The sequence below is a fragment of the Micromonospora eburnea genome (assembly GCF_900090225.1).
Classification (GTDB): Bacteria; Actinomycetota; Actinomycetes; order Mycobacteriales; family Micromonosporaceae; genus Micromonospora; species Micromonospora eburnea.
The window spans coordinates 3369093-3481789 of record NZ_FMHY01000002.1; the positions used below are offsets into that span (position 1 = coordinate 3369093).

The 112697-nt window shown below is 73.8% G+C and carries 106 protein-coding genes and 1 pseudogene (2 of these 107 cut by a window edge); 63 read left to right on the forward strand and 44 right to left on the reverse strand.

Annotated elements, in window-relative coordinates; genetic code table 11:
- Window positions 1–68 carry the 5' end (the start) of a TetR/AcrR family transcriptional regulator gene (locus GA0070604_RS15130; RefSeq protein ID WP_091118530.1) on the reverse strand. 550 nt of this gene lie to the left of the window's left edge, so 68 of the gene's 618 nt are visible here — the first part of the coding sequence; its start codon is at window positions 66–68; the stop codon falls past the left edge of the window.
- Window positions 69–178: 110 nt separating this feature from the next.
- Here GA0070604_RS15130 and GA0070604_RS15135 point away from each other — a divergent pair, with 110 nt between their 5' ends.
- The 3 genes from GA0070604_RS15135 (at window position 179) to GA0070604_RS15145 (ending at window position 3380) form a co-directional block, all read left to right on the forward strand.
- Window positions 179–646 (forward strand): MarR family winged helix-turn-helix transcriptional regulator, encoded by a 468-nt coding sequence (locus tag GA0070604_RS15135; RefSeq protein ID WP_208602065.1) that lies wholly within the window; start codon window positions 179–181, stop codon window positions 644–646.
- Window positions 643–2283 (forward strand): MDR family MFS transporter, encoded by a 1641-nt coding sequence (locus GA0070604_RS15140; protein WP_091118531.1) that lies wholly within the window; start codon window positions 643–645, stop codon window positions 2281–2283. Before GA0070604_RS15135 ends, GA0070604_RS15140 begins: the two co-directional genes overlap by 4 nt.
- A gap of 170 nt (window positions 2284–2453) precedes the next feature.
- Window positions 2454–3380 carry a phosphatase PAP2 family protein gene (locus GA0070604_RS15145; protein ID WP_244161911.1) on the forward strand — a complete coding sequence of 309 codons (927 nt, stop codon included), beginning with the start codon at window positions 2454–2456 and terminating at the stop codon, window positions 3378–3380.
- Here the strand turns inward: GA0070604_RS15145 and GA0070604_RS15150 are convergent.
- A complete protein-coding gene (locus tag GA0070604_RS15150; RefSeq protein ID WP_091118532.1) occupies window positions 3370–4545 on the reverse strand; it encodes a zinc-dependent alcohol dehydrogenase in 1176 nt (391 codons plus the stop codon). The two genes, GA0070604_RS15145 and GA0070604_RS15150, sit on opposite strands and share 11 nt — an antisense overlap.
- An 8-nt stretch (window positions 4546–4553) precedes the next feature.
- Entirely contained in the window at window positions 4554–5537 is a 984-nt protein-coding gene (locus GA0070604_RS15155; protein WP_244161912.1) for an SRPBCC family protein, read from the reverse strand.
- 192 nt (window positions 5538–5729) lie between these two features.
- Here GA0070604_RS15155 and GA0070604_RS15160 point away from each other — a divergent pair, with 192 nt between their 5' ends.
- The 4 genes from GA0070604_RS15160 to GA0070604_RS15175 all read left to right on the forward strand — a co-directional run bounded on the left by GA0070604_RS15160 (window position 5730) and on the right by GA0070604_RS15175 (window position 8636).
- Window positions 5730–6311 carry a type 1 glutamine amidotransferase domain-containing protein gene (locus tag GA0070604_RS15160; RefSeq protein ID WP_091118533.1) on the forward strand — a complete coding sequence of 194 codons (582 nt, stop codon included), beginning with the start codon at window positions 5730–5732 and terminating at the stop codon, window positions 6309–6311.
- Between the two features lie 140 nt (window positions 6312–6451).
- Window positions 6452–7138: an SDR family NAD(P)-dependent oxidoreductase gene (locus GA0070604_RS15165; protein ID WP_091118534.1), complete on the forward strand. Its 687-nt coding sequence runs from the start codon at window positions 6452–6454 to the stop codon at window positions 7136–7138.
- A 104-nt stretch (window positions 7139–7242) separates the two neighbouring features.
- Window positions 7243–7977 carry a lytic polysaccharide monooxygenase gene (locus tag GA0070604_RS15170; protein ID WP_091118535.1) on the forward strand — a complete coding sequence of 245 codons (735 nt, stop codon included), beginning with the start codon at window positions 7243–7245 and terminating at the stop codon, window positions 7975–7977.
- Window positions 7962–8636, forward strand: a complete 675-nt coding sequence (locus GA0070604_RS15175; RefSeq protein ID WP_377593037.1) for a DUF305 domain-containing protein — start codon at window positions 7962–7964, stop codon at window positions 8634–8636. The genes GA0070604_RS15170 and GA0070604_RS15175 overlap by 16 nt, the downstream gene beginning before the upstream one ends.
- Before the next feature lie 216 nt (window positions 8637–8852).
- Here GA0070604_RS15175 and GA0070604_RS15180 read toward each other — a convergent pair whose 3' ends face one another.
- Window positions 8853–9353, reverse strand: a complete 501-nt coding sequence (locus GA0070604_RS15180; RefSeq protein WP_091118536.1) for an anthrone oxygenase family protein — start codon at window positions 9351–9353, stop codon at window positions 8853–8855.
- Window positions 9354–9465: 112 nt separating this feature from the next.
- On the opposite strand from GA0070604_RS15180, the gene GA0070604_RS15185 reads away from it, so the two are divergent.
- From GA0070604_RS15185 to GA0070604_RS15210, 6 genes are all read left to right on the forward strand, one after another.
- A complete protein-coding gene (locus GA0070604_RS15185; protein WP_091118537.1) occupies window positions 9466–10449 on the forward strand; it encodes an AraC family transcriptional regulator in 984 nt (327 codons plus the stop codon).
- A 128-nt stretch (window positions 10450–10577) separates the two neighbouring features.
- The gene (locus tag GA0070604_RS15190) at window positions 10578–12158 is read left to right on the forward strand and encodes a DHA2 family efflux MFS transporter permease subunit (protein ID WP_091118538.1); all 1581 of its coding nucleotides are present in this window, start codon (window positions 10578–10580) and stop codon (window positions 12156–12158) included.
- Window positions 12159–12475: 317 nt separating this feature from the next.
- The gene (locus GA0070604_RS15195; RefSeq protein ID WP_208602066.1) at window positions 12476–13573 is read left to right on the forward strand and encodes a hypothetical protein; all 1098 of its coding nucleotides are present in this window, start codon (window positions 12476–12478) and stop codon (window positions 13571–13573) included.
- Window positions 13574–13679: 106 nt separating this feature from the next.
- Complete coding sequence (locus tag GA0070604_RS15200; RefSeq protein WP_091118539.1) at window positions 13680–16847, forward strand: AfsR/SARP family transcriptional regulator; 3168 nt, start codon at window positions 13680–13682, stop codon at window positions 16845–16847.
- A gap of 68 nt (window positions 16848–16915) precedes the next feature.
- The gene (locus GA0070604_RS15205; RefSeq protein ID WP_091118540.1) at window positions 16916–17887 is read left to right on the forward strand and encodes an ATP-binding cassette domain-containing protein; all 972 of its coding nucleotides are present in this window, start codon (window positions 16916–16918) and stop codon (window positions 17885–17887) included.
- Between the two features lie 98 nt (window positions 17888–17985).
- On the forward strand, window positions 17986–18741 hold the full coding sequence (locus GA0070604_RS15210) for an ABC transporter permease (RefSeq protein WP_091127145.1): 756 nt from the start codon (window positions 17986–17988) through the stop codon (window positions 18739–18741).
- Between the two features lie 103 nt (window positions 18742–18844).
- On the opposite strand, the gene GA0070604_RS15215 is transcribed toward GA0070604_RS15210, so the two are convergent.
- Complete coding sequence (locus GA0070604_RS15215) at window positions 18845–19327, reverse strand: SRPBCC domain-containing protein (protein ID WP_091118541.1); 483 nt, start codon at window positions 19325–19327, stop codon at window positions 18845–18847.
- The gene (locus tag GA0070604_RS15220; protein ID WP_091118542.1) at window positions 19324–19659 is read right to left on the reverse strand and encodes an ArsR/SmtB family transcription factor; all 336 of its coding nucleotides are present in this window, start codon (window positions 19657–19659) and stop codon (window positions 19324–19326) included. The genes GA0070604_RS15215 and GA0070604_RS15220 overlap by 4 nt, the downstream gene beginning before the upstream one ends.
- A 337-nt stretch (window positions 19660–19996) precedes the next feature.
- Between GA0070604_RS15220 and mptB the strand changes: the two genes are divergently transcribed.
- Window positions 19997–21481: a polyprenol phosphomannose-dependent alpha 1,6 mannosyltransferase MptB gene (gene mptB / locus GA0070604_RS15225; RefSeq protein ID WP_208602067.1), complete on the forward strand. Its 1485-nt coding sequence runs from the start codon at window positions 19997–19999 to the stop codon at window positions 21479–21481.
- A 63-nt stretch (window positions 21482–21544) separates the two neighbouring features.
- On the opposite strand, the gene GA0070604_RS32455 is transcribed toward mptB, so the two are convergent.
- Entirely contained in the window at window positions 21545–22066 is a 522-nt protein-coding gene (locus GA0070604_RS32455; RefSeq protein WP_167363478.1) for a DinB family protein, read from the reverse strand.
- 174 nt (window positions 22067–22240) lie between these two features.
- Between GA0070604_RS32455 and GA0070604_RS15235 the strand changes: the two genes are divergently transcribed.
- From GA0070604_RS15235 to GA0070604_RS15245, 3 genes are all read left to right on the forward strand, one after another.
- On the forward strand, window positions 22241–22687 hold the full coding sequence (locus GA0070604_RS15235) for a phage holin family protein (RefSeq protein WP_091118543.1): 447 nt from the start codon (window positions 22241–22243) through the stop codon (window positions 22685–22687).
- Between the two features lie 53 nt (window positions 22688–22740).
- Window positions 22741–23175: a ChaB family protein gene (locus GA0070604_RS15240; RefSeq protein WP_244161913.1), complete on the forward strand. Its 435-nt coding sequence runs from the start codon at window positions 22741–22743 to the stop codon at window positions 23173–23175.
- Window positions 23176–23329: 154 nt separating this feature from the next.
- Window positions 23330–23512, forward strand: coding sequence for a hypothetical protein (locus tag GA0070604_RS15245; RefSeq protein WP_091118544.1), 183 nt, complete (start codon window positions 23330–23332; stop codon window positions 23510–23512).
- A 40-nt stretch (window positions 23513–23552) separates the two neighbouring features.
- On the opposite strand, the gene GA0070604_RS15250 is transcribed toward GA0070604_RS15245, so the two are convergent.
- From GA0070604_RS15250 to ccsA, 5 genes are read right to left on the reverse strand one after another with little or no spacing between them, the layout of a single operon-like run.
- On the reverse strand, window positions 23553–24443 hold the full coding sequence (locus tag GA0070604_RS15250) for a cytochrome c-type biogenesis protein (RefSeq protein ID WP_091118545.1): 891 nt from the start codon (window positions 24441–24443) through the stop codon (window positions 23553–23555).
- Window positions 24440–25003 carry a TlpA family protein disulfide reductase gene (locus GA0070604_RS15255; RefSeq protein WP_091118546.1) on the reverse strand — a complete coding sequence of 188 codons (564 nt, stop codon included), beginning with the start codon at window positions 25001–25003 and terminating at the stop codon, window positions 24440–24442. The genes GA0070604_RS15250 and GA0070604_RS15255 overlap by 4 nt, the downstream gene beginning before the upstream one ends.
- A complete protein-coding gene (locus GA0070604_RS15260) occupies window positions 25000–26949 on the reverse strand; it encodes a heme lyase CcmF/NrfE family subunit (RefSeq protein WP_091118547.1) in 1950 nt (649 codons plus the stop codon). Before GA0070604_RS15260 ends, GA0070604_RS15255 begins: the two co-directional genes overlap by 4 nt.
- A complete protein-coding gene (locus GA0070604_RS15265) occupies window positions 26939–27349 on the reverse strand; it encodes a cytochrome c maturation protein CcmE (RefSeq protein ID WP_091118548.1) in 411 nt (136 codons plus the stop codon). Before GA0070604_RS15265 ends, GA0070604_RS15260 begins: the two co-directional genes overlap by 11 nt.
- Complete coding sequence (gene ccsA, locus GA0070604_RS15270) at window positions 27346–28104, reverse strand: cytochrome c biogenesis protein CcsA (RefSeq protein ID WP_091118549.1); 759 nt, start codon at window positions 28102–28104, stop codon at window positions 27346–27348. Before ccsA ends, GA0070604_RS15265 begins: the two co-directional genes overlap by 4 nt.
- 138 nt (window positions 28105–28242) lie before the next feature.
- On the opposite strand from ccsA, the gene coxB reads away from it, so the two are divergent.
- The 12 genes from coxB (at window position 28243) to GA0070604_RS15330 (ending at window position 43067) form a co-directional block, all read left to right on the forward strand.
- On the forward strand, window positions 28243–29265 hold the full coding sequence (gene coxB / locus GA0070604_RS15275) for a cytochrome c oxidase subunit II (RefSeq protein WP_091118550.1): 1023 nt from the start codon (window positions 28243–28245) through the stop codon (window positions 29263–29265).
- Window positions 29266–29273: 8 nt separating this feature from the next.
- Window positions 29274–31202: a cytochrome c oxidase subunit I gene (gene ctaD / locus GA0070604_RS15280; RefSeq protein ID WP_091118551.1), complete on the forward strand. Its 1929-nt coding sequence runs from the start codon at window positions 29274–29276 to the stop codon at window positions 31200–31202.
- Complete coding sequence (locus tag GA0070604_RS15285) at window positions 31199–31828, forward strand: cytochrome c oxidase subunit 3 (RefSeq protein ID WP_091118552.1); 630 nt, start codon at window positions 31199–31201, stop codon at window positions 31826–31828. Before ctaD ends, GA0070604_RS15285 begins: the two co-directional genes overlap by 4 nt.
- Window positions 31828–32229, forward strand: a complete 402-nt coding sequence (locus GA0070604_RS15290) for a hypothetical protein (RefSeq protein WP_091118553.1) — start codon at window positions 31828–31830, stop codon at window positions 32227–32229. The genes GA0070604_RS15285 and GA0070604_RS15290 overlap by 1 nt, the downstream gene beginning before the upstream one ends.
- Window positions 32226–33104 (forward strand): cytochrome c oxidase assembly protein, encoded by an 879-nt coding sequence (locus tag GA0070604_RS15295; protein WP_167363479.1) that lies wholly within the window; start codon window positions 32226–32228, stop codon window positions 33102–33104. The genes GA0070604_RS15290 and GA0070604_RS15295 overlap by 4 nt, the downstream gene beginning before the upstream one ends.
- Entirely contained in the window at window positions 33101–33496 is a 396-nt protein-coding gene (locus GA0070604_RS15300; RefSeq protein WP_091118555.1) for a c-type cytochrome, read from the forward strand. The genes GA0070604_RS15295 and GA0070604_RS15300 overlap by 4 nt, the downstream gene beginning before the upstream one ends.
- 3 nt (window positions 33497–33499) lie before the next feature.
- Window positions 33500–34306 (forward strand): cytochrome bc1 complex diheme cytochrome c subunit, encoded by an 807-nt coding sequence (gene qcrC, locus GA0070604_RS15305; RefSeq protein WP_091118556.1) that lies wholly within the window; start codon window positions 33500–33502, stop codon window positions 34304–34306.
- Window positions 34303–35166 (forward strand): QcrA and Rieske domain-containing protein, encoded by an 864-nt coding sequence (locus GA0070604_RS15310; RefSeq protein ID WP_141721305.1) that lies wholly within the window; start codon window positions 34303–34305, stop codon window positions 35164–35166. Before qcrC ends, GA0070604_RS15310 begins: the two co-directional genes overlap by 4 nt.
- Entirely contained in the window at window positions 35163–36929 is a 1767-nt protein-coding gene (gene qcrB / locus GA0070604_RS15315; RefSeq protein ID WP_208602068.1) for a cytochrome bc1 complex cytochrome b subunit, read from the forward strand. Before GA0070604_RS15310 ends, qcrB begins: the two co-directional genes overlap by 4 nt.
- 186 nt (window positions 36930–37115) lie before the next feature.
- Complete coding sequence (locus GA0070604_RS15320; RefSeq protein ID WP_091118558.1) at window positions 37116–38882, forward strand: thiamine pyrophosphate-dependent enzyme; 1767 nt, start codon at window positions 37116–37118, stop codon at window positions 38880–38882.
- Window positions 38879–41983 carry an FAD-binding and (Fe-S)-binding domain-containing protein gene (locus tag GA0070604_RS15325; RefSeq protein ID WP_091118559.1) on the forward strand — a complete coding sequence of 1035 codons (3105 nt, stop codon included), beginning with the start codon at window positions 38879–38881 and terminating at the stop codon, window positions 41981–41983. Before GA0070604_RS15320 ends, GA0070604_RS15325 begins: the two co-directional genes overlap by 4 nt.
- A gap of 4 nt (window positions 41984–41987) precedes the next feature.
- Complete coding sequence (locus GA0070604_RS15330; protein WP_091118560.1) at window positions 41988–43067, forward strand: enolase C-terminal domain-like protein; 1080 nt, start codon at window positions 41988–41990, stop codon at window positions 43065–43067.
- Window positions 43068–43103: 36 nt separating this feature from the next.
- Here GA0070604_RS15330 and GA0070604_RS15335 read toward each other — a convergent pair whose 3' ends face one another.
- Entirely contained in the window at window positions 43104–44894 is a 1791-nt protein-coding gene (locus GA0070604_RS15335) for a glycoside hydrolase family 15 protein (RefSeq protein WP_244161914.1), read from the reverse strand.
- A gap of 139 nt (window positions 44895–45033) precedes the next feature.
- Here GA0070604_RS15335 and GA0070604_RS15340 point away from each other — a divergent pair, with 139 nt between their 5' ends.
- Together GA0070604_RS15340 and GA0070604_RS15345 are read left to right on the forward strand one after the other, a co-directional pair.
- Complete coding sequence (locus tag GA0070604_RS15340) at window positions 45034–46047, forward strand: SDR family oxidoreductase (RefSeq protein WP_091118561.1); 1014 nt, start codon at window positions 45034–45036, stop codon at window positions 46045–46047.
- 105 nt (window positions 46048–46152) lie between these two features.
- Window positions 46153–47220 carry a PIN domain-containing protein gene (locus GA0070604_RS15345; RefSeq protein WP_091127150.1) on the forward strand — a complete coding sequence of 356 codons (1068 nt, stop codon included), beginning with the start codon at window positions 46153–46155 and terminating at the stop codon, window positions 47218–47220.
- Window positions 47221–47314: 94 nt separating this feature from the next.
- Here the strand turns inward: GA0070604_RS15345 and GA0070604_RS15350 are convergent, their stop codons facing one another.
- Entirely contained in the window at window positions 47315–48592 is a 1278-nt protein-coding gene (locus GA0070604_RS15350) for a hypothetical protein (RefSeq protein ID WP_167363480.1), read from the reverse strand.
- A gap of 164 nt (window positions 48593–48756) precedes the next feature.
- On the opposite strand from GA0070604_RS15350, the gene GA0070604_RS15360 reads away from it, so the two are divergent.
- On the forward strand, window positions 48757–49578 hold the full coding sequence (locus tag GA0070604_RS15360) for a maleylpyruvate isomerase family mycothiol-dependent enzyme (protein WP_167363481.1): 822 nt from the start codon (window positions 48757–48759) through the stop codon (window positions 49576–49578).
- Between the two features lie 146 nt (window positions 49579–49724).
- Here the strand turns inward: GA0070604_RS15360 and GA0070604_RS15365 are convergent, their stop codons facing one another.
- From GA0070604_RS15365 to GA0070604_RS15375, 3 genes are all read right to left on the reverse strand, one after another.
- Window positions 49725–50444, reverse strand: coding sequence for a hypothetical protein (locus GA0070604_RS15365; protein ID WP_091118565.1), 720 nt, complete (start codon window positions 50442–50444; stop codon window positions 49725–49727).
- Window positions 50445–50593: 149 nt separating this feature from the next.
- Window positions 50594–51064 carry a hypothetical protein gene (locus GA0070604_RS15370; RefSeq protein WP_091118566.1) on the reverse strand — a complete coding sequence of 157 codons (471 nt, stop codon included), beginning with the start codon at window positions 51062–51064 and terminating at the stop codon, window positions 50594–50596.
- Window positions 51057–52439 carry a molybdopterin-dependent oxidoreductase gene (locus GA0070604_RS15375; protein WP_167363482.1) on the reverse strand — a complete coding sequence of 461 codons (1383 nt, stop codon included), beginning with the start codon at window positions 52437–52439 and terminating at the stop codon, window positions 51057–51059. The genes GA0070604_RS15370 and GA0070604_RS15375 overlap by 8 nt, the downstream gene beginning before the upstream one ends.
- A 179-nt stretch (window positions 52440–52618) precedes the next feature.
- Between GA0070604_RS15375 and GA0070604_RS15380 the strand changes: the two genes are divergently transcribed.
- Window positions 52619–53680, forward strand: coding sequence for an NAD-dependent epimerase/dehydratase family protein (locus GA0070604_RS15380; RefSeq protein ID WP_091118567.1), 1062 nt, complete (start codon window positions 52619–52621; stop codon window positions 53678–53680).
- A gap of 27 nt (window positions 53681–53707) precedes the next feature.
- On the opposite strand, the gene GA0070604_RS15385 is transcribed toward GA0070604_RS15380, so the two are convergent.
- Entirely contained in the window at window positions 53708–55102 is a 1395-nt protein-coding gene (locus GA0070604_RS15385) for a hypothetical protein (RefSeq protein WP_091118568.1), read from the reverse strand.
- A 143-nt stretch (window positions 55103–55245) separates the two neighbouring features.
- On the opposite strand from GA0070604_RS15385, the gene GA0070604_RS15390 reads away from it, so the two are divergent.
- The 4 genes from GA0070604_RS15390 to GA0070604_RS15405 all read left to right on the forward strand — a co-directional run bounded on the left by GA0070604_RS15390 (window position 55246) and on the right by GA0070604_RS15405 (window position 57958).
- Window positions 55246–55920 carry a glycosyltransferase family 2 protein gene (locus GA0070604_RS15390; protein WP_091118569.1) on the forward strand — a complete coding sequence of 225 codons (675 nt, stop codon included), beginning with the start codon at window positions 55246–55248 and terminating at the stop codon, window positions 55918–55920.
- The gene (locus tag GA0070604_RS15395; RefSeq protein ID WP_091118570.1) at window positions 55917–56597 is read left to right on the forward strand and encodes a TIGR04282 family arsenosugar biosynthesis glycosyltransferase; all 681 of its coding nucleotides are present in this window, start codon (window positions 55917–55919) and stop codon (window positions 56595–56597) included. Before GA0070604_RS15390 ends, GA0070604_RS15395 begins: the two co-directional genes overlap by 4 nt.
- Window positions 56594–57298: a class I SAM-dependent methyltransferase gene (locus tag GA0070604_RS15400; protein ID WP_377593022.1), complete on the forward strand. Its 705-nt coding sequence runs from the start codon at window positions 56594–56596 to the stop codon at window positions 57296–57298. The genes GA0070604_RS15395 and GA0070604_RS15400 overlap by 4 nt, the downstream gene beginning before the upstream one ends.
- A gap of 339 nt (window positions 57299–57637) precedes the next feature.
- The gene (locus tag GA0070604_RS15405) at window positions 57638–57958 is read left to right on the forward strand and encodes a TraR/DksA family transcriptional regulator (RefSeq protein WP_091118571.1); all 321 of its coding nucleotides are present in this window, start codon (window positions 57638–57640) and stop codon (window positions 57956–57958) included.
- A 294-nt stretch (window positions 57959–58252) separates the two neighbouring features.
- On the opposite strand, the gene GA0070604_RS15415 is transcribed toward GA0070604_RS15405, so the two are convergent.
- Window positions 58253–59602: a glycosyl hydrolase family 18 protein gene (locus GA0070604_RS15415; protein ID WP_091118573.1), complete on the reverse strand. Its 1350-nt coding sequence runs from the start codon at window positions 59600–59602 to the stop codon at window positions 58253–58255.
- 171 nt (window positions 59603–59773) lie between these two features.
- Between GA0070604_RS15415 and GA0070604_RS15420 the strand changes: the two genes are divergently transcribed.
- Window positions 59774–61000, forward strand: a complete 1227-nt coding sequence (locus GA0070604_RS15420) for an ROK family protein (RefSeq protein ID WP_244161915.1) — start codon at window positions 59774–59776, stop codon at window positions 60998–61000.
- A 109-nt stretch (window positions 61001–61109) separates the two neighbouring features.
- Here GA0070604_RS15420 and GA0070604_RS15425 read toward each other — a convergent pair whose 3' ends face one another.
- From GA0070604_RS15425 to GA0070604_RS31925, 13 genes and pseudogenes are all read right to left on the reverse strand, one after another.
- Complete coding sequence (locus GA0070604_RS15425) at window positions 61110–62573, reverse strand: GH1 family beta-glucosidase (RefSeq protein ID WP_244161916.1); 1464 nt, start codon at window positions 62571–62573, stop codon at window positions 61110–61112.
- Window positions 62574–62619: 46 nt separating this feature from the next.
- Window positions 62620–63627 carry an ABC transporter ATP-binding protein gene (locus GA0070604_RS15430; protein WP_091118574.1) on the reverse strand — a complete coding sequence of 336 codons (1008 nt, stop codon included), beginning with the start codon at window positions 63625–63627 and terminating at the stop codon, window positions 62620–62622.
- Complete coding sequence (locus tag GA0070604_RS15435) at window positions 63620–64648, reverse strand: ABC transporter permease (protein WP_208602069.1); 1029 nt, start codon at window positions 64646–64648, stop codon at window positions 63620–63622. The genes GA0070604_RS15430 and GA0070604_RS15435 overlap by 8 nt, the downstream gene beginning before the upstream one ends.
- A 3-nt stretch (window positions 64649–64651) precedes the next feature.
- Window positions 64652–65631: pseudogene (locus GA0070604_RS15440) on the reverse strand (ABC transporter permease).
- A gap of 43 nt (window positions 65632–65674) precedes the next feature.
- Window positions 65675–66748: an ABC transporter ATP-binding protein gene (locus GA0070604_RS34340; protein WP_091118575.1), complete on the reverse strand. Its 1074-nt coding sequence runs from the start codon at window positions 66746–66748 to the stop codon at window positions 65675–65677.
- Window positions 66749–66822: 74 nt separating this feature from the next.
- Window positions 66823–68496: an ABC transporter substrate-binding protein gene (locus tag GA0070604_RS15450; RefSeq protein ID WP_091118576.1), complete on the reverse strand. Its 1674-nt coding sequence runs from the start codon at window positions 68494–68496 to the stop codon at window positions 66823–66825.
- A 112-nt stretch (window positions 68497–68608) separates the two neighbouring features.
- The gene (locus tag GA0070604_RS15455; protein ID WP_091118577.1) at window positions 68609–69610 is read right to left on the reverse strand and encodes a LacI family DNA-binding transcriptional regulator; all 1002 of its coding nucleotides are present in this window, start codon (window positions 69608–69610) and stop codon (window positions 68609–68611) included.
- A gap of 180 nt (window positions 69611–69790) precedes the next feature.
- Entirely contained in the window at window positions 69791–70516 is a 726-nt protein-coding gene (locus tag GA0070604_RS15460; protein WP_167363615.1) for an FkbM family methyltransferase, read from the reverse strand.
- A 243-nt stretch (window positions 70517–70759) separates the two neighbouring features.
- Complete coding sequence (locus GA0070604_RS15465) at window positions 70760–71140, reverse strand: YccF domain-containing protein (RefSeq protein WP_167363483.1); 381 nt, start codon at window positions 71138–71140, stop codon at window positions 70760–70762.
- A gap of 55 nt (window positions 71141–71195) precedes the next feature.
- Complete coding sequence (locus GA0070604_RS15470; RefSeq protein WP_091127156.1) at window positions 71196–71582, reverse strand: VOC family protein; 387 nt, start codon at window positions 71580–71582, stop codon at window positions 71196–71198.
- Window positions 71582–71863, reverse strand: a complete 282-nt coding sequence (locus tag GA0070604_RS15475; RefSeq protein ID WP_091118579.1) for an ArsR/SmtB family transcription factor — start codon at window positions 71861–71863, stop codon at window positions 71582–71584. The genes GA0070604_RS15470 and GA0070604_RS15475 overlap by 1 nt, the downstream gene beginning before the upstream one ends.
- The gene (locus tag GA0070604_RS15480) at window positions 71860–72264 is read right to left on the reverse strand and encodes a VOC family protein (RefSeq protein WP_091118580.1); all 405 of its coding nucleotides are present in this window, start codon (window positions 72262–72264) and stop codon (window positions 71860–71862) included. The genes GA0070604_RS15475 and GA0070604_RS15480 overlap by 4 nt, the downstream gene beginning before the upstream one ends.
- Window positions 72265–72338: 74 nt before the next feature.
- Window positions 72339–72467, reverse strand: a complete 129-nt coding sequence (locus GA0070604_RS31925; protein ID WP_377593013.1) for a helix-turn-helix domain-containing protein — start codon at window positions 72465–72467, stop codon at window positions 72339–72341.
- 53 nt (window positions 72468–72520) lie between these two features.
- Here GA0070604_RS31925 and GA0070604_RS15485 point away from each other — a divergent pair, with 53 nt between their 5' ends.
- From GA0070604_RS15485 to GA0070604_RS15495, 3 genes are all read left to right on the forward strand, one after another.
- Complete coding sequence (locus GA0070604_RS15485; RefSeq protein WP_091118581.1) at window positions 72521–73630, forward strand: M24 family metallopeptidase; 1110 nt, start codon at window positions 72521–72523, stop codon at window positions 73628–73630.
- A complete protein-coding gene (locus GA0070604_RS15490) occupies window positions 73627–74769 on the forward strand; it encodes an acyl-CoA dehydrogenase family protein (RefSeq protein WP_091118582.1) in 1143 nt (380 codons plus the stop codon). The genes GA0070604_RS15485 and GA0070604_RS15490 overlap by 4 nt, the downstream gene beginning before the upstream one ends.
- Before the next feature lie 85 nt (window positions 74770–74854).
- Entirely contained in the window at window positions 74855–75358 is a 504-nt protein-coding gene (locus tag GA0070604_RS15495) for an Lrp/AsnC family transcriptional regulator (RefSeq protein WP_091118583.1), read from the forward strand.
- Here the strand turns inward: GA0070604_RS15495 and GA0070604_RS15500 are convergent.
- Window positions 75291–75899, reverse strand: a complete 609-nt coding sequence (locus GA0070604_RS15500; RefSeq protein ID WP_091118584.1) for a histidine phosphatase family protein — start codon at window positions 75897–75899, stop codon at window positions 75291–75293. The two genes, GA0070604_RS15495 and GA0070604_RS15500, sit on opposite strands and share 68 nt — an antisense overlap.
- A gap of 189 nt (window positions 75900–76088) precedes the next feature.
- On the opposite strand from GA0070604_RS15500, the gene GA0070604_RS15505 reads away from it, so the two are divergent.
- Both GA0070604_RS15505 and GA0070604_RS15510 read left to right on the forward strand, forming a co-directional pair.
- Window positions 76089–76283, forward strand: coding sequence for a CsbD family protein (locus tag GA0070604_RS15505; protein ID WP_091118585.1), 195 nt, complete (start codon window positions 76089–76091; stop codon window positions 76281–76283).
- Window positions 76284–76540: 257 nt separating this feature from the next.
- A complete protein-coding gene (locus GA0070604_RS15510; protein WP_091118586.1) occupies window positions 76541–76876 on the forward strand; it encodes a YnfA family protein in 336 nt (111 codons plus the stop codon).
- A 52-nt stretch (window positions 76877–76928) separates the two neighbouring features.
- On the opposite strand, the gene GA0070604_RS15515 is transcribed toward GA0070604_RS15510, so the two are convergent.
- The gene (locus GA0070604_RS15515) at window positions 76929–78335 is read right to left on the reverse strand and encodes a KamA family radical SAM protein (RefSeq protein WP_091118587.1); all 1407 of its coding nucleotides are present in this window, start codon (window positions 78333–78335) and stop codon (window positions 76929–76931) included.
- 144 nt (window positions 78336–78479) lie between these two features.
- On the opposite strand from GA0070604_RS15515, the gene kdd reads away from it, so the two are divergent.
- The 6 genes from kdd to GA0070604_RS15545 are packed head-to-tail and all read left to right on the forward strand — an operon-like array spanning window position 78480 to window position 85154.
- The gene (gene kdd / locus GA0070604_RS15520) at window positions 78480–79541 is read left to right on the forward strand and encodes an L-erythro-3,5-diaminohexanoate dehydrogenase (protein ID WP_091118588.1); all 1062 of its coding nucleotides are present in this window, start codon (window positions 78480–78482) and stop codon (window positions 79539–79541) included.
- 4 nt (window positions 79542–79545) lie between these two features.
- A complete protein-coding gene (locus GA0070604_RS15525; RefSeq protein WP_091118589.1) occupies window positions 79546–81117 on the forward strand; it encodes an amidohydrolase in 1572 nt (523 codons plus the stop codon).
- A complete protein-coding gene (gene kamD / locus GA0070604_RS15530; protein ID WP_091118590.1) occupies window positions 81114–82673 on the forward strand; it encodes a lysine 5,6-aminomutase subunit alpha in 1560 nt (519 codons plus the stop codon). The genes GA0070604_RS15525 and kamD overlap by 4 nt, the downstream gene beginning before the upstream one ends.
- Complete coding sequence (gene kamE, locus GA0070604_RS15535) at window positions 82670–83428, forward strand: lysine 5,6-aminomutase subunit beta (protein ID WP_091118591.1); 759 nt, start codon at window positions 82670–82672, stop codon at window positions 83426–83428. Before kamD ends, kamE begins: the two co-directional genes overlap by 4 nt.
- Window positions 83425–83817 (forward strand): 3-aminobutyryl-CoA ammonia lyase, encoded by a 393-nt coding sequence (gene kal, locus GA0070604_RS15540; protein WP_091118592.1) that lies wholly within the window; start codon window positions 83425–83427, stop codon window positions 83815–83817. Before kamE ends, kal begins: the two co-directional genes overlap by 4 nt.
- A complete protein-coding gene (locus GA0070604_RS15545; protein WP_091118593.1) occupies window positions 83814–85154 on the forward strand; it encodes a glutamate mutase L in 1341 nt (446 codons plus the stop codon). The genes kal and GA0070604_RS15545 overlap by 4 nt, the downstream gene beginning before the upstream one ends.
- A 467-nt stretch (window positions 85155–85621) precedes the next feature.
- Here GA0070604_RS15545 and GA0070604_RS15550 read toward each other — a convergent pair whose 3' ends face one another.
- From GA0070604_RS15550 to GA0070604_RS15560, 3 genes are all read right to left on the reverse strand, one after another.
- The gene (locus GA0070604_RS15550; RefSeq protein WP_091118594.1) at window positions 85622–86929 is read right to left on the reverse strand and encodes a low temperature requirement protein A; all 1308 of its coding nucleotides are present in this window, start codon (window positions 86927–86929) and stop codon (window positions 85622–85624) included.
- A 64-nt stretch (window positions 86930–86993) separates the two neighbouring features.
- Complete coding sequence (locus GA0070604_RS15555) at window positions 86994–87629, reverse strand: response regulator (RefSeq protein ID WP_091118595.1); 636 nt, start codon at window positions 87627–87629, stop codon at window positions 86994–86996.
- Window positions 87626–88825, reverse strand: coding sequence for a sensor histidine kinase (locus GA0070604_RS15560; RefSeq protein WP_091118596.1), 1200 nt, complete (start codon window positions 88823–88825; stop codon window positions 87626–87628). Before GA0070604_RS15560 ends, GA0070604_RS15555 begins: the two co-directional genes overlap by 4 nt.
- A gap of 214 nt (window positions 88826–89039) precedes the next feature.
- Between GA0070604_RS15560 and GA0070604_RS15565 the strand changes: the two genes are divergently transcribed.
- From GA0070604_RS15565 to GA0070604_RS15585, 5 genes are all read left to right on the forward strand, one after another.
- On the forward strand, window positions 89040–90077 hold the full coding sequence (locus GA0070604_RS15565) for an ABC transporter permease (RefSeq protein WP_244161917.1): 1038 nt from the start codon (window positions 89040–89042) through the stop codon (window positions 90075–90077).
- A complete protein-coding gene (locus GA0070604_RS15570; RefSeq protein WP_091118598.1) occupies window positions 90074–90754 on the forward strand; it encodes an ABC transporter ATP-binding protein in 681 nt (226 codons plus the stop codon). Before GA0070604_RS15565 ends, GA0070604_RS15570 begins: the two co-directional genes overlap by 4 nt.
- A gap of 124 nt (window positions 90755–90878) precedes the next feature.
- On the forward strand, window positions 90879–92462 hold the full coding sequence (gene lnt, locus GA0070604_RS15575) for an apolipoprotein N-acyltransferase (RefSeq protein WP_244162204.1): 1584 nt from the start codon (window positions 90879–90881) through the stop codon (window positions 92460–92462).
- A gap of 38 nt (window positions 92463–92500) precedes the next feature.
- Entirely contained in the window at window positions 92501–93292 is a 792-nt protein-coding gene (locus tag GA0070604_RS15580) for a polyprenol monophosphomannose synthase (protein WP_091118599.1), read from the forward strand.
- Window positions 93293–93345: 53 nt separating this feature from the next.
- Window positions 93346–93861 (forward strand): FxsA family protein, encoded by a 516-nt coding sequence (locus tag GA0070604_RS15585; RefSeq protein ID WP_091118600.1) that lies wholly within the window; start codon window positions 93346–93348, stop codon window positions 93859–93861.
- 60 nt (window positions 93862–93921) lie between these two features.
- Here GA0070604_RS15585 and GA0070604_RS15590 read toward each other — a convergent pair whose 3' ends face one another.
- A complete protein-coding gene (locus GA0070604_RS15590) occupies window positions 93922–94263 on the reverse strand; it encodes an RNA polymerase-binding protein RbpA (protein ID WP_046564157.1) in 342 nt (113 codons plus the stop codon).
- 225 nt (window positions 94264–94488) lie between these two features.
- On the opposite strand from GA0070604_RS15590, the gene GA0070604_RS15595 reads away from it, so the two are divergent.
- Window positions 94489–95970, forward strand: a complete 1482-nt coding sequence (locus GA0070604_RS15595; RefSeq protein ID WP_091127158.1) for a peptide MFS transporter — start codon at window positions 94489–94491, stop codon at window positions 95968–95970.
- Between the two features lie 10 nt (window positions 95971–95980).
- On the opposite strand, the gene GA0070604_RS15600 is transcribed toward GA0070604_RS15595, so the two are convergent.
- From GA0070604_RS15600 to GA0070604_RS15610, 3 genes are read right to left on the reverse strand one after another with little or no spacing between them, the layout of a single operon-like run.
- Complete coding sequence (locus GA0070604_RS15600) at window positions 95981–96571, reverse strand: pyridoxamine 5'-phosphate oxidase family protein (RefSeq protein WP_091118601.1); 591 nt, start codon at window positions 96569–96571, stop codon at window positions 95981–95983.
- A 60-nt stretch (window positions 96572–96631) separates the two neighbouring features.
- Window positions 96632–97792: a coiled-coil domain-containing protein gene (locus GA0070604_RS15605; protein WP_091118602.1), complete on the reverse strand. Its 1161-nt coding sequence runs from the start codon at window positions 97790–97792 to the stop codon at window positions 96632–96634.
- Window positions 97793–97804: 12 nt separating this feature from the next.
- A complete protein-coding gene (locus GA0070604_RS15610) occupies window positions 97805–99148 on the reverse strand; it encodes an MFS transporter (RefSeq protein ID WP_091118603.1) in 1344 nt (447 codons plus the stop codon).
- A gap of 78 nt (window positions 99149–99226) precedes the next feature.
- On the opposite strand from GA0070604_RS15610, the gene GA0070604_RS15615 reads away from it, so the two are divergent.
- From GA0070604_RS15615 to GA0070604_RS15630, 4 genes are read left to right on the forward strand one after another with little or no spacing between them, the layout of a single operon-like run.
- Window positions 99227–99871, forward strand: coding sequence for a TetR/AcrR family transcriptional regulator (locus GA0070604_RS15615; RefSeq protein ID WP_091127159.1), 645 nt, complete (start codon window positions 99227–99229; stop codon window positions 99869–99871).
- 54 nt (window positions 99872–99925) lie between these two features.
- Window positions 99926–101239, forward strand: a complete 1314-nt coding sequence (locus GA0070604_RS15620) for a flavin-containing monooxygenase (RefSeq protein ID WP_091118604.1) — start codon at window positions 99926–99928, stop codon at window positions 101237–101239.
- On the forward strand, window positions 101236–102060 hold the full coding sequence (locus GA0070604_RS15625) for an SDR family NAD(P)-dependent oxidoreductase (RefSeq protein WP_091118605.1): 825 nt from the start codon (window positions 101236–101238) through the stop codon (window positions 102058–102060). Before GA0070604_RS15620 ends, GA0070604_RS15625 begins: the two co-directional genes overlap by 4 nt.
- Window positions 102061–102069: 9 nt before the next feature.
- The gene (locus GA0070604_RS15630; protein WP_091118606.1) at window positions 102070–102579 is read left to right on the forward strand and encodes an NUDIX domain-containing protein; all 510 of its coding nucleotides are present in this window, start codon (window positions 102070–102072) and stop codon (window positions 102577–102579) included.
- Between the two features lie 16 nt (window positions 102580–102595).
- Here GA0070604_RS15630 and GA0070604_RS15635 read toward each other — a convergent pair whose 3' ends face one another.
- The 3 genes from GA0070604_RS15635 to GA0070604_RS15645 form a co-directional block, all read right to left on the reverse strand.
- Window positions 102596–103636 (reverse strand): LacI family DNA-binding transcriptional regulator, encoded by a 1041-nt coding sequence (locus GA0070604_RS15635; protein WP_091127160.1) that lies wholly within the window; start codon window positions 103634–103636, stop codon window positions 102596–102598.
- Window positions 103633–106071 (reverse strand): beta-glucosidase family protein, encoded by a 2439-nt coding sequence (locus GA0070604_RS15640; RefSeq protein WP_091118607.1) that lies wholly within the window; start codon window positions 106069–106071, stop codon window positions 103633–103635. Before GA0070604_RS15640 ends, GA0070604_RS15635 begins: the two co-directional genes overlap by 4 nt.
- 249 nt (window positions 106072–106320) lie before the next feature.
- Entirely contained in the window at window positions 106321–107535 is a 1215-nt protein-coding gene (locus GA0070604_RS15645; protein WP_091118608.1) for an ROK family transcriptional regulator, read from the reverse strand.
- Between the two features lie 215 nt (window positions 107536–107750).
- On the opposite strand from GA0070604_RS15645, the gene GA0070604_RS15650 reads away from it, so the two are divergent.
- The 4 genes in view from GA0070604_RS15650 to GA0070604_RS15665 are tightly spaced (at most 43 nt apart) and all read left to right on the forward strand, a layout consistent with a single transcriptional unit that may run on beyond the window.
- Window positions 107751–109418 carry an extracellular solute-binding protein gene (locus tag GA0070604_RS15650; RefSeq protein WP_091118609.1) on the forward strand — a complete coding sequence of 556 codons (1668 nt, stop codon included), beginning with the start codon at window positions 107751–107753 and terminating at the stop codon, window positions 109416–109418.
- A 43-nt stretch (window positions 109419–109461) separates the two neighbouring features.
- Entirely contained in the window at window positions 109462–110466 is a 1005-nt protein-coding gene (locus GA0070604_RS15655; protein WP_091118610.1) for an ABC transporter permease, read from the forward strand.
- Window positions 110463–111401, forward strand: a complete 939-nt coding sequence (locus GA0070604_RS15660) for a carbohydrate ABC transporter permease (protein ID WP_244161919.1) — start codon at window positions 110463–110465, stop codon at window positions 111399–111401. The genes GA0070604_RS15655 and GA0070604_RS15660 overlap by 4 nt, the downstream gene beginning before the upstream one ends.
- A gap of 21 nt (window positions 111402–111422) precedes the next feature.
- A protein-coding gene (locus GA0070604_RS15665) for a beta-galactosidase (RefSeq protein WP_091118611.1) crosses the window boundary here: on the forward strand, window positions 111423–112697 show its 5' portion. 738 nt of this gene lie beyond the right edge of the window; 1275 of the gene's 2013 nt are visible here — the first part of the coding sequence; the start codon lies at window positions 111423–111425; its stop codon lies off the right edge, out of view.

Here is a 112697-nt window from a genome sequence, read left to right on the forward strand (position 1 = left end):
GCCGCCTCGTGCAGGGCCAGGCGGGTCGCCGCCTTCTTGCGTTCTCGCAGCCCCGCCGTCTCGTCCATGGGCTCAGCGTACGTGAGACGTGATTCTTTTCTCAACGTGCAAACTTGCCTGATGTGCAAGATTCCCTGATGCTTGCTTGAGGCAACCAACGTTGGTCTGGAGGACGAGAGTGAACACCGCCGCCCGTGAACTCGGCACGCGGCTGCACGATCTGTTGACCGGCGTGCGGCTGCTCAAGCAGCGACGCGTCGACGAGCGGCCGGCCGTGCCGCCCGGCCTACTGGGCCCGCTCATGCTCATCGAGCGCAGCGCCAGCGGCTGCCACGCCCGGGAACTGGCCGAACGCGGACGGCTCGACCCGTCGACCGTCAGCCGCGCCGTCGCGGCCCTCGTCGCGCACGGCCTGGTCGAACGGCGGCCCGATCCGACCGACCGGCGGGCCAGCCAACTGACCATCACCCCGGCCGGCCGGGCCGCACTGGCCGAGACGAGTGACTGGTACGGGCAGGTGCTCGCCCGGGCGCTCGCCGACTGGACGCCCGACGAGGTGGCGGCGCTGTCCACCGCGCTCGGCCGCCTCACCCGCGACCTCGGGGTCGCCCTCGCACACCACGACAACCAGGAGGACGCGCGATGAGCGCACCCACCGTAACGGCCGAAGCCGCACCGATGAGCCGACGGCAGACGCTCGAAGCACTCAGCGGCCTGCTGCTGGTGCTCTTCGTCGCCATGCTCAGCGGCACGGTCGTCTCGATCGCGCTACCGAAGATCATCGGAGCGTTGAACGGCTCCCAGACCCAGTACACCTGGGTCGTGACCGCGACCCTGCTCACCGCCACCGCGAGCACCCCGATCTGGGGCAAGCTGGCCGACCTGTTCAACAAGAAACTGCTGATCCAGATCGCCATCGTCGTGTTCCTGCTCGGTTCGGTCGTCGCCGGCCTCTCGCAGACCGCCGGGCAGCTCATCGCCGCCCGTGCGTTCCAGGGAATCGGCGTCGGTGGGCTCCAGGCGCTGGTCCAGGTCGCCATCGCGGCGATGATCCCGCCGCGCGAGCGGGGCCGCTACAACGGCTACCTGGGCGGCGTCATGGCCCTCGCGACGGTCGGTGGCCCGCTGCTCGGCGGCCTCATCGTCGACACGTCCTGGCTCGGCTGGCGCTGGTGCTTCTTCGTCGGCGTGCCGGTCGCCGTCGTCGCGCTGATCCTGCTCCAGGCCACCCTGCACCTGCCCACCCTGCGCCGGGACAATGTCAAGATCGACTACCTCGGCGCGACCCTGATCGCCGCCGGCGTCAGCGTGCTGCTGATCTGGATCTCCTTCGTCGACTCCTCCTTCGCCTGGCTGTCCTGGCAGACCGCCGCGATGGTCGGCGGGGCGCTGCTCCTGCTCGCCCTCGCGATCTGGGTCGAGGCGCGCGCCGCCGAGCCGGTCGTGCCGCTGAAGATCGTCCGCGAACGCACCACCGCGCTGGCCATCCTCGGCAGCCTCGCGGTCGGCATGGCCATGTTCGGCGGCTCCGTCTTCCTGGGCCAGTACTTCCAGATCGGCCGCGGCTACACCCCCACTGAGGCCGGCCTGCTCACCATCCCGATGATGGCCGGTGTCCTGCTGTCGTCGATCGTCGCCGGGCGGCTGATCACCGCCAGCGGGCGGGTCAAGCCCTACATCGTCGCGGGCTCGGTCATCCTCGTCGCCGGCTTCGCCCTGCTCGGCACCATCGACCACGAGACGTCGCTCCTCCTGCTCGGCGCCGCCATGTTCATCGTCGGCGTCGGCGTCGGCATGACCATGCAGAACCTCGTGCTCGCCGTGCAGAACACCGTCCCGCTCAAGGACATCGGTGCGGCCAGCTCCAGCGTCGCGTTCTTCCGCTCCCTCGGCGGCACCATCGGCGTCTCCGTGCTCGGCGCCATCCTCGCCCGCCGGGTCACCGACCGGATCACCCACGACCTCGCCGCCGCCGGCATTCCGACCTCCGGTGGCGGCGGTGGCAGCCTTCTGAACCTCGACGCGCTGCCGGCGCCGGTGCAGCACATCGTCCGTGCCGCGTACGGCGACGCCACCGGGCACATCTTCTTCATCTCGGCGGCCATCGCGATCGTCGGTATCATCGCCGCGCTGCTGCTCAAGCCGGTCACCCTGCGGTCCAGCCTCGACCTCCCGGACGCCGCGCGGTCGGCCGCCGTCGCGGCGGACGCGGTCGACGGGGCACCCGCCTTCGACCAGGTGAGCGTTGAGGCCGGGACGAAGGGCGATCAGTCCCGCCGCTGACGCCCGGCCGATCGCTTCAGGGCCGTCGCCGTTCGCCGGCGGCGGCCCTGAACCTGTCCCCATCAGGGCCGGCGTCGGCCGGCCGTACGTCCCTGTGAGGGCCGGTGTCGGCCGGCCGTAATGTCCCCGCGAGGGCTGGCGTGGGCCGGCCGTGACCGAAACGAGCAGCAGTGGACATCACGAAGACCCCTCGGCGCCCGGCGGCGGCACCCGGCGGGCGGCGTCACGCCGCCGTGCGCCGCGCCTTGCGCGAACTGGCGCTGGTCGCCGCGCTGTTCGTCGCGTACAAGGCCGGCCGGATCGCCGCCGGGGGCCGGGCACCGACCGCTCTGCTCAACGGGGAACGGGTCTGGCGGCTGGAACGCCTGCTCCACCTGCCCAGTGAAGCGGCCGTCCAGGCCCCGCTGCTCGCCCACGAGCTGCTGGTACGGCTGGCCAACGAGTACTACGCCTATGTGCACTTCCCGGCCACCGCGTTGTGCCTGATCTGGCTGTATGTGCGTCGTCCAGAGCACTACCGCTGGGCCCGCCGGGTGCTCGCCACGCTCACCGCGGCCGCGCTGGTCCTGCATGTCCTCGTCCCGCTGGCTCCGCCGCGGCTGACCCTCCGGACCGGCCTGGTCGACACCGCGCGTCGGTTCGGGCCCTCCGTCTACGGCGCACCCGAGGCCGACACGGTGAGCAACCAGTACGCGGCGATGCCGTCGCTACATCTCGGCTGGGCGCTGGTCATCGCCGTGGTGCTGGTCCGGGTCACCCCCGGCCGGCTGCGCTGGCTCTGGCTGGCGCACCCGCTCGCCACGCTGATGGTCGTCGTCGTCACCGGCAACCACTACTGGCTGGACTGCCTGGTCGCCGCGGGGCTGCTCGGCGTGATCCTGCTGCTGCTACCCGGGCCCGGCACCCGCCGACCGGCCGCCCCGGCGCGGTCCTGTCATCCTGTGCGGGTCCGACGCCACGTGCCGGCGCCGCGGCGTTCTGTCGAGCCCCCCGGCGCGTCGGGCCCCGCCGACCCCGTGGAGCTGCCGGCTGGCGTCCCCGCGGCCCGGACCGCTGCCGAGGCGGTGGTGCGGGCCAGCCGGCCTCCTACGGCTTGAGCAGCACCTTGACGCACTCGTCCTGCTTGTTCTTGAAGATGTCGTAGCCCTGGGGTGCGTCGTCGAGCCGCAGGGTGTGCGTGATGATGAAGCTCGGGTCGATCTCGCCCTTGCGGATCCGCTCCAGCAGCGGCCGCATGTAGCGCTGCACGTGCGCCTGGCCGGAGCGCATGGTCAGCGAGCGGTTCATGAACGAGCCCATCGGAAACTTGTCGATGAACCCGCCGTACGCCCCGATCGCCGAGACGGTGCCGCCGTTGCGGCAGGCGAGGATCGCCTCGCGCAGCGCGTGCGGCCGGTCGGTCTCCGACTTGACCGCCTGCTTCGCCCGGTCGTAGGCGTGCAGGGCCGCCGACGCGTGGTGGCTCTCCATGCCGACCGCGTCGATGCACGCGTCCGGGCCCCGCCCGGCGGTCATCTCGCGCAGCGTGTCCAGGACGTCGGTCTCCTCGTAGTTGATGGTGTCCGCGCCGACCCGGTCCCGGGCCATCCAGAGCCGGTACGGGAACCGGTCGATGACGATCACGCTGCCGGCGCCGAGCAGGTAGGCGCTGGCGGCGGCGAACTGCCCCACCGGCCCGGCGCCCCACACCGCGACGGTGTCGCCGGGCTTGATGTCGCACAGCTCCGCGGCCATGTAGCCGGTGGGCAGCACGTCGGACAGGAACAGCACCTTCTCGTCGGGCAGATCGTCCTCGATCTTCAGAGCCCCGACATCGGCGTACGGCACCCGCACGTACTCGGCCTGCCCACCGGCGTAGCCGCCCATCATGTGCGAGTAGCCGAAGATGCCGGCGGGGGAGTGGCCCATGGCCAGCTCGGCGATCGCCGCGTTCGGGTTGGAGTTCTCGCAGACCGAGTAGAGGCCACGCTGGCAGGAGACGCAGTCGCCGCACGCGATCGGGAAGGCGACGACGACCCGGTCACCGACCCGCAGCCCGTCCCGCACACCCTCGCCGAGTTCCACGACCTCGCCCATGAACTCGTGCCCGAGGACGTCACCCCGCATCATCGTCGGGACGAAACCGTCCAGCAGGTGCAGGTCGGATCCGCAGACCGCCGACGAGGTCACCCGGACGACCGCGTCGCGGGGGTTGAGGATCCGCGGGTCCGGGACCTTCTCGACCGCCAGCCGGTTCGGGGCGATCCAACAGTTCGCCTTCATGGTGCCCCTCACGCGCCGCGGTGCGCGGCCAGCGGCCGGGCCGGACGCTGCTCGACCTGGTTCCGGATGCTCGTGCCGTCGGGCGTACCGTCCGAGCGGGCGATCTCGCCGGTCTCGATGACCTGTTTGAACCGCCGCAGGTCGTCGACGATCTGTTGCCGCGGGTTCTCCCCGAACGCCCTGGCAACCAGCGCGCCCAGCACGCGCCCGGGCGGGGCGTACTCCAGCTCCACCCGTATCTCGGTGCCCTTGCCGCCGTCGGTCGGCGTGAAGCGCACGGTCCCGGCGTTCGGCACCCGCGCGCCGTCGACCGAACGCCACCGGATCAACCGGTTCGGCCGCTCCTCGACGACCTCGGCCTCCCACCGCACGCTCCGGCCGGCGGGGGCCTTCGCGGTCCACTGCGACCGGCGGCCGTCCGTCGTCCGCACCGACTGCACGTGGTACATGAACCGCGGCAAGTTCTCGAAGTCGCGCCAGAACCGGTACGCCTCCTGCGGGGTGCGGTTGACCGTCACCGAGGCGTGTGCCCGGCCGGAGCCCGTCATGCCCCGCCGGCCCCGCGTCGCGCGCGCCGAGACGTACAGGTCGACCGCGGTGATTCCGGCGAGGGCGGCCATGACGTACGTCAGGCGGCGCCGGCGCTCACCGCGGCGCTGGCGCAACGCGTGGCCGGCGGCGGCGAGGTCCATGACGTCACCGGCCACCCGGGTCCACGCGCCGAGGCCCGGCCGACGGGGAACCAGCAGCGTCGCGGCGTGGCCCAGCTCCCGCACGCCGGCGGTGCGCAGCACCGCCCGGGCGGCCCGCGAGTCGTCGATGCCGGCCAGCCGGCCGACCTGGGGCCCGGCGGCGAGGGTGGTCACGCCGAGGCCGAGGCTGAACCAGCCGAGGATCCGGGACATGCCTACCGAACCGCGGTCCTCGGTCGCCCGCTCGATCCCCAGGGCGTCGGTCGCCGAGCGGACACCCATGGTCGTCCTGGCAGTCATACGTTCTCACCCCGTGTTCCGAGTCGTTGGTGGCGGTTCAGCTCGGCCCCGCATCCGATCCGGTCCGACCGGCCGGCGTGCCATTCCCGCAAATCGTGGCCTCACACCTGCCGGTTTGGCCGCGCCGGCCCGGGGAACGAGGACGGTACGAGCGCGCTGCCGACGGGCGGCGCCGCGAAGGGAGTCTGGGTCATGGCCAACGCCGAGCAGCCACTGCGCGGCAAACGAATCGCCTTCCTCGCCACCGACGGGGTGGAAGACGTCGAGTACACGCGATCCCGGGCCGCCGCGGAGCAGGCGGGTGCCGAGGCGCAGCTGATCTCCATCAGGCCCGGCGAGATCCAGTCGATGGACCACGACATCAACCCGGCCAACCGCTACCGGGTGGACCGTACGGTGGACCAGGCGCATCCCGCCGACTATGACGCCCTGGTGCTGCCCGGTGGGACGGTCAACCCTGACCGGCTTCGGATGAACTCGGCGGCGATGAACTTCGTCAGGGCGTTCTTCCAGCAGGCCAAGCCGGTGGCGGCGATCTGCCACGGGCCGTGGTCCCTGGTCGAGACCGGTCTCGTCAAGGGGCGGACAGTCACCTCGTACCCGAGTCTGCGCACCGACATCGTCAACGCCGGCGGGAACTGGGTGGACCAGCAGGTCCAGGTCGACGGCGGTCTGGTCACCAGCCGTAACCCGGGCGACCTGCCGGCGTTCTGCGACAGGATGGTCGAGGAGTTCGCCGAGGGCGGACACGCGCGCCAGGCCGGGCACGCCTGACCCGGCGGCGACGCCGGATCGGGACCGGGCCGATCCGGCGTCCGCTGCTCGCACGCCCGTCGTGCGACCGCCGCGCGGCGGGAAGGCGTGCGCGTCACCCGTATCGGGTGCCGCTCGTGCGCCACGACGTCGGGAGAGTCATGGGCGCGAGAACTTTCATGGTGGTCGGCGGCACCAGGGGCCTCGGCCTGGCGGTCGCCCGCCTGCTCGTCGAGGAACATCGGGTGGCCGTGCTCGGCGACGTGCCCGACGAGGTCGCCGCGGTGGCCGACGACCTGGAGTGCGCCGGGATCGTCTGCGACGTCGCCTCCTACGACCAGGTGCGGGCGGCGTTCGCCGAGGTGGTCGACCGGTACGGCGCGATCGACGGCGTCGCCGCCTGCGCGTCGATGTGGGCCGGCGGTGACCTGGCGGACCTCTCCCCACAGCGCATCCGACGGGCCGTGGAGATCAACGCGCTCGGCACCACCTACGTGCTCAAGGAGGCGCTGCACCACCTGCGCCGGCAGGGCTTCGGCAACGTGGTGTACGCCGGCGCGACGGCGGTGACGACGGCCCGCCCGGGCATCCCGGTCCACCGGGCCACCGAGAGCTACGGCAGCAGCCTGGTGGAGTCGCTGGCGGAGGCCCAGCACAGCAACCGGATCAAGGTCATGCGGCTGCACCCGGGTCCGATGCCGACGCGCCGACAGGAGCGGGTGGGCGACGAGTTCCTCGACGAGACGTACGCCGGGCCCGAGCAGGTCGCGGTCGAGCTCGTGCGGCTGCTCCAGCTCGCCCCCGACGACCTGTACGTCCCCGATGAGCGGGCGGACGGGCGGTGGTGACGGAGGTCGGCACCCGGCGAGATTTATAGACAAGAGTCTTTACTGTTAACAAGGTTTAATTTATCTTCATGGCAGCTCCACGAGTCGTCCCAAGGGAGTTGCCCATGCGTCGAAGAATCACCATCCCGCTGCTCAGCACCGGTGTCGTCGCCGCCACCCTGGCCGTCGCCACCCCCGCCCAGGCCCACGGTTACGTCTCCTCGCCACCCAGCCGCCAGGCGCTCTGCGCGCAGAACAAGGTCCCGGACTGCGGGCAGATCAAGTACGAGCCGCAGAGCGTCGAGGGCCCGAAGGGTCTGCGCAGCTGCCACGCCGGGCTCGCCCAGTTCGCCGTCCTCAACGACGACAGTCGCAACTGGCCCGCCACCTCGGTCGGCAGCACCGTCACCTTCACCTGGATCAACACCGCCCGCCACGCCACCAGCAACTGGGAGTACTGGATCGGCAACACCCGGGTCGCCGTCGTCGACGGCGGCGGCCGCCAGCCCGACGCCACCGTGTCGCACACCGTCAACCTCGGTGGCTTCTCCGGCCGGCAGAAGCTCCTCGCGGTGTGGAACATCGCCGACACCGCGAACGCCTTCTACTCCTGCGTCGACCTGCAGATCGGGAGCGGAGGCAACCCGACGCCCAGCCCGACCCCGACCACCCCGGCACCGAGCCCGACCGTGCGCCCGACCAGCTCACCAGCACCGGGCGGCACCTGGACCGCCGGACAGGCCTACCAGGTGGGCGACCAGGTCACCTACAACGGCCTGACCTACCGCTGCCGCCAGGCGCACACCGCGCTCCCCGGTTGGGAACCGCCGAACGTGCCGGCGCTGTGGCAACAGGTCTGACCGTACGGGTGCGGCCACGCCCGGCGTGCGCCGCACCCGGGACCGTCCCCCGGCCGGGCGTCCGGGGTGGCCGCACCCGTCACCGGCTGGCCGCCGCCCTGCTGGTGGCCGTGCTGGCCGCCACCGGTTGCGCCGGCCCGCCGGAGTCCTCCGCGCCACCGGCGGCCCCGACCGGGGCGGCCGACGACGCCCCGACCAGCGGGATCGACGTGCTGTTCCTGTCGATGATGGTGGCGCACACCGAGCAGACCCGGCAGATCGTCCGGCTCGGGCTCGACCGCACCGCCGACCCGGAGATCCGGACGCTGATCGCCGCCATCGAGGTCACCGAGGCGGACGAACTGTCCACCATGCGGGGCTGGCTGCGCGACGCCGGCCCCTCGGCCGTGGCCGCCGCCGCCCGACACGACCACTCCGGGCACAGCGACGCCGTCGCCGGGCTGGCCCGGCTGCGCGCGGCCCCGGCCGGCGAGGTGGACCGGGTGCTGCTCGACGTGCTCGGCGCGCACCAACGAACGGCGGCGAGGCTCGCCGCCGCGCAACTGAGTGCCGGCACCAGCGCCCGGGTACGGGAACTGGCCCGGCGCATCGAACAGTCACGGACCGCGGAGGTGGCGCTGATGGCGAAGCTCGCCACCGCCCCGCCGTCCGGGCCGTGACCGGACGGCGGGGCGGTGGCCGCCCACCCACCGGAAGACAACGTCCTGGTGCGGGAGGGGGAGTAACCGAGCGCCGGGAGGTCGCGATGTGCCGCAACCCGCGTCGCCCCTACGTGGTCAGGGTGCCCGCGACACTCGGGCCGCCGGCACGCCGGGCCGGTGACCGGGCCCGCCCCAACGAACGGGCCCGGTCGGACGCCGACGGCACCGTCCCGATCAGCCGCCCCCGGACCGGGCGACCAGCAGCGCCCAGCCCAGGCAGCCGAAGGCGGCGGTGTTCAGCACGGCCCGGACCAGGTTCCAGCGCACCCAGGCTTCCTCGAACACCGCCCGCAGGGCCGCCGGATCCGCCGGCGGGGTGGCGTCCAGTCCCGCCGCGAGCCGATCGTTGAGCGGCACGTTCACCGCGAGCGTCACCACCAGCACCAGCCCGTAGAGCAGCAGGGCGGCCAGCAGCCAGGGCAGCGGCGCGCGTCGGCCGGCGGGCAGGTGCAGCAGCACGGCCGCGAGCGTGCAGACCAGCGCGCCGCCGAAGCAGAGCGCGAACCATCCGTTCAGGATGGCCGCGTTGATGGACCGCATGGTCGCGACGAACGCCCGGTCGTCCAGCCGGGACAGGCCCGGCATCACCGCGTACGCGAAGCCGGCGAACAGCCCCGCCATGAGGCCGGTGGTCAGCGCCGCCAGCAGAAGGGCGATGGCCCGCAACCCGTTCATCGGGCACCGCCCCGGACATCCAGTTCGATCATGGCTCCATCGAACCCTCGGCAGCCGGGACGATCCATGGCCGAAACTGCCGGAACCATACGCGAGCGTCTACCCTCACCGGGTGGACGTGCTCGCCGACATACTCCGGGGGCTGCGGGCCCGGGACGCCTTCCTGCTGCGGACCGTGCTGGACCCGCCGTGGTCGATCCGGGTCTGCGACGCCGCCCCGCTCAGCGTCACCACCGTGGTCCGGGGCGGCGCGTGGGTGGTGCCCGACTCCGGCGGGCCGGTGCCGCTGGGCCCCGGGGACGTGGCCGTGCTGCGTGGGCCCGACCCCTACACCGTGGCCGACGCTCCGGACACCCCACCGCAGGTGGTGATCCATCCCGACCAGCGCTGCACCACGCTGGATGGGCGGGACCTCAGCACGGTGATGGCGCTCGGCCTGCGTACCTGGGGCACCCGGCCGGACGCCGCGGCCGCCCTGCTCACCGGCACGTACGCGAGCAGCGGGGCGGTCGGCGCCGGCCTGCTCGCGGCCCTGCCGCCGCTGGTGGTGCTCCGCGCCGACGACGGCGACCTGCCGGTCGTCGCGCTGCTCGCCGGGGAACTGGACCGGGACGAGCCCGGGCAGGAGGCGGTGCTGGACCGGCTGCTCGACCTGCTCGTCATCGCCGTGCTGCGAACCTGGTTCGCCCGTCCGGGCGCGCGGGCGCCCGGCTGGTACCGCGCGTACCCGGATCCGGTGGTGGGCCGGGCGGTCCGGCTCGTCCAGCACGATCCCGCGTACCCGTGGACGGTGGCGGAGTTGGCGGCCGCGACCGGCACCTCCCGGGCGGCCTTCGCCCGCCGCTTCACCGCGCTGGTGGGTGAGCCGCCGATGGCGTTCGTGACCGGCTGGCGCCTGGCGCTCGCCGCCGAGCTGCTGCACGACACCGAGCTCACCGTCACGGCCGTGGCCCGCCGGGTCGGCTACGGCAGCCCGTTCGCGCTCAGCGCCGCCTTCAAGCGGGTCCGCGGGGTCAGCCCGCGCGCACACCGCGTCGCCGCCGGGACGCCGGCCGCGACGGAGATCACACCGCGTGGTGTGGGCGACCGGCGGTAATCGGCGGGCAGGGTGTCGGTGGCGGTCGGTAGGCTGCCCTGCGGAGTCGCCCCCTGCCGCACGCGACATCCCACGCGGACCCGCGTGGTGCCGCCGCCCCGCAACCAACCGGATTCAGGAGATTCTTTGTGACCCAGCAACCTGTCGCGACTTCGAACAAACTCGACGCCGCGGTGCTCAAGGTGGCGGGAGTCGTCGTGCTCGGCGCGATCATGTCGATCCTCGACGTGACAGTCGTCAGCGTCGCGATACCGACGTTCATGCAGGACTTCGACGCGTCCTACGCGCGCGTCGCATGGACGATGACCGGCTACACACTCGCGCTGGCCACGGTTATCCCGCTCAGCGGGTGGGCTGCGGACCGGTTCGGCACCAAGCGCCTCTACATGACCGCCCTGGCGCTGTTCACCATCGGCTCCGGGCTGTGCGCCACCGCCGACTCGATCGGCGAGCTGATCGCCTACCGCGTCCTGCAGGGACTCGGCGGCGGCATGCTCATGCCGCTGGGCATGACGATCATGACTCGGGCGGCCGGCCCGCACCGGATCGGCCGGCTGATGGCCGTCCTCGGCATCCCGATGCTGCTCGGGCCGATCGGCGGCCCGATCCTCGGCGGCTGGCTGATCGACACGGCGAGCTGGCACTGGATCTTCCTGATCAACCTGCCGATCGGTGCCATCGCGCTCGTCTACGCGCAGCTGGCGCTGCCGAAGGACAACCCCGAGCCGTCGGAGTCGTTCGACTTCCTCGGCATGCTGATGCTCTCGCCGGGACTGGCCCTGTTCCTCTACGGCGTCTCGTCGCTGCCCGAGGCCGGCACGATCGCCGAGACCAAGGTGTGGCTGCCCATGCTGGTCGGCGCCGTGCTCCTGGTGGCCTTCGTCCTCTACTCGTTCCGCCCCCGGCACCCGCTGCTCGACCTGCGGCTGTTCGCCAACCGCAACCTGACCATCGCGACGCTCACCCTGGTCGTGTTCATCGTCGCGTTCATGGGCGCCGGCCTGCTGTTCCCGAGCTACTTCCTGCAGGTCCGGGGCGAGTCGACGCTGACCGCGGGCCTGCTGATGGCCCCGCAGGGCATCGGCGCGATGCTCACCATGCCGATCGCCGGGATGCTCGCCGACCGGGTCCCGGTCGGCCGTACGGTGCCGTTCGCGCTGCTGTTCATCGCCGCCGGCTTCTTCACCTTCACCCAGCTCGACGCGGACACCTCGTACTGGCTGCTCGGCGGCTCGCTGTTCGTGATGGGCCTGGGCATGGGCGCCACGATGATGCCGATCATGACGTCGGCGCTGAAGACCCTGCACGCCCAGGAGGTGGCCCGCGGCTCCACGCTGGTCAACATCCTCCAGCAGATCGGCGGATCGGTCGGCGCCGCGGTGATGTCGGTGCTCCTCACCAGCGAGCTGAACGGCTCCCGGCTGATTCCCGGCATGACCGATCCGACGAGCGGCAAGCCGGTCAGCGAGGCGGGGCTGGCGATCGCCACGCAGCAGCAACCGGAACTCCTCCAGCAGTATCCGCTGCCTCCGGGGCTCATCGAGCGTGGCCTCGACTTCGCGGCCAGCTCCTTCGCCTCGGTGTTCTGGGTGGCGTTCCTGCTCGTGCTGGCCACCTTCATCCCGGCGGCGTTCCTGCCCCGCCGGCGCCAGCCGCAGCTCGACGGCCCGCAGCCGGAGCAGCCACCGACCCCCGTCGGCATCCACTGAGTCACGGTCGGACCGCCGGGCACTGCCCCGGCGGCCCGCCGTTCGATCCGGACAATCGGCTCGGGGCCGGTGATCGTCTGATCACCGGCCCCGAGCCGCGTCCGTACCCGCCCTCACCTCGGTCGCAGCGCCGCACCGGCCGGGCACCTGGCTCGCCATCCGCGCCCGCGCCCACACCTCCCGGCGCTAAGGTGACGGAGCCCCACCGCCCCGACAGTCGGCCAGGTCCGAGGGGGAGTCAATGTCACGGAGGCGGTCGTGACGACAGCCGCGCGCCGGCGGCATGGGTTCCGGCGGCCGCTGCCCGGGATCGCCTGATGCGGTGGATCTCGGGCCTGGCCGGCGTGGCCGTCCTGGTGATCACCCTGAGCAGCGTCCTGCGCAACCTGGTGGTGCCGCGTGGCCTGGGTTCGGCGCTGGTACGGGTGCTCTGGCGGCTGGCCCGCTGGTTGCTGCGCCGGGCCGCGGCGCCCCTGCACGGCTACGAGGCACGCGACCGGTTCCTCGCCTGGTTGGCGCCGATCGTGCTGCTCGCGATGCTGTGGTCCTGGCTGATCGGGCTGCTGGCCGGGTACGGGCTGCTCATGCACGCGCTCTCCGGACTGCCCTGGGCGGACTCCTTCCGCGAGGCCGGCTCCAGCCTGTTCACCCTCGGCTTCGCGTCCAACGCCCGCAGCCAGCTCAACGCGCTGGACTTCGTGGCCGCCGCGAGCGGGCCGGTGGTCATCGCGCTGCAGATCGCGTACCTGCCGACGCTCTACGGCGCCTACAACCGCCGTGAACTGGAGGTGACCCTGCTGGAGTCCCGGGTCTCCCAGCCCGCCTGGGGGCCGGAACTGCTGGCCCGGCAGGCCCTTGTCGGCACCGTCGACGAGCTTCAGGGGCTGTACGAGGACTGGGAGCGGCTGGCCGCGGACGTCGGCGAGACGCACACCAACTACCCGGTGCTGCTCGCGTTCCGCTCGCCTCGCCCGTACCGGAGCTGGGTCGTCGCCCTGATCGCGGTGATGGACGCCGCCGCGATGCACATCTCGCTGGCCCCGACGGCGGCGACCGTACCCGCCGCGCGGCTGATGTTGCGCTCGGGCTTCACCGCGCTGCGCGACATCGCCCGGGTCGTGGGTATCCCGTTCGATCCTGATCCCCGGCCGGACGGTCCGCTCCGGCTCACGTTCGAGGAGTACGCCGAGGCGGTGGCGCACGTGCGGCGTGCCGGCTTCGCCCTGGAACGCTCGGCCGAGGAGTCGTGGCCGCATTTTCGTGGCTGGCGGGTCAACTACGAGAACATCGCCCACGCGCTGGCGCACAGCACCGACGCGGTGCCGGCGCTGTGGAGCGGCGACCGGGACTTCCCCAGCACACCCCTGGCGCCCCGCCGGCCGACCGACCGCCGGCCGCAGCCGCCGGGCCGCTGAGCGGTGATCCGGCCCGACCTGCCCGTGCACCGGCGCGTCGGCAGTTTGGCGACGCGGACCCGCGCCGGCGGCGGGCGTCCGGACGAGGTGCGCCACAATCGACGCCATGCGGTTCGGCATCCTCGGCGAGACGGAGGTGTACCAGGCCGATGGTCACCCGTTCGGCATCGGCGGGCCGCGGCTGCGTGCCCTGCTGGTGCGGCTGCTGCTCGACGCGGGTCGGGTGGTCCCAGCCGACCGCCTGATCGAGGGCCTGTACGGCGACAAGCCGCCCGAGCGGGCGGCGAACGCGTTGCAGTCGCAGGTGTCGCGGCTGCGCCAGGTGCTGGCCGGCGCGGGCGGGCCGGTGGCCCCGGTGGAGTTCCACCCGGCGGGTTACCGGCTCGCGGTCGACCCGGAGGACGTCGACGTGCACCGCTTCACCAGCCTGGCCGGGGCCGGGCAGGCCGCGCTGGCCGCCGGTGACCGGCGCGGTGCCGTCGAGTTGCTGGGCGAGGCGCTCGGGTTGTGGCGGGGCGAGGCGCTGGCGGATGTGACCGAGGCGCCGTTCGCTCCCGCCTGGACGGCGCGGCTGCGGGAACGCCGGCTGGCGGCGATCGAGGACCGGATCGAGGCGGAACTCGGGTTGGCCGGGGCGGGTCCCGGGCCGCCCGCCGTCGAGCCGCTGGTGACGGAGCTGCGGGAGTTGGTCGGCGCGTACCCGCTGCGGGAACGGCTGCGCGGCCAGCTGATGCGGGCGCTGCACCTCGGCGGCCGGCGCGCCGAGGCGCTGGTCGCCTTCGCGGACCTGCGCCGCGTCCTCGCCGACGAACTCGGCGCCGACCCGTCCGCCGAGCTGGTCGCGCTGCACACGGCGCTGCTGCGGGCCGAGGTCGCGGCCCCGACGGCGGCGGCGGGGGCGGGGCACGCGCTGCCGAGCCAACTCACCAGCTTCGTCGGCCGGGAGCCGGAGCTGGCCCGGGTCGGCCAACTGCTCGGCGCGGCCCGGCTGGTCACCCTGCACGGCCCGGGCGGTGCCGGCAAGACCCGACTGGCGATCGAGGCCGCGACCCGGCACGGCGGCGAGGTCCGCCTGGTCGAGCTGGCGGCGGTGGCCCCGGGCGCGGACGTGGCCGCGGCGGTGCTGGCCGCGCTCGACCTGCGGGACACCACGCTGCGCGACCGGGGTGTACCCGGGGACGCCGCCGAGCGCCTCGTCGCCGCGCTCACCGGCCGGCGCCTGCTGCTCGTGTTGGACAACTGCGAACACCTGGTGGCCGACGTGGCCCGGCTCGCGGCCCGACTGCTCGGCGCCGCCCCGCTGCTGCGCGTGCTGGCCACCAGCCGGGAACCGCTCGGCGTGCCCGGCGAGGCGCTGTGCCCGGTGACCGGCCTGCCGGTGCCGTCCGCCACCGCCGCGCCCGAACGCGCCCGCGACTATCCGGCCGTACGGCTCTTCGCGGATCGCGCCGCCGACGTGGTCCCGGGTTTCACCGTCGACCCCGACACCGTCGGGCCGGTCCTGCGGATCTGCCGTACGCTCGATGGCCTGCCGCTGGCCATCGAACTGGCCGCGGCGCGGCTGCGGGCGCTGCCGGTCGTGGAGGTCGCCGCCCGCCTCGACGACCGGTTCCGGCTGTTGAGCCGGGGCAGCCGGATCGCCGAGCCGCGACACCAGACGCTGCGTGCGGTGGTGCGGTGGAGCTGGGACCTGCTGGACGAGACCGAGCGGCGGCTGGCCCGCCGGCTCAGCGTGTTCGCCGGCAGCGCCGACCTGGCGGCCGTCGAGCGGGTCTGCGCGCCGCTCGACGGCGACCTCGTCGACGTGCTGTCCGGCCTCGTGGACAAATCCCTGGTGGAGGCCGCCGGCGGGCGGTTCCGGATGCTGGAGACGGTACGCGCGTTCGCGGCCGAACAGCTCGCCGAGGCGGGGGAGGCCGAGCGGTTCCGCCGCGCGCACGCGGCGTACTTCCTCGACCTGGCCCGTACGGGTGACGCGCGGTTGCGCGGCCCGCGGCAGCTGGACTGGTTGCGGCGGCTGGACGCGGATCGGGACGACCTGCACGCGGCGCTGCGCCAGTCGGTGGCCGTCGACGACATCGGCACCGCTCTGCGGATGGTCGCCGCGCTGTCGTTCTACTGGTGGCTGCGGGGCCTGCGAACTGACGCCGCGATGATCGCCGGTCAGCTCGTCGACCGGCTCGACGAACCGCCGCCCGGGCTGGCCGAGGAGCACGCGCTCTGCCTGCTGGTCGCGTCGCTGGGCGGTGCCACCAGCCGCGAGGTCGAACCGGCCACGGCGATCCTCTGGGAGCTGGGCCGGCCGCCCGAGTACCCGTTCCTGTTCTACCTCTCCGGCATGGCCGCCGGCCCGCCGCCACCCGAGCGGCAGGCTCAGCTGCGCGCGTCGGAAGACTGGGACGTGCTGTTCGGCGCCGACCCGTGGATCCGCGCACTCGGCTCCCTCGGCATCGGAATGATGTGGCAGTTCGAGGGCCGGTTCGACCGGGCCCGGGCGGCGCTCACGGTCGCCCTCGACGGGTTCCGCGCCATCGGCGAGCGGTGGGGGACCATCCTCGTGCTCAGCTCGCTGGCCGAGGTGGCCCAGCGGGCGGGTGATGCCGCGGCAGGAACGGCTCCGCTGGACGAGGCACTGCGGTTGGCGGACGAACTCGGCTCCACGCTCGACATGGCCGAGCTGCTGCGTGCCCGGGCCGACGGGCGGCTCGGCGGCGACGACCTGGCCGGGGCGGAGGCCGACTACGAGCGGGCGGCGCGGTTGGCCCAACCGGCCGGGGCCGCGGAGCTGCTCGCCGCGGCCCACCTCGGGCTCGGCGAGATCGCCCTGCGGCGCGGTGACCTGACCGGGGCCCGGCGGCTCTGCGAGCGGGCGCTGTCCGAGTGCCCCGCCGGCTGGTTCGGCGCCGAGGTGGTGCGGCTGGGGGCGCTGGTCACGCTCGGGCGTACGGCCGAGGCGGCGGGCGACCCGGCGACCGCCCGCCTGCGCTACCGGCAGGTGCTCGGCGTGACCGTCGGGGCCTGGGACCCACCGCTGCTCACCGCCGCCCTTGAGGGCCTGGCCGGGCCGGTGCTGCGGCGCGGCGCCGACGAGCGGGCCGTGGTGCTGCTCGGCGCACTGACGACCCTGCTGCCCGGCGCCGTCGCCGCCGCGCACGCCACGCCGGTGGCGGCCGTGGCCCGGAGCCGGCTCGGCGACACCGCCTACGAGCTTGCCTTCGCCCGGGGCGCCGCGATGGGCCGCCCCGAGGCGACGGCGTTGCTGGACGCCGGCTGACGGCGGCACGACCCGCGCCGTCAGCGGCCGGTGCGCGGCCGGTCAGCGCCCCCGGCGACGCTGCCGGCATGACCAACGAGACACCAGCCGTCGTGGCCGAGGGACTGCGAAAGCGGTACGGCCGCAACCCCGCCCTCGACGGGTTCGACCTGTCCGTACCGGCCGGCACGATCTTTGGGTTGCTGGGGCCGAACGGTGCCGGCAAGACCACGGCCGTGCGCATCCTGGCCACCCTGCTGCGCTTCGATGCGGGCCAGGCCCGGGTCGCCGGGTACGACGTGGCGCGCCAGCCCGAGCAGGTCCGCCACGCGATCGGCCTGACCGGGCAGTACGCGGCCGTCGACGAACTCCTCACTGGCCGGCAGAACCTGGTTCTGTTCGGTCGGCTCCGCCACCTGCCGGGGCGGGCGGCCCGGCGGCGGGCGGACGAGCTGCTGGAGCAGTTCCGGCTGACCGACGCGGCGGACCGGTCCGTCGGCGGGTACTCCGGCGGGATGCGCCGCCGGCTCGACCTCGCCGCCAGCCTGATGATGACGCCGAGGGTGTTGTTCCTCGACGAGCCGACCACCGGGCTGGACCCGCGTAGCCGCAACGGCCTCTGGGCGGCCGTGCGGTCACTCGTCGCCGACGGCACCACCGTCCTGCTCACCACGCAGTACCTGGACGAGGCAGACCAGCTCGCCGACCGGATCTCCGTGGTGGACGCCGGCCGGGTGGTCGCCGAGGGCACTCCGGCCGAGCTGAAGGCCCGCATCGGTGCGGACCGGATCGAACTGGTGCTCCGGAGCGCCGCGCAGCTGCCGACGGCGGCCGGCGTCGTCGAACGGATCACGGGCGGGCCGGTGACGATCGACGCGGAGATCCGGCAGCTCAGCGCCCCCGTTGTCGACCGGGTCGCGGTCCTCGCCGACGTCATGCGGGCGCTGCGGGACGCCGCCGTGGCGGTCGAGGATGTCACCCTGCGACGGCCGACCCTCGACGAGGCGTTCCTGTGGCTCACCCGGCGTGAGCCCGCCCGCCGGACGGAGGTGGCCGCGTGACCACTGCAGTGCAGCGCCCGGCGTCCGCCGATCCGGCACCACCGGCGTCCGGCGGTCCGCTCACCCGGCTCGGCTGGGCGGTGCGCGACGGCTGGGCGATGACGGGCCGCAACATGTGGCACGTGGTCCGGTCGCCCGAGGAGATCATCCTCTACTTCAGCCTGCCGATCATGTTCGTGCTCGTCTTCGGCTACGTGTTCGGCAGCGGCATGGCGGTGCCCGGGGAGGGCAGCTACCGCGAGTTCCTGCTGCCCGGGGTCTTCGTGATGACGATGCTCTACGGCCTCGGCGCCACCGCGTCGAGCGTCGCCTTCGACGCCAGCCGCGGCGTGGTCGACCGGTTCCGGTCGATGCCGATGGCCCGGTCCGCCCTGCTGACCGGCCGGGCCGGCGCCGATGTCATCCGTGCGCTGCTGGAGATGGCCACCCTGGTCGTCTGCGGCCTGCTCGTCGGCTGGCGGTGGCGCCACGGCGTGGCTGACGCGCTGGCGGCGGTGGCGCTGATCCTGCTGCTGCGGATGGCGTTGACCTGGATCGGGATCCTCCTGGGGCTGGCCGCCCCGAAGCCCGACGCGGTCGGCGTGATCGTGTTCCCGCTCGCCTTCCCGCTCACCGCGCTGTCCAACGTCTTCGTCGCACCGGACCTGATGCCGGACTGGCTCGGCGCGATCTCCGCGTGGAATCCGCTCTCCGCCACCGTGGCGGCAGCGCGCGAGTTGTTCGGCAACCCGGGAGTCGGCGGCGAGTCGTGGGCGGCGCAGCACGCGCTGCTGTTGGCCGTCGGCTGGCCGGTGCTGCTCATCGTGGTCGTCGCGCCCCTGGCGGTACGCCGCTACCAGCGGCTGAGCCGCTGAGGCACCCACCCGGCCGGGCCCTCGGGGCCCGGCCGGGTGGCTGTCGAGACGGGAGCCAGGGCTGCTGCCGGTGATCCGCGTCGTCTCCGCCGAGCCGACCGGCTCAGGCGTGCAACGGCCGGCCGGTCTCCAGCAGCGTCTTGAGGTCGCTGAGGACCTCGGGCCAGCCCCCGCCGGCACTCTCGAGCTGGCCGTCCACCTGGGTCAGGGTCTGCGGCGCGCCGGCCAGCTCGTGGGTCACGGTGAGGGAGCTGATGCCGTCGCCCCGCTCCTGGATCTCGTACGTCAGGCGGGTGGCGGGCTCGTCCAGCCAGGTCGCCCGCCAGGTCTGCACCAGCCGGACCGGCGGCTCGACCTCGATCACCTCGCCCTCGACCAGGATCTCCGGCATGCCGTCCTGGTGTTGTTCGGGAGTCGCGCGGGCGAGGTAGCCGCCGCCCGGGCGGAGGTCGTACTCGGCCAGGCCCTGGTAGCCGTACCGCTGGGTCCATTCGGGCTTGGTGATCGCGTCCCAGATCGCCTGCGGCGTCGCCTTGATGTACACCCGGTAGACCCTGGTGGTCCCGGTGGTCGTCGTGGTGGTCACGGCTTCTCCTTCGTCTCGTCGCGTTCGAGTTCTGACTTGAGGTCGAGCAGCGCCACGGCGTGGCGTTCGGTGTACTTGTCGATCCAGCGGTCGTGGATCGACCGGATCGGCACCGGGTTGAGGAAGTGCAGCTTCTCCCGGCCCTGCTTTCGGGTCACCACGAGCCCGGCGTCCTCCAGCAGGCGCAGGTGCTTCATCACGCCGAACCGGGTCATCGCCAGCCCGGATTCCAGCTCCGTCAACGTCTGGCCGTCCCGAACGAAGAGGCGGTCGAGCAGGGCGCGACGGGTCGGATCGGCGAGCGCCTTGAACACCAGGTCGTCGTCGTTCACACCAGCCAAGATAGGTGACCAAAAGGTCACATGTCAAGGCGCTCGCCTGTCCGCGGCCCGCCGGCGGTGTCCCGTGGCGGTGGCAGTCCCCGGGCCGGCGGCGGGGCCAGGTTAGGCCGGCCGTACGCGGGGAACCCGGCGGCACGCCCGCGCGCGGGCCCGCGTCACCCGACACCGACCGCTGAACGCTGCCGGTCACGTCGGGGCCGCAGCATCCCGAGGGCCGCCCGACCGCACGGTCGGGACGGCCGCGAACGACGACCTCTGGCGAGACGAGCCGACGGATGAATGGTTGCTGATGGTTCTGTGTGATGCTGCCGTATCGGGTCGTACCGCAGTGCCCACCCGCGCGCCGATCCACCGGGACCGGGTGCTCGGCACGGTCGGCTCGACCGTCGTCGCGGGCGGCGGCCTGCTGGCCGGCGTGACGCCGCTCGGCGAGGTCGCGATCGACCTGCCACTCCTGCACGAGCTGCGCGCGTTGCCGGCGCTGTCGGTGTCCGTGCTCTACGCCGGCCTGGCGATGCTCCTGCTGGCCTGGTGGCGGGTCGGTGTGTCGGTACGCGCCGACGCCGGCCCCTCCGGTCGGGAACTGGCGACGACAGCGGCGTGGTGGGCGGCGCCATTCGCCGTCATCACCCCGATCTTCAGCGGCGACGTGCACAGCTATCTCGCGCAGGGCGCGATGACGATGGCCGGCCTGGACGCCTACCGGGTCGGGCCGTCCGCCCTGGGCGGCCCGCTCACCGTCAACGTGCCCGAGATCTGGCAGCACACCCCGGCGCCGTACGGTCCGGTCTTCCTCCGACTCGCCGCCACCGTGACCGCCCTGACCGGCGGCGGCGTCTGGGCCGGCATCATCGGGATGCGGGTGCTGGCGCTGCTGGGCGTGGGCCTGCTGGCCTGGTCGGTGCCCCGGTTGGCCGGCCTGTGCGGGGTGCCACCGACGGCCGCGATGTGGCTGGGCGTGCTCAACCCCCTCGTGCTGCTGCACCTGGTCGCCGACGCCCACAACGAGGCGGTGATGTTGGGCCTCATGTGCGTCGGGTTGCTCCTGGCGCTGCGGCGGCGGCCCGTGCTCGGCATCATCCTGATCACGCTCGCGGCCCTGGTCAAGGCTCCGGCCGTGGTCGCGCTCGCCTTCGTCGTCCCGGTCTGGGCGCGGCACCTCGCCGGCCGGCGCGGGCGGCTGCTCAGAGCGGCCCGGCGCACCGTCCTCGTCGCCGCCGTCACCGGGCTGGCCGTCACCGCCGCGACGAGAAGCGGCATCGGCTGGGTACGCGCCCTGGACACGCCCACCCACGCGCACACCTGGATGTCGATCACCACGGACCTCGGTTGGGCGGCCGGAAGTCTGCTGCACCGGCTGAACGGCCTCGCGGTCGAGCACACCATCCGGGCCTTCTGGCTGGCCGGACTCGTCCTCGCCGCCGGGGTCAACCTGGTCCTGTGGCGACGCGTCGCCCGGATCGGGCCGGTGGCCGCGCTCGGGCTGGGGCTGGCGGCGCTGGTGCTCACCGGACCGGTGGTGCACCCGTGGTATCTGCTCTGGGCGCTCGTACCCCTCGCCGCGGCCGCCCGGGGCGCCGGGACGCGCCGGGCGGTGGCCGTCGGCACGGTCGTCCTCGTCCTGGTGGTGCTGCCCGGTGGCGTCCAGCCCGGTCTGTCCGCGGCGCTCGGCGCGGTGCTGGGGGTCTCGGCGGTGCTGGTCGCCACGATGGTGGCCCGGCGCCGGTCCCGGCAGCGGAGGTGGACCCGGCCGACGGACGAGCCGTTCCGGCCCGGCGGGCCGGGCGCGGTGCACGTCCGACCCACCGTCTGAGCCGAGGCCCGTCGCGCCAGCCCACGACGCCGCACCGGGTGCGGCCGGCCGGCGGCGCTCCGGTCAGGACCCGGAGTCGCCGGCGGCCTCGGCCTGCGCGGCGCGGCGGATGTCGAGCAGATGGTGTTCGCCCTCGTGGACCGTGTGCTGACCGAGCCAGAGCAGCGTCCGGGCCCGCCGTCGCGGCCAGGGGTAGACGCCGGTGCGGTCGAGCGCCGGCGGGTCGAGCGCCGCGAACCGGGCGGCCAGGTCCTCGGCGGCCGCGCTCAGCGCGGCGAGGACGGCCGACGGCTCCTGCTCGTTGTACGCGTCGGCGATGGCGCGCTCGTCGCGGCCCATCGGGGCGAACTCCGGTTCGTCGACGCCGAGCGCCTGTTCGAGTCGTTCCGCCTGGACGCCGAGCACGTCCCGGACGTGGCAGGTGTATTCCAGGGGCGACCACACCCCCGGGGCCGGTCGTCGGCGCGGATTCCGCACCCCGGCCAGCGCGGTCCGGTACCGCAGGCCCAGCCCGCGCAGCAGCGGCGGTAGCTCCTCGGCGGCCACGCCGGCATAGACGAACTGGCACTCGTCGCACCGATCCACGCGGCTCAGCGTACGTCGTCGTCGCCCGTCCGAGCGACCGCCCGTCACCGGTGTCCCTGGGGCGTGGCGGCCGGCCGAACGAGCGCGGTCGGGGGAGCAGGCGACGACCGGCACGCATGTCCCGGCCGGTGCGGGGTAGCCACCCGGGAACCCGACGAGGAGGTGGAGGCGCCGATGGGTGACGCCGTCACGAATCAGCCCGCCGGCCGTGGACGACCGGCCAGCCCGACCGATCGGCTGGCCGAGGACGTGGCCGAGGTGGTCCGGTCGGAGGTACGCGCGCTGCGCGGCCAACTGCTGGACGCCGCCCGACCCGCCGGGCTGGGCTTCGCCCTGCTCGCCGCCGCCGGCGGCTGCCTGGTGCTCGGCGCGGGAGCCGCCTCGGCAACCGTGCTGCGCATGTTGGAGGCGTTCCTGCCGCGTCGGCTGGCCGCGGCCGGACTCACCAGCGGCTACCTGGCGGCCGCCGTGGTGCTCGGCCGGGTGGGGCTGAACCAACTACGGGCGGCCGGTGGCAGCTCCGCCCGGCTGGCTGACGAGGTCCGCGACGCGGTCTCCGCCACCGCCGCGCAGGTGGTGCCGGCCGGCTCCGCCGCCGCCCGGGACGCGCTCGGACGCTGAGTCGCCGCCCGCCATCACCACCCGTTGCCGTCGCCGGAGAGGGGCGCCGCGTCATGACCGACAAGCACCAGCAGGCCGAGGAGATGCGCGACGAGGTGCCGTCGACCGTCGCCCGCTCGGACGACAAGGCGGTCCGCACCTACAAGAAGACACTGGAGTCCGCGGAGGAGACCTACGGCGGCGGCGAGCGGGCGCACCGCACCGCGTACGCGTCGCTCAAGCACACCCACGAGAAGGTCGGGGACCACTGGGAGCCGAAGGAGCGCCGGGGACCCTCCGATCCGCAGGCGGCCCAGGGCGCGCCGGCGTCCCAGCAGCGCCCGCGCCCCACCGCACAGGGGGTGGACGCCAACGCCAGCAAGGGGCACCTCGACCAGGTGGCCCGCCGGGTCGGCATCGACAACCCGCAGGACCTGGGCCGGGACGAGCTGGTCCGGGCAATAGAGAAGGCCAACGCCCGGGCCACCGCCCGGGCCCGGAAGCGGTGAGGGCCAGCGGCCCGGAAGCGGTGCCGGCCAGCGGCACCGGGGTGCGGCCGTCGGCACCCTACGCCACGACGTGGTCGTGGCTGGGAACGCCGTGGGCTGTTTGCGCCCGAGCCGGCCGGGTACCGGGGTGGACGGACGAGGAAGGCGGCGGGCGATGAGGACGGATCGGCTCAGTGACCTGGTGGTCGGCGCGGCCGGCAACGTCGCCGGGGCGGTCGTCGACCCCCGGCAGGGGTTCAACATGCTCCGGTCGGCGGTCAGCTCGCGCACGGTCGTCACCGTCGCGGCGGGTCTGGTCGTCGGTTTCCTGCTGGCCCGGGCCACCCGGCGCGCCTGACGCCCGCCGGGTCGGGAATCGCGCGGCCGGCGGCGGCCGCTCAGGAGCCGGCCGACAACAGCCGTTTGATCTCCGGGGCGGCCGGGTGCTCCGGGGCGAGGGTCAGGAACCGGCGCAGCGTTCCGGTCGCCTCCGCCGAACGCGCGCCGCGCTGCGCCAGCCCGAGCACGAGCAGGCCGTCCGGTGAGTCCGGAGTGTGGGCGAGTACCTCCCGCGCCGCCTGCTCGGCCGCGCCGGCGTCGCCGGCCCGGAGCAGGGCGAAGGCGAGCCGCAGCCGGACCGTGTCGTCCGGCCGGTCCCGCAGCGCCTCCCGGTAGAGCTGGGCCGCGGCCGCGTACCGGTCCTGGCCCTCCAGGTCGCGGGCCAGTTGCACGGTGACCGCGACCGGGTCGGCCGGGGGCTGCTGCGGCGGCCGGTCCAGGCGGTCGGCGGTGACCGCGACGGCGGCCACGAGGGACACCAGCCCGGCTGCGCCCGCCCACCACGCCCGGCGGGCGGCCCGGCCACCCGGTGCCGGGCGGACCGCGGCCCCCCGCGCCGCCGGCCGGCGGGGGCGCAGCGTACGCAGGGCGGCGTAGCCGGCCCCCAGGAGCGTCAGCGCGGGCACGGCCCACAGCAGCACCGTCGCCCCGTGGGCGGGTGGCTCGGTCAGCACCTCCGGCCCGTACCGCTGGACGAACCACCGGCGGATCTCGGCGCGGTCCCGGCCCTGGGCGAGTTGGTCGGCGACCACCTGTCGCATCGCGGCCGCGATCGGTGACCGGGAGTCGGCCACCGACTCGCCCTGGCAGGCCGGGCAGCGCAGCCCGGCGGCGACCTCGCGTACCCGGTCCGCCCCGCCGCTGCCGCCGGTCGAGCGCAGCAGCCCCACCGCGGCGCCGGTGACCAGCGCGATGAGCACGAGCGCGGCCAGTGCCGCCCGCCACCTCATCCCGACAGCAGCGGGGCCACCCGCTGCGCCAGCCACGCCTGCGTCACCACGCCCCGCTGCCGCTCGACGATCCGGCCGTCCCGGTCCACCACGAACGTCTCCGGCACAGCCCGTACGCCCCAGTCGACCGAGCGGGTGCCGTCCGGGTCGGGCAGCACGGTCAACCCGGTCGCGCCGGTCTCGTCGAGCAGGGCCCGGACCGCCGCGTCGCCGTCCCGGACGTTCAGCCCCACCAGGCGTAGTCCGCGCGGCGACCACCGGTGCTCGGCGTCGACCAGCAGCGGCAGCTCGTCGCGGCAGGGGCCGCACCAGGAGGCGAAGACGTTGACCAGCACCACCTGCCCCCGGGTGGTGGCCAGGTCGAACCGCCCACCGTCCAGCGTGGCGCCGGACAGCGCGGGGGCGGGTACCGGCGGTGACGGGTCGCTGTCCGTGCCCGCCGGGGTGCCCGACGCGCGCAGGCCGAGGGCGACCAGCGTGCCGACGGCGACGGTGACCGCGAGCACCGCCGCCGGTCCGGGGCGCAGCCCGGCCGGTAGCCGCGGCGCGCGGCGGCTCATCCGGCGGCTCCCGCGCCGGCCGTGGCTTCCGGCTCGGCCGCCACGGGTGCCGGCCGCCGGACGCCGGTCGGTCCGGGCGGCCGCCGCCGGGCGCGGGCGGCGCCGACCGCCGCGACGAGCCCACCGGCGGTGGTCAGTGCCCCGCCGGCCCAGAGCAGCCCGACGAGCGGGTTCACCGCCAGCCGTACGGTCGCGCTGCCGCTGTCGGCCGCGACCGCGATCAGGGTGACGTAGGTGTCCCGCAGCGGTCCGGTGTCGATCGCCGGGACGGTCACCGTCATGTCCCGGGCCGGGTGGTAGCGCAGCGCCGGGGTGGCCGTCCGCTGCCGTCCGTCCGCCTCGGTGAGCCGGAGCCGGGCGCGTACGGTCATGCCACCGCCGCCGGCCGCCCGGTCCACCCCGTCCAGCCGTACGCTCACCCCGGCCACCCGCAGGGTCTCCCCGGTGCGGATCGTCCCCTCGGTGTCCCGGCCGTACGCGGAGGACCCGGCGACGCCTACCGCGACCAGGGCGATCCCCGCGTGGGCGACGAGTCCGGCGAGGCCGATCACCCGGCTGCCGGCCCGCAACCGGTCGACCAGTTGCCCGGCCTGCCCGGCGAGTACGAACGCCGCCGAGCCGAACGCGGTGAGCGCGGGCAGCCCGGGCCGGCTGAGCAGGCCCACCGCCGCCACGGTGGCCAGCGCGGCACCGGCCGGTACGGCGAGCCGGCGCAGCCCCCGCGTCCGGTCGCGCAGCGCGGGCGCCACCCCGGCGAGCAGCAGCACCACGATCGCCAGCGGCACCGCCGTGCGCTGGTAGTACGCGGGTCCGACGGCGGCGCGTACCCCGCCGAGCGGCGCGGAGAGCAGCGGGAAGACGGTGCCGACCAGCACCACCGCCGCGATGGTCACCAGCAGCACCCCGTTGACCAGCACGGCCGTCGGCCGGGACAGCACCGGAGCGCCCCGGCGGGCCGGCCGGTCGGCGCGCCGGCCGGTCGCCACGGTGGACACCACGACGGCCAGCAGCACGAAACCGAGCAGCATCGGGCCCAGCGGCGAGTCGGTGAAGGCGTGCACGCTGGCCACCGCGCCGGATCGGGTCAGGAAGGTGCCGAGCAGCACCAGGATGAAACTCGTGGTGGCCAGGGTGGTGTTCCACGCGGCCCGGCCGGCGGCCCGCCCGAGGGTGGTGTGCAGGAACGCGGTGGCGGTCAGCCAGGGCAGCAGGGAGGCGTTCTCCACCGGGTCCCAGGCCCAGTAGCCGCCCCAGCCCAGCACCGCGTACGACCACCAGGCGCCGAGCCCGATCCCGGCGGTCAGCGCCGCCCAGGCGGCCAGCGCCCACGGGCGGGCCAGCCGGAGCCAGCCGCGGCCCTGCGGCCCGGCCAGCGGGGCGGCCAGCGCGAGGGCGAACGGCACGACCAGGCCGAGGTAGCCGGCGTAGAGCAGGGGCGGGTGCACCCCCATCGCCGGATGTTGCTGGAGCAGCGGGTTCGGCCCCGGGCCGTCGGCGGGCACCGGGTCGACCCCCCGGAACGGGTTCGCGGCGAACCGGGACAGCGCGAAGAAGAACATGGTGACCGCGCTGACCACCACCATCGCGTACGCGTGCAGCCGGGCCGGGTACCGCCGCCGGGCCAGCAGCGCCGCGTAGCCGCCGAGGACCAGCAGCCAGAGCAGCAGGGAGCCGTCCAGCGCCGACCAGAGACTGGTCACCGCGTAGTACGGCGGCACGTCACGGCCGCCGTTCTCGGCCACGAACCGGACGCTGAAGTCGTGCCGGAGCAGGGCCGTCTCCAGCAGCGCACAGGCGATCGCGGCCGCCACCAGGGTCACCGCGGCACCGAGGCGGGCCGGCCGGGCGGGCGCGTTGAACAGCGCCACCCGCAGCCAGAGCAGGGCGGTCAGGGTGGCGCAGGCCAGTCCGGCGGCGAGGCTGGCGGTGCCGAGGTCACCGAGCATCGACCGGTCCCGGCGGGGCGGTGGACGGGCCGTACTCGTTGCCGTGCCGGACCACCACGTGGTCGGCGTGGAACACGCCGTCGCTGGCCAGGGTGCCCTCGACGACCGCCCCCTCGCCCTCGCGGAACGTCCCCGGTGGCACGCCGCGCTGCCGTACGGTGATCTCGTGGCCGCCCTCGGCGAGCCGGAACACCACGAGGTCGCCGTCGCGGCGCAGCGACCCGGGCACCACGTCACCGCCGAGGCGGATCCGCTCCCCGGCGGCGGCCGGGTCGTCGAGCACCTCAGCCGGGGTGCGGTAGTAGGTCAGGGTGTCCCGCAGCGCGCCGGCGACCAGCAGCCCACCGGCGGCGAGCAGCACGGCGACGAGGGCGGCCCGGCCCGCCCGGCGACGGATCATCCGACCCGGGCCGGGGTGCGCTCGGCGGTGGGGGTGGCGTCGCCGGTCAGCCGCCGTTCCAGCCGGACCACTCGGTGCAGCACGACGCAGAACGCGACGAGCGTGGCGGCGGCGACGGCGAGCAGCAGCGCGACACCCATCCGCGCGTCGATCGGCGGACGCTGTGGGGCGAGCACGGTCGCCTGCTGGTGCAGCGAGCGCCACCAGATCACGGAGAAGTGCACCACCGGGACGAGCAGGAAGCCGCCGACACCCGCCGCGGCCGCCGGCCGCGCCACCCGGTGGTCGCCGCCGTCGGGCGCCCCGGTGCGTTCACTCACCGTCCGGCGCAGGGCCAGATAGCCGGCGTACGCGAACAGCAGCAGGACCGTGCTGACCAGCCGGGGGTCCCACGCCCACCAGGTGCCCCAGACCAGGTGCCCCCAGAGCGACCCGGTGCCGATGGCGACGGCGGTGAGCACCACCCCGACCTCCGCGGCGGCCCGGGCGAACCGGTCCCAGCGCAGGTCACCCCAGATCAGGTACGCGCCGCCGGCGGCCAGCACGAGGGCGAACGCGGCGTACGCCACCCAGGCGGCGGGGACGTGCAGGTACATGAGCCGTTGCGCCTGGCCCTGCACCGCGTCCGGGGGTGCCAGCCAGCCACCGGCCACCGCCGCGGCGGCGCTCAGCCCGCCGGCGAGCCAGGCCGTCGTACGGCGTGCGGCGGCCGCTCGGGCGGTGTCCGCGACCAGGTCCACCGTGGAGGATCGCATGATCTCCCTGTCCGCGCCCGTGGGCGCTTGCCGGAGGGGCAGGACTGCGGAGTCCACCATAAAGCCCAAACCTCCCCTTAATCCCAAATAGCCCCAAAAGGGTATGTAGGTGAGCGGCGCGGTCTACTGTCCGATCCGATGGAGACGACAGTGCGGACGACCCGACGGGCGGTCCGGTGGCGCCCGCGACCGCTGGCCAGCGCGGTGTTCGGCCTGTGCCTGCTCACCGGCTGCGCCGGCGACTCGCCGTCGGCGTTGAACCCGGGCGGCACCGGGGCGACCCGGATCGCCGGCCTGTGGTGGCTGCTGTTCTGGATCTCCATGGCCGTGTTCGTCGAGGTCATGGCGCTGCTCGTCTGGGCCCTGGTGTTCCGGCGGGGCGACGTGCGGGTACGTCACGGGCAGCCACTGCGCTTCGTCACGATCGCCGGGGCCGCGATCCCGTTCGTCATCCTCGTCGCCGTCTACGGCGCGGGCCTGCGCGACCTCGCCGCGCTCGGCGCGGCACCCGACCGGGACGCGCCCACCGTCGAGGTGACCGGCCACACCTGGTGGTGGGAGGTCCGCTACCCCGGCGCGTCCGGCGCCACCGCCAACGAGATCCACATCCCGGTCGGGGAGCGGGTCCGGGTACGCCTGCGCACCGACGACGTGCTGCACAGCTTCTGGGTGCCGCAGCTGATGCCGAAGACCGACCTGATCGCCGGTGAGACCCGGGAGACCTGGCTGCAGGCGGAGCGGGCCGGCAGCTACCGCGGCCAGTGCGCCGAGTACTGCGGCACCCAGCACGCCCACATGGCCTTCCTCGTCGTCGCGCAGCCCCGCGCCGAGTTCGACGCCTGGCTGGCCCGGCTGAACGCCCCGGCCCGCCAGCCGCAGACCGACGCCGAGCGCCGCGGCGAGCAGGCGTTCGTCCAGGGCACCTGCGCCGCCTGCCACAGCATTCGCGGCACCGGCGCGCAGGGGACGGTCGGGCCGGACCTGTCGAACGTCGGCTCCCGGTGGAGCATCGGCGCCGGGGCGGTGCCCAACGACGCCGGCCACCTGGGCGGCTGGATCGCCAACTCGCAGACGGTCAAGCCGGGCAACGCGATGCCGCCGCAGCCGGTCGAGGCGGCCCGCCTGCCCGACCTCATCGCCTATCTCCGGTCGCTGGAGTAGGTGGGGACATGTCGACGACCACCAACCCACCTACCGGCCTCGACGGTGACGACCTGGCCCGGCTGGCCGAACACTGGGGCGAGCGCCCCTCGCTGCGGGCCTGGTTCGGCACCACCGACCACAAGCGGATCGGCCGGCGCTACCTGGTCACCGCCGGGTTCTTCTTCGTGCTCGCCGGGCTCAGCGCGCTGGTGATGCGGACCCAACTCGCCCGGCCCGAGTCCGGTGTGGTCTCGCCGCAGGAGTACAACCAGCTCTTCACCATGCACGGCACGGCGATGATCTTCCTGTTCGCCACCCCGATGCTCTTCGGCTTCGGCAACTTCCTCGTCCCGCTGATGATCGGCGCCCGGGACATGGCGTTCCCCCGGCTGAACGCCTTCGGCTACTGGGTGTTCCTGTTCGCCGGCCTGTTCATGTGGGCCAGCGTGCCCTTCGGGGCGGCGCCGAACAACGGCTGGTTCGCGTACGCGCCGCTCAACCAGCTACAGCACAACCCCGGCCTGCACATGGACATCTACGCGCTCGGCCTGCTCTTCCTCGGCATCTCCACCACCTCGGCGTCGATCAACTTCATCGTCACCGCGCTGAAGCTGCGCGCGCCGGGGATGTCGCTCAACCGGGTGCCGCTGTTCGTCTGGGCGATCGTGGCCACCTCCTTCATGGTGATCTTCGCGTTGCCGGCGTTGAACGCGGACAACGCTCTGCTCTTCCTCGACCGCCGCTTCGACACCCACTTCTTCGACCCGGCCGGCGGCGGGAACGTGCTGCTCTGGCAGCACCTGTTCTGGATCTTCGGGCACCCCGACGTGTACATCATCGTGATGCCGGGGCTGGGCATCGTCTCCGCCGTGCTCCCGGCGTTCACCCGCCGCGGCGTGGTCGGCTACCCGTTGATCGTGCTGGCGATCGTCGCGATCTCGATCGTCTCGTTCGGGGTCTGGGTGCACCACATGTTCGCCACCGGGCTGCCACAGCTGTCGTACAGCTTCTTCAGTGCCGCGAGCACCATCATCACCATCCCGTCCGGGCTCCAGATCTTCGCCTGGCTGGCTACCATGCTGCTCGGCCGGCTGGTGCTGCGGGTGCCGCTGCTGTTCGTCATCGGGTTCATCGTGACCTTCGTGCTCGGCGGGTTCACCGGCGCGATGTTCGCGCTGACCGCGTTCGACCAGCAGACCACCGACTCGTACTTCGTGGTGGCGCACTTCCACTACGTGCTGATCGGCGGGGCGGTCTTCCCGATGCTCGCCGGCGTCTACTACTGGCTCCCCAAGATCACCGGTCGGATGTACCACGAGGGGCTCGGCCGGTGGGCCTTCTGGCTGGTCTTCGCGGGCATGCACGTCACGTTCTTCCCGATGCACCTCACCGGCCTGTTCGGCATGCCCCGCCGGATCTACACCTACCGCAGCGAGCCCGGCTGGGACGGGTGGAACCTGGTCAGCACGGTCGGGTCGTACCTGCTGGCGCTCGGGCTGCTGCTGGTGCTCGTCGGCATCGTGCACACCCTCCGGCGGGGCCGGCCGGCCCCGCCGGACCCGTGGGAGGCCGACAGCCTGGAGTGGACGGCGGCCTCGCCACCCGAGCCGTACAACTTCCCGGTCATCCCCCAGGTGCACAGCCTGCACCCCACCTGGGACGAACGAACCGCCGAATCCATCGGACCCGGAGCGACCCCGGACCGCATCCTCAGCGAGGGACGTCGCACGGTGTTCACCAGCGAACTGGACGCCCGCTACGAACGGGCGGTCGAGATGCCGGAGTCCAGCCTCAAACCGCTGGTGCTCGCCGGGGCGCTGCTGGTCTTCTTCGTCACCATGCTGTTCGCCTGGTATCCGGTCGCGGTGGCCGCCGTGCTGGTGGTGGCGGGGTCGATCGCGGCCTGGCTCTGGCCGCCGCGTCGCCCCGACGAGGAACTCGGAGTCGTGGCATGACCGACCGGGGCGGGGTGGTGGCCGCGGCCACCGGCGCGGAGGCGCTGAGCACGGAACTGCCGGTCGGCCGGCCGACCAGCTGGTGGGGCATGGTGATGTTCGTGGCGACCGAGGCCACCCTCTTCGCCTGCCTGCTCGGCAGCTACTTCTACCTGCGCTTCCAGTTCGGCCCCCAGTGGCCGCCGGGCGGCCTCGAAAAGCCCAAGCTGGTCATCCCGCTGCTGATGACCCTGGTGCTGGTGCCCAGCAGCATTCCGGTGGTCTGGGCCGAACACGGCATCCGGCGGGGCCAGCGCTGGCGCCTGCGGGCCGGCCTCGCCGCGACCCTGGTGATGGGGCTGACCTTCATGGGCCTGCTCGTGAAGGAGTACTCCGACGACCTCAAGATGCACACCATGACCACCGACGTCTACGGCTCGCTGTTCTACGTGATCACCGGCTTCCACGGGCTGCACGTCTCGGTCGGGTTGATGATGATCGGTTGGCTGCTCGCCGCCTCGCTGCGCGGCGGCAGCTTCGGCTCCCACCGCCACGAACGGGTCCGCAACGCCGCCATCTACTGGCACTTCGTCGACACGGTGTGGGTGGCCATCCTGTTCACCATCTACCTCTCCCCGCGGCTGTGATGACCACCCGGCCCGACTCCCGAGCCCGCCTGGCCGGCGGGCTGCTGCTCTGGTACGGCGTACTCGGCGGCGCCGTCGCCTGGGCGGTACACCTGCTCGCCGCCTGGTCGCTGGACGAACTGGCCTGCGCCCGCGGCTCGGAATCCATCGCCGCCCTGCCGCTCTGGCAGGCACTCGGGCTGGCCGTGGTGATCCCCGGCCTGGTCACCGTGGGCGCGCTGCTGGTGGCCACGCTGGCCTGGCGCCGCACCGCGGTGGCCCAGGCGACCGGGACGAGCGGCCGCGCGTACGCCCGGACCCGGCTGCTCGCCGCCCTGGGCGTCTGGGCCAACCTGCTGTTCCTCGCCATCATCGTGCTCGGCGGGATCGCCGTGCTGGTCTTCCCGCCATGCCAGCGGTGACCGTGCCACGGGCCCACGGCCCCGACGCCCCGGCCGAGAGCCTGCTGGCGATGCTGGTGGTGGTCGCGATCTGCGTACTCGCCGCCGGCTACGGCCGGGGCGTCCACGAGCTGTGGTACCGGCGCGGCGCGGGCGCGGTTCTGCCGGCCTGGCGGGTGGGCGCGTTCGGCACGGGGGTGCTGGTGGCGCTCGCCGCGGACCGAGGGCCGGTGCACGCGCTGGCCGAGTCCTCGTTCGCCGGACACATGACCCAGCACATGCTGCTCCTGCTGGTGGCCGGGCCGCTGCTCGCGGCCGGCGCCGTCGGGCTGCCGTTGAGCCTGGCCGCGCCGCCGCCGCTGCGCCGGCTGCTCGCCCGCTGCCGGGCGGCGCCACCGGTACGCCGGCTGCGCCGGCCCACCACGTACGCCCTGCTGGCCGGGGCGGCGCAGATGGTCACGCTCTGGTTCTGGCACCTGCCGGGGCCGTACGTCGCGGCGGTGGACCAGCCCGTCGTGCACGCCGCCGAGCACCTGTGCCTGCTGGGCACGGCCTGGCTGTTCTGGGCGCCGCTGCTCGGCGCGTCCCGCCACCGGCCACCCGCCCCGTTGACCGTGCTGCTGCTGGTGGGCACCATGCTGCCCGCCTCCGCCCTCGGCGCCGTGCTCACCTTCGCCCCGGAACCGGTCTATCCGGTGCGCGTGCTCGGCCCCGACCCGCTGACCGATCAGCAGCTCGCCGGGCTGCTGATGTGGGCGCCGATGGACGTGGTCGTACTGGTCGCGGCGCTCAGCGTGTTCCTGCGCTGGCTGTTGCGGATGGACCGCCCCGACAACGGAGCGTCGGCAGCCGGGCCGGTGACGGTTGCGGCCGGATCGGAAGGGATGGCTCGATGACGCTGACCCGTGCTCTCCGGGCGCTCGGCGCGGTTCTGGTCGGCCTGCCGATGGTCGTGGTCACCGGCTGTGCCTCGACTGCCCCGCCACCGCCGCCGCCGGAGTCGCGCAACGGGCGACCCGACCGGGGCGCGCAGCTCATCGCCCAGTACGGCTGCGGATCGTGCCACACCATCCCGGGCGTCAACCGCGCCGACGGGCTGGTGGGCCCGCCGCTGACCAGCTTCGGCGCCCGTACCTACATCGCCGGCGAGCTGCCGAACAACGCCGACAACCTCCGCCGCTGGATCACCGATCCGCAGTCCGTGGAGCCCGGCACCGCCATGCCCAACCTGGGCGTCAGCGCGATCGACGCGCAGGACATCGCCGCCTACCTGTACACCGCGAGGTGACCGATGCGGCGTACCCGACCGGCGACCCGGCTGCCCACCGCGTACCCGCACCGGGCCCTCGCGGCGGGGGCGGTGCTGCTGCTCGCCGCCGGCCCCGTGGCGCTCGCCCCCGCGCCGACCCCCACCGGGACCGCCGGCCCGGCGCCCACCGCGACCACCGGCCCGCCGGGGCCCGGCGATCGGGGCAGCCGGCTCTACCTGGAGAGCTGCGCGAGCTGCCACGGACCACAGGGGCAGGGCACCCAGCTCGGACCGTCCCTGATCGACGTCGGCGCGGCCTCGGTGGACTTCCAGGTCTCCACCGGGCGGATGCCGCTGACGCACGAGGAGCAGCAGCCCCGGCGCGGGCAGCCGGCCTTCTCGGCCGAGGACATCGCGGCGCTGGTCGACCACGTGTCGAGCTTCGGCGGCGGGCCGCGGATCCCGCGGGTCGCCCCGGGCAACCTCGGCTCGGGACGGGAGCTGTTCGCGGCGAACTGCGCGCCCTGCCACGGCGCGACCGGCGCCGGCGCGGTGCTGACCGACGGGTGGATCGCCCCACCGCTGGACCGGGCCACTCCCGTCCAGGTCGCCGAGGCGGTCCGGGTCGGCCCCGGGCTGATGCCGGTCTTTCCCAGCCAGGTGCTCAGCGACGCGCAGGTGAACGACCTGACCACGTACGTGGGACGGCTGCGTAGCGAGCGGCTGGACCGGGGTGGCAACCCGCTCGGGCGGCTCGGTCCGCTCGCCGAGGGACTGGTGGCCTGGCTGGTGGCGCTGGTGCTGCTGGTCGGCGCCGTCCGGTGGCTGGGCCGAAGGGCGGGGCGGTGAGCGCCCGGCGTCCCCCGGCGGCCGAACGGGCGGCCGGCCGCCGCATCGTCACCGCCTGCCTGGTGAGCGCGGCCGGGGCGGTCGGCTTCGCCGTGGCGTACGGCCTCAATGCCGGACCCCGGTGGGAGGGCGTCTGCCTGGCGGTGGCCTTCGCCGGGCTGGCCGTGGGGCTCGCGCAGTGGGGGCGGCACCTCGTCCCGGTCGGCGGGTACGTCGAGGAGCACGAGGGGTTCACCTCGCCGCCGGACGAGCAGGCGATGACGGCGGCGGCGCTCACCGCGCCGGACAGCCCGGTCCGGCGGCGCGGCCTGCTGGCGGCCCTCGGGCTGGCGGTGACCGCGCTCGGCGTCGCCGCGCTGTTCCCGCTGCGCTCGCTGCTGCCCTGGAACCGCCGGCAGCCGAACGAGGAGCTGTCGACCACCCCGTGGGGCCCGGGGGTCCGGCTGGTCGACCAGCAGGGCCGCCCGCTGCGGCCCGAGGACGTGCCGGCGGACACCATGGTCGGGGTCTTCCCGGAGGGCGCCGTCGACGCCGGGGACGGCCCCGCCTTCGCGGTCCGGCTGGCGCCGGAACGCTTCACCCGGCCGCCCTCCGGCGGTCACCTCGACGGCCTGGTGGTCTGGTCGCTGCTGTGCACCCACGCCGGCTGCCCGGTCGGGCTCTATCTCAAGGGCACCGGACGGCTGCTGTGCCCCTGCCACCAGTCCTCGTTCGACCTGCTGGCCGACGCGCGCCCGGTGGCCGGCCCGGCCGCCCGGCCGCTGCCGGGCCTGCCGATCGAGGTCGGCCCGGACGGGTTCCTGCGCGCCACCGGTGACTTCACCGGCCCACCCGGCGCCGGCTTCTGGAGGCGGCAGTGATCACCGACCGGCTGGCCCGGGCGCTGGACGACCGGCTGCGGCTCTCCCCGATCACCCGACGCGCGCTGGCGAAGATCTTCCCCGACCACTGGGCGTTCATGCTGGGCGAGGTGGCGCTCTACTCGTTCGTCGCGCTGATCCTGACCGGCGTCTACCTGACCTTCTTCTTCGAGGCCAGCTCCGCCGACCGGGTCTACCACGGCGAGTACGCGCCACTGGACGGCGCCACCACCTCCGCCGCGTACGCCTCGACGGTCCGGCTGAGCTGGGACGTACGGGCCGGGCTGCTGATCCGGCAGACCCATCACTGGGCGGCGCTGCTCTTCGTCGCCGCGATCGTGCTGCACCTGAGCCGGATCTTCTTCACCGGGGCGTTCCGCCGGCCGCGCGAACTGAACTGGCTGATCGGCGTCACCATGCTCGCCCTCGCCCTGGCCAACGGCTTCACCGGCTACTCGATGCCGGACGACCTGCTCTCCGGTCTGGGCCTGCGGATCCTCGTCTCGGTGGTGGAGTCGATCCCCCTGGTCGGGACGTGGCTGGTGGCGCTCGGCCTCGGCGGCGAGTTCCCCTCCGACGCACTGATCCCGCGGCTGTTCATCACCCACGTTCTGCTGGTGCCCGCGATCCTGGTCGCCCTCGTGTCGCTGCACCTGGGCATCCTGGTTCGGCAGAAGCACAGCCAGTTCCCGGGCCCCGGGCGGACCGAGCACAACGTGGTCGGGTCCCGGCTGTGGCCGAGCTACACGCTGCGTACGCTCGCCCTGTTCGCCTGGGTGCTGGCGGTGCTGTTCGCCCTCGGTGGCCTGGTGCAGATCAATCCGGTCTGGATCTACGGCCCGTTCGAGCCGGCCCAGTCCACCTCGCCGGCCCAGCCGGACTGGTACGTCGCCTGGGGGGATGGCGCGCTGCGCCTCTTCCCGCCGTGGGAGTTCCGCATCGCCGGCTACCTCGTGCCGGCGCCGTTCTGGCCGGGTGTGGTGCTCGGCGGCGTCAGCTTCCTCGCCCTCTACGCCTGGCCGTTCCTCGAACGTCGGCGCACCCGGGACCGCCGGCCACACCAACTCCTCGACCGGCCCCGCGACCATCCGGTCCGGCTGGGTGTGGGCGTCGGCGCGTTGACGTTCTTCGTGGTGCTGGTGGTCGCCGGCGGGGACGACATCCTGGCCCGGCTGCTGCGGGTGCCCGTCTACGACCTGCTCGGGGTGTTCCGGGTGCTCGCGCTCGTGCTGCCGGTCCTGACCGGGCTGGTCGCCTACCTGGTCGCGCGGGCGCTACGCCGCGGCGACGCCGCCAGTCTCGGCGAGCTGACCCGGGCGGACCTGCGACGGGCCGCCGGCCCCGCCCCGGCACCCCGTGCCGACGAGGGCGGCGTCGAGACACCCGCCCCGGACCGGCCGGGCGAGCGGATCGAGCTGTGGCCGGAGGACGGGCTGTGGCGGTGGCGCTACCGCGACGAGGCCGGACAGGTCGCGCTCACCGGCAACCGTGTGGTGCGCTCGGAGGAGGAGGCGGTGGAGGCGTCCCGGCTCGCGTACCCCGGGGTCGACCGGGTGGTGGTGCCCGGCCCGCCGCCCCCGCCGCCCGGCCGGGTGCGCACCGCCCTGCAGCGCTGGGGCCGCGTCGCCGCCGCCGGATCGTTGCTGGTCGGCCTCCTCGCCGACCGCCGGCGGCGGCGCGGGGAGCGAGGCGGGGAGCGAGGCGGGGAGCGGGGTGGGGAGCGGGGTGGGGAGCGTGTGCGGCCGCGCGATCCGGCCGAGTGAGGCCGGGCCGGCCGCCCGGCCCGCGCCCGGTGCCACCGCTGCCGGGCATCCCATCGGATCGGAGGTTTGCCGGCAAGGCGCGCGGGTAGCTGGCGGGGCATCGGGACGTCCGGTGCCCGGCTTCGCCCGCCGCCCTTGGCGCCCGCTGCCGGCGGCAGCGCGGAAGCCCAGATCAGGAGGCGTGAGGTGCAGGAGATCGTAGGCGACAGCCTGGCCCGACGACTGGTGGAGTGGGGCGTCGACACCGTCTTCGGCCTGCCCGGCGACGGCATCAACGGGCTGATGGAGGGCTTCCGCCGGCAGCGGGAGAAGCTGAGGTTCGTGCTGGTGCACCACGAGGAGGCGGCGGCCTTCATGGCCACCGGCTACGCCAAGGCCACCGGCCGGATCGGCGTCTGCGCCGCCACCTCCGGCCCGGGCGCCATCCACCTGCTCAACGGGCTGTACGACGCCAAACTCGACCACGTGCCGGTACTGGCCATCACCGGTATGCAGGAGACCTCGGTGCTCGGTTCCCACTACCAGCAGGAGGTGCACACCCCGCTGCTCTACCAGGACGTGGCGGCCTACAACCTGATGGTCACCAACCCGCAGCAGATGCCCGGGGTGGTGGACATCGCCATCCGGCACGCCCTGGCCATGCGGACGGTGGCCCACCTGACCTTCCCCAACGACGTGCAGGTCGCCGCGGCGGGGTCGGACCCGTACCGGCATGTCAGCCCGGGCGAGCCGCCGATGAGCAGCCCCGTCGCGTCGCAGCCGCCGGTGCCGGCGGCGCAGGCCGACCTGGCCCGGGCGGCGGAGGTGCTCAACGCCGGCAAGAAGGTGGCCATGCTGGTCGGCGTGGGAGCCCGGCACGCCCGCGACGAGATCATCGCGGTGGCCGAGGCGCTGGCCAGTCCGATCGTCAAGACCCTGCCCGGCAAGATGGTGGTGCCGGACGACCACCCGCTCACCACCGGCGGTCTCGGCCTGCTCGGCACCAAGCCGAGCGAGGAGCTGATGGAGGAGTGCGACACGCTGCTGATGGTCGGCACCTCCTTCCCGTACGGGAAGTACCTGCCGAAGCCGGGGCAGGCCCGGGTGGTGCAGATCGACATCGACGCCAGCCTGCTCGGCCTGCGGCTGCCGGTGGACGCGGCGGTCACCGCCGACGCCCGGCTGGCGTTGCAGCAGCTGCTGCCGATGCTCCAGCCTCGCTCGGACCGGTCCTTCCTGGAGAGGTACCAGCGGGAACGGGACGCCTGGCGCTCCGACATGGTCGCGCTGCAGGACCCGTCCCGCGACCCGATCGCCCCGCAGTACCTGATCAGCTGCGTCGACGAGGCGGCCACCTCCGACGCGATCCTGACCTGCGACTCCGGCACCATCGCCACCTGGGCGGCCCGGCACTGGACCATCCGCGGCAACCGGGAGTTCTATCTCTCCGGCAACCTCGCCACGATGGCGCCGGGCCTGCCGTACGCGGTCGCCATGCAGCACGCGTACCCGGGGCGGCAGGTGATCGCCTTCGTCGGCGACGGCGGGTTCGCCATGCTGATGGCCGAGTTCCTCACCGCCGCGCGGCACGAACTGCCGATCAAGGTGATCATCAACAACAACAACGCGTACGGGCAGATCCTCTGGGAACAGATCATCCTCGGCTATCCCGAGTACGCGGTGCGGCACCGGCAGCCGGAGGCGGACTTTGCTGCCTGGGCGCGGGCCTGCGGCGGCTACGGCGCCAAGGTCACCGACCCGAAGGCGCTGCCCGGGGCGATCCGGGAGGCCCTCGCCCACCCGGGCCCGGCGCTGGTCGACTGCGACGTCAACCCGAACGAGCCGCCGATGCCCGGTAAGGTCCGGTACGAGCAGGCGAAACACTTCACCGAGGCGTTCCTGCGCGGCCAGCCGCACAAGGTCGCCACCATGGCGACCGTCGCCCGCGACAAGATCAACGAGTTGCGGTCGTGACCCGGGTCGCCGCTCGTCCGGTCGCGCTGCCCGACCCGGTGACCCGGGCGCCCGCGCCCGTCACCGACGTGGACCTCGACGCCCTGGCCGCACGGCTGCGCCCGGTGGTCGACGGCGAGGTCCGGTTCGACGCCGGCTCCCGCGGCGCGTACTCGACGGACGGCTCCAACTACCGGCAGGTGCCGCTCGGCGTGGTCGTGCCGCGTACCGTCGAGGCCGCCGTCGCCGCGATCGAGGTGTGCCGCCGGATGGACGTCCCCGTGCTCTCCCGGGGCGGTGGCACGAGCCTGGCCGGCGAGTGCACGAACACCGCCGTCGTGATCGACTGGTCGAAGTACTGCAACCGGCTGATCGAGGTGGACGCCGAGGCGAAGACGTGCCTGGTGGAGCCGGGCATCGTGCTGGACACGCTCAACGAGCTGTTGGCCCCGTACAGGTTGGAGTTCGGCCCCAGGCCGGCGACCCACAACCACTGCACCATCGGCGGGATGATCGGCAACAACTCGTGCGGGTCGACGGCGCAGCGCACCGGCAAGACGGTCGACAACCTCGTCGAGATGGAGGTGCTGCTCTACGACGGCACTCGGATGTGGGTCGGCGAGACCGGCGACGAGGCGTACGCCGAGATCCAGCGTCGGGGTGGCCGCCAGGCCGAGATCTACCGCCAGTTGCGGGCCCTGCGGGACGAGTACCTGAGCGACATCCGCACCCGCTACCCGGACATTCCTCGGCGGGTGTCCGGCTACAACCTGGACAGCCTGCTGCCGGAAAAGAACTTTCACGTGGGGCAGGCGCTGGTCGGCTCGGAGAACACCCTGGTCACCGTGCTGCGGGCCCGGCTGAAGCTGGTCCCGGTGGTGCCGGCCAAGGCGATGGTCTTCCTCGGCTACCCGGACATCGCCACCGCGGCCGACGACGTGAAGCACATTCTGCCGCACGATCCGATCGCCCTAGAGGGGCTCGACGACAAGCTGATCAACTTCGAGAAGCGCAAGCACCTGCACCCCGGCGCCCTGCACCTGCTGCCGCAGGGGGGCGGGTGGCTGATGGTCCAGATGGGCGGGCACACACCGGAACAGGCGGAGGACGCCCTCGCCCGGATGCTGCACGCGTTGCGGCGCGACGGCGGGCCCACCGTGCACCGCTTCGACGACGAGGCCCACGAGAAACAGATGTGGCAGGTACGCGAGTCCGGGCTCGGCGCGACCGCCCGGGTACCGGGCGAGGCGGACACCTGGGAGGGCTGGGAGGACTCGGCCGTACCGCCGGAGCGCCTCGGCGACTACCTGCGCGATCTCGACACGCTCTACCGGGAGTACGGCTACGAACAGGCGTCGCTGTACGGGCACTTCGGGCAGGGGTGCGTGCACACCCGGATCCCGTTCAAGCTGAACACCGCCGACGGCGTACGGCAGTTCCGCTCGTTCATCGAGCGCGCCGCCGACCTGGTGGTGTCGTACGGCGGCTCCTTCTCCGGCGAGCACGGCGACGGACAGTCCCGGGGCGAACTGCTGCCGAAGATGTTCGGCGACCGGCTGATCCGCGCCTTCGGCCAGTTCAAGGCCATCTTCGACCCGGACAACCGGATGAACCCGGGCAAGGTCGTCGCCCCGTACCCGCTCGACAGCCACCTGCGGATCGGGGTCGACTACAACCACGGCGGCTGGGAGACCCACTTCCGCTACCCCGACGACTCCGGCAGCTTCGGCCGGGCCGTGCTGCGCTGCGTCGGAGTCGGCAAGTGCCGGCGCCAGCACGGCGGGGTGATGTGCCCGTCGTACATGGTCACCCGGGAGGAGGAGCACTCGACGCGGGGCCGGGCCCGGCTGCTGTTCGAGATGCTCGACGGCACCGCCCGGGGCGGGGTCGTCGACGACGGCTGGCGTTCCGACGCCGTCCGGGACGCCCTCGACCTCTGCCTGGCCTGCAAGGGCTGCAAGCGGGACTGCCCGGTCAACGTGGACATGGCCACCTACAAGGCGGAGTTCCTGTCCCATCACTACGCCGGGCGGCTGCGCCCCCGGTCGCACTACTCGATGGGCTGGCTCCCGGTGGCCGCCGCGCTCGCCGCCGCCGCGCCCCGGGCGGTGAACGCGTTAGCGCAGGCCCCCGGGCTGGGCCGGCTCGCGAAGGCGGTCGGCGGCATCGACCGGCGCCGCGACATCCCGCTGTTCGCCCCGGAGTCGTTCCAACGCTGGTTCGCCCGCCGGACACCGCACGGGGACGGCTCCCGCGGCGAGGTGCTGCTCTGGCCGGACACCTTCACCAACCACCTCCACCCCGGCATCGGGCGGGCCGCGGTCGAGGTGCTGGAGGCGGCCGGCTGGCGGGTACGGGTGCCGGACCGGCCGGTCTGCTGCGGCCTGACCTGGATCTCCACCGGCCAGCTCGGCATGGCCAAGCGGGTGCTCCAGCGGACCGTGGACGTGCTGCGCCCGCACCTGCGGGCCGGCACCCGGGTGGTCGGGCTGGAACCGAGCTGCACGGCCGTGTTCCGCAGCGACGCCCACGAGCTGTTCCCCGACGATCACGACGTCGCCAAGCTGCACGAGCAGACCGTCACCCTGGCCGAGCTGCTGCACGACCACAGCCCCGGCTGGCGACCGCCCCGGCTGCCCGCGCACGCCCTGATCCAGACCCACTGCCACCAGCACGCGATCCTGGGCACCGTCGCCGACCAGGCGGTGCTGGCCGAGGCCGGGGTGCGCGCCGACTTCCTCGACTCCGGCTGTTGCGGCCTGGCCGGCAACTTCGGCTTCGAGCAGGGGCACTACGAGGTCTCCGAGGCGTGCGCCGAACGGGTGCTGCTGCCCGCCGTACGCGACGCCGCCGACACCGACGTCATCCTCGCCGACGGCTTCAGCTGCCGTACCCAGGTCGAGCAGAGCGCGGCGGACGGCCGCCGGGCGATCCACCTGGCCGAGTTGCTCCGCGCCGGCCTGCACGGCGGGTCGGTGCCGCCGCGACCCGAGCAGAGCTGGGCCGACCGGCCCGCCTCCCCGTCGCGGGCCGCGCGGTGGGCCGCCGCCGGGCTGGTCGGTCTGGCCGCGCTGGCCCCGGCGGCCGCGCTCGCCGCGCGGGTGGGCCGGCGGGGACGGTGACCGGATGCGGCTGACCGCGGCGGCGTACCGGGTGCCCACCGACGCCCCGGAGGGAGACGGCACCCTCGCCTGGTCCAGCACCGTGCTGGCACTGGTCCGCGCCGAGGCCGACGGGCACACCGGCCTCGGCTGGACCTACGGGCCGGCCGCGGTGGTGCCGGTGGTGACGGAGCTCCTCGCCCCGGTGGTGGCCGGGCTGGACCCGGACGACGTGCCGGCCGTCTGGACGCTCATGCAGCGCGAGCTGCGCAACGCCGGGCGGCCCGGGGTGGCCGGGCTGGCGCTGTCCGCCGCCGACAACGCGGTCTGGGATCTCAAGGCCCGCCGGCTCGGCCTGCCGCTGGCCCGGCTGCTCGGCACCGCCCGCCGGGAGGTGCCGGTCTACGGCAGCGGCGGCTTCACCACGTACGACGACGAGCGGCAGCACCGCCAGCTCGCCGGCTGGGTGCACGACCAGGGCATCCCCCGGGTGAAGATCAAGATAGGGGAGTCCTGGGGTACCGAGGTGCCGCGCGACCTGGCCCGGATGGCCGCCGCCCGGCGCGTCATCGGCGACGACACCGAGCTGTACGTCGACGCGAACGGCGCCTACCAGCGCAAGCAGGCGGTCCGGGTGATGCGGGCCGCCGCCGACCTGGACGTGCGCTGGTACGAGGAGCCGGTCAGCTCCGACGACCTGGTCGGCCTCGGACTGGTCCGGGACCAGGTCCGGCCCGACGTGGCGGCCGGCGAGTACGGCTACGACCTGGTCTACTTCCACCGGATGGCCCCGTACGTCGACTGCCTCCAGATCGACGTCACCCGCTGCGGCGGCATCACCGAGTTCCTGCGCGCGGCGGCGGTGGCCGCCGCGGCCGGCCTCCAGGTGTCGGCGCACTGCGCGCCGCACCAGCACCTGCCGGTCGCCGCCGCCGTGCCGAACCTGCGCCACCTCGAATGGTTCCACGACCACGTCCGGATCGAGTCGATGCTCTTCGACGGGGCCGTGCCGGCCACCGGAGGCGCCGCCGCGGTGCCGCTGGACCGGCCGGGCAACGGCCTCGACCTGCGGACCGCCGACGCGGAGACCTACCGGGTGGCGTGAGGCGACGGGACGCCAGCGTGCGCCGGCCGGGTCCGGTCAGCGCGGGACCGGGCAGTATTCGGCCTGGCCGAGGGTCACCGCGGTCTCCAGCATCAGCGCGTGCACGAACGCCTGCGGAAAGTTTCCGCGTAACTGCCGCTGTTGCACGTCGTACTCCTCGGTGAAGAGACCCGGTGACCCGCACGCGGCCCGGTTGCGCTCGAACCAGCGGTTGGCCCCCACCACGTCGCCGGCCTGCCAGGCGGCGAGCGCCGCGGCGAACCCGCAGAGCAGGAAGGCGCCCTCCGCGTCGCCGAGCGGCCGGCTGTCCGGGCGGAACCGGTACAGGTAGCCCTCGCGCTCCAACTCGCCCAGGACCGCCCCACGGGTCGCCGCGGTACGCGGATCCCCGACCGGCAGCGCCCCCCGAATGCCGGGGAACAGCAGCGCCCCGTCGACCCGCCCGTCGTCGTACGCCCGCTGCCACCGGCCGGACGGATGCAGGCCGTGCGCCGCGGCGTCGGCGAGGATCGTGTCGGCGAGCGCCGCCCACCGCCCGGCCGACCCGCGCGGCGCGACCCGGGCGGCCGCCCGTAGCCCGGCCACGCACATCAGCTTCGAGTGCGTCCACTGCCGGGCCGACAGCTCCCAGACGCCCGAGTCGGGCTGTTGCCAGCGCTGCCCGATGGTCCGCACGGCCAGCTCCATCGCCCGCCAGGAGGCGTCGTCCAGCCGGTCGTGCCGCCCGGCGGCGGCCAGCAACAGCAGGATCTCGCCGAACACGTCGAGCTGGCACTGTTCCCGCACCCAGTTGCCGACCCGGGGCGACCCGCCCGGATAGCCCGGCAGGAAGTCCAGCCCGTGCTGCGGCGGCACCGGGTCGCCGTCGACCGTGTAGGCGGGGGCGAGGCGGTCACCGTCGGCGAGCACCCGCTCGGTGAGGAAGGCGACCGCGTCGTCCAGCAGGTCGTACCGGCCGACCAGGGCGGCGGCCTGGCCCACGAAGGACTGGTCCCGCAGCCAGGCGTAGCGGTAGTCGTAGTTGTGGCCGGCGAGCGCCCGCTCGGGCAGTGCCATGGTCGCCGCCGCCACCGTGCCGCCACCCGGCCTGGTCAGTCCGCGCAGCACGGCGTACGCGAAGACCGCGTCCCGCTGCGCGGGCCCGCCGGTGAGCGGCGGCAGGGACGCCTTCCAGGTCTGCTCGGTGGTCCGCCACAACTCGTCGGGCCGGGGCGGCTCGGCGTCGAACGGCCGCGTCGCGATCTCCAGCACCAGATCGTGCCGCCCGCCGGCGGGGATCGTCAGCTCGCCGCAGAGCGGGCCGTCACCGCTGGGCCGGAGCCGTTCCCCGCCGCTGTGCCGCAGGTACAGGTCGCCCGTACGGGCCAGCCAGAGCGGCCCGTCGCGGCGTACCTCGCGCACCGGCTCGCGGCCGAAGTCGGCGCGCGGATCGAGCCGGACGCGAACGACGGCGTCCCGGTCCAACGCGTGGATCTGCCGCAGCAGCACCACCCGCCGTTCCTCGCCGGGAAACAGCAGGGCCTCGCGGGACTCGATGATCCCGTCCGTGGTCACCCACCGGCTCACCCACACCAGCGAGTCCGGCTCGTAGTGGCCGCCCCAGACGTACCGGTGGTTCGCCGGCGTCACCAGGTAGTCGCCCCGGCCGCCGAGCAGGCCGCTGAACACCGACGGGTCCGCCCACCCGGGGGCGCAGAGCCAGGTCACGTTGCCGTCCGGGCCGACGAGGGCGCCCCGGTGGCCGTCGGCGAGCAGCGCGTACTCACGTAGCACGCTCGGCCCGTGGACGTCCGTCGCCGAGGTGCCGGGCCGCTCGTCCCGTCCCACCGGCACCACCTCCCGCAGCCCCTACCCGGCGCGGGCCGGCCCACACCTGCCCCGCCGAACCCGCATCCGACCGGAGTACCCGGCCGGTGCCGGGGTACAGCCTCGGACAGGACAGGACGGACGAGGTCGGGGGAGTGTGATGGGTCGAAACCGGGAGCACGCGCGGGTGGCGGTGATCACGGGGGCCAGCGCCGGGGTGGGGCGGGCCACCGCCCGGTTGCTCGCCCGGCGTGGCATCGCCATCGCCCTGCTGGCACGGGGACGCACCGGCCTGGACGCCGCCGCCGCGGAGGTACGGGCCGCCGGCAGCCGGGCCCTGCCCGTCGAGGTGGACATGGCCGAGTACGACCAGGTGGTGGCCGCCGGCCAACGGGTCGAGGCCGAACTCGGGCCGATCGACCTGTGGATCAACGACGCGTTCAGCTCCGTCTTCGCCCCGTTCCAGCAGACCCGGCCCGAGGAGTTCCGCCGGGCCACGGAGGTCACCTATCTCGGCTACGTGCACGGCACCCGGGTGGCCCTGCACCACATGGTGCCCCGGGACCGCGGCACCATCGTCCAGGTCGGGTCGGCGCTGGCCTACCGGGGCATCCCGTTGCAGGCCACGTACTGCGGGGCCAAGCACGCGATCGTCGGGTTCACCGAGGCGCTGCGCTGCGAGCTGATGCACGACCGGAGCAAGGTCAGGGTGACCATGGTGCAGTTGCCCGCGCTGAACACCCCGCAGTTCGACTGGTTGTTGTCCCGGCTGCCCCGGCACGCCCAACCGGTGCCACCGATCTACGATCCGATGGTCGCCGCCCGGGCCATCGTCGGCGCCGCCGACCGGCCCGGCCGCCGGGAGTACTGGGTGGGTGTCTCCACCGCCCTGACCATCCTCGGCAACCGGATCGCGCCCGGCCTGCTCGACCGGTATCTCGCGCGTACCGGCTACGACTCGCAGCAGGCCGAACGGCCGACCGACCAGGACCGGCCGGTCAACCTGTGGCAGCCGGCGGACGGCCCGGACGGCCGGGACTACGGCGCGCGGGGCAGCTTCACCAGCCGGTCGCACCGGCACAGCGCGCAGGCCTGGTTGTCCCGGCACCGCCTGGTCACCGCCGCCGGCCTCACCGGCGCGGCGGCCGGCGTCCTGGCCTGGCGTCGCCACTGACCCTCCGGCCTGCGGACCGCCCGAGACCGGGCAGCCGCGCCGAACGAGCCGGGCCCGGTCGCGGCGCGGGTGGACGGGCAGCCCGCCGGGCGTAGGCTGACCGGCGTGGATGCCGAAGACCGGATCGCGCTGTTCCTCGACTACGAGAACCTGGCGCTGGGCGTACGTGACCATCACGGCGGCCGGCCCTTCGACTTCCGCCCGATCGCCGACGCCCTCGCCGAGCGGGGCCGGGTGGTGGTGCGCCGCGCGTACGCCGACTGGTCGTACTTCGACGAGGACCGGCGGATGCTCACCCGGTCGCACGTCGAACTCATCGAGATCCCCCAGCGGATGGGCGCCACCCGGAAGAACGCCGCCGACATCAAGATGGCCGTGGACGCCGTGGAGCTGGCCTTCGAACGCGACTACCTCTCCACGTTCGTGATCTGCACCGGCGACAGCGACTTCACCCCGCTGGTCTACAAGCTCCGCGAACTCAACAAGCGGGTGATCGGGGTCGGTGTGGAGAACTCCACCTCGGCCCTGCTCCCGCCCGCCTGCGACGAGTTCCTCTACTACGACCGGCTGGAGGGGGTCGAGATACCCGCCACCGCCGGTCGGCGGGGCCGTCCGGGTCGGGTGTCCGCCCCCGAGGCCCCCCAGCCGCCGGAGCCCGAGCCCCAGCCGGTGGCGGAGGAGTCCGCCCGGGACGTCGACACGCTCGCCGTCCTCGTGGCGCAGACGGTGGCCGGCCTCCAGGGCGGCACCAGCGGTGCGGTGACCGCCTCCGGGCTGAAGCGGACCCTGCTGCGCAAGGATCCGACGTTCAGCGAGTCCGACTACGGCTTCCGTACCTTCGGTGAACTCCTGCGCTACCTCGCCGAACACGACGTGGTCGAGCTGGCCGAGGGGCCCGCCAAGGGCGACCCGGAGGTGTCGCTGCCGGAACGCGGTGACCCGGAGGCCGCCTTCGCGCTGCTTCGCTCCGTGGTCGCGGATCTGGCCGGCGGCGGCGCGGTCGCGCTCTCCGGGCTGAAGGACCAGCTCCGCCGGGCGCGCCCCGACTTCAGCGAGAAGAAGCTCGGCTACCGCAGTTTCCTCCAGTTCTGCAAGGCGGCGGCCACCAGCGGTGTGGTGGACCTGCGGTGGAGCCCGGACACCGACGACTACCTGCTCACCCCGCGGTCCTGATCGGCGCCGGCCCGGGCGGCGGCGCCGACCGGGCCGCTCCCGGCGCCGCCCCGTGGAGGTCAGCGGCTCACGAGCCGGGCAGCCGCCCGCGTGCTCACCGGTCGGCCGCCGGGCACAGCAGCAGGTTCACCAGCGGCAGGTGGAGCAGGCCCGGGCAGTCGTCGCGCACCGGGAAGCCGGTCGACGGCGTCGGGGCGGGTGCCGCGGTCGGGGCCGGGGCGGTGGTCGGAGCGGGGCCCGTGGTCGGGGTGAGCGTCGCGGCCGGCTCGGGTCGGGTGGTCGGAGCCGGAGCCGGAGCCGGAGCCGTGCCCGTGCCCGTGCCCGTGCCCGTGCCCGTGGCGCGCGTTGCCGTGGCGGCGCTCCGACGCGTCACGGGCCCGGTGACCGGCTCGCCCCCGGTGGCGGCACCGCCCGTCGTCCGGGCCACGGGAGTGGTCACCGGCGGGCGGCGGGTCGGGCTGCCCCCCGGCCCGGGCACCGCGGGCGGGCTCGGGACCGGGTCGCCGATGGTCCAGCCCACGTCCGCGGTTGCGGCGATCCCGCCCGCGCCCGCCTCCGCCCCGTACGGCAGCTCCGCCGGCTCGGCGCGGAGGGTGCCGGTGGCCAGCGCCGCGAGCGCCACCGCGACGACGACGGCGGCGGCCGCCGCCATCCGCTCGGGGCGCGGCACGGGGAACGGAGCGTGGTGCGGCTCCGCCGGCGCCGGCGGAGCCGGTCGGGCGTCGCGGTGAGCCGCCAACAACGCGTCGACCTGCGCGACGACGGCGGCGCGTGACCCGGCGGCGGTGGCGAAGGCGAGGGTGAGATAGAAGCGGGCGTTCACGGCGGCGGCGGCCGGGATCCGCAATCCGGCCGGCCGGCGGCCGTCCGCGGTGTGCAGCAGGGTGATCGGGACCTCGGGGTGGTGCCCCGGACCCAGCATGCCCCGGTACGTCCACTCGCGTCGGCCGTGGCGTCCGGCGAAGGCGACGCGACGGTCGGTGACGACCGCCATGCCGGCGTCGACGACCCGCAGGCCCGCCGGCAGTACGCGCCCGGGCTCGTCCACGGTGTCCGCCGCGACGGTCAGCCCCGGCGCGGGCAGCCCGGTGAGGTGCCGCGCCTCGGCCTCGATCAGCTCCGCGGCCGGCAGTACGCGGTAGACGACCTCGTCGTGGTCGAGTTCGGCCGGCAGCCCGGCCCGTGGCTGCGCGCACCCGACGAACGCGGTGGCCTCGATCCGTAGCCGGACGAGATGCTCCTCGTGCCGGCGCCAGGTCCGCAGCCGCGCGTCGTACGCCCGCTGCCGCCGGTCGTCCTCGCGCCGCGCCCACTCGCCCGGCCAGCGGGAGGCCCGGGGGTTCGTCGCGACGGCGGAGGGTTTCGCCTGCACACCTCGTACAACGGCCGCCGTCCGGGAAGGACACGCGGCGCGGGTGGGTCGTCCGCTTCTCTGTTACCCCGAGTGATCACGATGGTGCTGCTCGTGCCGAGTCAGTATCCTTTGAGGACTTTCCGCGCCGCACCTCCTGTCGTGCTCTCCCTAGGGGTGACCCATTGTCTGATCTTGTCCTCACCGAGAAGCGTGGTCTGACCGCCGGCCCGGCGACGATCGGCGCGACGATCCAGCGCCAGCGGTCGAACTTCCTCCGCCTCGTCACGCAACTCGATCCGGCGGGCTGGTCGGCGAAGACCCGCTGCACCGCCTGGTCGGTGCACGACGTGGTCCGGCACGTGGTCAACGTGGCCGAGCTGCACGTCGCGCTGCTCAGCGGCAGTCCGGACGTCGGGCGGTTCCTGCGCCACGGCCCCTTCCATCCGGCCACCACCCCGGCGCTGTGGCTGGCGGACTCGCCCGCGCAGAGCCCGGAGGAGACCGTCCAGACCCTCACGGACCTGGTGGCGCGGGAACGGGAGCTGTTCCAGGCCCGGGCCGTCGGGCCGGAGGGCCCGCTGATGCCCGCGCCGAGCGGGCGTCAACTGCACTGGTCGACCCTGTCCCTGCACATGCTCTGGGACGCCTGGATCCACGAACGGGACGTGGCGCTGGCGCTCGGGTTGGAGCCGGAGTCGCGCGCCGAGGACTTTCCCCTGGTCACCATGTACGGTCTGCTGATCGCCGGGGGTGTCGGCGTGCTCGTCGGCAATCCGCCGGCGGCCACGCTCGCACTGCGGGGCGCCACCGAGTCGCGGTACGAGATCGGCGTCGCCGAGGACGACGTGTTCGTCGCGGCGGGCGTCGACGGCGACCCGCAGGGGCACGGGGCGGCCGACGAGGTGTTGGACAGCCTCACCGGCCGCGAACCGGAGCTCGCCCGGGCACTGACGGCACAGGAGCCGGTCCTCGCCTCCCTGGGGGTGCTCCGGCAGGTGATGTGACGGATTCCCGGGCGCGTCGCCACCCGAACGACGCCCACGCCCGCCGCCGGGCCGCCGTCGAGGCGGCCCGGCGGCGTACCGGGACCGTCACCGCTCGGATCGTCGGGCGGGGTCCTGCGCAGTTACGCGTGGGCCGCCGCGCCGGATCAGCCGGGGCGTACCGGGGTGCCGTTCGTGACCGGTGCGGCGACCGTGCCGGACGTGACCCGCGGGTCCGGGTCCCGACGACGACGCCGGGTCAGCAGGCCGACGCCGAGCAGCGTGACGATGCCCACCGCCTCCAGGGACAGGAGTAGCCACTGCGGGACGCGATCACCGTCGGCGTCGGGCTTGCCCAGCCAGCGCAGCCGGCCGGTGATGGTGAAGGGCTGCCCACCGGCCGTCGCGTGGACCGTCCAGTCGCCGACCGGATGCGGGTGCCGCGGGTCCGATTCGACCGCCGGCGGCCGCGCCTGCCCCATCCAGTGGATGCGATGGTCGTGCCAGCGGCTGGTGCCCTTGGCGCCGACGGTCCGCCACGCCGGCGCGAGCGCGGTCGGATCCTGCCCGGCCGGCAGGCTGTCGGCGAACAGGCTGCGGTTGAGGTACGTGGTCTGCGACAGCTCGTTCTCCTGCACCGTCGTCGCGGTGATCCGCAGGTACGGCTCCCGGCTGTAGCCGAGCACGATCACCTCGGCCGGCCCGGCGTTGGTGATCTCGATCCACTCACCGCCCGGGTCGACGCGTACCTCCACGCCAGGCGGTTGCGGTGTGACGGCGGTCAGGTCGGTCCGGTAGTAGGCCGCGTCGGGAATCGGTTGCCCGCCGCCGTGTCCGGCGACCGGCGCCGCCTGACCAGCCACCACGGCGATGACGGCACCCAGCACGGCTACGACTCTGCGCGACCACCTGCCCACGGACGTGATTCTGGCCGGCATCTCGCCCACGCGGTCCGTTCATGAACGGAATGTCATCGACCGGCTCGTATCCGGGCCGTCGGTGTCCCGGCCTGAACGTCGGGGCGGCGGCGGTCGGGTCACCGGCGCCGGGCCCACCGCCTCAGCGCGTAGCCCACGGCGCTGGCCAGGAACAGGGCGGCCGTGGCGAGCAGCCAGCGGACGAGGAACGGCCGCTGGTCCTGCCCGGACGCGGCCAGATAGGCCGGCGCGTCCAGTCGGAGGATGCCGGGCAGAAAGACGAGGAACAGCAGCCCCGAGGCCAGGGCCGGCACGCGGACGTGGTTCAGCGGCGACGGGCCCACCGACGGCACGACGCGGGTGCCCGGCGCGTGCCGCAGCACCGCGTCGGCCAGCCCGTAGACCGGGAACAGCACGAGGTCGTGGGCGATCGCCGCGCCGACGAACCAGATCAGCATCCGGCCGGCGGCCGGCTCCGCGGCGAGCCGCAACGCCACCCACCCGGTGACGGCGAAGGCCCCGACGAGCAGCAGCAGGTGCCCGAGCGGCGCCCCGTACGCCGACCGGAACCGGGCCGCGAGGTCAGCCACCCGTACGCCCCCGGAACTCGATCTCCGTGACCCACTTCGTGCAGTGCACCCCGGGCAGGGCCGGGACGATGACCCGCGCCGGGTAACCGTGGTCGAGGGTGAGATCGACTCCGTTGACCCGCAGCGCGAGCAGGGCGTCCGCGTCGTGGACCTGGTTGGCCTGGAGGGTCGCCTGCCGGAACAGTCCCGCCTTCTCCAGCGAACGGACGTGCGCCGCGCCGATCCGGCCCGCCCTGACGTGCGCGGCGAGGTCCCGCAGCCGTACGCCGGACCAGGTCTGCACGGTTGACCACCCCTCCACGCAGGCGATCGGCAGCGTGACGGTGTGCTGGGCCATGGCCAGCAGGCCGGCGCGGTCCACGGTGACGGCGCGCCCGTTCGCCCGCAGGGTGAGCCGCCAGCCCGGCCCGGTGTCCGCGGCCTGGACGCCGGCGGCGGCCGCGGTCCGGTTGACCGGGAACCCGGTCGGGCCGCCGCCCGGCTGCCGGCCCCGGGGCAGCAGCAGCGCGGTACGTCGCCAGGGCCCGTCGAGGTGCTGCCCCACGGTGAGCGCGGCGAGCAGCAGCGACAGGCCGCCGACCAGCGCGAGCGCGCCGCGCCGGCTCGTCGTGGCCGGCCGAGGTCGGGCGGCCACCAACCCGTCCGGGTCGGGCGGCTCGGGCCGGGTCGCCGCGCGGCCGGTGGCCAGCTCCCGACGCAGCGGACGGGATCGCAGCGCGGTGAGCATCCGCCGCGACCTGAGCGCCACGTGCGCGACCAGCGCGGCGACGAACACCCAGGCGCCGAAGTAGTGGGCGGTGTAGAAGTCGAAGCCGAACAGGTACGCGTACTGGATGTCGAGCAGGCCGGTGGCGATCTCGAACAGGATCCCGCCGACCAGCAGGAGCAGGGACAGCCGTTCCAGCACCTGCGCCACCGAGCGGGCCGGCGGCCAGTCGAACAGCTTCGGCAGCACCGACCAGAGTTTGGCCAGCACGACCGGGACCAGCGTGATCCCGAGCCCCACGTGCACGCCCTGGGTGAGACGGAACAGCCAGGAAGGGCGGGTCGGCCAGTCGAACGGCGGCAGTCGCAGCCACCCGACGTCGCGCGGGTACGCCTGACCGAACCGCGGGGCGTAGGCGACGTAGTCCAGCAGTCCGGTGAGGAACACCAGCGGCAGGCCGACGAGCAGGACCACCGCGAACACCGAGGTGAGCCACGGGCCGCGCAGCGGGCTGCGCCATCGCCGGTTCGCCGTCGCGGCGCCGGGCGGCGGATGCTCGGCCAGGACCGCCCACCACCGCCGGGGGAAACCGTAGCCTGGACGGCCGCGCGGGGCACGCCTCGGCCCGGCCGGCGAATCCCCGGCCGGGGGAGTGCTCTGCGCGTTCACCGGTTCTCCTCACGGCCGCGACGGCGGGACGCCCGGTCCCTCTCCGGCAGGTTACGGGCGGCGCCGCCGGGCGGGCCTGGATTGCCGGGATTACGGAAGCCCCGCGCACGTGTTGCGAGGTCCTTACGGCTTCGTCGACCCGGCCCGCCGGGCCCGTCCGCCGACCTACCCTGACCCGCATGCGGATACTGGTCACCGGCGCGGCCGGTTTCATCGGGTCGCAGGTCGCCGACCTGCTCGCCGTCGAGGGGCACGAGGTGGTGGCGCTGGACGCGCTGCTGCCCCAGGCACACGGTGGTGAGCTGCCGGAGTGGTCCCGGCGGCACGCCCCGGTGGTCGGTGACGTGCGTGATCCCGGCCTGCTCGACCGGCTGCTGCCCGGGGTCGACGCGGTGTGCCACCAGGCCGCCATGGTCGGGCACGGGATCGACCCGTCGGACGCCCCCGGGTACGCCAGCCACAACGACTACGGCACCGCGGTGCTGCTGGCCGCCATGCACCGGGCCGGGGTGCGCCGGCTGGTGCTGGCCAGCTCCATGGTGGTCTACGGCGAGGGGCGCTACGAGTGCGCCCGGCACCGGGTCGTCCGACCCGCTCCGCGGCGCCCCGCCGACCTGGCCGCCGGCCGCTACGACCCGACCTGCCCCGAGTGCGCCGGCACGCTCACCCCTGTCCTGGTGCGCGAGGATGCCCCGCTGGAGCCGCGCAGCACGTACGCGGCCAGCAAACTCGCCCAGGAACACCTGGCCGGAGCCTGGGCGCGGCAGACCGGTGGCGAGGTGTGGGCGCTGCGCTACCACAACGTCTACGGGCCCCGCATGCCCCGCGACACCCCGTACGCCGGGGTGGCGTCGATCTTCCGGTCCGAACTCGCGGCGGGCCGGCCGCCCAGGGTCCTCGAGGACGGCCGGCAACGGCGCGACTTCGTCCACGTCACCGACGTGGCGCGCGCCAATCTGCTGGCCCTGGCCGCACCGTCGCCGGAGCCCCTGGTGCCGGTGAACGTCTGCTCCGGCGAACCGCGGACCGTCGGTGACCTGGCCGCCGCCCTGGCCGCCGCGATGGCCGGCCCGGCGCCGCTGATCGTCGGCGGCGCCCGCGCCGCCGACGTGCGGCACGTCGTCGCCGACCCGCGCCGGGCGACCGAACTGCTCGGCTACACCGCCCGGATCGGGTTCGCCGACGGGATCGCCGCCTTCGCCACCGACCCGCTGCGCGAACCGGCGGCGCTGCCCGCCTGACCGCCCGCGCCGCCGGCCGGCGTCCGGTCAGGAGACCGTGAACAGCAGGTGGTTTACCGCGAGGGCGGTCGCCGCCTGCCCGGCCAGCCACCAGCGGCGGGTCGCCGGCGGCAGCTGGGCGGCGGCGACCAGCAGCCACACCGCGAACGGCAGCCAGATCCGCTCCACCTCCGCCTTGCTCAACCCGGACAGGTCCGCCGCGAGCACCACCACCGCCGCCGCGACCGGCAGCAACGCGGCAGGCCCGGCGGCGACCGCCGACCCGACGAGCCGGGCGTCGGGGCCGCGCGACGCGGGGCGGATCGCCGTCACCCCGGCCCGCACCGCCCGGACCAGCGCCGGCCCGCACGCCGGGCCGGCGGACAGCACCAGGGCCGCCAGGTTCGCCCACACCCAGTAGCCGTACGGGCGGTCGGTCGCCCAGCCCTGGTGGTACCGCTCCACCACCCGCTGGTAGCCGTCCCACCACCAGAACCCGGCCGACGTGAAGGCGGCCACGACCACGGTGACCCCGGCCACCCCGGACAGCAGCGCGACGACCCGGCCCGCCCGGCGCAGTGCCAGCACCACCAGCGCCAGCAGGCCGACCAGCACGAAGCCGTACGACAGATACAGCGCGAAGCCCAACGCCAACCCACCGGCGGCGGGGGCCAGCCGGCCGCGTACCGCCAGCAGCGCCAGGCCGGCCGCGACCACGCCGGCGAACAGCCCGTCCGCCGACGCCCCCACCCACACCGCTCCGGGCAGCAGCACCAGGAACGGCAGGACCGCGCGGGCGGTGGACTCGGCACCGAGCGCCCGTATCGCCACCGGCACCGAGACCGTGACGCTCGTGCCCACCAGTACGCAGACCAGCGCGGCGGCGGTGCCCCCGCCGAGCCCGATCCGGTCCAGCCCGACGAACACCAGCAGCGCGCCGGGCGGGTGGCCGGCGGTGTGGGTCGACCACGAGTCCGGCTGGAAGTCCAGGATGCGCCCGGCGAACCCGGCCAGCGCGGCGGGCACGTCCCGGATCCCGGGCACCTCGTGCAGGTACTCCGCCTGCACGGTGAGCCGCTCGGTGAACCCCGCCGACCAGCCGTCCACCAGCGACAGCGACAGCGTCCACGCCGTCGACGCCAGCCAGGCCGCGCCGAGCAGCGGACCCCAGCGGGCGACCCGCGCCCACCGCACCCCGGAGCCGACCACCACGACCGCCACCAGCACCGCGGCCGGCGTTCCCCAGCCGGCGTGCGGACGCCAGGTGGCGTACAGCGGGGCGGCGTCCGCGTGCAGACCGACCCCGCGCGCGTTGAGGATCGCCCCGACCGCCGCGGCGACGGCCACCAGCGCGACCTCGACGCCCAGCACGGTCAGGTCGCCCCGCTGCCGGCGGGTCGGCGTCCGCCCGGGCGCGGCGGGCCAGCTCGTGGTCGTTCCCATGCCGACCGGACGGTACGACCTCCCGGGCCCGTCGGCAGGTGAACGGCTGGATTGTCACCGTCCGGTGGGAACGATCCGCCGGAGCCGATCCGTAAGGTTCGATCTGCCGGCCGGCGCCCGGGTGGCGGCCTAGCGTCGGTGCTGTGCCCACAACCATTGACGTGGTTCTGCCGTGCCTCGACGAGGCCGCCGCCCTGCCCGGTGTCCTCACCACGCTGCCGCCTGGCTACCGGCCGATCGTGGTGGACAACGGCTCCCGGGACGGCTCGGCGCAGGTCGCCGCGCGGCACGGGGCTCGGGTGGTGCACGAGCCCCGGCGGGGCTACGGCGCGGCCGTGCACGCCGGGCTGCTGGCCGCCGACGCGGAGCTGGTCTGCGTCCTCGACGCCGACGGCTCCTTCGATCCGGCGGAACTGCCCGCCCTGGTCGACCCGGTCGCCCGGGGCGTCGCCGACCTGGCGGTGGGCCGGCGGCGACCCGTTTCCGCCGGGGTCTGGCCGTGGCACGCCCGCGCCGGCACCGCTCTCGTCGCGGCGCTGCTGCGCCAGCGGGGCGTGCCGTTGCGCGACCTCAGCCCGATCCGGGTGGCCCGCCGCGAGGCCCTGCTCGACCTCGGCGTCGCCGACCGGGCCTTCGGTTATCCCCTCGAACTGCTGATCCGTGCCGCCGCGGCCGGCTGGCGGATCCGGGAGCTGGACGTCAGCTACGCCCCGCGCGCCGCCGGCACCCGGTCCAAGGTCTCCGGCTCGGTACGCGGCACGTTGCGCGCCACCCGCGACTTCGCCGGGGTCCTGCGCACCGTGGGCCGGCCCCGGTGACCGTGCTGCTGGTGGTGGCCAAGGCGCCCGTGCCGGGGGCCGTGAAGACCCGGCTCTGCCCACCGGCCAGCCCCGACCAGGCGGCCCGGATCGCCGCCGCGGCGCTACGCGACACCCTCGACGCCGTACGCGCCCTGCCCGGGGTGACCCCCGTGCTGGCCGTACGCGGGCGCGTCGCCGACGCCGAGGACGGCGCTGACCTGACGGCCGCCCTCGCTGGCTGGTCGGTGCTGGCGCAGCGCGGCGGTGACCTGGGCGACCGGCTCGCCAACGCCCACGCCGACGTGGCGGCGGCCTGGCCGGGACGGCCGGTGCTCCAGATCGGCATGGACACCCCGCAGCTGACCACGGGGCGGCTGCTCGCGGCGGTACGGCGTCTCGAACTGGCCGACGCCGTGCTCGGCCCGGCGGTGGACGGCGGGTGGTGGGCGCTGGGGCTGCGCGACCCCCGGCAGGCCGCCGCGTTGCGGGCGGTGCCGATGTCGACGGCGCGGACCGGCCGGCGTACCTGGGCGGCCCTCGCGGAGCGGGGCCTGCGCACCCTTCCCCTGCCGGTGCTGCGCGACGTCGACGAGTGGCCCGACGCGCTCGCGGTCGCCGCCGAGGCGCCGGCGAGCCGCTTCGCCCGCCAGGTCGCGCGGCTTCGTCCCACCCCGGTCCCGGGCGGCCGGCGATGACCGTCGACGCGGTCGGTGCGGGCGGGCGACCGGACCGCCGGCCGGACCTCGACGAGATCGAGGACGTCTTCGCCCCGGCCATGCACCCGCAGCCGGGCGTGTACTGGCTCACGCAGGCCGACGGCCGGCGTCGCCGGCTGCCGGTACGGCGCTGGCACGGTCCGCCCGAGCCGGCGACCGCCGCCGTCGTCGCCCGGTGCGCCGGACCAGCCCTGGACGTCGGCTGCGGCCCGGGCCGGCTCACGCTCGCGCTGGCTCGTGCCGGGCGCACCGCGGTCGGCGTCGACATCTCCCCGTACGCGGTGCGGCTCACCCGGGCGCGTGGGGCGGTCGCCGTCCACCGGGACGTCTTCGCCGCCCTGCCCGGCGAGGGGCGCTGGGCGCACGTCCTGCTCGTCGACGGCAACATCGGCATCGGCGGTGACCCGTACGCCCTGCTCCGGCGGTGCCGGGAGCTGATCCGCGCCGACGGCACCATCCTCGTCGAGCTGGAACCGCCCGGGCCGGGGCTGTGGCGCGGGCACGTCCGGCTGACCTCCCGCTCCCCGGCGGGCCACGTGCGCCGCAGCGACGCCTTCCGTTGGGCGCGGCTGGACACGGTTGCGGTGCACGACACCGCCCGCACCGCCGGGCTGACCGTGCGGGACGTGTTCGCGGTGGGCCACCGCTGGTTTGGTGAGCTGTTCCCGGAACAGCCGTGACGCAACCGTCGACCGGTGGGCGCAGCGGACGGCGAGCCCGGCACCCCAGACCGGGCCGCCGCGTTGGCCGGTGGTCCCACCGGAAGCGGCATTGTGGTTGGCGTCCCGGCGCGGTCGGCCTATGGTGAACAGATGTACCCGGTCCGGCAGCCGCTCAGCGTCACCTCGGTGGCGCCTGCTGTCGTGCCCTGCCCGCGGCATGCGGTCGCGCCCATTCACGGCCTGCCGAGCCCGATCCCCACCGGCCGTGGCCCTCCGGGAATCTCCACCCCGCGAGTACGGCCACCAGGGCGAAGCCAATCGGCTTCGGCCTTTTTCTTTTTCCGGAAGGGATCCGACATGAGCACCGACCTTCGCGACACCGCCGACCAGGAGCGGATCACGCGGCTGCGAGCCACCCTGACCACCGAGTTCGAGGCGCAGACCGCCCGGCTGACCGAACTCACGGCGGACACCGGCGACCCCGGCGAGGCGCACACCCGTTCCGCGCTGATCGCCGCGACCCGGCAGAGCCTGGCGCAGATCGGCGACGCCCTGAACCGGATGGCCGAGGGTAGCTACGGCACCTGCGCGCGCTGCGAGGCGCCGATCCCGGCCGAGCGGCTCGAGATTCTGCCGCACGCCCGCTTCTGCGTACCGTGCCAGCAGAAGCAGGGCTGAGCTGGCCGCGGCGACGCCGGGCCGCTGCGGCGGTCCGGCGGGCCCGCCCGTAGCGGCCCGGCCCTGGCCGCCACGGTCCGTTCCGCACCGAACCGCCAGCACCACCCCACATCCCCGGGATGCGACTGCACGGGCGCTGCGTCGTGCTGCCACTCCGCCAACACCCGCACCGCGACCGAGTCCGGCGTCGCCGTGATCAGGTACGCGCGGTGCCGCTGACCTGCCCGAATGGCCCGGCCCGTCCTGCTGCGGCCACCGGGGCCCGCGCGTCCGCGCCGGCCCCGGTCGCGAAGGTCAGCGGCCCTGGAGGGACCGCACATTGTCACCGAAGGTCCAGCCCTTCGACCCGTCCCAGTTGATCGACCAGGTCATCAGGCCCTTCAGGCCACCCTGGTAGGTGTTCCACGCCTGCGCCACCAGGGACGGTGCCAGGTATCCGCCGCCGGCGCCGGTCTGCGCGGGCAGGCCGGGGACCTGCCTGTCGTACGGGACGCGGATGGTGACGCCCTGCACCACCAGGCCCGTGTTGAGGCAGTTGGTCTGCGTGACGAAGCCCTGCACGGTGCCGGCCGGGTACGAGTCGCCGGAGCAGCCGTACATGGAGCCGTTGTAGTACTGCATGTTCAGCCACCAGAGCCGGCCGTTGTCGACGTACCGCTTGATAATCGGCAGGTACGCGCCCCAGATGGACCCGTAGGTGACGCTGCCGCCGGTGACGTACGCGGTCTCCGGGGCCATGGTGAGTCCGAACCCGGCGGGCATCTGGGCGAGTACTCCGTCGATGATGCGGACCAGGTTGGCCTGCGAGGTGGAGAGCTGGTTGATGTTGCCGCTGCCGGTGAGGCCGGTTTCGATGTCGATGTCGATGCCGTCGAAGTTGTATCGCTTGAGGATCGGCACCACGGTGGCGACGAACCGGTCGGCGACCGCGGCCGAGCTGAGGTCGATGCCGGCGGTGGCGCCGCCGATGGACAGCAGGACGGTCAGGCCGGCGGCCTTGGCCTGGCACACCTCGGCGGGGGTGGGCACCTGGACGCCGGCGTCCATGCCGTTCTGCCAGAGCACGGTGCCGTCGGAGAGGATCACCGGGAAGGCGGCGGTGACCACGTTGTAGCCGTGCGTCCGGATACGGGAGTCGGTGATCGGGATCCAGCCGAGCCCGGGGTGCACGCCGTTGGCCGCGCCGTCCCAGCTCTCCCAGTAGCCCTGGAGCACCTTGCCGGCCGGCCGCGACTTCAGCGGGCAGGTGTCCCCGCCGGGCGGGGGGCTCGACGTGGTGGGGGTGGGCGACGGCGTCGCGGTGGGGGACGTGGTGGGCGTGGGGGAGGACGACCGGGTCGGAGTGGGGGACGGGGCCCCGTCGCAGGCGCCGAGGTCGGTCCAGAGCGACGGGGTGGCGGGCGGGGCCCAGCCCGCGCCGACGGGCGGGGTGTGGGTCTGTAGCGCCTGGTAGAGGCGGCCGGCGTAGGTGGCCTTGCTGCCCGCGGTCCAGGTGACGCCCTCGGCCCAGGCCGGGGCGCTGCACGCCACGAGCGCGGTGTGGGCGTCGGTGGCGGCGAGGCCGACGGCGGCGGGCAGGGCGGCGGTGACGGCGAGCAGTGCGACACCCCCGAGCAGGGCGGTCAGTCCACGTCGAAGTCGCATGACATATACCTCCTCATCAATGCGCCGCAGGCTATCAGTTAAGTTTGTTAAATGTAAATGCGCAGTAGGCTGTCAGGGCTTGTTTCATGAGGTGAACGGGCCCGCCGCCCGGCGGCGCCCTGGGAGAGGACGGCGGCGGACGTGGACGCCAGACGCACCACCGTGCGCGACATGCGCCGTGCCAATCGATCGGTGCTGCTCACCCGGATCTGGCTGGACGGGCCGCTCAGCCGTCACGAGCTCGGCCAGACCACCGCGCTGAGCCTGGCCAGCGTGAGCAACCTGGTCGGCGAGATGATCGGTGAGGGGCTCGTCGAGGAGGCCGGCTCGGTCGAGTCCGACGGCGGCCGTCCCCGGGTGCTGCTGCGCGTCGCCCCCGGCTACGGCTACCTGGTCGGGGCCGACGTCGGCGAGACCCGGGTCCAGGTCGAGCTCTTCGACCTGGGGATGACCGCCCTCGCCAAGGCCGAGTACCCGATCGCCGCCACCGGCCCCGACCCGCGCGACGTGGCCACCCACCTGCTGCACGGTCTCGACGCGGTGGTCGAGCAGGCCGGCGTCGACCCCGCGGCGGTGCTCGGCTTCGGCGTCGCGGTGTCCGGGACGGTCGAGCGGACCGCCGACGCCGTCGTGCACGCACAGACCCTCGGCTGGGACGGCGTGCCGCTCGGGGCGATGCTGCGGGCCGGCACCGAGATTCCCGTCCACCTCGACAACGGCGCGAAGACCCTCGGCCAGGCCGAGATGTGGTTCGGCGCCGGTCGGGGCGTCCGGCACGCCGTCATCGCCCTGGTCGGCTCCGGCGTCGGGGCCTGCGTGGTCGCCGACGGCGTGGGCTACCGCGGCGCGCACAGCAGCGCCGGCGAGTGGGGCCACACCACGATCGTGTACGGCGGCCGCCGCTGCCGCTGCGGCAACCTCGGCTGCCTGGAGGCGTACGTCGGGGCGGAGGGGATCCTCGACCGGTTCCGGCAGGCCAACCGGGGCCGCCCGGCGGCTGGCGGCGACGAGGAGACCGCCTTCGGCGAGCTGCTGCGCGCCACCAGCCGGACGGCCGCGAGGGTGCTCGACGACACGGTCGGCTACCTCGGCGCCGGCGTGGCGAACCTGGTCAACCTCTTCAACCCGGAACGGGTGGTGCTCGGCGGCTGGGCCGGGCTGGCTCTGGGCGAGCGATACCTGCCGCAGATCCGGGAGGCCACCGCCCGGCACGCGCTGCGCCAGCCGTACGCCCAGACCTCGATCGAGCTGTGCCGGCTCGGACCGGACGCGGTCGCGATGGGCGCGGCCACCCTCCCGATGGCCCGGCTGCTGCGCGACGGCGGCGTGCCGCGCGGCCCGGGCGTCCGGGCGACCCCGGCACAGCCGGCGCCCCGGACCCGGGCGCGGGCCCGCTGAGTCGGGCCGGCGACGACGCGAACGCCGCCGGCCCGCGCCGGCTCAGGGCGGGATGCGGCATCTGCCCGCGTCCCCGGCCGCGACCGCGCGGCCGTCCCGTACGGCCGGGTCAGCGCTGCCCGCGTACCCGCTGGACGGTGTCCCGGTACCAGTGCGCGCTGCGCTTCGGCGTACGCCGCTGGGTGTCGTAGTCCACCCGGACGATGCCGAACCGCTTGTCGTAGCCGTACGCCCACTCGAAGTTGTCCAGCAGCGACCAGGCGAAGTAGCCGCGCACGTCGGCGCCCGCCTGCCGGGCCCGGGCCACCGCCCGCAGGTGCTCGGCCAGGTAGGCGACCCGGTCGTCGTCGGCCACGAAGCCGTCGGAGTCCGGCCGGTCGTCGAACGCCGCCCCGTTCTCGGTGATCACCAGCGGCACGCCCGGGTAGTCCCGGCTCAACCGGACCAGCAGGTCGGTGAAGGAGTCCGGCACGATCTCCCAGTCCATCGCGGTACGCGGCAGGTTCCGCCGGATCACCCGGCGCACCGGCCGGCCCTGGTCGTCCCGCTCCCGACCCCGCTCGTCCACCCCGGAGAAGAGCTGGCCGAAGTAGTAGTTGACGCCGAGCACGTCGATCGGGGTGGCGATGACCGCCAGGTCGCCGTCCCGCACCGGGATCTCGACGCCTTCGGCGGCCAGGTCGGCCACCACGTCCTCGGGGTAGCGGCCGTGGAACACCGGGTCCAGGTAGAGCCGGTTGCCCAGCCCGTCGGCGGCCCGGGCGGCGTCCCGGTCGGCCACGCTGTCGGTGGCCGGGTCGGCGGTGGACAGGTTGACCGTGAGGCCCAGCTCGATCGGGTTCGCCGCTGCCGCGCGCAGCCGCTGCGCCGCCAGCCCGTGACCGAGCAGCAGGTGGTGGGCGGCGGCGATCCCGTCGCCCAGGTTCCGCCGGCCGGGGGCGTGCTCGCCGTACGCGTACCCGAGCATCGCCGAGCACCACGGCTCGTTCAGCGTCGTCCAGGTCTTCACCCGGTCGCCGAGCGTGGCGAAGACCAGCTCGGCGTAGTCGGCGAACCGGTGGGCGGTGTCCCGGTACGGCCAGCCGCCCGCGTCCTCCAGCTCCTGCGGCAGGTCCCAGTGGTAGAGCGTCACCCACGGGTCGACGCCCCGCCCGAGCAGCTCGTCCACGAGCCGGTCGTAGAACGCCAGGCCGGCCGGGTTGGCCGGCCCGCGCCCGCCCGGCTGCACCCGGGGCCAGGCCACCGAGAAGCGGTACGTGTCCAGGCCCAGGTCGGCGATGAGCGCCACGTCCTCCGGCATCCGGTGGTAGTGGTCGCAGGCCACGTCACCGTTCTCGCCGTTGGCCACCGCCCCGGGGACGCGGCAGAAGGTGTCCCAGATGGACGGCGTGCGGCCGTCCTCGGCCACCGCGCCCTCGATCTGGTACGACGAGGTCGCCACCCCCCACCGGAAGGTCGGTGGAAGGGTGTCGATCGGGTCGGTCTGCCCGTGCGACGACTCCGGCTCGGCGCGTCTGACGCCGCGCTGCGACCTGGAGCCGTCGGTGGTCGGCTGGGTGAGGTGGGTGTCCATGGTTCTCCTCGCGGTCGCGAACGTGCTCTTTCCGGTGGTGGTGGGCTCAGTGGGGGGCCGGCGCGGCGGTGGGGTGCAGCCAGCAGGCGACGGCCCGCCCCGGCTGGTCGTCGCCGGGTGGGCCCAGCGACGGCAACTCCTGGTCGCACGGGTCGAACGCCTTGGGGCAGCGGGGGTGGAACGCGCACCCGCTCGGCATGGCGCGCAGGTCGGGCGGGGAGCCGGGGATGCCGGTCAGCTCGCGGCGGGGGCCGCGCAGCGCCGGGAAGGAGTGCAGCAGCCCCTCGGTGTACGGGTGCAGCGCCCGCCGGTACAGCTCGGCGGCGGGCGCCTGCTCGACGATCCGGCCGCCGTACATGATGGCGATCCGGTCGGAGAACTCCACCAGTAGCGACAGGTCGTGGGTGATGAACAGCACCGCGAAGCCCAGCCGCTGGCGCAGTTCGGCGAGCTGCCCGAGGATCTGTCGCTGCATCACCACGTCCAGCGCGGTGGTCGGCTCGTCCATGATGACCACCTGCGGCTCCAGCGCCAGCGCCATTGCGATCATGACGCGTTGCCGCATCCCGCCGGAGAGCTGGTGCGGGTAGCTGTCCAGCCGATCGGCGGAGATTCCGACCAGCCGCAGCAGCTCCTTCGCCCGGGCCAGCCGGCCCGCCGCCGTGCTCTTCGGCTGGTGCGCCTTGATCACGTCGAGCAGCTGGGTGGAGATCCGGTGCACCGGGTTGAGCGAGTTCATCGCCCCCTGGAACACGATCGAGGTCTCCGCCCAACGGAACGCCCGCAGCCGCGCCGGGCTCAGGGCCAGCACGTCCACCGGCGCTCCGTCGACGGGGTGGTAGACCACCCGACCGCCGCTGACCACGCCGGGCGGCGGCAGCAGCCGGGTCAACCCGTACGCCAGGGTGGATTTGCCGCTCCCGCTCTCCCCGGCCAGCCCCAGCACCTCACCCCGGTGCAGGGTCAGGTCGACGTCGCGGACCGCGTGCACCGCGTCGTCGCCGAGGCCGTAGTCGACGCTGAGCCCACGGATCTCCAGGACCGGTTCACTCATGGGTGTCTTCCTTCGTTCGCGGGGCCGGGACGGCCGCGGGCGGCGCCAGTACGGGGGTGAAGCCGACCCGCATCCGCACGCTGCGCCCGTCGGCGGTGCGGATCCGCGCCCGGCCGCCGCTGCGCAGCCGAGGGCTGACGAACTCGTCGATACCGAAGTTGATCAGGGCGAGGGCGGTGCCGAGCACGGCGATGGCCAGGCCGGCCGGGACGAACCACCACCAGGCGCCCTGCGCGAGGGCCTGCTGGCTCTGCGCCCAGAACAGGATCGTGCCCCAGTTCCACGACGAGACCGACGAGATACCGATGAACGCCAGGGTGATCTCGGACATCACCGCGAAGATGACCGTGCCGACGAAGCCGGAGGCGATGATCGCCGTCAGGTTGGGCAGGATCTCGAAGCCGATGATCCGCCAGGTGCTCTCCCCGGTGGCCCGGGCCGCCTCGACGTAGTCGCGCCGGCGCAGCGACAGCGTCTGGGCGCGCAGCACCCGGGCACCCCAGGCCCACGAGGTGAACCCGATGACCAGGGCGACGACCAGGTCGCCGGCCTCGGTGATGGTGGACGTGACGATGATGATCAGCGGCAGCGCCGGGATCACCAGGAACACGTTGGACAGCGCGGAGAGCCCGTCGTCGGGCAGCCCGCCCAGGTAGCCGGCGGTCACCCCGACCAGCACCGACAGGATGGTGGCGACCACCCCGGCGAGCAGCCCGACCAGCATCACTCCGCGGGTGCCGACCAGGACCTGGCTGAACACGTCCTGGCCCAGGTGCGTGGTGCCGAACCAGTGCTGCGCCGACGGCGGCTGGAGCAGGTCGCCGCTGCGGGCGTCCGGTTCGTAGGGGGCGATCCACGGCCCGATCACCGCGAGCAGCACGTACCCGGCGACGACGGCCAGCCCGGTGGTGGCCTTGCCGTTGGCCAGGAAGCGCCACCGGCGGCGTCGCGCGGCGGCCGGCTGGGCCATCGCCCCCTGCTTCGGGATGACCTGCTCGATGCTGGAGGTGGGAATGGCCACGTCTCAGCCCTCCTTGCGGGTACGCGGGTCGAGCGCCAGGTACGCCACGTCGGCGAGCAGGTTCGCCACCAGCACCGAGAGCGTGATGACCAGGAAGATGCCCTGCATCAGCGGATAGTCCTTGGCCTGCACCGCCCGGAACAACAGGAAGCCCAGCCCCGGGTACGAGAACACGATCTCCACGAGCAGGGTGCCACCGACGATGAACCCGAGCGACAGCGCGAAGCCGGCCACGTTCGGCAGCAGCGCGTTACGCGCCGCGTAGTTCAGCGCCACCCGGCGTTCCGGCAGGCCCTTGGCGTGCGCGACGGTGATGTAGTCCTCGGCGGCGACGGTCACCATCATGTTGCGCATGCTGAGGATCCAGCCGCTCATCGAGGAGATGAGGATGGTGGCGGCGGGCAGCAGGCTGTGCCGCACCGCGCTGCCCAGGAAGATGGTGTCCGGCGCCGGCACCAGCCCCGGGTCGTAGCCGCCGGAGGAGGGGAAGAAGCTGCCCGGGCCGGCCAGCAGGGCGATCGCGACCAGGCCGAGCCAGAAGTACGGCACCGAGGAGAGGAACGTGGTGGCCGGCAGCAGCCCGTCCACCCAGGAGCCGCGGCGCCAGCCGGCCAGCACCCCAGGCCGGTGCCGAGCGCGAAGCTGACCAGGGTGGTGATGCCGACCAGGGCCAGCGTCCAGGGCAGCGCGTCGAGGATCACCTCGGACACCGGGGCCGGGAACGCGGTGAACGACAGCCCCAGGTCGCCGTGCAGCAACTGCTTCCAGTAGTCGACGTACTGGTCCCAGAGGTTGTCGTGGGTGTCGATGCCGAACAGCACGTACAGCGAGTTGATCGCGTCGGTGCTCAGCTGCCCCTGGTAGCGGGCGATCAGCGACTTGACCGGGTCGCCGGGGATCAGTCGGGGGATGAAGAAGTTGAGGGTCAGCGCCGCCCACGCGGTGAACAGGTAGAACCCGATCCGGCGCAGCAGGTAGCTCATGCCGCCACCTCGCTGCATGAATGATTCGCTCGCTGGCGCTCGCTCATGCCGCCACCGCCGTTGCGGCCTCGTGGGTCTCCGGGTCGTAGAGCCAGCAGGCCGCCCAGTGCCCGGCCCGGTCGCCCACCTGAAGACGGGGCGGCAGGTCGCTGGCGCAGCGCGGCATGGCCGCCGGGCAGCGCGGGTGGAACCGGCAGCCGGCCGGGGGCCGGATCAGGCTGGGCGGCTCGCCGTCGCCGCGTTCCCGCTCGTCGGGGCCGGCCTCGCCGGTGATCCGATCCGGGTCAGGCGCCGAGTCGATCAGCAACCGGGTGTACGGGTGCGCGGGCCGCTGCGTGACGGTCTCGCTGTCGCCGCCCTCGACCATCCGGCCGGCGTACATGACGAGGGTCTCGTCGGCGAAGTAGCGGGCCGAGGCGATGTCGTGGGTGATGTAGAGGATGGCCAGGTGCAGCCGTTCCTTGAGGTCGCGTAGCAGGTTGAGTACGCCGAGCCGGATGGAGACGTCGAGCATCGACACCGGCTCGTCGGCGAGCAGCACCTCCGGGTCGGCGCCGAGCGCCCGGGCGATGGCCACTCGCTGCCGCTGCCCGCCGGAGAGTTCGTGCGGGAACTTGTCCAGGTAGCGCTCGGCGGGGGTGAGGGCGACGCGTTCCAGCAGCCGGGCCAGCGCCGCCTCCAGGTCGGCCCTGGTACGGCCGGCGTTGCCGTGGACGCGTAGCGCCCGGGTCAGGTGGTAGCGCACCGTGTGCACCGGGTTCAGCGAGGCGAACGGATCCTGGAAGATCATCTGCACCTTGCGGGCGTACGCCCGGAACGGCCGGCCGCCGCGGACGGTGACCGGTTCGCCGTGCAGGCGGACGGTGCCGGCGGTGCGCGGGTAGAGCTGCGCGAGCAGCCGGGCGACCGTGGACTTGCCGGAGCCGGACTCGCCCACCAGGGCGGTCACCTGCCCGCGGCGCAGGGTGAGGTGCACGTCGTCGACCGCGTGCACGGCCGGTCGGCTCCGGGTCAGCAGGGTGCGCAGCCCGGCGCGGACGGGGAAGTGCTTGGTCAGGCCGACCGCCTCCAGCACCTCCTCGCGGACGGCCGGGGCGTCCGTGGCGGGTGTCGTCATGCCGGGGTTCCTGTCGTTCGAAGGGGCGGGAGCGGTGGTCCGGGCGGCGGGTGGCGCCGCCCGGACCGTCGGCGTCAGGAACCCGCGGGGCGCAGGTGCTGCACCACGTCGGCGGCGTTCGGCTGGGTCGGCTGGGCGGCGCCGTACGGGTTGGCGTCGTCCGGCCAGCCGGTCCAGTTCTTCGTGCTGTAGGCCGCGCCCACGTTGTCCGCGCCAACCGGGATCATCGGCACCTGCTCGACGAAGACCTTCTGGAGGGTGGCCAGCGCCGCCGTCCGCGCCGCGTCGTCGGTGGCGTTGGCGTACGCGGTGAGGGCCGCGGTGGCCTCCGGGTTGTTGAAGCGGCCGAAGTTGCCGGCCGGCGACGCCTTGCCGATCGGCTTGAGCAGCGTGCCGTCCATCACCGTCTGGTAGATGTCGTACGGCGTGGCTCCGCCGTTGGTCCAGCGGAAGGTGGCGTCGAACTTGCCTTCCTCGACGTTGCGGAACCAGGCGTCCTGGTTGGCCTTGTCGACGGTGGCCGTGATGCCGATGGTGGACAGGTTGTCCTTCACGATCTCCAGGCTGGTCTGGTAGTCGGACCAGCCGGCCGGGTCGGTCAGGGTGAGGGTGACCGGCTTGCCGGCCGGGTCGACCAGGGCGTTGCCGTTGAACTTGAAGCCGGCGTCGGTGAGCACCTTCTTCGCCCCCTCGACGTCGACCTTCTGGTCCTGTCCCTTGTACTCGGGCGCGAGGTACGCGTCACCGGCCGGGCTGGGCAGGCCGGTCACGCTGCGGACCAGCGGGTGGAAGTAGCCGGCCTCGGCTTGGTTGAAGATGTCCTCCCGGTTGATCACCATGTTCATCGCCCGGCGCAGCGCCGGGTTGTCGAACGGCTTCTTGGTGGTGTTGACGTACAGGCCGTGGATGCCGAGCACCGGCGGCGCCCACACCTTGTGGTTGGCCGGGTCCTTGCCGACGAAGACGGTCTGCACGTTGGGGATGAACACGAAGCTCCACTCCGACTCGCCGTTCGCGAGCGCGGTGGTCTGCGCGTTGTTGTCGGTGTACGACGTGTACCGCAGCTCCTTGACCTTCGGCAGTTCCTGCCAGTAGCCGCCGGTGCGCACCGACAGCGTGGTGGTCTGCGGGGTGAACGACTTCAGCGTGTACGCGCCGCTGCCCACCGGGTTCTTGTTGATGTCCGTGGCCGGGTCCTTGATGCCGGACCAGATGTGTTCGGGCACGATCGGCACCTGGGCGAGGATCTTCTGCTGGTTGACGAACTGCGGCGAGTCGAAGGCCAGGGTCACCTGGTTGCCACTGGTGCTGACGGAAGCGTACGGGATCGCGGTGCTGTTGATCGCCTCGTTGTTCTTCACCAGGTTGTAGGTGAAGGCGACGTCGGCGGCGGTGACCGGTTTGCCGTCGGACCAGGTGGCGTTGTCGCGCACCGTCACCGTGACGGACTTGTAGTCCGGTGTCCACTCCGCCTTGGTGGCCAGCCACGGCTTGAACGGCTCGGCCGGCTTGACCGGGTTCCACATCATCAGCGGCTCGTAGATCTGCCAGCGGTAGCCGAGCGACGCGGCCGAGGAGGTGGTCAGGAACGGGTTGTGGTTCTCGGTCTGCGGGCCGTTGGGCATGCCGACGTTGAGCACCGTCGCGCCGCCCTGGTTGTCCTTGTTCCGGGTGTTGGCGGTCTCGCCGCAGCCGGCGAGGGCCACCGTGCCGGCGAGCGTGATGGCGAGGAGGTGCCGTCTTCTCATGGTGTCTCCCTCGGTGCTCCCCGCTGTGGGGGAGCGGGTGATGGTGGGTGGAGGGTGTGCGGTACCGCCACCGGTCGGCGTGGACGTCGGCCGGCGGTGGGGTGCGGTGCGGTCAGGTGCGGCCGGTCGAGGCGCGCACGGTGAACGTGGTCGGGATGACGGTCGGGGTGTCGGGCAGGGGAGTGCCGCCGAGGTGGGAGATGAGCGTGCGGGCGGCGGCCGCCCCCATCTCCCGTAGCGGCTGGCGTACCGAGCTCAGCGGCGGGTGGGTGTGTCCGGCCAGCGGCAGGTCGTCGAAGCCGACGACCGCCACGTCGTCGGGGACGCGCCGGCCGGCGTCGCGCAGCGCCTGGAGCGCGCCGGCCGCGGAGAGGTCGTTGTGGGCGAAGACGGCGTCGAACGGTACGCCGTCGGCGAGCAGGCGTCGCACCGCGACGCGACCGCACTCGAAGGTGAAGTCGCCCTCGACGACGAGTGCGGGGTCGATGGGCAGGCCGGCGTCGGCGTACCCGCCCGCGAATCCGGCGAGCCGTTCCCGGGTGCAGCCGAAGCGGCGCATGCCCGTCACCACCAGCGGGCGGCGTCGGCCGAGCGCCAGCAGGTGCGCCGCGGCGGCCCGCGCGCCGGACTCGTTGGTGGTTCGGACGGAGGGGAATCGCGGCTGGAGGCTGCGGTCGTCGATGAGGATGACCGGCAGGCCCCGCTCGTGCAGCGCGGTGATGTAGTCCAGAGTGCCCTCCGGCTCGACCACCAGCAGGCCGTCGAACGACTTCGCGGAGACCTGGGAGGCGAACCGCCGCATCGACTCGTCGCCCCGGGTGCAGGTGAACAGCAGCAGCCCGTACCCCTCGGCCTCGACCACGTCGGCCGCGCCCTGCAACACCTCGCCCATCCAGGGCCAGGTGAGCGTGGGCACCAGCATGCCGACCACCCGGGTGCGCCCCCGGGCCAGGCCGACCGCGCGGGCGCTCGGCACGTATCCCAGGTCGCTGATTACGGCGCGGACCCGGTCGGCGGTGCGGACGTCCACCTCGCCCTTGCCGTTGAGCACCCGGGAGACCGTCGTCTTGCTCACCCCCGCCCGGGTGGCGACGTCGGCGATGGTGATCGGCACGTGACGCTCCCGGGTGGCAGGGATGGGTGACCGTTCGGAACCGGTTGCGGAAGCGGTTCCATCGCAGTCAATCGAAGTGGCGGCGGTCACGTCAATAACGGCCAGGTAACGAAACCAGGGCTAAGTTCAAAATATTAAAAAAGCCCAGAGAGCGCTCTCGGGCAACCCCCGGCCCGCCGGTCAGGCCGGCCGGCAGTAGACGTCGCCGGAGTTGGCCTCGTGCGGCAGGGCGCGCAGGTACGCCGCCACCTCGCCCGCGCAGACCCAGCTCGGCAGGGCGAGCGCCATCTCGTCGCCGAGTGCGACGTTGAACCGGGTGAGGCCGAGCGCGGTGACCCGGTCCAGGCAGCGTGGGGCGAGCTCCCGCGTGATCGTGGTGAACTCGAACGACAGGGCCGGCGGCGGGATGCTCAAGCCGGCCAGCACGGCGTCCTCGAAGCCTTCCACGTCGATCTTCACGAAGTCCGGTACGCCGTGCGCGGCGACGAGTGCGTCGAGCGTGGTGCCGGCGACCTCGATCTCGGCGTCCCAGCTCTCGCCCTCCCAGCCCGCGGCGCCGTCCGCGGCGCGGACGAATGGCGCGGACGCGGTGGAGACCGTGGGGTTGGCGGAGTTGACGTGCAGCCGGACCCGGCCCGGCCGGGCCCCGCAGGCCGCCTCAATCACGGTGACCCGCTCGTCGCCGGCGTAGAGCGCACGCAGCGCCCGGACGCAGAGCGGCTGCGGCTCGACGGCCACCACGCGGGCGCCGAGGCGACGGAAGCTGCCGAGCCGGTCGCCGACGTGTGCGCCGATGTCGAAGACCAGACTCCCGGGGCGGACGAAGTCCGCGTAGAAGGCGTCCATCGCCGCCTCGCGGGCCGGGTCGCCGTAGTACGACTCCAGGGACCGGCGCAGGTCCGACATGGCCGGATCCGCCTTGAGTGCCTCGATCACCCCGTCCTGACCGCTCACCGCTTCCGACGGTAGCGACGGCGGGACGAACGCGAGTCGGGTTCAGGCAATCCGCTGGGCCCGGGTGACACCCCAGCCTCCTAGGATGCCGTAGAGGGTGTGGCGCCGGCGCTGCTGGCCCCAAGTTCGCCCCCGATCCCGGCATCGTGGATCGGGGGCGAACTTGGGGTGCGAGAGGTGAGGGGCTGAGACGCCTCAGGGGGTTTCGACGACCTCCTGGCCGAGTGGCCAGAGCGCCGCCGGCACGAGCTTGAAGTTCGCCACCCCGAACGGGATGCCGATGATGCTGACGCAGAGGGCGACACCGGCGACGATGTGGGACAGGGCGAGCCACCAGCCGGCCAGCAGCACCCACAGCACGTTCGCGAGGCCGGAGGCGATCCCGGCGCCCGGCTTGGGGACGATGGTGCGGCCGAACGGCCAGAGCGCGTAGGAGGCGAGGCGGAGCGAGGCCACGCCGAACGGGATGGTGATCACCAGCACGAAGCAGATCAGGGCGGCCAGCCCGTAGCCGAGGGCGAGGACGAAACCGCCACCGAAGATGAGCCACAACAGGTTCAGGATGAAACGGATCACGCGTTTCATCCTGGCCGGGCCGCGCAACTATCCGGGTGCCGGGGGCCGGCCGGGATCAGGAGGCGCTCGCCAGCTGGATCAGATTCCCGCACGTGTCGTCGAGTACCGCCGTCGTCACCGTGCCCATCTCCACCGGCGGTTGGGTGAACTCGACGCCGCGCGCCCGCAGCCGGTCGAACTCGGCGCGTACGTCGTCGACGGCGAACGACGTGAACGGGATGCCGTCGGCGACGAGCGCCTGCCGGAACGGGCCGACCGCCGGATGGCCGGCGGGTTCGAGCACGAGTTCGACCCCGTCGGGATCGGCGGGGGAGACCACCGTGAGCCACCGGTGCTCGCCGAGCGGGATGTCGGTCTTCTTCTCGAAGCCCAGCACCTCCGTGTAGAAGGTGAGCGCCTTCGCCTGGTCGTCGACGAAGACGCTGGCCAGGTTGACGCGGATCACGGTGCCTCCTCAGGGATCGGCCACCGATCGACGACCGCGCGCAGTGGCCCGAAGTCGGCGTGGTGGAACTTGTAGCGGCCGCTGCGCTCGAAGCGCACGAGCCCGGCCGCCGCGAGGGTGTCGAGGTGCTGCGAGATCGCTTGGCGGGAGGATCCGATGCCGTGTCGGGCCGTCAGCCGCGCGCAGATCTCGAAGAGGGTCTGGCCGTCCCGCTCGGCCAACTCGTCGAGGATCGCCCGGCGGGTGGGGTCGGCGAGCGCGGTGAAGACGTCGGTCACGGCAGGTTGAGCTGCCAGGACACTCCGAAGCGGTCGTTCACCCAGGCGAAGCGGGTGCTGAAGCCGTAGTCGCCGGGCGGCATGAGGTTCACTCCGCCCTCGACGAGCGCCTGGTGGAGGCGGGTGAGCTCGGCGTCGTCCCGGCACTGCACGAACAGCGACAGGGAGGGGGTGAACGAGAAGCCGTGGCGCACCTGGCTGTCACTGCACAGCAGTCGCTGCCCGGCCACGCGGAACTCGGCGAGGTGCACGGTGCCGGCGACGCCGGGGTCGTCGCTCTCGCGCCGGGTGACCGAGAGTATCTCGCCGTCGTCGAAGAGCGAGACGTAGAAGTTCATCGCCTCGGTGGCGGCTCCCTCGAACATCAGGAACGGTGTGAGTGTGGTGTCCGTGTCGGTCATTGTCCGCACTCCGGTTCTCGGCCGGCCCGGTGCCGGCGCCCGTACGACAGGTTAGGCAAGTGTCCGCTTGCATGTCAAAGATGGCGCCCGGCCGGGCGCGTCGGCGTCACCAGGCCCGACTCGTACGCCGCGATGACGAGCTGCGCCCGGTCCCGGGCGTCGAGCCTGGCGAGCAGGTGCCCGATGTGAGTCTTGAGCGCCACCGGGGCGCGTGACCGCCCCCCACCGTGGCCCAAACGACCGTTAAGCTCAGGGGGTGGGAACCAACGACCTGTACCCGGCCGAGCGGCTGGCCGCAGCGCAGCGCGCCACCGCCGCCGCGGGGCTGGACGCGCTGCTGCTCACCCCCGGCTCCGACCTGCGCTATTTGACCGGCTACGACGCGCACGCCGGAGAGCGGCTGACCTGCCTGGTGCTCCCCGCCGAGGGTGAACCCACCCTGATCGTGCCGGCCCTGGAGCGACCCGGGGCGGAAGCCGCCCCGGCCACCGGCGTCCGCATCGTCGACCACGCCGACGGCACCGACCCGTACCCGCTGGTCCGGGCGGCGCTGCCCGGGCCGGTGGCCGCCGTCGGGCTGGCCGACCGGATGTGGGCCGAGCAGGTCCTCGCGCTGCGCGCCACGCTGCCCGACGCCACCCAGCGCCTCGCCTCCGAAGTGCTGCGCGAGCTGCGGATCCGCAAGTCGCCCGCCGAGGTGGCCGCCCTCGCCGAGGCGGGCGCCGCGATCGACGCGGTGCACCGGCGGATGGGGGAGTGGCTGCGCCCCGGCCGGACCGAGGTCGAGGTGGCCGCCGACATCGCCGCCGCGATCCGGGCGGTCGGCCACGTCACCGTCGACTTCGTCATCGTCGCCGCCGGGCCGAACGGGGCCAGCCCGCACCACGGCACGTCCGACCGGCCGATCCGGGCCGGCGAGCCGGTGGTGGTCGACATCGGCGGCACCATGCCGTCGGGCTACCGCTCCGACTGCACCCGCACCTACGTCGCCGGCGGCCCCGCCCCGGCGGAGTTCACCGACTACTACGCGGTCCTGTACGAGGCCCAGCGGGCGGCGGTGGCGGCAGTCCGGCCCGGGGTGACCGCCGAGGCGGTCGACGCGGTGGCCCGCGACGTCATCTCCGCAGCCGGCTACGGCGGCGCCTTCCTGCACCGCACGGGCCACGGCATCGGTCTCGACACCCACGAGGAGCCGTACGTCGTGGCCGGCAACACCCGGCCCATCGAGGCCGGGATGGCCTTCTCGGTCGAACCCGGGATCTACCTCGCCGGGCGGCACGGTGCCCGGATCGAGGACATCGTCGTCTGCACGACGGACGGCGGGCAACGGCTCAACACCACCCCCACGGAGCTCATCGCGCTATGACTGTCGACCGCATCCTGCCCACCGACGAGGCCCACGACCTGCTGGACCTCGCCACCGAACTCGCCGACCGGGAGCTCGCTCCGAAGGCCGCCGGCTTCGAGGAGCGCGCTGAGTTCCCCCGCGAGGTGCTGCGCACCCTGGGTCGGGCCGGCCTGCTGGGCCTGCCGTACGCCGAGGAGCACGGCGGCGCCGCGCAGCCGTACGAGGTCTACCTCCAGGTGCTGGAGATCCTCGCCAGCCGTTGGCTCGCCGTCGCCGAGGCGGTCAGCGTCCACACCCTGTCCTGCTACCCGCTCGCCCAGTTCGGCAGCGACGAGCAGCGCAAGCTACTGCCCGACATGATCGGCGGGGAGCTGCTCGGGGCGTACTGCCTCTCCGAGCCGCAGGGTGGCTCCGACGCCGCGGCCCTGACCACGAAGGCGGTCCGCGACGGCGACGACTACGTGGTCTCCGGCACCAAGGCGTGGATCACCCACGCCCAGGTCGCCGACTTCTACAACATCTTCTGCCGCACCGGCGGCCATGGCCCGAAGGGCATCTCCTGCCTTCTGGCGGACCGGAACACCCCCGGGATCCACCCGCAGGCCGCCGAGCGGACCATGGGTCTGCACGCCTCCCCGGTGGCCCAGATCGCCTTTGACGAGGCCCGGGTGCCGGCCGAGCGGCTGATCGGGGGCGAGGGGGCGGGCTTCACCATCGCCATGTCCGCACTGGACTCCGGCCGCCTGGGCATCGCCGCCTGCGCGGTCGGCCTGGCCCAGGCCGCCCTGGACTACGCGGTCGGCTACGCCAGGGAGCGCCAGCAGTTCGGCCGGTCGATCATCGACTTCCAGGGGCTCGGCTTCACCCTCGCCGACCACGCCACCCAGATCTCCGCGGCCCGCGCGCTGATGCTGGCCGCCGCCCGACTGCGCGACGCCGGCCGGCCGTACTCGATCGAGGCGGCGAAGGCGAAGCTCTTCGCCACCGACGTGGCGATGCGGGTGACCATCGACGCGGTGCAGGTGCTCGGCGGCGCCGGCTACGTCGTCGACCACCCGGTCGAGCGGTACCTGCGGGAGGCGAAGGTGCTCCAGATCGTCGAGGGCACCAACCAGATCCAGCGGCTGGTCATCTCCCGGGCCCTGGCCAAGGGCTGACCCGGCTGACCCGCCGGCCCACCGGGCAGCGAGCCCGGTGGGCCGGATGCGGCGTGCGCGCGGATTTCCAGGTAGGTTGCACCGCGTGGAGGAGATCGACCGGGCCATCGTCGCCGCGCTGACCGGAGACGGTCGGCTGTCGTACACCGACCTCGCCGAGCGGGTGGGGTTGTCGGTGTCCGCCGTGCACCAGCGGGTCCGCCGGCTGGAGCAGCGCGGCGTCATCAAGGGGTACGCCGCGCGCGTGTCGTTCGAGGCGCTGGATCTGCCGTTGACCGCGTTCGTGGCGATCCGGCCGTTCGATCCGTCGCAGCCGGACGACGCGCCGGAGCGGCTGGCCCACCTGCCCGAGATCGACTCGTGCTACTCGGTGGCGGGGGAGGACTTCTATCTGCTGCTGGTGCGGGTGGCCAGCCCGGCGGACCTGGAACGGGTGCTCCAGGAGATCCGGACGGCCGCCAACGTCACCACCCGAACGACCGTGGTGCTCTCCACACCGTACGAGAACCGGCCACCGCGGCTCAGTGCCGAGCCGCCTGAGCGGGGTCGATCCCGGGCGACGGAGCCGGCTGGTTCCAACGCAGGATGACCGGCCGTCCGTGCTCGTGACCGAGCACGCTGACGGTGGCGGTGTCCAGCCGTAGCAGCCCGCCGGCGGACGGGGGCAGGCCGATCCAGCGAGCGCCGATCACCCGCAGGCTGTGTGCGTGGCCGACCAGGGCGACGCTGCCCCGGGCGAGCAGGGGTGCGGCTGCGGCGAGCACCCGGTCGGCGCGCTCGCCGACCTGCGCCGGCGACTCCCCGCCGGGCGCGCCGTCGGTCCAGATGTTCCAGTGTGGACTCTCCTTGTGGATGTCCGCCGTGGTCCGGCCCTCGTAGTCGCCGTAGTTCCACTCGGCCAGGTCGGGGTCGGTGGTGTCGGCATCGAGCCCGGCCAGGTGGGCGGTGCACGTCGCCCGCTGCCGGGGGCTGGACAGGACACGGACGAAGCGGCGGCCGGCGAGCAGCACGCCGAGCGCGCGGGCCTGCCGCTCCCCGTCGGGGGTCAGCTCCAGATCCGTGTACGAGGTGTGCCGGTGGCTGGCGCTCCACGCGGTCTCGCCGTGCCTGATCAGCAGGATCTCGCTCACCGGTCCAGTCAACCATGGTCGGCGGGCCGAACCGGGCCGGCGGGCGCCGGAGCCCCGGTGAGTGCGGCCGACGGGGCGAGCATTCCATCTTCCTAGGATGCCTTACGCGATGTGCACCCCCACACCCGCGTTTGCCGCGGACACCACCGGGCACGTGACAACAACAGCAAGTCGACCTGAGGAGACGACATGGGCTTCACCGACAAGGCGAAGAGCAAGGCTCAGGAGATGAGCGGCATGGCCAAGGAGCGGATCGGCGACGTAACCGACAACGAGAGGTTGCGGGCCGAGGGCGCCAACGAGCAGAGCGCGGCCCGGGCCAAACAGGCCGGCCAGCACGCCAAGCAGGCCGGTCGGGACGTCCGCGACGCCTTCGAGAAGTGACCTGTCAGGCGGCGGCCCCAGGGGGATCCCCCTGGGGCCGCCGCCGCATGTCCGGAGGCCGGATCATCTCCCAACTCAGAGGTGATCCACTCCATGTTGCGCACATGGCGGTCAGTGGCGCCGACCGAGGCCACAACCTGCCGCACACGCGGAGTGGATCAAGGCATGGTCGAGGCGGGCGGTCCGGAAGGGGCGCCGCCCCTCGCGCCGCTGGCGGTGGAGCGGGGTGGGCCGTACCCGCCGGATAGGGTCGCCGGGTGACTGTTTTGCGTTCCCTGCTGTTGTTCGTGCTGGCCGCGCTGGCGGAGATCGGGGGAGCGTGGCTGGTCTGGCAGGGCTGGCGGGAGCACCGCGGGCTGTGGTGGGTGGCGGCCGGGGTGCTGGCGTTGGGCGCGTACGGGTTCGTCGCGACGTTTCAGCCGGACCCGAACTTCGGCCGGATCCTGGCGGCGTACGGCGGGGTGTTCGTGGCCGGGTCGTTGGCCTGGGGCGTGCTGGTGGACGGCTTCCGCCCGGACCGGTGGGACGTGGCGGGCGCGGCGATCTGCCTGCTGGGTGTTGCCGTGATCATGTACGCACCGCGGGGAGCCTGACGGTTGCGCCCGGCACCCTGGTGTGGGTGCCGGGCGAACTGGTGGTGCGGGATCAGTCGTTGTGGTGGGCTTCCCACCACGCCTGTCCGGATTCGGGCAGGGTGTCGATCGGGTCGTAGTAGGCGTAGCGCTTGTTGAGCGCTACGAGGTCGGCGGACTCGATCGAGGTGCGGTAGTTCTTGGTCCAGTAGGAGATGCCGCGCTCGCGGTCGTACTCGGTGAGCATGTGCACCCAGCGCTTGCCGACGAACGGGACGTCGCAGACGATGCGCGGGGTGGCGTATCCGGGCAGGTAGCCCATGATGTCGTGCTGGAGCTGCTGGGCGTGCCAGACGGGGACCCGCCAGTGCTCGGCGTTGGGGATCATGTCGCACATGTAGAAGTAGTACGGCAGGATGCCCGCCTCGCCCTGGAGGGCGAAGCAGAGGTCGAGCAGGTCGCCGGCGGTGGCGTTGACGCCGCGCATGAGGACGCCCTGGTTGCGTACGTCACGGACACCGACGTCGAGGGCGGTCTGGGCGGCCTTGGCGACCAGTGGGGTGATCGACTGCCGGTGGTTGACGTGGGTGTGGATGGCGAGGTTGACGCCGCGGCGGGCGGCGGTGCGGGCGACCCGTTCGAGGCCCTCGACGACGTCGGCCTGGAGCCAGTGCTGGGGCAGGCCCATGAGGGCCTTGGTGGCGAGGCGGATGTCGCGGATGGTTTCGATCTCGAGCAGCCGCATCAGGTAGGACTCGAGGTTCTTCCACGGCACGTTGGCCACGTCGCCGCCGGAGACGACGACGTCACGGACGCCGGGGTGGGCCTTGAGGTAGGCGATGTGGGCGTCGTAGCGGTCGACGGGTTTGAGGGCGAGCTTGAGCTTGTCGACGGCGGGGGTGGAGTTGCCGACGAGGTCCATCCGGGTGCAGTGGCCGCAGTACTGCGGGCAGGTGGAGAGCAGCTCGGCGAGGACCTTGGTCGGGTAGCGGTGGGTGAGGCCTTCGGCGACCCACATGTCGTGCTCGTGGAGGCTGTCCCGGCTGGCGTACGGGTGGGAGGGCCAGTCGGTGCGCCGGTCGGAGGCGACGGGGATCATGTAGCGGCGGACCGGGTCGGCGAGGAACGCCTCGGTGGTCATGGCCTCGAACGGCACCATGGTGTTGAGCATCTGCGGCGGCACCAGCATCGACATGGTGGCCAGGGCCTTCTGGTCGGCCTCGAGGTCGGCGTAGAAGGTCTCGTCGACGAGGTCGCCGAGGACGATGCGCAGCTGCTTGATGTTCTTGACGCAGTTGACCCGCTGCCACTGGGCGTTCTCCCACTGCTCGCGGGTGACGTGGCGCCAGCCGGGGAAGCGGGTCCAGTCGGGTTCGACCAGCGGGCTGCGGCGGTATTCGTACGGCTGTCCGGCGGTGGGGACCGCGACCGGCGTGGAGCGGGGCGCAGGGATGGTCTCCACCGGTTGGGTCTGGGTCACGGCCCCTCCTCGTTGGCGGTGCGGGTGATCAATGGTCCCGAAGGCTACTGGAAAATATCCGGTGAAGAAATTAGTCTGCCGGAAGTTTTCCCGCGATGCGACCCCTGGTCGGGGGTTCGAGCGGCTGGACGGAGGGGGCTGGGCGTGACGTCACCGGTGGGTCTGCACCGCGTCGTGGAACCTGCGGGGGTGCTGCCGCAGGCGGCGTGGCGCCTCGACGCCGATCCGCGGATCGCCTCCAACGAGGTGCGGATCCGGGTGGAGCGGCTGAATCTGGACGCGGCGAGCTTCCGGCAGTTGTCGGAGAAGCACGGCGGGGACGGGGAGAAGGTCCGCGCCGAGGTGCTGGAGATCATCTCGACGCGGGGGAAGATGCAGAACCCGGTGACCGGGTCGGGCGGCATGCTGATCGGCACGGTGGAGGAGTCCGGGCGGCGGTCCCCGCTGGGGCTGCGGCCGGGCGAGCGGGTGGCGACGCTGGTGTCGCTGACGCTGACCCCGCTGGTGATCCTGGACGGGCTGGCCCGGTGGGACGGGCGCAGCGAGCAGGTGCCGTGTGACGGGTACGCGATCCTGTTCGCGCGGTCGATCGCGGCGGTGCTGCCGGCGGACCTGCACCCGGAGCTGTCGTTGGCGGTGCTGGACGTGTGTGGGGCGCCGGCGCTGACCGCGCGGGTGGTCGCCGAGCAGGTGCAGCGGCGGCGGCGGGACGGGGATTCCCGGCCGGTGCGGGTGGCGGTGGTCGGTGGGGCCGGCAAGAGCGGGTCGCTGTCGCTGGCGGCGGCGCGGCGGGCGGGCGCGGGTCGTACGGTCGGGGTGGTGCCGGTGCCGGCGGAGCGGGACGCGCTGGTGGCGGCCGGCCTGGCCGATGCGGTCGCGTTGGCCGACGCGCGGGATCCGGTGGGGCTGTCGACGGCGGTGACCACGGCGTTGGGTGCGCCGGCGGATGTGACGGTGGTCTGCGTGGACGTGCCGGGCTGCGAGCACGGGGCGATCCTGGCCACCGAGGACGGCGGCACGGTGATCTTTTTCTCGATGGCGACGAGCTTCGCGGGGGCGGCGCTGGGCGCGGAGGGCCTGGCGGCGGATGTGACGATGCTGGTCGGTAACGGGTACGTGCCGGGGCACGCGGAGTTGGCGTTGGAGTTGCTGCGTGCGGAGCCGGGGGTGCGCCGTCTGTTTGAGGCCCGTCTCGCGGCAGACTGACACCATGACGAACCCCTCGACTCTGTATCTCGGCGGCATGCTGCACTGTCCGGCCGATCCGAGCGCGACGGCGTTGTTGGTGCGGGACGGGCGGATCGCCTGGTTGGGCGTGGACGCGGACGCGCCGTCCGCGGACCGGGTGGTGGATCTGGGCGGGGCGCTGGTGACTCCGGCGTTCGTGGACGCGCACGTGCACGCCACGGACACCGGGTTGGCGTTGTCGGGGCTGGATCTGTCCGGGGTGCGGTCGGCCGGTGAGCTGCTGGACGCGGTGTCGGGGTTCGCCGCCGGGCTGCCGGGGGACGCGGTGGTGCTGGGGCACGGCTGGGACGAGTCGAGCTGGGTGGAGCGGGTGCCGCCGGACGCGGCGGCGGTGGACCGGGCGGCTGGGGGCCGGCGGGTGTATCTGTCGCAGGCGTCGATCCATTCGGCGTTGGTGTCGGAGGCGCTGCTGGCGGCGTGTCCGGAGGTGGTGTCCGCGCCGGGGTACGACGCGTCGGGGTGGTTGCGGCGGGACGCGCACCATGTGGTGCGGGCGGCGGCGTTCGCGTCGGTGACGCGGGCGCAGCGGGTGGCCGCGCAGCGGCGGGCTCTGGCGCATGCGGCGTCGTTGGGCGTCGCGGCGGTGCACGAGTGCGGCGGGCCGGAGATCTCCGACGAGGAGGACTTCACCGGGCTGTTGGGCGTGTCGGGGGACGGGCTGCCGGAGGTGTACGGCTACTGGGGTGAGCTGCTGGGTGCGGCGCGGGCCCGGGAGTTGGGGGCGGTCGGGGCCGGTGGTGACCTGTTCGCCGACGGGGCGTTGGGTTCGCGGACGGCGCATGTGTCGCAGGCGTATCTGGACGGGGAGCCCGGGGGGTGTGGGCACGGGTATCTCACGGCGGAGCAGGTGCGGGACCACCTGTTGGACTGTGCGGCGCACGGGTTGCAGGGCGGGTTCCACGCGATCGGTGACGCGGCGATCTCGACGGTGTTGGCGGGGTTCGCGGGTGCGGCGGAGAAGCTGGGTGTGGATCGGTTGCGGGCGGCCCGGCACCGGGTCGAGCACGCGGAGATCATGAACAAGCGGCTGATCGCCGGGTTCGTGGAGTACGGGATCGTGGCGTCGATGCAGCCGGCGTTCGACCGGTTGTGGGGTGGTTCGGGCCGGATGTACGAGTCGCGGTTGGGTTTGTCGCGGTCGCTGGAGTCCAACCCGATGGGGGCGATGCATTCGGTCGGGGTGGCGTTGGCGTTCGGTTCGGATTCGCCGGTGACCCCGTTGGATCCGTGGGGTTCGGTGCGGGCGGCGGCGGCGCATCACAATCCGGCGCAGCGGATGAGTGTGCGGGCGGCGTTCGCGGCGCACACCCGGGGCGGGTGGCGTGCCGTGCACCTGGACAACGAGGGTGTGCTGGCGTTGGGGGCGCCGGCGACGTTCGCGGTGTGGTCGACGCCGGCCGGGGCGTTGCGGGGCCTGCCGGTGTTGCAGGCCGAGGATCCGGAGTTGCGGGGGGCGGAGGATCCGACGCCGCTGCCGGTGTGCCGGGCCACGGTGCTGCGTGGTGACGTGATCTATGAGGAAGGTAGTTCGTGACGGGAAAGCTTGGGCTGGACCCGGCGCTGGTGTCGCGGGCGCGGGAGTTGGCGCGCCGGGCCGGGCAGCCGGTGGTGGATCTGGCTCGCAGCCACACGACGGTGTCGGTGGAGCGGGCGGTGCTGCGGTTGGCCGGGGTGACCGGTGCGGATCCGGACGGGATTCCGTGGGTGAACCGGCTCGTGGACGCGGTCGTCGCGGATGTCGGGTTGGGGCACGGGGTGGCGGTGCCGGTGTTCGACGCCCTGGCCCGGGAGCAGATCACCGATGTGACGTTGCTGGCGCAGAAGGCGGCGGCCGGGTCGGTGCGGTTCGAGCAGCCGACGGGCCGGGCCGCGACGGCGGCGCGTAGGGTCGCGCGCCGGGCGGTGGCGGCCGGTGTCCGGCAGATCGATCGGCGGCGGGCCGAGCGGGAGCGGCTGGTGAAGCGGTACGGGGATCCGAGGCAGCGGCCGTGGATCTACCTGATCGTGGCGACCGGGGACATCTACGAGGACATTCCGCAGGCGCAGGCGGCGGCGCGGGCGGGGGCGGACATCATCGCGGTGATTCGTTCGACCGGGCAGTCGCTGCTGGACTATGTGCCTGAGGGGGCGACCCGGGAGGGCTTCGCCGGCACGTACGCGACGCAGGAGAACTTCCGGTTGATGCGGGCGGCGCTGGACGAGTCGTCGAGGGAGCTGGGCCGCTATGTGCGGTTGACGAATTACGCGTCGGGTCTGTGCATGCCGGAGATGGCGACCCTGGCCGGCCTGGAGCGGCTGGACATGATGCTCAACGACTCGATGTACGGGATTCTGTTCCGTGACATCAACCCGATCCGCACGTTTGTCGACCAGCGGTTCTCCCGGCAGGTGCACGCCCGGGCCGGGATCATCATCAACACCGGTGAGGACAACTACCTGACCACGGCCGACGCGGTCGACGAGGCGCACACGGTGACGGTGTCGCAGCTGCTCAACGAGTACTTCGCGCATGAGGCGGGGTTGGCGGACTGGCAGTTGGGGCTGGGGCACGCGTTCGAGATCAACCCGGATGTGCCGGAGTCGTTCCGGCTGGAGCTGGCGCACGCGCTGTTGGCTCGGGAGTTGTTCCCGGACGCGCCGCTGAAGTGGATGCCGCCGACGAAGCACATGACCGGGGACGTGTTCCGCGGGAATCTGCTCGACGGGTTCTTCAACCTGGTCGGGGCGATGACCGGGCAGGGCATCCTGCTGGTGGGCATGATGACCGAGGCGGTGGTGACGCCGTGGTTGTCGGACCGGGACATCGCTCTGCAGAACGTGCGGTATGTGCTTGGCGCGGCCGGTGGGCTGCACGAGGATTTCGTGCCCGCCCCGGGCGGGTTCATCCAGCAGCGTGCCCACCGGGTTCTCGGCGAGGCCGTCGACCTGTTGGAGCGGATCGGTGAGCAGTCGCTGTTGACGGCGATCGCCGAGGGCACCTTCGGGATCATGAAGCGGCCGGCGGACCGTGGCAAGGGCCTCGACGGGGTGGCCAAGCACGAGGCCGACTATTTCAACCCGGCCACCGAGATCCTGGAGGCGGCGGCGTGAGCGCCCCGGAGAAGAAGATCGTCCGGCCGTACGGGGACACCACCGGTGACGGCATGGTGCAGGTGTCGTTCACCCTGCCGGTGCCGCACGACAAGCGGGCCGAGGGCGCGGCGGTGCAGTTGGCCAACAAGATGGGCATCGATCCGGCGATGCTGGTGCACGCGAAGCAGATGGGTGACGGGTTCACCTTCTTCGTGGTGTACGGGCGGGTGAACCATCTGGTGGACCTGTCGGCGGTGCAGGTGGTGGAACGGGACTTCCCGCTGCTGTCGGCCAAGGAGGTCAACGCGGTGGTGAAGCAGCGGTTGCGGCGCAAGCTGTCGGTGGTGGGGGCGTGCATCGGCACGGACGCGCACACGGTCGGCATCGACGCGATCCTCAACGTCAAGGGCATCGCCGGGGAGAAGGGCCTGGAGTACTACCGGGAGTTGAAGGTCATCAACCTGGGCGCGCAGGTGAGCGTGCCGGAGTTGGTGGAGGCGGCCCGGCGGGAGCGGGCCGACGCGGTGCTGGTGTCGCAGGTGGTCACGCAACGCGACGCGCATCTGCACAACACCCGGGAGATGTCCGCGGCGTTCCGGGAGGCGATGCCGGCGGGGAAGCGGCCGCTGCTGATCGTCGGTGGCCCCCGCTTCGACGAGACGATGACCGACGAGTTGGGCGTGGACCGGATCTTCGGCCGCGGCACCACCCCCGGCGAGGTCGCCAGCTACCTGGTCCACGCCCTGATCACCGACAAGAAGGTAAGACGATGAGTGATTCGCGGGTCGGTCTGACCGTCACCCACCGCCGGTACGTGCCGTACTCGCACGCCCACTACGCGGGGAACCTGGTCGACGGGGCGTACGCGCTGGGTCTGTTCGGGGACGTCGCCACCGAGGTGTGCATCCGTACCGACGGCGACGAGGGGCTGTTCGCCTCGTACTCGGACGTGCAGTTCAGGGCGCCGATGAAGGCCGGGGACGTGCTTGAGGTGGTGGCCACGGTGACCCGGGTGGGCACCCGTAGCCGCACCATCGACTTCGTGGTCCGGGTGGTGTGTCGGGGCCGCCCCGACCGGGGTGAGTCGGCCGCCGAGGTGCTCGACCCGCCGATCGTGGCGGTCACCGCGACCGGCACGGTGGTCGTGCCCGCTGCGGCGTGAACGTCGCGGTCTGCGCCGACGTCGGGTCGACGTACACGAAGGCGGCGGTCGTCGACCTGGACGGCGGCCGGCTGGTCGCGGCGGCGTCGGCGCCGACCACGGTCGGCACGGATGTGCTGCGCGGGCTGGACGCGGCCGTCGGCGCCGCCACCGCCGATGCGGGGCTGGGCGGCGAGCTGCCCTGGTACGTGTGTTCGTCGGCCGGTGGCGGGTTGCGGCTGGCGGTGATCGGCTACGAGCCGCTGGTGACCGCGCAGGCGGGCCGGCGGGTCGGGTTGTCGGCCGGGGCGAACGTGGTGCACGTGGCGGCCGGGCGGCTCGGCGCGGCGGAGCTGGCGGCGTTGCGTGCCGCCCGCCCCGACGTGGTGCTGCTGGTCGGTGGCACCGACGGCGGTGACGCGGAGGTGTTGACGCACAACGCGACGCGGCTGGCGAAGGCCCGCTGGCGGGTGCCGGTGGTGCTCGCCGGCAACGGCGACGTCCGCGACGACCTGTACGCGCTGCTCGCCGCCGCGAAGGTGCCGGTCACCGCCGCGGACAACGTGCTGCCCCGCATCGGGGTGTTGGCGCCGGCCGCGGCGCGGGCGGCGATCCGGGAGGTGTTCCTGCGCCACGTCATCGGGGGCAAGAAGCTGTCCCGGGGTGACCGGTTCGCCCGGCTGGTGCGGGCGGCGACCCCGGACGCGGTGCTCACCGGGGTGGAGGTGCTCGCCGACTCCCTCGGCGGGGATCTGGTCGTGGTCGACGTGGGTGGCGCCACCACCGACGTGTACTCGGTGCTCACCCCGGACGAGCGGGACAGCGGGCCGGGTCGGGAGGTCGCCGGCACGCTGTGGCGGGCCCGCACGGTCGAGGGGGATCTGGGCATGCGGTGGAGCGCCCCGGGGGTGGTCCGTGCCGCCGCTGAGGAGCGTCTCCTGGCCGCCGGGGAGTCCGACGGGTTGGCCGCCGCGGCGGCGGCGCGGGCGGCCGATCCGGGGTTCCTGCCGGCCGGTGACGCGGACCGGGCCGTCGACCGGCGGATTGCCGCCTTGGCGGCGACGGTGGCGTTGCGCCGGCACGCCCGGGGTGCGGCCACGGGGGAACGGGCCGGCCGGGACCTGCGTGACGTGAAGCTGATGGTGGGCTCGGGTGGGGTGTTGCGGCACGCGCCCGCCGGCGACGCGGCCGGGGTGCTCGCCGCGGTGCTCGGTGACCACGCCGGCGGGTGGCCGCTGCCCCGGGCCGCGCGCGCGGTCGTCGACGTCGACTATGTCCTCGCGGCCGGTGGGCTGCTCGCCGCCGACCATCCGCGGGCGGCGGTGCGGCTGCTGCACCGTCACCTCGGCGTGGACTGACGCGCCGCCCCGCGCGGCCGGGTGGCGCGTCTCGATCGCTCGGAGCGGATCGAGACGCGCCGACGCGACACGCCGTGGCGCAACACACGACAGGCCGGGGTGGGTTGACAGCGGCGGGGGTGCACACCGTACCGTCTTTGAGTCCTACCACGGGAAGCGGCTGTTGTTCGCTTCGTCCCTTCGTCCGCTGGCCGAGCGACCCGATGCGGTTGCGGCGGCCAGGTCCAGCGGGCGGGGGTCGGCGGGGCGGCGCGAACCGGCCGCGGTTACCGGTGTACGGGCAGGATGGAAGGCACGGCCAGTAGACAACGGCCAGGCGGGGGCAGCCAGTCCACGTCGGGTCGGTCCGAAGGTCGGCGTCGGTCATTCCCGCCCCACCGGCCGGGAAGGGCCTGGGAGCATCGGGGCGCGGCGCGAGCCGCGCCCCGATTTGTTTTCCGGCGCGGTTGTGCCGCGGCTCGGGCCGGTCACAGGTGGCGGCGGCGCCACTCGGACTGCTCATGCTCGGCGGCGATCTGCTCGCTGAGCGCCACCTGCCGCACCTGTCGGCGCAGCGGTTCATCGCTACGCAGCCCGGCCAGCACCAGCGCGACGCACACCCCGGCGAGCACCGCCAGGCCGGCGATCGCCGGGAGCCGGCCGGCGGGCAGCAGCACGACGATGAGCGCCACCACAGCCACGGCCTGCGCCGGCCGCAGCCGGTGGCTGGCCCGCACCGCCAACGCCAGCAGGCCCACGATGTAGATGATCACGCCGGTGAACAGCACCCGGTAGTCCAGCCCGAGCGCCCGCACCCGCCACGGGTCACCGTGCGGTTCGGCGATCACGGCCAGGTAGCGCTTCAGGCCGAGGGCGAACAGGATGATCCCGGCGAGCAACGGCAGGTGCAGGTACGCGTAGACGTCGCGGGCGTAGGCCGCCCGCTGCTCGGGGTCGCGGGTGCGGTGCAGTCGCTGCTCGAGAGCGGGCGCCAGGGTGTCGAAGTACATCCACCACAGCGCCGCGATGACGGTGACGCCGAGCAGCGACGCCACGATCACCGACCAGGTGGGCGGCGGGCCGGTGACCGGCTTCGGTCCCAGCCCCAGCGAGATGATCGACTCGCCGAGCGCGATGAGCAGGATCAGCGCGTACCGTTCCGCCCAGTGGGCGGCGGAGACCACGGCCAGGCCGACCTTGCGGATCTGGCCGCCGGCGGTGAACTCGATGCCCACGGCGACCCCCCACAGCGCCACCCCCAGCCACGTCGGACCGGTGTCCGGCTCGCGGGGCAGCGCCCCGGCGATCAGGATCAGCGTGACGCTGGCCAGCAGCGGCAGGCCGAGCCGCAGCGCTGAGCTGAACTGCCGCGCCGGGAGGCCCGAGGCGTCGCCGCAGGTCAGCAGTACCAGCACCTGCACCGCCCGGATGATCAGGTAGCAGATGGCGAAGACGAGCGGGCCGGGCACCCCGCCGGGACGGTTCGCGAACGCCTCCGGCAGGGTCAGGTTGAGCACGAACAGGGCGGCCAGCGTCACCGCGCCGATCAGCGGCATCACCCCCTGGTCGGTGCGCACCAGGTTGCCCAGCGCGGCGAAGGACACCCAGCACCACCACAGCAGCGCCAGCACCACCACCCCGGCCAGCAGCGCACGTATGCTCAGGTTCTCCGCCAGCAGGGTGGTGACGTTGAGGAACGCGAGCACGAACACCAGGTCGTAGAACAACTCCAGGCGGGTGGCCCGGGACCCCGGCGCGGAGGGCAGGATCCGATTCCGCCAGCGGCCGGTGCTCATGCTGCCGAGTGTGGCAGCCCTCGTAGGTGCGGCGGTGCGAAGTCGCGGAACCGGGCCGGGGACCTCAGCGGCGGATGAGGCCGAGGTTGGCGGCGGTGGCGACGGCGGCGGTGCGGGAGTCGACGCCGAGTTTGGCGTAGATGCGGGCCAGATGCGACTTGACGGTGCCTTCGGTGAGGTGCAGCCGCTGGGCGACGGCCCGGTTGGACAGCCCGTCGGCGACCAGCACGAGCACGTCGGTCTCCCGCCGGGTCAGGGCGGTGACGGGGGCGCGTAGGCGGCTCATGAGCCGGTCGGCCACGGCCGGGGCCAGTGTCGTACGTCCCTGCGCCGCCGTGCGCACGGCGGCGGCCAGTTCCTCGGGCGGGGCGTCCTTGAGCAGGTAGCCGGTGGCGCCGGCTTCGATGGCCGGCAGGGTGTCGGCGTCGGAGTCGTAGGTGGTGACGATCAGCACCCGGGGAGCGCCGGGACGCGCGGTGATGACGGCGGTGGCCTCGGCGCCGTTCATTCCCCGCCCGAACTGCAGATCCATCAGCACGACGTCGATGTCACCGGCGGTGGCGCGGGTGACGGCCTCCTCCGCGGTGGCGGCCTCGGCCACCACGAGCAGCCCGGGTTCGGTTTCCAGCACGGCCCGCAGCCCGGCCCGCACCACCGGATGGTCGTCGGCCACCAGCAGGCGGATGTCGGGGCCGGTCACCGGTTCACCCCCGGCTCGGCGCCGGGCACGGGCGCGGTGACGGGCAGCCGGGCGGTCACGGTGGTGCCCTGCCCGGCGGCGGAGGCCACGTCGAGGGTGCCGCCGAGGGCGTGCACGCGGGCGCGCATGGCGGCCAGGCCGAAACCGGCGGCGCCCGGGTCGAAGCCGACGCCGTTGTCGGCGATCCGCACCGCCACCTGGCCGCCGGCGTGGTCGAGGGTGACCTCGGCGGTGCTGGCCTGCGCGTGGCGGACCGTGTTGGCCAGGGCGGACTGGGCGATGCGCAGCAGGGCGACCTCGTGTGCGGTCGGCAGCGGCACCGGGTCGCCGGTGAGGTGGAAACGCGCGGCGAGCCGGTGCCGGGCCGACGTGGTGGCGCACAGCCGCTGCAGGGCACCGGCCAGGGTGGTGTTCTGCAGGGCCGGTGGGGTGAGGGCGGTGACGAAGCGGCGGGCCTCGGCAAGGTTGTCCACGGCCGCCTGGCGCGCCTGCTCCACGTAGCGGGCGGCGTTGCCGGACCCGTCGGGCAGCGCCCGTTCGGCGGCGCGCAGCAGCAACTGGATGCTGGACAGGCCCTGGGCGAGGGTGTCGTGGATCTCCCGGGCCAGGCGTTCGCGTTCGGCCAGCATTCCGGCGGTGTGCTGGGCGGCGGCCAGGTCCGCGCGGGTGGTGGTGAGTTCCTCGATCAGCCGGCGCCGCTGCTCGCTCTCCTGGTACAGGACCTCGTACCCCCACACCACGGCCACCGCCACGGCCGCACCCAACGCCGGACCGACCGCGGTGGCCAGGGCGAACGAGCCCCGGTGGGCGGCGAAGGCGAGGATGGCCGCGAGCGCGGTCGCGGCCACCGCCACCGGGCCGGTCCGGCGTGGCAGCAGGTGCAGCTGCAGGAAGTAGAGCGGGAAGGCGAGCCACACCGCGTCGGCGGACAGGACCAGCAGCAGCACCCACAGCGCGCCCACGGCGGCCAGCCACCAGGCGGCGGCACGGTGGCTGGCCCGGGCGCGGGGCAGCAGCCCACCGGCCGCGTAGACCAGCGCCAGCAGCACCGCCGCGACGACCACACCGGACGCGTGCGGCGCGGCGGTGGCCACGGCCCGGCCGGCGGTCAGGGCGAGGAGGCCGGCGACCAGCAGGTGCAGGCACCAGGCCAGGGCGCGGGCGCCGGGAGTGGAGGTGGTGGCGGTGGTGTTCACGGTTCTTCCAGCGTAGGCGCGGTGGGACGGGACGTCCTCTGCCAAAAGATGTAACCCGGCCGCCACGATTCGACCCGGGAAGTGCCGTCCTCGGCCAGATGCCGCCACCACACCCGCACGGCGACGCTGGGCAGGTACCGCTTCCGTGGAGAAAGGGCCCGCCGTGTTCGTCGCCTGGAGAGACCTGAAGTTCGCCAGAGGGCGGTTCGCCCTGATGGGCACCGTTGTCGCGCTGATCAGCGCCCTGGTCGGGCTGCTGTCCGGGCTCACCGCCGGGCTGGGCCGCGAGAACGTCTCCGCGATCACCGACCTGCCCGCGGACCGGATCGTCTTCAACGCGCCCGCCCCCGGGCAGGACCTGTCGTACGCCGACTCCACCGTCACGGAGAGGCAGTGGCGGCGGTGGGCCGAGGTGCCCGGGGTGACCCGGGCCGAGCCGTTGGGAATCACGGTCACCAGGGCCACCGCGGGTGAGGCCGGTGTCGGTGTGGCCGCCTTCGGTGTGCTACCCGGATCCGCGCTGGCCCCGGACGGCGCCAGGATCGACGACCGGTCGGCGGTGCTGTCCACCTCCGCCGCCGACGACCTCGACGTGCGGGCCGGCGACAGCGTCACCCTGGCCGGGCGGACGCTGTCCGTCGCCGCCGTGAGCGGCGACGCCTCCTACAGCCACACCCCGGTGATCTGGGTCAGCCTCGACACGTGGCGGCAGGCGGCGCCGCCGTCCGGGGCGGCCGACGGGCCGACGGCCACCGTGGTCGCCCTTGCCACCACCCCGGGCGTCGACGTCGAGGCCGCCGACGCGGCCGCCGGCACCAGAACCGTCGCCACCGGCGACTCGCTGTCCGCGATCGGCTCGTACACCTCGGAGAACGGTTCGCTGCAGTTGATGCGCGGCTTCCTGTTCGCCATCGCCGCCCTGGTCATCGGCGCGTTCTTCAGCGTGTGGACCATCCAGCGCGGTACCGACGTCGCCGTGCTGAAGGCGCTGGGCGCCTCCACCGCGAACCTGCTGCGCGACGCGCTCGGCCAGGCCGTCGTCCTGCTGGTCGCGGGCACCCTCGTCGGCACCGGCGTCGCCGCCGCCCTCGGCGTCGCCGTCACCGCCTCGGCCGTGCCGTTCCTGCTCACCCCCGCCACGGTCGGCGTGCCCGCCGCCGTGATCGTCGTCCTCGGCGCGCTCGGGGCCGCCCTGGCCGTGCGCCGCATCACCTCCGTCGACCCGCTGACCGCCCTGGGGAGCGCCCGATGAGCCTCAACCTGACCGACATCACCCTCACCTATCCCGACGGGGCGGGCCGGCTGACCGCCCTCGACCACGTCACCCTCGAGGTGCCCCGGGGCAGCCTCACCGCCGTCGTCGGCCCCTCCGGCTCCGGCAAGTCCAGCCTCCTCGCGGTCGCCGCGACCCTCATCACCCCCGACGCCGGTACCGTCACCATCGACGGTGCCGCCACCACCGGCCTGACCCGGGCGGAACTGGCCGACCTGCGTCGCCGCCGCATCGGCATCGTCTTCCAGCAGCCGAACCTGCTGCCCTCGCTCACCGCCGTGGAGCAGCTTCAGGTCATGGCCCAGATCAACCGGCGGTCCCCGGCCCGGGCCCGGCCCAAGGCGATGGAACTGCTCGACGCGGTCGGCCTCGCCGGCGAGGCCGACCGGCGTCCCCACCAGCTCTCCGGCGGTCAGCGTCAGCGCGTCAACATCGCCCGCGCCCTGATGAACGAGCCCACCGTGCTGCTCGTCGACGAACCCACCAGCGCCCTCGACCACGACCGTGGCGCCGCCGTCATCGACCTGATCGTCCGCCTCACCCACCAGCAGGCCGCCGCCACCGTCCTGGTCACCCACGACCGCACCCACCTCGCCGCCGTCGACCGGATCGTCGAGGTACGCGACGGCCGGCTGCGCGTGCCGGCGGCACGCTGACCGGCCGAGGGGACGACGCGGGGCTCCGAACCGTGCACACCGGCGGCGGGGGCGCCGCCCGGCCGGGTAGCCTTCGGCGCGTGATCGTGGTGAGGTGCCGGTGACGACGCTCGACCGGGAAGAGGTGCGTGCCACCGACGGGGCACGTGACGGGGTGGGAGCGCGGCCGCTGCCGCTGTGGGTGGCCGTGCCGCTGGCCGTCGCGGCCGGGCTGGCGCTGCTGGCCGCGTTTCCCCCGTACGGGAGGTGGCCGCTCGCCCCGGTCGGGGTGGCGTTGCTGGCCGCGGCGGTCCACCGGCGGCGGCTGCGGGCCGGCGCCGGGCTGGGTTTCCTCACCGGGGTGGCGCTGTTCGCGCCGCTGCTGGAGTGGACCAACCTGCACACCGGCGCCCTGCCGTGGATCCTGCTGTCCCTGCTGCAGGCCGGGTATCTCGCGCTGCTCGGTGCCGCCGCCGCCTGGGTGTCGCCGCTGGTGGACCGGTGGCGGTGGACGTGGCCGGTGCTCACCGGGGTGCTGTGGGTGGGGCAGGAGGCGCTGCGCGCCCGCACCCCGTTCGGCGGGTTCCCGTGGGGGCGGCTGGCGTTCAGCCAGGACACCTCCCCGCTGCTGCGGCTGGCCGCGCTCGGCGGCGCCCCGCTGGTCACCTGCGCGGTCGCGGTGGCCGGCGGCGTCGTGGTCGCCGCCGCCTGGCGGGACTGGCGCCGACCCGCGGGGCACTGGCGGCCGGTGGCAGGGGCTGGCGCCGCGCTGGCCGCCCTGCTCGCCGCCGGGGGCGCCGTCCCGGTGGGCGTACGCGGCGGCGGGGACACCGTCACCGTCGCCATCGTGCAGGGCAACGTGCCCCGCCTCGGGCTGGACTTCAACGCCCAACGGGAGGCCGTGCTCGACAACCACGTCAACGCCACCCTGAAACTGGCCGAGCAGGTCACCGCCGGCGCGCAACGCCGCCCCGACCTGGTGGTGTGGCCGGAGAACTCCAGCGACATCGACCCGCTGCGCAACCCGGACGCCGGATACCGGATCTCCCAGGCCACCGAGGCGATCGGCGTGCCCATCCTGGTCGGCGCGGTGCTGCTCGGCCCCGACGCCGGGCAGGTCCGCAACGCCGGCCTGCTGTGGCGGCCCGGCGGCGGCGTCGACCTCGACCAGTCGTACGTCAAGCGGCACCCGGTGCCGTTCGCCGAGTACGTGCCGCTGCGCAAGATCGCCCGGATGGTCAGCGCCGAGGTCGACCGGGTCCGCGCCGACTTCGTCCCCGGCACCGAGCCCGGGGTGATCGACGCCGGGGCGGTCACCGTCGGCGACGTGATCTGCTTCGAGGTCGCCTACGACGATCTCGTCCGGGACACCGTGACCGGCGGCGGGCAGCTGCTGGTGGTGCAGACCAACAACGCCACCTTCGACGTGGCGGAGGCCCGCCAGCAGCTGGCCATGGTGCGGCTGCGCGCCGTCGAGCACGGCCGGGCGGCGCTGATGGCCTCCACGGTCGGGGTGTCCGGGTTCGTTACCCCCGACGGGCGGGTAGACGGGTCCACCGGGTTCAACACCGCGGCGGTGGTGGTCCGGCAGATGCAGCTCGGGGACGGGCGTACCCCGGCCACCCGGTTGGGGGTGTGGCCGGAGATGGCCCTCGCGGCGCTCGCCGTCGCGGCCCTGGCCGGCGCGGCGGTGCTGCGTCGCCGCCGGGGAGGCGACGCCCCCGGGTAGGACGAGCGCCGGTACGCCGGCGGGGAGGCGGTACGACGGTGCGTGTGGCAGCCGAGCGGCGGACATCCGGGCATCCCGGGGTGGGACGGGTGCTCGTGGTCATCCCCACCTACAACGAGGCCGACAACGTCCGCCGGACCGTCGCGGGGGTCCGCGAGGCCGCGCCAGCGGTGGACGTCCTGGTCGCCGACGACAACAGCCCCGACGGCACCGGCGCGATCGCCGACGCGCTGGCCCGTTCCGACCCGCATGTGCACGTGCTGCACCGGCAGGGCAAGGAGGGCCTCGGCGCGGCCTATCTGGCCGGTTTCGCGTGGGCCCGGGAGCGCGGCTACGACGCCGTGGTGGAGATGGACGCCGACGGCTCGCACGCCCCGCAGGACCTGCCGGCGTTGCTGGCCGCCGCCCGGGACGCGGACGTGGTGATCGGGTCGCGGTGGACCCGTGGCGCGCGGGTGCTGAACTGGCCGCTGCGGAGGCTGCTGCTATCGCGCTGCGGCAACCTGTACGCGCGGCTGGCGCTGGGCATGCCGGTCTCCGACGCCACCGGCGGCTATCGGGTGTACCGGTCGACGGCGCTGGACGCCATCGACCTGGACTCGGTGCGCTCCCAGGGGTACGCGTTCCAGGTGGAGCTGTCCCGCCTGGCGCACCGGGCCGGGGTGCGGATCGTGGAGGTGCCGATCACCTTCGCCGAGCGGGAGCACGGCGACAGCAAGATGAGCCCGCTGATCGTGGCCGAGGCGTTGTGGCGGATCACCAGTTGGGGGCTGCGGGACCGCGCGGCGGCCGGGCGGGGCCGGCCCGACGAGTTGGCCCGGTGGCCGTGAGCTCCGGCGTGTCATGCTGGAGAGGCGTGATGGCCCGTGGCTGAAGAGGTGAGATGCGCCGAGGAATGAGGTACGTACCGCCGGCCCTGCTGCTGCTCGCGGTGCTGGAGCTGACCGTTTTCGTCCTGGTGGGCCGGGGCGTCGGGTTCGGCCTCGCCCTGCTGCTGGTGTTCGCGGTGTCCCTGCTCGGGCTGGCGCTGCTGCGTCGGGAGGGGATGCGGGCGTGGCGGGGCTTCCGCGCCGCGGCCGCGTCCGGGCAGCCGCCGGGGCGGCAGGTCACCGAGGGCCTGGTCGGGTTGGCGGGTGCGTTGCTGCTGGCGTTGCCCGGCCTGGTCACCGGGGCGCTGGGGCTGCTGTTGCTGCTGCCGCCCGTGCGGCGGCTGGCCCGCGCCGGCGCGCAACGTGCCACCGAGCGGCGGGTGTCGTCGATGGTCGCCGGTGACCTGTTCGGCCCCCGCCGGGTCCGGGTGTACCGGGGGGCGCCGCAGCAGACGCCGCAGACGCCGCAGCCGGTCGCGGAGCCGGGCCAGGCCATCGAGGGCGAGATCGTCGAGCCGCGGCGGCCCTGAGTGAGACGTGACGAAGCGCCCCCGGGGTGACCCCGGGGGCGCTTCGGTCGTTTGGCGTGCTCAGGCGCGGCCGCGGCGGGTGCGGACCTCCTGGAGCCGCTCGGCGAGGATGTCCTCCAGCTCGGCGATGGACCGCCGCTCCAGCAGCATGTCCCAGTGGGTACGCGGTGGCTTGGCCTTCTTCTGCTCCGGCTCGCTGCCGTCGACCAGCCGGGCGACGCTGCCGTCGAACTTGCACTCCCAGGTCGTCGGGACCTCGGCGTCGACGGCGAACGGCACCTCGAACTGGTGTCCCTTGGCGCAGAGGTACTCGCGGGTCTGGCGCGGCGCGAGCTCCGTGTTGCGGTCGGATTCGTAGCTGACCGCGCCCAGGCGGCTTCCGCGCAGCATGCGCTCGCCCATGATCGACTTCCCCTCGTTGGTGGTGCTGGTCTTCTCGGTGTAACGGTCCGTCCCCGTCGGGCCATTCCCGGCCCACGCGGGCAGGGTCCGCGCGGGTCGGAACCCTGCAAGGGTAGCGGGCCATGTCAGGCAACCCGGCGGGGTCTGCCCCGGGCCGGGTCGAATGGGTGGAGTGTTTCGGCTGTCACCGGGGATGTTAACCGTCACGGTGTGCCGGAGGTGACGATGACCAGTGACGTGCCGGTCGGGGGCCGACCACCCGCCGGGAAGACCTTCTTCGGTCATCCGCGGGCGCTGTCGACCCTGTTCCTCACCGAGATGTGGGAGCGGTTCAGCTTCTACGGCATGCGGGCCATCCTCGTCCTCTACCTGACCGCGGCCGTCGCCGACGACGGGCTGGCCATCGGGCAGTCGACCGCCAACGCCGTCTACGGCACCTACAACGCCATGGTGTATCTGATGGCGTTGCCCGGCGGCTGGGTCGCCGACCGGCTCATCGGCGCCCGGCGCAGCGTGCTGTGGGGTGGCGTGGTCATCGCCGCCGGTCACTACGTGATGGCGGTGCCGACCCGGTGGAGCGTGTTCGCCGGCATGACCCTGATCGTGGCCGGCACCGGGCTGCTCAAACCCAACATCTCCACCATGGTCGGCGACCTGTACGACCGCGACTCGCCGCGCCGCGACGCCGGCTTCTCGATCTTCTACATGGGCATCAACCTGGGCGGGTTCATCGCCCCGCTGGTCACCGGCTTCCTCGGCGAAAAGATCAACTGGCATCTCGGGTTCGGTGCCGCCGCGATCGGCATGACCTTCGGTGTGATCCAGTACGTCCTCGGCCGGCGGAACCTGGGCGAGGCCGGCGCGCGGCCCGCCGACCCGCTGCTCGGGGCGGACCGGCGGCGGGCGCTGACCCGCATCGGCGTGGTCGTCGTGGTGGCGCTGGCGGTCCTCGCCGCGCTCGCCCTGACCGGGCTGTTCACCGTCAACACGGTGGTGAACCTGCTCACCGTGGTCACCGTCCTGGTGGCCGTCGGCTACTTCGCCCGGATCCTCACCGATCGGGAGATCAGCACCACCGAGCGCAGCCGGATGAAGGCGTACCTGTGGTTGTTCGTCTTCGCCGCCGCGTTCTGGTTGATCTACGACCAGGCCGGGTCGGTGCTGAACATCTTCGCCGCCGACAAGACCGACCGGGCCGTGTTCGACTTCACCTTCCCGGCGTCCTGGCTGCAGTCGGTCAACCCGATCCTGATCATCATCGGGGCCCCGCTGGCCGCCTGGGTGTGGCTGAAACTCGGTCACCGGGTGTCCACCCCGATGAAGTTCGCCGTCGGCCTGATCCTCAACGGCCTGTCGTTCGTGCTGATGGCCGCCGCCGCGCAGGCCGCCGTCGGGGGCGCGCTGGTCTCCCCGTGGTGGCTGGTCGCGGTGTACGCCATCCAGGTCGCCGGTGAGCTGTCACTGAGCCCGGTGGGTCTGTCGGCCACCACGAAGCTGGCCCCGGTCAAGTACGCCAGCCAGATGATGGGCCTGTGGTTCCTGGCCACCGCCGTCGGCGACGCGATCGGCGGCCAGGTGGCCCGGCTGGCCGGGACCTGGTCGGAGGCGACCTACTTCCTCACCTTCGGGTTGGCGTCGGTGGTGCTGGGGCTGAGCGCGGTGATGTTCACCCGGCACATCCGGGCGCTGATGGCCGGCATCCACTGACCGGCGGCGGTCACCTCGCGGGGGTGGGCGGCAGCGGCAGCGGCAGGCCGGGCAGCCCGTCGATGCTGGTGGCCACGTGCTCCTTGCCGGCGAAGTACGCGCTGAGCGAGGCGTCGTCCTCCCGGGCGAACCGCCTGCCGTGCAGGTCTCGGTCGGCGTCGTAGGTCATCAGCGGCACGGCGTACCCGCAGGTGTCGCGGATCAGCCCGGCGCGGACCACGATGATCGCCCGCAGCCCGTGCGTGGTGGTGTCGATGTCGGGGAAGTGGCGCAGCAGGTCCGCCCACCGGGGATCGTCGCGGAACACCGGCTCGCCGTGCCCGTGTACCCGAACGATGTTCGGCGGGCCGGAGAACGCGCACCACATCAGCGTGATGCGGCCGTTCTCCCGCAGGTGGGCGATGGTCTCGGCGTTGCTGCCGGCGAAGTCCAGGTAGGCGAGGGTGTGCCCGTCGAGCACCGCGAGGCAGCCGCGCAGGCCCTTGGGGGAGAGGTTGACCGTGCCGTCGCCGGCGAGCGGGGCGGTAGCGGTGAAGAACATCGGCTGCGCCTCGATGAACGTTCGCAGCCGGCCGTCGATGCTTTCGTACGTCTTTCCCACGCCCGCATCATTGCCGCCGTCGGGGTTGTTCCGCTGCCCCGTTCCCAGCCCGTGGCCGGGTCAGGTGCCCCGGGAGCCGAGCCGGGCCAGGGCGCTGGCCAGGTCGCTGACCTGGTCGGCGAGCTGCCCCGCCCGGCTCTGGGCCGCGTCGCGGTCGGCCTCGGCGGCGACCAGCCGTGCGGTCAGCTCGGCCAGTCGGGCCTCGGCGGCAACGCCGGCCTCCCGCACGATCGCCAGCTCGGCGGCGAGGGCGTCCCGCTCGCCGACCCGGGCCGTCAGTTCGTCCCGTGCCGCCGTGGCCGCCGCGAGGGCTTCCGTCCGGGCCGTCTCGGCCCGCTCCCGGGCGGTCCGCGCCTCCTGTTCGGCCCGCCGCGCGTCGGCGGCCTCCGCCCGGGCCTGTTCGGTCCGCGAGTGGGCCGTCTCGGACTCCGCGCGGGCCCGTTGGGCCTCCGCCTGGGCCGCCTCGGCCTCGGTCCGCGCCCGCTGGGCGTCGGCCCGAAGCCGGTCGGCCCGCTCCATCGCCTCGCCGGCCGACCGGGCGGCCCGTGCGGCGTCGCCACGGGCGGTGTCCCGCTCGGTGGTCAGGTCGGCCACCCGGCGCCGCTCGGCGTCGAGTTCCGCCCGCACGGTACGCAGCTCGTGGCGGGCGGCGTCGCGGTCCCGCTCGGCCTGCACCCGTAGCGCCTGCGCGGCGCTGGCCTCCCCGCGTGCCTCGTCCCGGGCCGCCTCGGCGCGCTCGGCCCGCTCGGCGGCGCGGGCGGCCTCGGCCTCGGCCCGGCCGGTGAGTTCCCGGGCCGCGTCCCGCTCGGCCAGCGCCGCCTGTGCCTCCTGCCGGGCCCGGGCCGCGGTCGCGGCGGCGTCCTCGGCGTCGCGGCGGGCCTCGTCCCGTTCGGTGTGCGCGGCGGCCGCCTGCGTGGCCGCCTCGGCGCGGACCTGCGCGAGTTGCCGCTCCACCCCGGCGGGGGACAGCTCGGCGTGCAGCGCCTCGGTGAGCGTCTCGACGATCTGGTCGAGCCGGTCCACCGCCTCCCACGTCCGGGCCACCTGGCCGGGCAGACCGGGGGCGTTGCGGTGCCGCATCCGAGTGTTGCGGGAGGCGCGCTGGCAGGCCCCGTCGTTGTCCCGACAGTAGCGGAAGGGCCGGCCGGCGCCGACACGTTGCGGCACCTCCCGTCCACAGTGGGCGCAGGGGCGGGTCTCGGGGGCGGGTTGGGCGTCCATCGGGGGCGAAGTCTAGTGGCCGGTTCCCGGGTCGGCGCGGGCCACACGGTCCAGGGTGTAGCGGCGTTGCAGCAGCACCGCGACCGCCATCATGGCGGCGGGCAGCAGGCCGAAGCCGTACCGGATGGCCGCGAGGGCGGCCGGCGACTGGGTCAGCGTCTCCCCTGCCGAGGAGGCGACGAAGCCACCGGCGGCCAGGCAGAGGGCGTACGCGTAGGGGCCGAGCGCCCCGCCGGTCGCCTCGGTGGCCGTCCACACGCCGGTGTACGTGCCGGCGCGGGTGGCCCCGGCGGCGCGGATCACGTCGGGGAGCATCGAGAAGGGCAGCAGTTGCAGGGCGGCGAACGCCACCCCGAGCACCGCCACCACCGCGACCAGGACAGGCAGGCCGACCGGCCGGCCGACGGCCAGCACCAGCGCGCCGACCGCGAACGTGGACTGCGCGGCCAGCAGCGCCCGCTGCTTGCCGAACCGGCGGGCCACGGCCAGCCACGCCGGGGTGACCAGCAGCGCGGGCGCGAGGAACGCGGCCACCAGCACGGTGGTGAGCTTCGGGCGGCCCAGCTCGTACTGGGCGTAGTAGGGCACCCCGGCGAGAACCAGGTGGGTGGTGGTGGACATGGCCAGATAGGCGGCGACCAGCCAGCGGAACTGCCGGTCGCGCAGGCTCTCCGCGAGGGCCCGCCAGCCGCCCGCCTCCGGTGCCGCCGGCCCGGCCGCCGCCTGCCGCAACCGGTCGATTCCGGCGATCCCGACCAGCATCGCGACCAGCATCCCGACGCCGAGCAGCGCCGCCATCCGCAGGTAGCCGCCACGGGTGGGGGTGTCGCCGCCGGTCAGCAGCGGCGCCAGCAGCCCGGACAGCAGGATCCCGACGGTGAGGACCACCATCCGGAAGGCCATCAGCCGGGTGCGTTCGTGATAGCCGATCCGCAGGTCCGCCGGAGTGGCCAGATAGGGCACCTGGTATGCGGCGAACAGCAGGTTACCGGCGATGAACAGCAGCGCCACCCAGGCCGCGGCGGCGCCACCGGTGAGTCCGCCGGGCACCGCGAAGAGCGCGGCGAAGGCCAGCGGGAGGACACAGCCGGCCAGCAGCAGCCGGCGGCGGTGCCCCCGGCGGGCCTGCTCGACGTCGCTGCGGTGGCCGATCCACGGATGCAGCAGCACGTCGGCGATCTTCGGCAGCAGCAGGGTCAGCCCGGCCAGCCACGGGGCGACGGCGAGCACGTCGGTGAGGAAGTAGAGCAGCAGCAACCCGGGCACGGTGAGCCAGACGCCCATGCCGAGCGAGCCGGTGGCGAAGCCGAGCAGGGGGGCCCGTCGCAGGGCGACGTCGTGGTCGAGCCCGGTCATGTTCGCATCCTCCCCGGGCGCGCCGCCCCGCCAATCCAACGGAGGATGGATTGTAGGGGGAACAATGGCGGGATGACCATGCCCCGCCGCCGGCCGGGCCGGCCCCGCCGTGACGACCAGCGACCGACCCGCGACCTCGTCCTCGCCGCCGCCACCGCGCTCTTCGCCGAACGTGGCTTCGACGCCGTCAGCCTGCGCGACGTCGCGTCCGCCGCCGGCGTCGACGTGGCCACCGTCGCGCACCACACGGGTACGAAGGCGCAGCTCTACGACGCCTGCTTCGCCCGGGTCTTCGCCGCGGAGCAGGAGGTGCTGGCGGCGGCCGGCGAGCGGGCCCGGGGTGCCCTGGCGGCCGGGCCGGCCGAGGCGCTGCGAGCCCTGCACGACCTGGTCGACGTCTTCGTGGACTTCCTCGAGGACCGGCCCGAGACCACCGCGTTGTGGCTGCGCCGCTGGCTGGAGCCGCACCGGCACGGGGAACTCGACCAGCGCTACGCGGCCCCGCTGTACGGGCTGGTCGAGCAGTTGCTCGCCGCCGCGGCCGAGCGTGGGGCGCTGGACGAGCCCACCCCGCACATCACGGTGCGCAGCCTGGTCTGGGCCGTGCACGGCCATGTGGTGGCCCTCGCCGCGTCCGGCGGCGCGGGAGCCCGGGAGCGGCGGGAGTTCCGGGCGTTCGTACACCGCTTCCTCGACGCGCTGTATCCGCCGGCCGCCCCTTGACGGCCCGCCGTCCGCTGGGCATTATCCATCGGACGTTGGATTAAGGAGGCGGGCATGACGGCACGGCCCAGGGTGGCGGTGATCGGCGCCGGGGTGGCCGGGCTGTCCACCCTCAAGGCGCTGCGCGACGCCGGGGTCCCGGCGGTGGCGTTCGAGTCCGCCGACACCGTCGGCGGACTCTGGGTGTACGGGGCGCCCGGCTCGCCCGCGTACACGACCCTGCACCTGAACACCAGCAAGGGCCGCACCCAGTTCGCCGACCACCCGATGCCCGCCGACTGGCCCGACTACCCGGGCCACGCCCGCATCGCCAGCTACCTTGCCGACTACGCCGACCGGTTCGGGCTCCACGAGGACATCCGGCTGCGGCACACCGTCACGCGGGTGGACCGCGCCGCCGACGACACCTGGACGGTGCACGCCACCGGGCCGGACGGGCCGGTCCGCGTGGACGTCGAGGCGGTGGTGGTCGCCAACGGTCACAACCGGGTGCCGAAGCTGCCCGACGGCTACGCGGGCGAGTGCACCGCAGACCAGATGCACAGCCACGACTACCGGGGGCCGGACCAGCTCGCCGGGCGGCGGGTCCTGGTCGTGGGCGGCGGCAACTCCGCGATGGACATTGCCGTCGACGCCTCGTACGCGGCCACCCGCGCCCTGCTGTCGCTGCGCCGCGGCGTCTGGGTGGTGCCCAAATATCTGCTCGGCCGCCCGTCGGACACGCTCAACGGGGCGCTGGCCCGCCGGCTGCCCTGGCGGCTGCGGCAGCGGATCAGCCAGACCATGCTCACCGCCACCGTCGGCCCGCCCACCCGGTACGGGCTGCCCGCCCCCACCCACGGCTTCCTCCAGGACCACCCCACCCTCTCCGACGGGCTGCTGTCCCGGCTCACCCACGGCGACATCGAGGCTCGTCCCGGCATCGCCCGGTTCGCCGGGAACCGGGTCGAGTTCACCGACGGCCGCGCCGACGAGGTGGACCTGGTGATCTGGTGCACCGGCTACCGGGTGGCGGTGCCGTTCCTCGACCCCGCGCTGCTCGGCGACGGCGCCGACCGGTTGCCGCTGTACCTGCACGTCTTCCACCTCGACGCTCCCGGCCTGGCGTTCGTCGGGCTGATGCAGTCCACCGGGGCGGCGTTTCCGCTGGTCGAGGCGCAGGCCCGGCTGGTTGCCGGCCGGCTCGCCGGCACCTGGGCGCCGCCGGACCCGGCGCGGCAGGCCGCCGCCTGCCGCGCCGAGCTGCGGGCCGCCACCGCCCGGTGGGGGCAGCGCCGCCCGCACCTTCGGGTGGACTTCGACGCGTACCTGGCCGAGCTGGGGCGGGAACTGACCGCCGGACGCCGCCGGGCGGGGGTGGCACGGTGAGCGGGCTGACCGGCCGGCGGGTGCTGGTCACCGGGGCGCGTGGCACCTTCGGCCAGCACCTGTGCGCCGCGCTCACCGGCGCCGGCGCCCGGGTCGTCGGGCTGGACCTGCACCCGGACGAGGACGGCGACGTGCCGGTGCTCGGCTGCGACCTGACCGACCCGGCGGCCGTGCCGCCGGCGGTGCGGGCCGCCGTGGACCGGCTCGGCGGGCTGGACCTGCTGGTCAACAACGCCGGCGTCGGTGGCCCCGCGCCCGCCGAGCTGCCCCCCGACGAGGTGGTCCGGCAGCAGATCGAGGTCAACCTGCTCGCCGCCTGGCGGACCACCGCCGCGGCGTTGCCGGCCCTGGAATCGGCGCGCGGCCGGGTGGTGTTCGTGGCCAGCCGGATGGCGGTGCTCCCGCTGCCCCTCGCAGCCGCGTACGGGGTGAGCAAGCGGGCCCTGGTGGCGTACGCCGACGCGCTGCGCCACGAGGTCGGCACCCACGTCGGGGTCAGCGTCGTCTACCCCAGCATGGTCGCCTCACCGATCCACGACAGCACCGCCCAGGCCGGGCTGTCGCTGAACGGGGTTTCCCGGCTGGAACCGGTCGAAGGGGTCATCGCGGCGATCCTGCGGGCCGCCACCGCCCGCCGCGCGCCCCGCGACGTCGCCACCACCACCCGGGGGCGGGTCGAGCTGGCCCTGGCCCGGCACGCGCCCGCCCTCGCCGACCGCCTGGTGCGCCGTACCGTCGCCGGAAGGATCGCCGCCGGTGACCTGGACGACGCGCCATTGGCCGCCGGCATGGTACGCCGGCACCGGGGGTCCGGCCGCTAGGGTGCCGCCATGCCGCTGTCGCCCTACGTCGCCCGGATGCGCCGTCACATCGGATCCGACCTGCTCATGCTCTACGGGGTGAGCGCGGTGGTGACCGACGACGCGGGGCGGCTGCTGCTGGCTCGCCGGGGCGACAACGGCGGCTGGTCCATCCCGGCCGGTGGGGTCGACCCGGGCGAGCAGCCGGCCGACGCGCTGCTGCGCGAGGTGTACGAGGAGACCGGCGTCAAGGTGGCGATCGAGCGGATCGGCGGGGTCGCCACCCACCCGGTCGTCTACCCCAACGGCGACGCCTGCGAGTACCTCAACGTCTGGTTCCACTGCCGGGCGGTGGGCGGAGTGCCCACCGCCGACGGCGACGAGTCCCTCGCCGTCGACTGGTTCGACCCGGACGACCTGCCCGAGCTGGACGACTGGTCCCGACTGCGGATCTCCACCGCGCTGCGCGAGGACCGGGCCGCCTGGTACGCCGCCCCGGGCGAGCGCCACCCGGGCCTCACCCAGCCCGACAACCTCTGATCCTCGGCGGCAGGCGTCACCGGCCGGTCCCGGCGGTGCTGTCCCGCACGGTCAGCCGGGGGACGAGCAGCGTCACCTCCGGCACCGGGTCCTCCCGAAGCCGGCGCATCAGCAGCGCCACCGCCTGCCGGCCGATCTCCTCGGCGGGGACCGGCACCGAGGTGAGGCCGGCCTGGTCGGCGAACTGGTCGGGGCAGATGGCCACCACGGAGACGTCCCGCGGCACCTGCCGGCCCAGGGCCGGCAACGCGGCCAGCACCGGGCCGACCGCCGACTCGTTCTGCACCACCAGCGCGGAGACGTCGGGATGGCGGTCCAGCAGTGATCCCAGGTCGCGGCGGACCGCGGCCGGGCCCTCCTCGCACGGCAGGGTCACCGCGTCGACGCCGAGCCGCGCGGCGGCGGCCACCACCCCGGCCCGGGTCCGGTGGGCGAAGCCGGTGCCCCGTCCGTAGACGGCCGCCGGGGCGCCGAGCAGCGCCACCCGCCGGTGCCCCAGCCCGGCCAGGTGCTCGACGCACACCTCACCGGCCCGGTGGAAGTCGAGGTCGACGCAGGCCAGACCGGCGGTGTCGGTGGGATGGCCGATCAGCACGCTGGGCAGCGCCAGTTCCCGCAGCAGCGGCACCCGGGAGTCGTCCAGCTCCACGTCCATCAGCAGGACGCCGTCGACCATCGCGCTGCCGGCGATCCGACGCAATCCGGCCGGGCCCTCGTCGGAGGTGACCAGCAGCACGTCGTGGTCGAACCGGCGGGCGGTGGTGACCACGGCGGTGGCGAACTGCATCACCACCGGCACCTGCATCCCGGTGCGCAGCGGCAGCACCAGCGCGATCACGTTGGCCCGGCGGCTGGCCAGGGCGCGGGCCCCGGCGTTCGGGTGGTAGCCGAGGGCGCGGACGCTGGCCAGGACCCGGTCGCGGGTCACCGCGGAGATCACCCGCTTGCCGCTGAGGACGTACGAGACGGTGCTGGCGGCGACCCCGGCGTGCCGGGCGACGTCGGCGATGGTGACCTGGCCGGCGGGGCTGCGGCCGCGGCCCGGCGCGCGGGTCACCGGCCCACCCCGCACCCGGCCACGGCCGACCGGGCGGCACCGGCCGCGCCGGTGACGGTGAGCGCGCCGACCAGCCGGATGTCCCGGGCCGAGCGGCCGACCTGGACGGTGTGGGTGGCGTCCTCCACCACCAGCGCGCCCCGGGACTCGTCCCACCAGGCCAGCTCGGCGGTACGCAGCCGCAGCGTGACCGTCGCGCGCTGCCCGGGCGCCAGGGTGACCCGGGCGAAGTCGCGTAGCTGCCGCAGCGGCTGCTTGACCCGGGAACGCCGCTGCCGGGTGTAGAGCTGCACCACCTCCGTGCCGGGGCGGGCACCGGTGTTGGTGACCGACACGCTGACCTCGACCTCCTCGCCGGCGGTCGCCTCGGCCGTGTCCAACCGCAGGTCGGCGTAGTCGAAGCGGGCGTAGCTGAGCCCGTGCCCGAACGGATACAGCGGCTCGCCCCGGTGGTACAGGTAGGTGGCGTCCGCACCGATGATGTCGTAGTCGAGCAGGTCCGGCAGCTCGGCGGCGTCGGCGTACCAGGTCTGGGTGAGCCGGCCGGCCGGGTCGGCGTCGCCGAGCAGCACGTCGGCGAGGGCCGCGCCGTGCTCCTGGCCGCCGTGCGAGGTCCACAGCACCGCCGGCAGGTGCCGCTGCGCCCAGCCCACCGCGTACGGGTAGCTGCTGGTCACCACCAGCACGGTCCGCGGGTTGGCGGCGTGTACGGCGCGCAGCAGCGCCTCCTGCCCGGCGGGCAGGGCCAGGTCGACCCGGTCCTCGGTCTCACGTCCGTTGACCATCGGGTGGTTGCCCAGCGTCACCACGGCCACGTCCGCGGCGGCGGCCAGCGCGGCGGCCTCGGCGGCCCCGTCGGCGAGCAGGTCCACGGTGAACGCGGCGGCGCGGGCCGGGTCCGCCCCGACGGAGAGCCGGCCGTCGGCGTCGACGGCCACATACCCGCCGGTGGCGAGGTGGTGCAGCAGCGCGGTGCCGTCGGGGCGGTGGTCGAAGCGGAACGTCTCCCGGACCACCCAGCCGCCCGGGCCGGGACGGTCGTTGACCAGCGTACCGCTGTCGTCGGCACCGACGTGCCGGCCGTTGCCGACGGCGCGCAGCGCCACCACGTCCCCGCCCCAGTCGAAGACGTCGAACGCGGCGGGCGTGGCGTCGAGGGCCAGCGGGCCGCCGTCCGGGGTGCCGGGGCAGTGGACGTACCGGTCGCCGAGGCGCAGCGCGATCCGGTCCGTGCCCGGGTGGGTGGTCACCTCGGGCAGCCGTCCGGCCAGCCCGGCGTAGGCGGTGACCGCGTACGGCAGGGTGCCGCTGTACCAGTCGAGGTGCACGGCGTCGGCGAGCGGGCCGAGCACGGCCACCCGAGGCGCGGTGGCGGGGGAGAGGGGGAGCAGCCCGTCGTTGCGCAGCAGCACGACCGCGGCGCGGGCCGCCTCGCGGGCCAGCCGCCGGTGCGCCGGGCAGTCGACCACGTCGGGCGGCACGTCGGCGTACGGGTCCTCGTCCGGCGGGTCCAGGTCGCCCAGACGCAGCCGTACGCCGAGGATGCGGCGGACCGCCCGGTCCACGTCGGACTCGCTGACCAGCCCGCGGCGCAGCGCCTCGGTCAGCCGCTCGACGGTCGGGACGCTGTTCTGGTCGTCCTCGGTGAAGCTGTCGACGCCGGCGCGCAGCGCGGCGGCGAAGCCCTCGACGTGGTCGGGCAGATGGCCCTGCACGCCGGCGAGGTTGCCGACCGCCCCGGCGTCGCCGACCACCATGATCTCGTCGTCGGCCCAGCCGCGCAGCTCGCCGGCGATGAGCGGGCTGACATGCGCCGGCACCCCGTTGACCCGGTTGTACGAGGCCATCACCGCCACCGCCGCGCCGGCTTGGACGGGTGCCCGGAAGGCGGGCAGCTCGTACTCGTGCAGCACCCGGGGCGGCAGGTCGCTGGAGGTGGTGGCCCGGTCGGTCTCGTTGTTGTAGCCCAGGAAGTGCTTGAGCGTCGGCGCGGTGCGCAACCGGGTCGGGTGGTCGCCGCGCAGCCCCCGGGCGTACGCGGTGGCCAGCCGCCCGGTCAGCCACGGGTCCTCGGACCAGCCCTCCTCGTTGCGCCCCCAGCGCGGGTCGCGCAGCGGGTTCACCACCGGCGCCCACACGTTGAGGCCGACCCGGGCGGGGTCGGCCTGGTGCATGGCGCGGACCTCGTCGCCGACGGCGGCGCCCACGGCCCGGATCAGGTCGGGGTCCCAGGTGGCGGCCAGGCCGACCGCCTGGGGGAAGACGGTCGCCGGCCCGAGCCAGGCGACGCCGTGCAGCGCTTCGGTGCCGGTGCGGAACGCGGGCAGGCCGAGCCGGGGCACCGGCGCCTGCCACTGGTGCAGCAGGCCGAGTTTCTCCGGCAGGGTGAGCCGGGCCAGCAGATCGTCGAGGCGGTGGGGGGTGCGGTCGGTCATGGCGGGTGCCTTCCGTGGGCGTCGGGGCGACCGGCGGGCTGTCGAAGCGCTTCGACGGCCGTCGTGACGAGCGGCGGAGCGCGAACATGCGGATGGGAGCGGTGGTCGGCCCGGACGCTGGTGAAGCGCTTCGACGACCGCGGAGAAACAAGCCGCCCCGGCTGCCCTGGTACGGGGTGGCGGTACCGAGGTTGGCACCAGGGCACCGATCCGGTCAAGGCCCGGTGCGGGTCCGGGCCGTGCGTGCGCTCAGGTGGTCGGTAGTCGGCCGGCCTCCACGGTGGCCAGCGCGGCGGTGGCGCCGCCGAGCGCGGTCGCCGCGGAGCCGAGCGTGCTGGCCTCCAGCCGGCACGCGCCGGGAGCGAGGGTACGGGCGGACAGCTCCGCCCGGGCCGCCGGCAGCAGCCAGGGGGCCAGGGCCGCGAGGTGGCCGCCGACCACGACCACCTGCGGGTCGATCAGGTTGGCCAGGATGGACACTCCGTGACCGAGCCACCGGCCGACCTCGGTGAGTCCGGTCAGGACGGTGTCGTCGCCGGCGTGGGCGAGGGCCTGGATGCGGTCGATCTCCGGCAGGTAGTCGGTGACCGGGCCGTCCCGCTCGGCGTCGGGCAGGACCCGGCGGACCACGGCGTCCACCCCGGTCAGTGCCGCCAGGCAGCCGTGCCGGCCGCACGCGCAGGCCGGTCCGGCCGGGTCCAGCGGCACATGGCCGATCTCGCCGGCGAAGCCGCGGCCGCCGCGCAGCAGCCGGCCGCCGCTGACCGTCCCCGCGCCGAGCGCGGTCCCGCCGGTCAGGTGCACCAGGTCGGCCGTCCCGGCGTACGCGCCGTGGCGCTGCTCGGCCAGGACGGCGAGGTTGGCGTCGGTGTCGACGCCGACGGTGAAGCCCGGTTCCCGCAGCGCGCGACGCAGTTCGGCGGCGAGCGGCAGGTCCCGCCAGCCCAGCGTGGGGGCCAGTGGGACCACGCCGTCGGCGCCCACCAGCCCGGGTACGCCCACGGTGAGGCCGAGCACGCCGCGGCCCTGCCCGGTGAGCCGGGTGACCGCTCGGCGGGCCAGCGCGGCGAGCGCGCGTACGGTCTCCTCGGCCGGGACGGTCGGCGCGGCGAAGGCACGCCGCCAGGTGAGCAGCCGGTTGCCGCCCAGGTCGACGGCGACCACCACGAGTTCGTCGTCGCCGACCTGGAGCCCGAGCCCGGCGTACGGCTCGCCGTCGAGGACGAGCATGGTGGCGGGCCGGCCGACCCGGTTCTCGGTGAGCCCGGTCTCGCGCAGCAGTCGCCGTTGGATCAGTTCGGTGACCAGGCTGGAGACGGTGGCCTTGTTGAGTCCGGTGTGCGCGGCGATGTCGGCCCGGGAGCAGGGTGCGTGCAGCCGGACGTGTCGCAGGACCACGGCCCGGTTGGCCACCCGGACGTCGCTGAGGTCGGTGGGCTGGGGTGGGGTGTGGATGCTGATCACGAGCTGCCCGCTTCCTGCGCCGACACTGCCGGTCCCGGTGGTGCGGCTCTCATCATCGCCTACCTCCGTGGTCGGTTCGGATCGACCACCCGGGGGTGGTGCCGCGGCTGTCTTGTGGGCGGGATCACCGTCGATTAGTTTGTTCGGCTAGAACCCCAACTAATTCTATCCGGTTCCAGGTCCTCGGCAAACCACCACGACGAAGGGAGCGCGCCGTGAAGCCGTCCCTGCCGGGCGCATCCACCGACCGCCGGACCCTGCTGCGGCTGGTCGGCCTCGGCGCCGCCGCCACCACTGTCGGCGGCGCCCTGACCGCATGCAGCAAGGAGGCCGGCAGCAAGGGCACCGCCACCAAGGCCGACGCCATCCGGTCGGTGCTGCCCACGTACAAGCCGGCCGAGCTGCTCAAGCCGGACATCCCCGGGGAGGGACCGATCCCCGACGGCTATCTCAGCTACCCACGGCAACTGGTGGACGCGGTCACCGAACAGCCGGGCCGAGGCGGGCCGGCCATCCGCACCATGAGCCCGTGGTGGGGCCCCACCCCGCCGACCCTGGGCCGGAACTCCTACCTCGCCGCGGTCAACGCCAGGCTCGGCGTCGACGTCGACCCCAGCCTCCAGGACGGCGGCACGTACGCCGACAAGCTCAACGCGATGCTGGGCGCCCGCGACGTGCCGGACATCCTCAGCGTGCCCAACTGGGAGGTCGACAAGATCGCCCGATTCTCCGACGCGGTCAAGGCGCTCTTCGAGGACCTCACCGACCACCTCAAGGGCGACGCCGCCGCGGCCTACCCGTACCTGGCCGCGCTGCCCACCGGCGCGTGGGAGTACTCGGTCTGGGGCGGCCGGCTCCACGCGGTGCCGTTCCCCACCGACGGCCCCTTCGCCTGGGCGCTGTTCCACCGCAAGGACCTGCTCGACCGGGCCGGCCTGGCCGCGCCGACCAGCCCCGACGAGCTGTACGAGCTGGGCAAAAAGGTCACCGACCCGGCCCGGGGCGTCTGGGCCTTCGGCAGCATCTTCGACATGGTGCAGCAGTTCTTCGGCTGCCAGCAGATCTGGCGCAAGCGGCCCGACGGCGGCCTGGAGCACAAGTTCGAGAACCCGGCGTTCGCCGCCGCCCTGGAGTTCACCGCCAGGCTGTTCAAGGAGGGGCTGGTCCACCCCGACACGGTGGCCAGCAAGGGCGCCGACGAGAAGCAGCTGTTCAAGGCCGGCAAGATCCTGATGTACCAGGACGGCCTCGGCGCCTGGCAGGGCCTGCAGAGCGAGCAGACCAAGGTGCTGCCCAGCTTCGACATGCAGCCAATGCCGGTCTTCGGCGCGGGCGGTAACCAACCGCTGATCTGGGGCAGCGAGAAACCGATCTTCTTCACCTTCGTCAAGAAGGGCCTCGGCAAGGATCGCGTCGGCGAGCTGCTGCGGGTGCTCAACTGGTGCGCCGCCCCGTTCGGCAGCCGCGAGTTCGAGCTGCGCGAGTACGGCGTGGAGGGAAAGCACTTTACCCGGGGCGCCGACGGCAGCCCGGTGCCCACCGAACTGGGCCGCAAGGAGATGGGCGCCCAGTACACCCACATCGGCGGCCGGGTCCCGGTGAAGGTGCGCAGCGCCGACACCCCGAACTACGTGCAGGACTACCTCGGCTACTACCAGAAGAACATCGCCCTGATGGAGAAGGACCTGTTCGCCGGGATCAAGCTGGAGCTGCCCGCCAACTGGTCGAAGATCATCCAGCCGACCGACGACAAGATCCGCGACATCCTGCGCGGCCGGCGACCGGTCAGCGACCTGGAAGCGGTCCGCAAGGAGTTCTTCGTCACCGGCGGCGAGGAGGGGCGCGCGTTCTTCGAGAAGGCGCTCGCCGACAACGGCCGATGAGTGAGCGCCAGCAAGCGAATCACCGCCGCAGCGGGGTGGTCGCATGAGCAGGCAGGGTGCCGCCGGCGTGGTCGACACGCCGGCGGCTGCACCGCCGGGGCGTACCCGAAAAGGGGCTCGGCGGACGCTGCGCGTCCGGCTGGCCCGCGACTGGCCGCTGCTGGCGATGACCGCCCCGGCCGCGGCGCTGCTGCTGGTCTTCCACTACCTGCCCACGCTGGGCAACGTCATCGCCTTCCAGGACTACAACCCGTTCATCGGTGACGGCCCGCTCGACGCGTTCCTGCACAGCGAATGGATCGGCTTCGGCAACTTCGAGGCGCTCTTCAGCGACCCGCTGTTCTGGGACGCGGTCCGTAACACCCTCACCATCACCGCGTTCCAACTGGTCTTCTTCTTCCCGCTACCGATCCTGCTGGCGATCCTGCTCAACAGCCTGGTCTCCGGCCGGGTGCGCGGCTTCGTGCAGAGCGTCGTCTACCTGCCGCACTTCTTCAGTTGGGTGCTGGTGGTGACGTTCTTCGTGCAGATGCTCGGTGGTGCCGGGCTGCTCGCCCAGGAGATGCGCCAGGCCGGGCTGGAGCCCTGGAACGTGATGACCAATCCGGACGGTTTCATCGTGCTGGTCACCGCGGAGGCGGTCTGGAAGGACCTCGGTTGGGGCGCCATCGTCTTCCTCGCCGCCCTCGCGGCGATCGACTCGAACCTGTACGAGGCGGCCGCCGCCGACGGGGCCGGCCGGTGGCGTCGGCTGTGGCACATCACCCTGCCGGGCCTGCGTCCGGTGATCGTGCTACTGCTGATCATGCGCCTCGGCGACGCGCTGTCGGTCGGCTTCGAACAGTTCATCCTGCAACGCGACGCGGTCGGCCGGGACGCCGCCGAGGTGCTGGACACCTTCGTCTACTACCAGGCGATCGCCACCCAGCAGTGGGGGCTCGGCGCCGCCGCCGGACTGTTCAAGGCCGCGGTCGGGCTGGTGCTGATCCTCACCGCCAACCGTGTCGCGCACCGGCTCGGAGAGCAGGGGGTGTACTCCCGATCGTGATCAGCCACCTCGACACCGCGACCGCCCGGCGGCGCCGCTCCCGCCGGCCCGTCTGGGAGGAGCCGCCCTCGCCGGCCGGGCAGGCCGCCAAGGGCGCCCTACTCGTCCTGCTCGTCGCCGCGGTCCTCGTCCCCATGTGGGCGGTCCTGGTGACCAGCCTCTCCTCCCGGGAGACGATCGACGCGGCCGGCGGGATGGTGATGGTGCCGCGCGGCATCGATCCGTCGGCGTACGTGACCATCTTCAGCGGCGGGCAGATCACCCAGGCGGTCTGGATCAGCACCCTGGTCACCGTGCTCGGCACCACGCTCAGCCTGGCGGTGACCGTGCTCGCCGCGTACGGGCTGTCCCGGCCCGGGTCGGTCGGCCACCGGGGGCTGCTCTTCTTCTTCCTGCTGACCTTCCTCATCTTCCCCGGCCTGGTGCCCAGCTACCTGGTGGTCACCGGTCTCGGGCTCAAGGACAGCATCTGGTCGCTGATCCTGCCCAGCGCGGTCAGCGTGTTCAACCTGGTGGTGATCCGGGCGTTCTTCATGAACGTTCCCGGGGAGCTGCTCGACAGCGCCCGCATCGACGGGGCGGGGGAGTTCCGCATCCTCTGGAAGATCATGTTGCCGCTGTCCCGGGCGGTGATCGCCGTGGTCGGCCTCTTCTACGCCGTCGGCTACTGGAACGCGTACTTCAACGCGGTGCTCTACGTCGACGACAACGACAAGTTCCCGATCCAGCGGGTGCTGCAGAGCTACATCCTCGCCGGGCAGTCACCCAACGTCTCCGGCACGCCGGTCAACCTGCCCGGGGTGACCGCGTACCCGCCGACGCTCGCGGTCAAGATGGCGGTGGTGGTGGTCACCGTGGTCCCGGCGGTGATCGTCTACCCGTTCGTGCAGCGGCACTTCACCAAGGGCGTGATCACCGGCGCCGTGAAGGGCTGACCGGAGAAGGGATGGTGGGCGGTGCGGGACGACGGCCGGCTCTGCTATGGCGGCGACTGGAACCCGGAGCAGTGGCCGGCCGAGGTGTGGCGGGAGGACGTCGCGCTGATGCGCCGCGCCGGGGTCACCCTCGTCACCGTCGGTGTGTTCGCCTGGTCCCGCCTCGAACCGGCTCCCGCCCGGTACACCTTCGACTGGCTCGACCAGGTCCTCGACCTGCTGCACGACAACGGCATCCGGGCGGCGCTGGCCACCCCCACCGCGTCGCCCCCGCCGTGGTTCTCCCTGGCCCACCCGGACGCGCTGCCGGTCACCGCCGACGGGGTACGGCTGCACCACGGCAGCCGCGACACCTACTGCGCGGCCGCGCCCGCGTACCGGGCCGCCGCACGCCACATCGCCGGGGTGCTCGCCGACCGGTACGCACACCACCCGGCCCTGGCCCTGTGGCACGTGCACAACGAGTACGGCACCACCTGCCACTGCGCGCACACCGAGGCGGCGTTCCGCCGCTGGCTGGCCGACCGGTACGGTGACCTCGACGCGCTCAACGCCGCCTGGGTGACCAGCTTCTGGAGCCAGCACTACTCGGACTGGGCGCAGATCGCCGCGCCCCGCGCCACCCAGTACCTGGCCAATCCGGGTCAACTGCTCGACTTCCGCCGATTCTGGTCCGACACCCTGCTGGCCGCGTACGTCGAGCAGCGGGACCTGCTGCGCGCGGCGAACCCGGCGGTGCCGGTCACCACCAACTATGTGCTCGGTGACTGGGTGCCCGTCGACCACGGCCGGTGGGCGTCCGAGGTGGACCTGGTCGCCATCGACCACTATCCGTCCACGGCGGACGGTGGCGCCGAGGAGCAGACCGCGCTCGCCGCCGACCTGGCCCGTGGCTGGGCCCGGCACGGCGCGCGCCGCCGGGGCATGGAGGGAGGGCGGGCGTCCTGGCTGCTGATGGAGAGCGCCCCGAACCAGCTCCACACCGCCGGCCGGATGCACACCAAGGAGCCCGGCCGGATGGCCCGGCACAGCCTCGCCCACGTTGCCCGCGGCTCCTGCGGGGTGATGTTCTTCCAGTGGCGGGCCCCGGTCGGTGGGGCGGAACGCTTCCACTCGGCGCTGGTGGGGCACGCCGGCCCGGACAGCCGGGTGTTCCGGGAGGCCGCCGACCTCGGTGCCCTACTGGGCCGGATCGCCGAGGTCGACGCCGGCCGGGTGGACGCCTCCGTCGCGATCGGCTGGGACGCGGCCTGCGGCTGGGCGCTGCGCCACCCGGGCCTGCCGTCGCAGCGGCTC

Bases quoted from the DNA above. Each gene is read 5' to 3' on its own strand.
- GA0070604_RS15300 (WP_091118555.1), top strand. From the start codon at position 33,101: ATGACGCTGACCCGTGCTCTCCGGGCGCTCGGCGCGGTTCTGGTCGGC.
- GA0070604_RS15615 (WP_091127159.1), top strand. From the start codon at position 99,227: ATGCCCCGCCGCCGGCCGGGCCGGCCCCGCCGTGACGACCAGCGACCG.
- GA0070604_RS15165 (WP_091118534.1), top strand. From the start codon at position 6,452: ATGGGCGCGAGAACTTTCATGGTGGTCGGCGGCACCAGGGGCCTCGGC.
- GA0070604_RS15140 (WP_091118531.1), top strand. From the start codon at position 643: ATGAGCGCACCCACCGTAACGGCCGAAGCCGCACCGATGAGCCGACGG.
- GA0070604_RS15265 (WP_091118548.1), bottom strand. From the start codon at position 27,349: ATGATCCGTCGCCGGGCGGGCCGGGCCGCCCTCGTCGCCGTGCTGCTC.
- GA0070604_RS34340 (WP_091118575.1), bottom strand. From the start codon at position 66,748: ATGACGACACCCGCCACGGACGCCCCGGCCGTCCGCGAGGAGGTGCTG.
- GA0070604_RS15385 (WP_091118568.1), bottom strand. From the start codon at position 55,102: ATGGGAACGACCACGAGCTGGCCCGCCGCGCCCGGGCGGACGCCGACC.
- GA0070604_RS15655 (WP_091118610.1), top strand. From the start codon at position 109,462: ATGAGCAGGCAGGGTGCCGCCGGCGTGGTCGACACGCCGGCGGCTGCA.
- GA0070604_RS15640 (WP_091118607.1), bottom strand. From the start codon at position 106,071: ATGACCGACCGCACCCCCCACCGCCTCGACGATCTGCTGGCCCGGCTC.
- GA0070604_RS15415 (WP_091118573.1), bottom strand. From the start codon at position 59,602: ATGCGACTTCGACGTGGACTGACCGCCCTGCTCGGGGGTGTCGCACTG.
- GA0070604_RS15450 (WP_091118576.1), bottom strand. From the start codon at position 68,496: ATGAGAAGACGGCACCTCCTCGCCATCACGCTCGCCGGCACGGTGGCC.
- GA0070604_RS15155 (WP_244161912.1), bottom strand. From the start codon at position 5,537: ATGACTGCCAGGACGACCATGGGTGTCCGCTCGGCGACCGACGCCCTG.
- GA0070604_RS15620 (WP_091118604.1), top strand. From the start codon at position 99,926: ATGACGGCACGGCCCAGGGTGGCGGTGATCGGCGCCGGGGTGGCCGGG.
- GA0070604_RS15420 (WP_244161915.1), top strand. From the start codon at position 59,774: ATGCGCCGTGCCAATCGATCGGTGCTGCTCACCCGGATCTGGCTGGAC.
- GA0070604_RS15425 (WP_244161916.1), bottom strand. From the start codon at position 62,573: ATGGACACCCACCTCACCCAGCCGACCACCGACGGCTCCAGGTCGCAG.
- GA0070604_RS15150 (WP_091118532.1), bottom strand. From the start codon at position 4,545: ATGAAGGCGAACTGTTGGATCGCCCCGAACCGGCTGGCGGTCGAGAAG.
- GA0070604_RS15585 (WP_091118600.1), top strand. From the start codon at position 93,346: ATGCGCCGAGGAATGAGGTACGTACCGCCGGCCCTGCTGCTGCTCGCG.
- kal (WP_091118592.1), top strand. From the start codon at position 83,425: ATGAGTGATTCGCGGGTCGGTCTGACCGTCACCCACCGCCGGTACGTG.
- GA0070604_RS15330 (WP_091118560.1), top strand. From the start codon at position 41,988: ATGCGGCTGACCGCGGCGGCGTACCGGGTGCCCACCGACGCCCCGGAG.
- GA0070604_RS15610 (WP_091118603.1), bottom strand. From the start codon at position 99,148: ATGACCGGGCTCGACCACGACGTCGCCCTGCGACGGGCCCCCCTGCTC.
- GA0070604_RS15180 (WP_091118536.1), bottom strand. From the start codon at position 9,353: ATGAACGGGTTGCGGGCCATCGCCCTTCTGCTGGCGGCGCTGACCACC.
- GA0070604_RS15505 (WP_091118585.1), top strand. From the start codon at position 76,089: ATGGGCTTCACCGACAAGGCGAAGAGCAAGGCTCAGGAGATGAGCGGC.
- GA0070604_RS15205 (WP_091118540.1), top strand. From the start codon at position 16,916: ATGACCAACGAGACACCAGCCGTCGTGGCCGAGGGACTGCGAAAGCGG.
- GA0070604_RS15380 (WP_091118567.1), top strand. From the start codon at position 52,619: ATGCGGATACTGGTCACCGGCGCGGCCGGTTTCATCGGGTCGCAGGTC.
- GA0070604_RS15195 (WP_208602066.1), top strand. From the start codon at position 12,476: ATGCGGTGGATCTCGGGCCTGGCCGGCGTGGCCGTCCTGGTGATCACC.
- coxB (WP_091118550.1), top strand. From the start codon at position 28,243: ATGGAGACGACAGTGCGGACGACCCGACGGGCGGTCCGGTGGCGCCCG.
- GA0070604_RS15250 (WP_091118545.1), bottom strand. From the start codon at position 24,443: ATGAGGTGGCGGGCGGCACTGGCCGCGCTCGTGCTCATCGCGCTGGTC.
- GA0070604_RS15480 (WP_091118580.1), bottom strand. From the start codon at position 72,264: ATGACCGACACGGACACCACACTCACACCGTTCCTGATGTTCGAGGGA.
- GA0070604_RS15160 (WP_091118533.1), top strand. From the start codon at position 5,730: ATGGCCAACGCCGAGCAGCCACTGCGCGGCAAACGAATCGCCTTCCTC.
- GA0070604_RS15565 (WP_244161917.1), top strand. From the start codon at position 89,040: ATGGGCACCGTTGTCGCGCTGATCAGCGCCCTGGTCGGGCTGCTGTCC.
- GA0070604_RS15570 (WP_091118598.1), top strand. From the start codon at position 90,074: ATGAGCCTCAACCTGACCGACATCACCCTCACCTATCCCGACGGGGCG.
- GA0070604_RS15210 (WP_091127145.1), top strand. From the start codon at position 17,986: ATGACGGGCCGCAACATGTGGCACGTGGTCCGGTCGCCCGAGGAGATC.
- GA0070604_RS15490 (WP_091118582.1), top strand. From the start codon at position 73,627: ATGACTGTCGACCGCATCCTGCCCACCGACGAGGCCCACGACCTGCTG.
- GA0070604_RS15285 (WP_091118552.1), top strand. From the start codon at position 31,199: ATGACCGACCGGGGCGGGGTGGTGGCCGCGGCCACCGGCGCGGAGGCG.
- qcrC (WP_091118556.1), top strand. From the start codon at position 33,500: ATGCGGCGTACCCGACCGGCGACCCGGCTGCCCACCGCGTACCCGCAC.
- GA0070604_RS15235 (WP_091118543.1), top strand. From the start codon at position 22,241: ATGGGTGACGCCGTCACGAATCAGCCCGCCGGCCGTGGACGACCGGCC.
- GA0070604_RS15340 (WP_091118561.1), top strand. From the start codon at position 45,034: ATGGGTCGAAACCGGGAGCACGCGCGGGTGGCGGTGATCACGGGGGCC.
- GA0070604_RS15525 (WP_091118589.1), top strand. From the start codon at position 79,546: ATGACGAACCCCTCGACTCTGTATCTCGGCGGCATGCTGCACTGTCCG.
- GA0070604_RS15400 (WP_377593022.1), top strand. From the start codon at position 56,594: ATGACCGTCGACGCGGTCGGTGCGGGCGGGCGACCGGACCGCCGGCCG.
- GA0070604_RS15460 (WP_167363615.1), bottom strand. From the start codon at position 70,516: ATGTCGGACCTGCGCCGGTCCCTGGAGTCGTACTACGGCGACCCGGCC.
- GA0070604_RS15200 (WP_091118539.1), top strand. From the start codon at position 13,680: ATGCGGTTCGGCATCCTCGGCGAGACGGAGGTGTACCAGGCCGATGGT.
- GA0070604_RS15255 (WP_091118546.1), bottom strand. From the start codon at position 25,003: ATGAGCCGCCGCGCGCCGCGGCTACCGGCCGGGCTGCGCCCCGGACCG.
- GA0070604_RS15290 (WP_091118553.1), top strand. From the start codon at position 31,828: ATGACCACCCGGCCCGACTCCCGAGCCCGCCTGGCCGGCGGGCTGCTG.
- GA0070604_RS15240 (WP_244161913.1), top strand. From the start codon at position 22,741: ATGACCGACAAGCACCAGCAGGCCGAGGAGATGCGCGACGAGGTGCCG.
- GA0070604_RS15260 (WP_091118547.1), bottom strand. From the start codon at position 26,949: ATGCTCGGTGACCTCGGCACCGCCAGCCTCGCCGCCGGACTGGCCTGC.
- ccsA (WP_091118549.1), bottom strand. From the start codon at position 28,104: ATGCGATCCTCCACGGTGGACCTGGTCGCGGACACCGCCCGAGCGGCC.
- GA0070604_RS15550 (WP_091118594.1), bottom strand. From the start codon at position 86,929: ATGAGCACCGGCCGCTGGCGGAATCGGATCCTGCCCTCCGCGCCGGGG.
- GA0070604_RS15595 (WP_091127158.1), top strand. From the start codon at position 94,489: ATGACCAGTGACGTGCCGGTCGGGGGCCGACCACCCGCCGGGAAGACC.
- GA0070604_RS15170 (WP_091118535.1), top strand. From the start codon at position 7,243: ATGCGTCGAAGAATCACCATCCCGCTGCTCAGCACCGGTGTCGTCGCC.
- GA0070604_RS15630 (WP_091118606.1), top strand. From the start codon at position 102,070: ATGCCGCTGTCGCCCTACGTCGCCCGGATGCGCCGTCACATCGGATCC.
- GA0070604_RS15405 (WP_091118571.1), top strand. From the start codon at position 57,638: ATGAGCACCGACCTTCGCGACACCGCCGACCAGGAGCGGATCACGCGG.
- GA0070604_RS15590 (WP_046564157.1), bottom strand. From the start codon at position 94,263: ATGGGCGAGCGCATGCTGCGCGGAAGCCGCCTGGGCGCGGTCAGCTAC.
- GA0070604_RS15605 (WP_091118602.1), bottom strand. From the start codon at position 97,792: ATGGACGCCCAACCCGCCCCCGAGACCCGCCCCTGCGCCCACTGTGGA.
- ctaD (WP_091118551.1), top strand. From the start codon at position 29,274: ATGTCGACGACCACCAACCCACCTACCGGCCTCGACGGTGACGACCTG.
- GA0070604_RS15430 (WP_091118574.1), bottom strand. From the start codon at position 63,627: ATGAGTGAACCGGTCCTGGAGATCCGTGGGCTCAGCGTCGACTACGGC.
- GA0070604_RS15245 (WP_091118544.1), top strand. From the start codon at position 23,330: ATGAGGACGGATCGGCTCAGTGACCTGGTGGTCGGCGCGGCCGGCAAC.